Raw genomic sequence first — 113,074 nt, 5'->3', positions numbered from 1 at the left:
GCCCAGGAGTTCGACGATCTCGTCGGTCGTGGCGAGTTCCGCGATCCGCGGGAAGATCTTGCCGAAGCTGTGCTCGTGGGAGGCGGCGTCCGTGTCCGTCGTCGCGTCCTCGACCACTGTGAGGTGGTAGCTCAGCTCGAACGCGGACCGGGCGGTGGACTCGACGCCGATCGAGGTCGAGATCCCCGCGAGCACGATCTGCGTCACGCCGCGGCGGCGCAGCTGGAGGTCCAGCTCCGTCCCGGTGAAGGCGCCCCAGTGGCGCTTGGTGATCACGATGTCGTCGCCGAGCGGGCCGAGCTCGTCCGGGAACTCGGAGAACGCGGCGGGCGGCGCCTGGGTGAGCCCCGGGGTGGCCGACCGGCTCACCGGCAGGTCGCCGCCGTCGGGGGACCAGGCGACGCGGACCCGCACGACGGGCAGGCCCTTGGCGCGGAAGGCCTCCGCCAGTGAGGCCCCGTTCTTCAGGACGGCGTCGGAGGGGTGGACGGTGGGCAGGCCGAGGATCCCGTTCTGAAGGTCGATGAGGACGAGGGCGGTGCGCTCGTCGAGAGTGGTGGCGGGCATGGGGGTGCTCCTTGCGGATCCGGGGGAGATGCTTCGACAGGCTAACTTTCGAGCAGGGAAACTTGCAAGGTAGCCTGCCTATCGCGCCTGCCTGCGGGTCCCCCCGGGTCCGGCGGGCGTTGTCGTACCCGCCCGGTAGGTTGTGGGCATGCGGATTGCTACCTGGAATGTGAACTCGATCACCGCCCGGCTGCCCAGGCTCCTCGCCTGGCTGGAGAACACCGGGACGGACGTGCTGTGCGTCCAGGAGACCAAGTGCACGGCCGAGCAGTTCCCCGCGGACGAGCTGCGCGAGCTGGGCTACGAGTCCGCGGTGAACGCGACCGGGCGGTGGAACGGCGTGGCGCTGATCTCCCGCGTCGGCCTGGAGGACGTCGTCACCGGCCTGCCCGGCGACCCTGGTTACGAAGGCGTCCACGAGCCCCGCGCGATCTCCGCCACGTGCGGCCCCGCGCGCGTGTGGTCGGTGTACGTGCCGAACGGCCGCGAGGTGGACCACCCGCACTACGCGTACAAGCTCCAGTGGTTCGAGGCGCTCAAGGCGGCCGTCGCGGGCGACGCGGGGGGCTCCCGCCCGTTCGCCGTGATGGGCGACTACAACGTCGCGCCGGCGGACGACGACGTCTGGGACATCTCCCTCTTCGACGGCGCCACACACGTCACCCCCGCGGAGCGCGCCGCGCTCGCCGCGCTCCGTGAGACGGGCCTGTCCGACGTGGTCCCGCGCCCCCTGAAGTACGACCACCCCTTCACCTACTGGGACTACCGCCAGCTCGGATTCCCCAAGAACCGTGGCATGCGCATCGACCTCGTCTACGGGAACGAGCCGTTCGCCAAGGCCGTGAAGGACTCGTACGTGGACCGCGAGGAGCGCAAGGGCAAGGGCGCCTCGGACCACGCGCCGGTGGTCGTGGACCTGGACGTATAGGGCGAGGTCGCTCCGCGATCCGGGTGGCCGGAGGCGAAGGCCCGCATGCCCCGCGATCCGAGGGCGCCGGAGCCCTACGGCTTCAGTGCCCCCAGATCCACCGCCCGGGCCATCGCGTCGAGCCCCGCGTCCCCGGGGTGCAGATGGTCCCCGCTGTCGTACTCGGGCCGGATCCGCGCGGGATGCGCCGGATCCCGCACCACGGCATCGAAGTCGACCACCGCGTCGAAGTCGCCCCCGCTGTCCCGCACATACGCGTTGACGACCTCCCGCTCCCGGTCCGCCGTGGCCGTGCACAGGGTCTCGCCCTCGCACGGAGTGACCGTCGCCCCGACCACGCGCAGGCCCCGCGCGTGGGCGCGGGCGGCGATCTCCCGCAGTCCGGAGACGACTTGGGCCCCGGAGAAGCCGGCCCGTACGTCGTTGACGCCCTGGAACACGACGACCGTGCGGGCCGACGTCTGGGACAGCACGTCACGGTCGAGGCGGTGCAGCGCGCTCACACCGCCCGTGTCCGTGGAGACGCCGTCCCCCGCATAGCGGTCGCCCGTCACCCGGTTCGCCGAGATCCCCTGGTTCAGGACCCCGTAGTGCGGCACCGCGTCCTGCTCGCGCAGCCGGGTGGCGAGGACGTCGGGCCAGCGGTGGTTCGCGTCCGGCGTCGACTTCACGCCGTCCGTGATGGAGTCGCCGAGCAGGACGACCGACCCGGGCCCGCCGCTCACGTCGACACCGGTGAGCAGCGGCCAGTACGTGATCGTTGACGTGTACGAGGCCGCTGAGACCTCCGCCGTGTGATCGCCCGGCAGGCTCACGTACGAGCGCTGGATCGCCTGGCTGTGCACCGGCGCCGTGGCGACCGCCTCCGGGAGGTGGAAGCTGACCAGCAGATTCGCGCCCGCCGGCACATCGAAGCCCACCGCGTCGCTGAACGCCTGCGCCCCCGCGGGGATCTCAGTACCCGCCGCGCCCCGGAACGTCAGCGGCACCGGATCGGCCTTGGCCCCGGCGCCCGCGTCCTGCACGGCCACCGTCGCGCTCCCGACCCGCACCGGCGCCGACGCGAACGTGTTGTCGAGCCGGATCCGCACGCGCGGCCCGCCCACGCTGGTGTGCACGACCAGCCGCACCGTACGGTCCGCCCAGGGCCCGACGGCCGTGTATCCGGCGGTGGACGCCGACCAGGTGCCGGTCCACCCCGGCGCGGGCGAGCGCACCGACAGGGCGAAGACATGCAGATCGGGGGCGCCGGGGTCCCGGGGCAGATCCACGGAGGCGATCGCGCGGCCCTTGGTCACGGGCACGGTGACGACGAACAGGCGTGTCTTCTCGGCGAGTTGGCCGCCGGGTGTGTTGCGGTGCGGCAACGCCACGGACTTGGTCGCGAGCGGCCCCGTGCGCCAGTCGGGCGCGGTGAGGCGGTACGTGGAGCGCGAGCCGTCCCGGTAACGCACGGTGCCCGAACCGGCCGCGTCACCGCCGGTTCCGGCCACCAGGAAGGACAGCGCGTCGCCCCGGCCGTGCACGCGGACGCGCTGGCCGTCGGCGCGCACGTTGTCGGGCCCCGCCGCCGCTGTGCGCGGCCAGGTGAGGCGGGCGCCCTCAACACCCAAGGCGCGCCCGGGAGTCCAGCCGGCCGCCGTCAGATCCCCGGCGGACAGCGAGCTGCCCGAGCCGTCGAAGTCGGCCTCCCCGGCCCGGTCGTCGGCGCTGACCGCCCTGTTGTCGAAGAGCCGCTCCAGGGGGAGCGGCTCGGGTCTGTGCGGGGCGGCCTGCGCGACGGCGGTTGGGGCGAAGCCCGTAAAGAGCGCCAGTACAGCTGCCGTTCCCCAGACGTGTCGGCGCACGACCGACTCCCTCCACTTGCGGGTGAGACGTGACAGGTGCGCCATGAAGCTAAAGACGAGACTGGTTCGCGTCAATGAGCCGCGTGCGAACGTGGCCCGAACTCTCCGTAACGGGGCTCCGCGCGCCCTGTGGTGCGACGGCCTGCGGGGATGTCAGGGTGAGTGGTATGAACATCCCTTTCTTGGACAACTGGCGCAAGAAGCACGGCTCCGCTTTCGGCGTGGCCGTCTTCACCGAGAGTGACGGCGGGGCCGAGGGCGTCGCGGAGCTTCTCTCCGAGTGCGAACTGCTGCGCTCGCAGGCGCACGAGGCGGGGGTCGAACTGGACGACACCGTCGCGTCGTTGGAGGCACTCGACCAACTGGTGCCGCGCTGGCGCGAGGACGAGGAAGCGCTGCCGTGGCTCGGCAACGACGCGGGCCTGTACCTCGGTACGGTCCTCGTCCGTCAGGTGCCGGGCGCGATGTGGGTGATCTGGCCCAACGGGCAGCCGGTGGTGCGGCTCCGCTCCGGCCGCGAGGTCGACGTCGTCGCCGCGGGCCACGAGTGGGCGACGAGCGGGGCTCCCGAGTTGTCGCAGTTCTACGCCGAGACATCGGAGACGTAGAACCGCAAATACGGTTAATGCCCATACGTGCGTGTCGTCGGTCAAGTCCAAAATTGACGTGGATAGTTTGCGCGGACCGACACAGCTGAGAGTGGGCAGGTCTGCCATGGCCGTCGATCCGTTGATCGAGCTGCGTGACGTCAACAAGTACTACGGCGAGCTGCATGTCCTCCAGGACATCAACCTCACCGTCGGCAAGGGGGAGGTGGTGGTGGTCATCGGCCCTTCGGGGTCGGGAAAGTCGACGCTGTGCCGGACGATCAACAGGCTCGAGACGATCCAGTCGGGGAACATCAGACTCGACGGACAGCCGCTTCCGGAGGAGGGCAAGGCCCTCGCCCATCTGAGGGCCGAGGTGGGGATGGTCTTCCAGTCCTTCAACCTCTTCGCGCACAAGACGGTCCTGCAGAACGTCTCCCTCGCCCAGATGAAGGTCAGGGGCCGCAAGAGGGACGAGGCCGACAAGCGCTCCCGTGAACTCCTGGACCGGGTGGGGCTCGCCTCACAGGCGGCCAAGTTCCCTGCCCAGCTCTCCGGCGGCCAGCAGCAGCGCGTGGCCATCGCCCGCGCCCTCGCGATGGACCCCAAGGCCCTCCTCTTCGACGAGCCGACCTCGGCCCTCGACCCGGAGATGATCAACGAGGTCCTCGAGGTGATGCAGCAGCTCGCCCGTGAGGGCATGACCATGGTCGTGGTCACCCACGAGATGGGCTTCGCCCGCTCCGCCGCCAACCGCGTCGTCTTCATGGCCGACGGCCGCATCGTCGAGGACCGCACCCCCGAGGACTTCTTCACCAACCCGCGCAGCGAGCGGGCCAAGGACTTCCTCTCCAAGATCCTCAAGCACTGAGCGGGGAGCGCACCGCATGATCCGTCCGACACGTGTGTGCCGTGCCCTGGCGGCGCTCACGGCACTGCTCGCCGTCTCCACGGCCGCCGCCTGCGGCAAGGAGGGCAGCCCGCCGACCAAGGGCCCGGCCCCCGACAAGCTGCCCACCTACCAAGTGGCGAAAGACTTCCGACTGCCCTCCTCGCCCACCTGGGAGCGCGCCAAGAAACGCGGCTACTTCATCGTCGGCGCCAAGGAGGACCAGCCGTACCTGGGGGAGAGGGACCCGGCGACCGGCCTCTTCTCAGGCTTCGACATCGAGATCGCCAAGATGATGTCCGCCTCGCTCGGCTTCCCCCCGAAGACCATCCACTTCAAGACGATCGCCTCGGCCAACCGCGAAACCGCCCTGCAGAACGGTCAGATCGACTACTACGTCGGCACCTACACCATCAACGCCATGCGCAAGAAGCTCGTCGGCTTCGCGGGCCCGTACTTCCTGGCGGGTCAGGACCTGTTGGTACGCAAGGACGAGAACGACATCCACGGCCCGCAGGACCTGGCCGGCAAACGCGTCTGCTCGGCGAGCGGTTCGACCCCCTACCAGCGCATCAAGACCGACTACCCGAAGGCGACGCTCGTCGCGTACGACACGTACTCGGTCTGCGTCGACAACCTGCTCACCTACCAGGTCGACGCCGTCACCACCGACGACGCGATCCTGATCGGCTTCGCGGCGAAGGTGCCCGACCAACTCAGGGTCGTGGGCAAGCCGTTCTCCGAGGAGCCGTACGGCATCGGTGTGCGGCGCAGCGACAACGCGCTGCGGATGGCGCTCAACGACGCTTTGGAGGCCCGCGAGAAGAACGGCGACTGGAAGAGGGCCTTCGAGGCGACGCTCGGCCAATCCGGCGTGCCCGCGCCCACCCCGCCCCCCATCGACCGCTACCCGGCGAGCTGAGGAGGCCCCGTGGACGTACTGACCAGCAATTTCTCCACCTTCGCCAAGGGGTTCCTCGGGACGGTCGAACTGACCGTCTACGCCTCGATCCTCGCGCTCGTCCTCGGCTTTGTGATGGCGTCGTTCCGGGTCGCGCCCGTCGGATCCTTCCGTGTCTTCGGCACGGTCTGGGTCAACATCCTGCGCAACACCCCGCTGACCCTGCTGTTCTTCGCGGTACTCCTCGGCCTGCCGCGCTTCGGAATCGTGCTGCCCTTCAAGGTGTTCGCGATCCTCGCCCTCGGCTGCTACACCTCGGCGTTCATCTGCGAGGCCCTGCGCTCCGGCATCAACACCGTCCCGAGGGGACAGGGCGAGGCGGCCCGCAGCCTCGGCATGACGTTCGGTCAGACGCTGTCGATGGTCATTCTCCCGCAGGCCTTCCGGTCGGTCATCCCGCCCGTCGGCTCGACCCTCATCGCACTCGCCAAGAACTCGGCGATCGCCGGCGCCTTCAGCGTCAACGAGCTGCTCGGCACCTACAAGACCCTCAGCGAGCTGGGCTACAACATCATCTGGACGTTCTTCTGGATCGCCGTCGGCTACCTGATCATCACCCTCACCATCAGCGCGATCTTCAACGTGCTCGAGAAGCGCTGGGGAGTTCCCCGATGAAGGCTCTTGCCCACGACGCCACCGCCCTCTACGACGTACCAGGGCCGAAGACCGAGCGCCGGCACCGGCTGTACGGGGTGCTCTCCACCCTGATCCTGCTCGGCCTGCTCGCCTGGATCTTCTACCTCCTGTTCGACACCGACCAGTTCACGTACACGAAGTGGATGCCCTTCGAGTACAAGGGCATCCAGGAGCTGCTCCTGCGCGGGCTCGGCAACACGCTGAAGGCCTTCGCCATCGCCGCCGCGCTCTCGCTCGTGCTCGGGACCGTCCTCGCGGTGGGGCGCCTGTCCGACCACCGGCCGGTGCGCTGGCTCGCCACGCTCGTCGTGGAGTTCTTCCGCGCGATGCCCGTCCTGGTGATGATCTTCTTCATCTTCGTGGCGCTGAAGGTCCAGCCGCTGCCAGCCCTCGTCGCCGGGCTAGCCCTCTACAACGGCTCGGTGCTCGCCGAGGTCTTCCGCTCCGGTGTCAACTCCGTCGAACGCGGCCAGGGCGAGGCCGCGTTCGCGCTCGGCATGCGCAAGACCCAGGTCATGACGCACGTCCTCGTGCCGCAGGCCGTACGTGCCATGCTGCCCGCCATCATCAGCCAGCTGGTGGTCGCCCTGAAGGACACCTCGCTCGGCTATCTCATCACCTACGAGGAGTTCCTCCACGCCGGGAAACTCATCGCCTCGAACCTCGACTACGATTTGCCTTTCATCCCCGTGGTGATGGTGATCTCTCCGATCTACATCGGGATGTGCATGCTGCTTTCGTGGTTCGCCCAGTGGGTGTCCAAGCGCCAGCGGCGCAACCCCAAGGTCGAGGCGGCCGAAGTCGCCCCGGCCGAACCGGGGACGCTGCTGCCGGGGGTGCAGTAGCAGGGGCTCCTTGCAGAGACCACAGGGCCATGCCCGCCCGGCAGCAGCCGGAGATCACTGCTCGCGCAGGGGGATCGACACGTATGACGGGTCGTCCTTCGGCGAGGAGAAGGTCAGCTGTGCGCCGGTCGGGTTGTGCTCGATATAGAGCGGGTCGACCGTGTCGACGACCAGGGCGAGCCGGTGCCCTGCCGGGACGTCGTAGGCCGTGGAGAACAACTCCAGGTCCACGCCGAACGGAGCACCGGGTGTCTTGCCGTGGAAGGTGTACGGCGCGTTGCTGACCAGCTTGCCGAGGCCGAGCGGGCCCACGTCGTAGAGGTACGCGACGAGGGTTCCGCTCTCCTTGGTCGGGGTGAGTGTCGTGTGCAGCTTCGCCGTCCCGCGCACATGCTGTTCGGACGTGTACTTCTCCGACTGCCACACGCCCGCCCAGCGGCGCGGCAGCAGCGGCACCGAGGCCGTCGGGGGCAGCCGCAGGAACTGGTCGAGGATGTTCGAGAGTTCCAGGAGCCCGCCGTTGGCGCCCGAGTCGACGTTCGTGTGGATCGTGGTCGTGCCCGCGAGGGCGATCTTCTTCTTCGTCGCGCCGACCGACTTCCAGTCGGGGTAGCTCTCGTACGCGCCGGTGGAGCGGGACTTGATGCGGACGGGGAGCTCGCGGTCGACGCCGTTGTCGTCGCCCTTGAGGTAGTGGTCGAACCAGCGGTGCGTGTCCTCCCACGTGTCGTTGGGCAGCCCGAGCAGTCCGGTCGCCTCGGCCGTGGCGTGGTCGCCGGGGCGGAACTCCAGGCGCTTGGGCGTGGTGAGCTTCTCGTAGAAGTCCGCGTACTGGTTGGGCGGGAAGATGGTGTCGCCCCAGGCGTTGCCGAGCAGGATGGCGGCGCCGTTCTTGTTGATGCTGTCGATGTACGTCTCGGGGGAGCGCTTCTTGCCCCACGCGATCATGTCGTCCTCCTTGGCCAGGTTCGAGCCGAGGAAGTCCTTCATGACCTGCTGGAGTTCGGGGCTCGGGCGGCCCGTGAGATAGCCGGCGCCGGAGAGCAGGGCGGCGGCCTGGAAGTGCTGGGTGCGGCCCGAGTAGATCGAGTCGATCAGGTCGCCCCAGCCGCTGAGCGCCGCCACTGCCTTGATGCGCTTGTCGTGCCCCGCGGCGAGCAGGCTGATGCCCGCGCCGTAGGAGACGCCCGCCATGCCGACCTTGTCCGGGTCGGCCTGGGTGTTCGCGAGGGCCCAGTCGATGACCTTCGAGGCGTCCTCGATGTCCTCGGGGCCGCCGACCTCGATCTCGCCGCCGGACTGCCAGAAGCCGCGCGAGTTGTAACTCACCACGACATAGCCGGAGTCGGCGAGCTGCTTGGCCTGGGCGAGGTACTCGATCTGCGGCACGGCCCAGCTCGTGGGGAGCACGACGACCGGGTATCTGCGCGAGGTGTCGGAGGGGGCTACGACATTGGCCTTGAGGACCGTTCCGCCGGCGCCGCTGATGTCGACGAAGCGCACTCCCGGCCCCGGCGCCGCCTGTGCGGCGGGGGCCAGGCCGAGTGCCGCCCCGGCGATCAGGGTCGCGGACACGGCACCAACAGTGGTCGTACGCAGCGCTCTGCGCGGGTGTCGCGGGTGTCCCACGGGTCACTCCTCACTCGTGTCAGTGCAAAGTGACCCGACGGTAACCGTGGGGCATTACCGTAGGTAACCCGTCGGTAAGTTACGTACGGGTAACGATGTTTTGTTGTTCAACGGCGTCCGCCGGACTGCAGGTCAGGGGCGGGTCACTTCGCCCGGTGCGAGGAGGCGCGGGGCGTCGCCGCCGGGGCCGGCGCCTGGGCGGCGCGGGTGACGTCCCCGACCAGTTCGACCACATCGGGGCCGTACGCCTGGGAGTTGACGACCTTCAGGAGGAGCGCGAACGCGTTGCCGCCGTGCTTGCGGGCCAGGCGCTCGTGGTGGCGGGCGAGATAGCGGGTGGCCGCCTGGTTGGTGACCGGCAGCTGGCCGCAGAAGAGGAAGACCGGGCGCGAGCCCTGCCCCTGGCCCGCCGTCAGCCGGGCGAGCAGCACGTACTCCGTGATCCCCGGTTCCAGGCGGTAGCGCTCGCTTCCTATCTGGAACGCGCCGCGGTCGGGGCCGGGCTCCGGATCCGTGTTGACGCGGATGCCCGGCAGAAGGCTGTGCATATGGGCGGCCATCCGGCGGTTCGACGCCGGTCCGCCCACACAGAACTCGGTGCGCTCCCCGAAGCCCTGCTGGGCCGTGTCGTGCGCGACGACCTGCGCGTGGGCCCCGCAGTCCTTGATGATCGCCGAGAGTTCGAGCAGGGCGAAGACGTCGTGACGCTTCACCGTCAGCTCGGGGCCGCCCGCGTCGCGATTGACCACGAGGAGCGACTCGGAGTTGTCGGGCAGCCCGAAGAAGGCCTGCCTGCGGCGGAGTTTGCGCTTCCACAGATAGGTGCGGGCGAGCCAGCCAAGGGCGGCGCTGATCCCGGCTGCGATCACGCCGAGGAGGATGTTGCGCACGTCTTCAGTCATGGGGGCGCATGCTAGCGGGCGGACGGATCCTTGTTCGAGGGGGTCCTGACGGCTGGCGGAAGTGAAGTTACGCTGCGCGGACGGCTGTTGACTGGAGGTACGGATGAGACGTCCTGTTGCGTGGAATCTGCAGAATCTGCGGAATCAGCGAGGTCTGCGAAGTCTGCGAAGTCTGCGAAGTCTCTCGGGACTGGCCGTCGCGGCCACGTTGGTGACGGTGGGCGCTGCCGCGCCCCCGGCTTCCCCCGCGTCCGAGGCCCACGACGCGCCCGCGCAGAAGGTGCCGCTCGCCGTCGGCTACGGCGGTGCGGTCTCCAGCGTCGACGCGGACGCGTCCGCCGCCGGCATCGAGGTCCTGCGCAAGGGCGGCAACGCGGTCGACGCCGCCGTCGCCACGGCCGCGGCGCTCGGCGTCACCGAGCCGTACTCCGCGGGCGTCGGCGGGGGTGGCTACTTCGTGTACTACGACGCGAAGACCCGCAAGGTGCACACGATCGACGGCCGCGAGAGGGCCCCGCTCACCGCGGACTCGGGGCTGTTCCTGGAGAACGGCAAGCCGCTCGACTTCAACGACGCGGTGACGAGCGGCCTGAGCGTCGGGACGCCGGGCACGCCCGCCACCTGGCAGACCGCGCTGGACACCTGGGGGAGCGAGCGCCTCGGCTCGGTGCTGCGTCCGGCGCAGAAGCTGGCGCGGGACGGGTTCACGGTCGACGGCACGTTCCGCTCCCAGACCGAGGCGAACCAGGCGCGGTTCAAGGACTTCCCCGCCACGGCCAAGCTGTTCCTGCCGGGCGGCGCGCTCCCCGTCGTCGGCTCCACGTTCAAGAACCCCGATCTCGCGCGCACCTACGAGGAGTTGGCGCACGAAGGCGTCGGCGCCATCTACCGGGGCGACATCGGCGCGGACGTCATACGCACCGTGAACAAGCCGCCCGTGGACCCGGCGTCGGGCCGGGTCGCGCGGCCCGGCAAGCTGTCCGTCAAGGACCTCAAGGCGTACGGGGCGAAGCTTCAGGCCCCGACGCGGACCTCGTACCGCGGGCTCGGTGTCTACTCGATGGCACCGTCGTCCTCGGGCGGTACGACGGTCGGCGAGGCGCTCAACATCCTTGAGCGGACGGACCTCTCGAAGGCCACGCAGGAGCAGTATCTGCACCGCTACATCGAGGCGAGCCGGATCGCGTTCGCGGACCGCGGGCGCTGGGTCGGCGACCCGGGCTTCGAGGACGTGCCGGCGAAGGAGCTGCTCTCGCAGCGGTTCGCCGACTCGCGGGAGTGCCTCATCAAGGACGACGCGGTCCTGACGAGCCCGCTGGCGCCGGGCGACCCGCGGCACCCCGGCACGTGCGGTGAGCCGGGCGACAAGGCCGCCCCGACGACGTTCGAGGGCGAGAACACGACCCATCTGACGGTCGCCGACAAGTGGGGCAACGTCGTCGCGTACACGCTGACGATCGAGTCGACGGGCGGCAGCGGCATCACGGTCCCGGGGCGCGGCTTCCTGCTCAACAACGAGCTCACGGACTTCTCGTTCGCGCCGGCCAACCCGGCGGTCCATGACCCGAATCTGCCGGGGCCGGGCAAGCGCCCGCGCTCGTCGATCTCCCCGACGATCGTGCTCGACCGGCACAGCCGGCCGGTCGTGGCCCTCGGCTCGCCCGGTGGCGCGACGATCATCACGACCGTCCTGCAGACCCTGACCGGCTTCGTCGACCGCGGGCTGCCCCTGGTGGACGCGATCGCCGCGCCCCGCGCCAGCCAGCGCAACGCGGCGGCGACGGAGCTCGAACCGGGCCTGTGGGACTCGCCGGCGAGGGCGCGCCTGGAGGCGCTCGGCCACGTCTTCAAGCAGAACCCGGAGATCGGCGCGGCCACGGGCGTGCAGCGCCTGAAGAACGGCGAGTGGCTCGCGGCGGCCGAGAAGGTGCGGCGCGGCGGCGGCGCGGCGATGGTGGTGAGGCCGGCCTCCGGCGGCTGACCGAACGTGCGGTGAGGGGCCCGTGGGTCCCGCCGGTTGATGTGCGATCGATGTCAACTGGCGGGAGCCGCGGGCCTCTTGGCGTATTCAAGGGGTTGACAGGTACCTGCGGTGGCGCAAGATTTGCTCCCCGAAGGTAAGGAAACTTTCCTAACAGAAGGGTCCCCCACGTGCGTACCCGAACGCTCGCCCTCACTGCCTCCGCCGGAGCCGCGCTGCTCGCGACGGCTCTGCTCCCCACGAACGCCACCGCCCGCGAGAGCGGCCCCCAGCGCGCCCAGGAGGGCACGGTCGGCGCGGCCGACCTGCTCGCCAAGGTCACGTCCTGCTCGCAGATATCTAACGGCAAGTACCGCACCGACGAGGAGACCTCGGCGACCGTGCCGGTCTGCGGCAAGAACGGCGCGGTGTTCTGGAAGTCCGACATGGACATCGACTGCGACGGCCGGATCACCACGCAGTGCAACGCCGACACCGACCCCTGGTTCCAGGACGACACGGCCTTCCACCAGTCCGACGGCAAGCCGCTGAGCGCCGAGAACCTCCCCTACGTCGTCGTGCCCAGCTCCAGCGGCATCTGGAACTACGCCGGAGCCGGCATCAAGGGCGGCGGCGTCGTGGCCGTCATCTACAACAACAAGGTCGAGTACGCGGTGGTCGGCGACACCGGCCCGGACAAGATCATCGGTGAGGCGTCCTACGCCACCGCGAAGGCCCTCGGTATCGACCCGGACCCGGAGACCGGCGGCACGGACTCCGGCGTCACGTACATCGTGTTCAAGAACAACCAGACGTCCCCGATCGAGAGCCACGGCGCGGCGGTGACCCTCGGCGACTCCCTGGCGAAGAAGTTCCTCCAGGACAACTGAGCCGGCGCGGGTGCGTCCCGCTCACAGCGCCGTCAGGATCCGTGGCCCGGCGTCCGTGATGGCCACCGTGTGTTCGGCGTGGGCGGCGCGGGTGCCGTCGCTCGTGCGCAAGGTCCAGCCGTCCGGGGCCGCGTAGTAGTCGTCCATGCCTCCGGCGATCACCATCGGCTCGATCGCGATCACCATGCCGTGCTTGAGGCGCATGCCCCGGCCCGCCCGTCCCTCGTTCGGGACGGGCGGGTCCTCGTGCATCTTGCGGCCGATGCCGTGCCCGCCGAAGCCGTCCGGGATGCCGTATCCCTCCGCCCGGCACACCTTGCCGATGGCGTGGGCGATGTCCCCGATCCTGTTGCCGACGACCGCCGCCGCGATGCCCGCCGCGAGAGCGCGCTCCGCCGTCTCGATGAGGTGTACGTCCTCGGGGCGCGCCGTGCCGACCGTGAAGCTGATCGCCGAGTCCCCGGCCCAGCCGCCCAACTGCGCGCCGAAGTCGGCCGAGAGAAGGTCGCCGTCACGCAGCCGGTACCCGTCGGGGATGCCGTGCACGATCGCGTCGTTCACCGACGCGCACAGGACCGCCGGGAAGGGCGTGGGCGCGAACGAGGGGCGGTAGCCCAGGAAGGGGGAGCTCGCGTCGGCCGCGCGCAGGATGCCGTGTGCCACCGAGTCCAGCTCCAGGAGCGAGACCCCTACGGCCGCCTTCTCGCGAACCGCCGCGAGCGCCTGGGCCACGACCCGGCCCGCTTCCCGCATCTCGTCGATCGATGTGTCTGTCTTGAGTTCCACCATGCCAATTACAATACCGGTATTTGAATGGGGGTTCTGCCAGTAGACTGGACGCATGGTCCGAACCCCCCTGACCCCCGAAGAGCGCGAGCGCGGCGAGCGGCTCGGCCTGTTGCTGCGCGAGGCCCGGCGCGGGCGGAGCATGGTCGAGGTCGCCGCGAGCGCGGGTCTGTCCGCCGAGACGCTCCGCAAGATCGAGACCGGCCGTGCGCCCACCCCCGCCTTCTTCACGGTCGCGGCCCTCGCCCAGACCCTCGGCCTCTCCATGGACGAGATCGTGGCGAGCTGCTCACCGGTGACCGTCTAGCTGCGGCGAGTGAGGACGGTGCCACTCCGGAAAAGCGCCCGTAGCGCCCTCGAAACACGGAGGGTGTTTTCTTCCGAACCGGAAGACTCCACTCTGCGGAGGGATCGGGCGGCGTGTGATGGAAGTGGAACAACTCCCTGACCAGGTGCGGGAGTTCGCGGTGTACCTGCGGAACCTCCTGGCCCGGCTCGACCAGGATGCCGGCTGGTGCGGCATCTTCTGGCAGCGCGACCCCGACGGAATGAGGATCTGCCTCACCGGCGCCGAGGTGCCTCCCTGGGATGTCGTGGAAGCCCTGCTCCAGGATCTGGGCGTCGGCGGGGGGGCCTACGAGGCCGAGGTCGAGGCCGAAGCCGTACGAGCCCGAGCTCTGCACCGCGCCTCGCTCACCGCCTTCGACGCGCGGCCCGGCGGCCGTGACCTGCTCGGCGACCGGCTCGACGTGATGCTCCGCGAGCAGCGATACGCCGCCGAGCGCCAGGTGGAGCTGGCCCAGCTCCTGCACACGGCCGCCACGCGCGAGCAGGCGGAGGCGATGCGCCTCGACCTGGCCTGGGCGCGCGACGACCACGAACGCGCGACGGCCCGCTGCGCGGAGCTCCACCGGAGGATCGCGGGCCTGGACCGCCGGCCACCACCGTCACCCCTGCCCGTACCGCAGCAGAGCCCGCAGCCGGCGCCGCCCGAATCCCCGGAACGCTCCAAACCGCCCAAGGAACGCAAGCGTCGCCCCCGCGGCAGCGCCCGTTTCGCGGGAATGCTCGACGAGGGCGCGCCCCCGGACGACACGCTCCTGCCCACGACCCTCACCGTTGAGGGCCCGTTACGGGACTCCGCCGCGAGCCCCCGCGGTGCCCGGTTCGCCGGAGCCGCCGAAGGGGAGGCGCCGTCGCCGCCCGCCCCGCAGCACCTCGACAGCGAGGCGCGCGCCGCCGTCGCCGCCTGCGCCGAAACCCTCCTGCGGCTGCGCGCCGAGGGCCGCGGCGGGGAGGCGCACGGCGTGCTCGTCGAGGCCGCCCACTGGCCCGCCGCCCGATTCCCGGTGCTCGCCGCCGAGTTGAACCGCGCGGGCCTCGGCGCCGACTGGGCGACCCTGCTCTGGGAGACCGCCTCGCTCCCGGCCGACCTCCTCGTGGCCGCCGCCGACGCGCTCGCCGCCGCGGGACGCACCGCCGACGCCCAGCAGATCCTGCGCCAGGGGGTGGCCCGCCCCGCCACCGAGATCGGCGCGTCCGTGCTCCGGCTCACCGGCGAGGGCCGCCACCGCGAGACCCGCGCGCTCCTCGACGCCTACGTCCGCGTACGCACCCCCGAAGAGGCCGCCCGCAGCGTGCGCGACGACCCGGGCCGCCTCGTCCCGCTGCTCGTCGAGGCGGCGCGCGGTGTGTCCGACGAGCGGTACTGGGACGTGGTGCACGCACTCAGGGTCGCCGGGTTCCACACGTAGTCCGCTCACTCCTCACCCGCACGGGTGCGAAACGTGATCGATTCCGCCGGTTAACGGCGATGGTCTTGGCAAGGCCGCCGGTGAGGCTTACGTTCGTCCCTCTACGGCCTGTGTCTACGGGCGTAGAGGCTCTCTGACGTCCCCCGGCGGGGGCAACAGGCAAAGGAGCGGCACATGGCCCACGTCGTACGCGCCGCGCTGGTCCAGGCGACCTGGACGGGCGACACCGAATCCATGATCACCAAGCATGAGGAACATGCGCGTGAGGCCGCCCGGCAGGGCGCCCGGATCATCGGCTTCCAGGAGGTCTTCAACGCCCCCTACTTCTGTCAGGTGCAGGAGGCCGAGCACTACCGCTGGGCCGAGCCCGTGCCGGACGGGCCGACCGTGACCCGCATGCAGGCGCTGGCCCGCGAGACCGGGATGGTCGTCGTCGTGCCGGTCTTCGAGGTCGAGCAGTCCGGGTTCTACTTCAACACCGCGGCCGTGATCGACGCCGACGGCACGTACCTCGGCAAGTACCGCAAGCACCACATCCCGCAGGTGAAGGGCTTCTGGGAGAAGTACTACTTCAAGCCGGGAAACCTGGGCTGGCCGGTCTTCGAGACCGCTGTCGGCCGTGTCGGCGTCTACATCTGCTACGACCGGCACTTCCCGGAGGGCTGGCGCCAGCTCGGCCTCAACGGCGCCCAGCTCGTGTACAACCCGTCCGCCACGAGCCGCGGCCTTTCGGCTTACCTGTGGCAGCTGGAGCAGCCGGCCGCGGCCGTCGCGAACGAGTACTTCATCGCCGCGATCAACCGCGTCGGTGTGGAGGAGTACGGCGACAACGACTTCTACGGCACGAGCTACTTCGTCGACCCCCGTGGGCAGACCGTGGGCGACGCCGCGAGCGACAAGGGCGAGGAACTCCTCGTAAGGGACCTCGACTTCGGCCTCATCGACGAGGTACGCCAGCAGTGGGCGTTCTACCGGGACCGCCGGCCCGACGCCTATGAAGGGCTGGTGCAGCCATGACCACTGTCACTCGTGAAGGAGCCGACGAAGGGACCCGTGCGACCTTGATGACCCCTGACCTCCACGCCCGTCACCGCGCCGTCCTGCCGGACTGGCTCGCCCTGTACTACGACCGCCCCATCGAGATCACCCACGGCGAGGGCCGCCACGTCTGGGACGCCGCCGGGAACAAGTACCTCGACTTCTTCGGCGGCATCCTGACGACGATGACCGCGCACGCCCTGCCGGAGGTGACCAAGGCGGTCAGCGAACAGGCCGGACGCATCATCCACACCTCGACCCTCTACCTCAACCGGCAGATGGTCGAACTCGCCGAGCGCGTCGCCTCGTTGTCCGGCATCCCGGACGCCCGCGTCTTCTTCACCACCTCCGGCACCGAGGCCAACGACACGGCGCTGCTGCTCGCCACCGCGTACCGCCGCTCGAACCAGATCCTCGCGATGCGCAACAGCTACCACGGCCGGTCCTTCTCCGCCGTCGGCATCACCGGCAACCGAAGCTGGTCCCCGACCAGCCTCTCCCCGCTCCAGACGCTGTACGTCCATGGCGGGGTGCGCAGCCGGGGCCCGTACTCCCATCTGACCGACGCCCAGTTCATCGAGGCGTGCGTCGACGATCTGCGGGACATCCTCGGCCAGACCCGAGGAGTCGCCGCGCTGATCGCCGAACCCATCCAGGGCGTCGGCGGGTTCACCTCGCCGCCCGACGGCCTGTACGCGGCGTTCCGCGAGGTGCTGCGGGAGCACGACATCCTGTGGATCGCCGACGAGGTGCAGACCGGCTGGGGCCGCACCGGCGACCACTTCTGGGGCTGGCAGGCGCACGCGCAGAACGGTCCCCCCGACATCCTGACCTTCGCCAAGGGCATCGGGAACGGCATGTCCATCGGCGGTGTCGTCGCGCGTGCCGAGGTCATGAACTGCCTCGACTCCAACTCCATTTCGACGTTCGGCGGCTCGCCGGTGACGATGGCCGCCGGCCTCGCCAACCTCATCTACCTCCTCGAACACGACCTCCAGGGCAACGCCCGCCGTGTCGGCGGCCTCCTCATCGAGAGGCTGCGGGCCGTCGGCGCCACCGCGGAGTGCGTACGAGAAGTGCGCGGCCGGGGCCTGATGATCGGCGTCGAGCTGGTGAAGCCCGGCACGGACGAGGCCGACCCGGACGCGGCGGCGCGCGTGATCGAGGCGGCCCGCGAGGGCGGACTCCTCGTCGGCAAGGGCGGCGGACACAACACCAGCGTGCTGCGCATCGCGCCACCCCTGACGCTCACCGTCGCCGAGGCGGAGGAGGGCGCGGCCGTCCTGGAGCGGGCCCTGCACAGCGCCTGTTAGCCGAGGCAGCGGGTCTGCCAGCCGAAGGCAGTGCTAAAGAAGGGGCCCCCGATGACCGTCACCGCCGCCGAACAGGCCCTGTCCGTACGGCAGATACTCGCCCTGGAGCGGATCGCGGCGGGGGAGCCCGAGGTGGTCGCGGGGGCCGGTCACCTCGACCGGCCCGTGCGCTGGGTGCACGTCGCCGAGGCCGCCGACGTCGGTGTGATGCTCAGCGGCGGAGAGATGGTCCTCACCACCGGCGTCCTCCTGGCCGGGAACGCCCACGCCAGGACCGAGTACATCAAGTCCCTGCACCGCGCGGAGGCGGCCGCCGTCGTCCTCGGGCTCGGCCGTGCCTTCCCGTCACCGCCCGAGGACATGCGGCGCGCGGCCGAGCGGTACGGCCTGCCGATGGTCGTCCTGCACCGCCCGTTCCCCTTCGCCGAACTCACGGAGGAGGTCCAATCGAGGCTGGTGAGGCGGAAGTTCGCCGCCGTCAGTCTCTCCGAGGGAATCCGCACCGCTCTGACCGGACTCATCACGGCGGGCGCCCCGCTCCAGCAGCTCCTCGACGAGGTCGCCGCGCACAGCGCCTGCCCCGTCGTCGTCGCCAACCTCGCCCACCGTGTCCTCGCCACCGCCGGTGAGCGGTCCGCCGTGGACGACGTGCTGCGCGACTGGGAACGCATCGCGCGCCGGGCGGGCTGCGCCGACGGCGCCGACTGGTACCGCGCCGACCTCGACGGGCGCGGCGAACGCTGGGGAAGCGTCGTGCTGTGCGGCTACCGGGGCGACGGCCCCACCGGACGGCTCCTCGCCGAACGCGCCGCCGAGGCCCTCGTCCTGCACCGCATGCTCGGCGGCGCCGCCCAGACCTGGGAGGAGCAGTCGGCGCAGAGCATCCTCACCGACCTCGTCTCCGGCGTCGTACCGGCCCGCCAGCTCCTGCCCCGGGCCAGGGCCGCCGGGCTCCCCGTCAACCGCCGCACCTTCGCCCCACTCGTCGTCCGCGACAGCGACCCGGCCGAACTCGACCGCGTACTACGCCTGTTGGGGCTGTCGGGGCTCGCTGCCGAACTCGCGGACGGGGCCACCGCCGTCCTGCTCAGCCTCGCCCGCGACCAGGCCGCGGGACCGCTCACCGAGCACTTCGCGGCCCGCCTGCGCACCGGGGCGGGGGAGCGGGCCGTCGTGGCGGCCGCCGAGCCGTGCACCGGCTGGGACGACGTGCCCGCCGGGCTGCGCGAGGCGCTGCACATCGCGCAGGCCGCGGCCGGCACCCCGGACGTCCCGCCCGTCGTGCGCCTGCGCGATGTACGCCTGCGGGGCCTCGTACGGCTCCTGCGCGACGACCCGCACGTCCAGGCCTTCGCCGAACGCGAGCTGGACGGGCTCCTGTACGCCGACGACCCGGGCCTGCTGCCCGTGCTGCGGACCTATCTCGCGACCGGGCGCAACAAGTCGCGCACGGCGCAGCTCCACCACATGAGCCGCCCCGCCCTCTACCGCAGACTGGAGGCCATCGAGTCGCTCCTCGGCCTCGACCTCGACGACTTCGAGCAGGCCGCGTCCGTCCACATCGCCCTCCTCGCCCATGACGCGCAGAGAGGGTGACAGCGTGGAACGCCGTACGGCTCCAGACGTGACACGGTGCAACTCCGGTACGCGGCGCGGACTTCCTAGGCTCACGGCACACCGAGCGACCGGAGGTCCCCGATGAGCACCGTGATCCGCGCCGCGATCTTCCAGACCGCCTGGACGGGCGACAAAGAGTCCATGATCCAGGTCCATGAGCAGGCCGTCCGCGACGCCGCCGCGCAGGGGGCGAAGGTCCTCTGCTTCCAGGAGCTGTTCTACGGCCCGTACTTCTGCCAGGTGCAGGACGCGAAGTTCTACGAGTACGCCGAGGCGATCCCCGACGGCCCCACCGTCCGCCGCTTCCAGGCGCTCGCCGCCGAGCACGGCATCGTCCTCGTGCTGCCCATGTACGAGGAGGAGCAGCCCGGCGTCCTCTACAACACGGCCGCCGTGATCGACGCCGACGGCACCTACCTCGGCAAGTACCGCAAGACCCACATCCCTCAAGTGAAGGGATTCTGGGAGAAGTTCTACTTCCGGCCGGGCAACTCCGGCTGGCCCGTCTTCGACACGGCCGTCGGGAAGATCGGCGTCTACATCTGCTACGACCGGCACTTCCCCGAGGGCTGGCGCGCGCTCGGGCTCGAAGGCGCGCAGATCGTCTTCAACCCGTCGGCGACCTCGCGCGGCCTGTCCGGCTACCTGTGGCAGCTGGAACAGCCGGCGTCCGCCGTCGCGAACGAGTACTTCGTCGGCGCGATCAACCGCGTCGGCCAGGAGGAGTACGGCGACAACGACTTCTACGGGACGAGCTACTTCGTCGACCCGGAGGGCCAGTTCGTCGGGGAGGTCGCCGGGGACAAGGAGCCCGAACTCGTCGTACGGGACCTCGACATGGCCAAGCTGCGCGAGGTCCGCGACCGCTGGCAGTTCTACCGCGACCGCGCGCCGGGCGCGTACACGCCGCTGACCAACCCGTAGGCAGCGTAGACACGGAAGAGGGAGCATGAGCAGCAGCCGTACCGTCATCCGCGGCGGACTCGTCGTCACCGCCGCCGACGAGATCCACGCCGACGTACTCATCGAGGACGGGCGCATCGCCGCCCTCGCCGCAGCGGGCACCGACGCCGCGGGATCCTGGACCGCGGACCGGACGATCGACGCCCGCCAGAAGTACGTCATCCCGGGCGGTGTCGACGCGCACACCCACATGGAGATGCCGTTCGGCGGCACCTTCGCCGCCGACACCTTCGAGACGGGCACCCGGGCGGCGGCCTGGGGCGGCACGACCACCATCGTCGACTTCGCCATCCAGTCCGTCGGGCACACCCTGCGCGAGGGCCTGGACGCCTGGCACGCCAAGGCCGACGGGAACTGCGCGATCGACTACGGCTTCCACATGATCGTCTCCGATGTGCACGACGAGACGCTCAAGGAGATGGACCTGCTCGTCGCCGAGGGGGTCACGTCGTTCAAGCAGTTCATGGCGTACCCCGGCGTCTTCTACTCCGACGACGGGCAGATCCTGCGCGCCATGCAGCGGGCCGGCGAGAACGGCGGCCTCATCATGATGCACGCCGAGAACGGCATCGCGATCGACGTCCTCGTGCAGCAGGCCCTGGAGCGCGGCGAGACCGACCCGCGCTTCCACGGCGAGGTCAGGAAGGCGCTCCTCGAAGCCGAGGCGACGCACCGTGCCATCAAGCTCGCCCAGGTCGCGGGCGCGCCTCTCTACGTGGTGCACGTCTCGGCGCAGGAAGCCCTCGCCGAGATCGCCCGCGCCCGCGACGAGGGCCTGAACGTCTTCGGAGAGACCTGCCCGCAGTACCTCTTCCTCTCCACGGACAACCTCGCCGAGCCGGACTTCGAGGGCGCCAAGTACGTGTGCAGCACGCCCCTGAGGCCCAAGGACCACCAGGCGGCCCTGTGGCGGGGCCTGCGCACGAACGACCTCCAGGTCGTCTCCACCGACCACTGCCCGTTCTGCTTCACCGGGCAGAAGGAGCTGGGCCGCGGCGACTTCTCGAAGATCCCCAACGGCATGCCCGGCGTCGAGAACCGCATGGACCTCCTGCACCAGGCCGTCGTCGACGGACACATCTCGCGCCGCCGCTGGATCGAGATCGCCTGCGCGACCCCGGCCCGCATGTTCGGCCTCTACCCGAAGAAGGGCACCATCGCGCCCGGCGCCGACGCCGACGTCGTCATCTACGACCCGCACGCCGAGCAGGTCGTCTCCGCCGAGACCCACCACATGAACGTCGACTACTCGGCGTACGAGGGAAAGCGGATCACCGGACGCGTCGAGACCGTGCTCTCCCGCGGCGAACTCGTCATCTCCGAGAGGGAGTTCACGGGCCGCGCCGGTCACGGCGTGTACGTCCCTCGCGGCATCACGCAGTACGTCGGCTAGAGGGCCCGTACCGGCGGCGAACGGCAAGGTTCTCGCTCAGGTGGCGCACGGAAGCGCGGTGGAGGAGGTCCTGGTGGCGGTGACGTGGGAGGTCACCGACCCTTGCAGGTTGCCGTCGAGGTCGTAGATCCGTGAGGTACCGGAGCTGCTGAAGTCCGTCCCTTGCTGGACGGCGTCCTGGTTGATCTGGATCCAGCCGGTGGCCGTCCCGTTCTCGTCGGTCAGCGATTCCTTGATCTTGTAGTTGAACTGCTGGGATCCGCTCTGGCTCCAGGTTCCGGTGCTGGTCGCGGTGCCGGACCCGGAGGTGGTTATCAGGCACGCACGACCGGACTTGCCGAAGGAGAGCTGGATCCGGTCGCTCGCTCCGGGGCGGGTGACCGTGCCCGACCAGGTTCCGACGGGAGTGACGCTGCACAGCTGGGCGGCCCCCGCGGAGCCGGTCGTCGCCACCACACTCAGTGCGGCCGCCGTGAGGGTGAGGAAGAGTCGTGTTTTCATGGCGATGAGAATGGCTGATTGGCCTCTAGCGCTGCTGGAGGATCGTCGTAGTGGGCCGCGGCTCGCGGCAGAGCTCCATGCCGGCTCCGGAGTGCCTCAAGCGCGGAGTCGGACCGTGCCCTCATGACATGGGACGAAGCCGGGTTGCGCCACTTTCTGACGCAGCAACTGACGTGGAAGCCGAGCGAATTCGACGACAGCCTCGAACTCGCCTTCATCGAAGTGCCGCTCGACTACGCGCACCCTTCCGGTGAGCGCATCGAGCTGGCGCTCAGCCGGATCCGGGCGCTGGATCCGCACAGGAGGCGTGGTGTGCTGCTGTCCCTCAACGGCGGCCCGGGCGGCGACGGCGGTCTCGGCAGGCTGCTGCCGACGCGTCTGGCGGGCACTGCGCCCCACGAGGTCTACGACCTGATCGGGTTCGACCCTCGTGGGACAGGCGCTTCGACCCGGGTCGAGGGCGAGGCGAGCCCGACGACCGTGCCGTTCGACTCGCGTCCCCCCGACTCCGTGTTCGCCGCCATCGCCGCGGACATGTGGGAACGCGACCAGGGGTGCGTGCGCGCCGGGGGCAACCTGCGCCGCCACACCACCACGGCCAACAGCGCCCGCGACATGAACGTGATCCGCGCCCTGCTCGGCGAAGCGGAGATCAGCTTCGTGGGCTGGGCCTACGGCACGCTGCTCGGCGCGGTCTACGGGGCGATGTTCGGAGCGCACCTGGACCGCAGCGTCCTCGACTCCTCGGTCCATCCGGACTGGGACTGGCGGCAGCAGTTCGCCTCGCAGGCACTCGCGGTGCGCGAGAACGTGGACCTGTGGGCGGAGTGGGCCGGACAGCGTGACCGGTTCTTCGGTCTTGGCGACGACGCCGCGCGGGTGCTGGCAAGCGTGGAGGAGGCCGCGGCGGCCCTGGCCTCCATCGGTGAGGGCACGTCGTTGCGTACCGCGTTCGACGGCGTCGTCGGCACACTGAGCGCGGCTCGCGGCCGCTGGCAGGAACTCGGCGTACTGATAGGGGAGTTGGGCAAGGCGACCGGCGCCGCCGACGCGGAGCGGGCCCGCGAACTGCTCGCGGGCCAGTCCCGCTGGCGGCCGGGTACCCCGGCGGGCGGACTGCGCGACGCCGTACTGGAAGCCGTGACGTGCGAGACCGAGTGGCCGGCCGACCTGGAGATCTACTACCGCGACATGCGCGACTTCAGGGACCGTTTCCCGTACGGCTTCGGCGTGATGCGCGCCCAGCCCTGGGTGGCCGCCTTCGGTACGTGCACACCCGTCGAGCCGCGCCCCGCCATCACCCGCGGTGACTACCCGACGGGGCTTGTCGTGCAGGCCGACGGCGACCCCCTGGACCACTGCCCCGGGGCGGTGGCCATGGCCGAGCGCCTGGGGCACCCCCTGATCCTGGTGACCGACTCCGGAGCCCACGAGATCTACCGGCTCGGCGGCAACCCGCAGGTGGACGCTCTCGTCGACGCGTACCTGGTCGACGGTGAACTGCCGCCCGCGCGGGTGGAGTTGCCTGGTGAGGCCCGGCCGGACGTCCCCGCGGACGCGACGCTGAGCTGACAACGAAACCCCTGGCAGGCGGTGTGCGATCGAGGACCACCGCCCGCCAGGGGTTTCGTCTGCCGCGTCAGGCGTCGGCGATGCGAAGCTCACGCGGCGCGGCGCCGTCCGAGGCGAAGAGCAGCAGACGCTCGCCCTCCTCCACGAGCTCGGCACGCACACGCTTGCTCACCGCGGCGAAGAGCTGTACGTCGATGGTGGTCGACGCGCGCGCACGGTCGACCCGCCACGCACCGGCGACGAATCCGTCGACGAGGATCGTCCCCGGAATCACGGCGTTCTTCGTCGCGATGGCCTTGCGATGCTCATCGCTGATGATCCGGGTGCGGTCCGCGTGGGAGAGGATCGCGTTGTCGTACGGCGCCAGATAGCGAACCGGTGCGGGCGCATCGGTGCCCGGCCGCGGGGCGTCGGGCAGGTCCAGGAGCTCTCTGCCTTCCTCGTCGCGCAAGGAGACCAGCCGCGGACGCAGGCGTTCGGTCACCGCGCGCAGCCGGGTGAGACCCGACCACGCCTGGATGTCCTTGACGGTGGCAGGGCCGAACGCCGCCAGATAGCGCAGGACCAGGTCGTCGAGGTCCGGCTCCGTGTCCAGCGGGGTGCCGATCCAGTCCTCCGCCAAGGCGTACGTCGGCTGTCCGCCCTGTCCCCAGACTCCGCGGGGCGGGATCTGGACCACCGGCAGCAGGCAGCGCACGACGTTGCTGAGCGCGTTGGCGGGGTGGTCGGGCCACGTCGTACGCAGGGCGGCGGTCAGGTCGCCGACGGTGTGCGGAGCCTCTTCCAGGAGCTCCCGGCCCGCTGCCGCCACCTTGGCCGGATCCAGTCCGTGCAGGTCCTTGGCGAAGGTGGTGATCAGGCTTCGTTCCAGGAACGGCTGCACACACGGCCGCAGTTTGCGGCAGTCGGAGGACGTGACCAGATGGACGGTGCCGCGCATCAGTGGGACGCGCACGGCCTGCCGTCCGGTGAGGAGGCCGGCCAGTTCCGTGGGGCGGAAGTTCTCCAGCCGGGTCCACAGGCCGTAGTACGGCGGAAAGGGCGCCTGTGCCTGCAGGCCCACGAGGTGCTCGAGCGCTGCTTGTGCCGGCATCGTTCGCCGGTTCAGCAGCAACTGGCGTGCCAGAAAAGCACGGTTGAGAGCCCGCCGGTCGAGCACGTCGGCGGGCTGGGACGGAGTGGTGGCCATCGGACCTCTCAGTTCAGCAGAGCGAAGAACGCGCGCAGTTCGTCGGCGAGGACGGAGGGCCTCTCCAGGGCCGGGAAGTGTCCGCCGCTGTCGAGATCCTTCCAGTAACGCAGATCCGTGAAGCGCTGTTCGGCCCATGCGCGGGGCAGCCACGCGTCCTTGGGGAACACGGAGCATCCGACGGGCACGTTCGTGGGATTCATCGGCTCCTTGTTGAAGCTCTCCCAGAACAGCCGTGCCGACGAGGCCCCGGTGCCCGTCAGCCAGTAGACGGTGGCCATGTCGAGCAGCGCGTCCTGAGGCAGCGCCTTCTCCAGCGTGCCGTCGTGGTCGACCCACTCCCAGAACCGGTCCAGCATCCAGGCGAGTTGACCGGTCGGTGAGTCCGAGAGACCGTATCCGAGCGCTTGGGGGCGCGTGGACTGGATGGCCGCGTAGCCCGAGCGGTTCTGGCCGAAACTCTTCATCCGGGCCATGGCCTGCTGGTCGCGCGCGTCCAGTTCCACCGGGTGATCGGGCGCCTTGGCCAGCGGCATGGTCAGGTGGATGCCCAGGACGTGGTCCGGGTCGGCGGTGCCGAGTTCGGCGCTCACCCACGAACCCCAGTCACCACCGTGCGCGCCGTATCGCGGGTAGCCGAGCCGCGCCATCAACTGGGCCCAGGCCCTGCTGGTCCTGCCGACCGTCCAGCCCGCGGAGGACGGCTTTCCGCTGAATCCGTGTCCCGGGAGCGACGGGCACACCACGTGGAAGGCCTGGGACGGGTCGTCGGGGTCGGTGAGCTTGGGAATCAGGTCCAGGAACTCCAGGACCGAGCTGGGCCACCCGTGGGTCAACAGCAGGGGGGTGGCGCCGGCGTGGGGGGACCGCGCGTGCAGGAAGTGCACGTCCAGGCCGTCGATTTCGGTGCGGAACTGGGGGACGGCGTTGAGGCGCTTCTCGGTGGCGCGCCAGTCGTGGTCCCGCGCCCACGAGGCGCACAGATCCTTCATGTACGACAGCTTCGGACCCTGCTCCCAGCCGTCGACCGTCTCGGCGTCCGGCCAGCGCGCGGCGGTCAGGCGTCGACGCAACTCCTGCACCGAGTCGTCGGGGAAGTGCACCCGGAACGGTGTGATCTCTGTGCCCATGCTTGAGGCCTCCTTGTCAGCCCGAGACAGTCGGGTGACCTGAGGCTAGGGACGGCTGCTACAACCGCGGTCGAGCCGCCGCTGTGCCGGCACCCGCGTCCGGGCCGGGGTGAGACGAGGAGGCGGGGGCGCCGGCCGGCGCCCCCGCCTCCTCGATCCCGCCCTGTCCGGCGACGGTCACCAGCCACCCTTGATGGTCCGCGCGATGTGGGTCCGGTCGTCGTCCGACACCCACCAGCCGACCGGTATGGCGATGTGACGCCCGGCGACGGCGTCGAGCCCGGGCAGGACCGCTTTGCAGTCCTGGGTGGCGCCGTAGACGTCGTTGCGCTCGTGGACCTCGCTCGTGGCGATTCCGGCCTCCTTCATGCGCAGGACGAACGCGTCGCGGTCGTCCACCTTGAGGGAGTAGTACCAGAACGACGGATTCCGGTCGGAGGCCCGCTCCGTCAGCTCGAGACCGCCCACCCCGGCCAGCTCGCCGTCATAGAACGCGGCGTTCTCGCGGTGCCGGGCGACGAGACCGTCGACGGTCTCGAGGTTCGCAAGACCGATGGCCGCGTTGATGTCGTTCATATTGAACTTGAAGCCGTACTCGGGGATGTCGTTCTTGAACCGGGCCCCGCCGCCGTCGCGGTCGATGCCGTACCAGCGCAGCATCCTGGCGCGGTGCAGCAGTTCGTCGTCGGGCAGCACGATCAGGCCGCCGTCACCGGTCGTGAGGTGCTTGATCGCCTGGAAACTGTAGACGCTGATGTTGCCGTGCCCGCCGAGCGGGACGCCCTGGTACGTGGCGCCCCACGCGTCGGCGCAGTCCTCGATGACCCGGGGCCGGACCCCATGGACGCGTTCGGCCTGGTCGAGAACGCGGTTCAGGCGGTCGAGGTCGACGGGGTAGCCGCCCCAGTGCACGAGGACGATCGCCCGGGTCGCGGGCGTGATCTTCCGGGCCAGGTCGTCGAGGTCCAGGTTCAGGGTCGCCGGGTCGGTGTCCACCCAGCGGATCCGCATCCCGTTCGCCAGGATCGGCCAGTTCGTCGCCGTGCAGGTCAGCGCGGTCGCCAGGACCTCGCCGTCCCGCCCCGACTCCGTCGCGACCAGGTGCAGGGCCAGGTGCAGCCCGGACGTGGCGCTGTTGACGGTCAGGATCCGGGGGTTGTCCAGCCGCTCGGCCAGGGCGCGTTCGAACGCGTCGACCTTCGCGCCCTGACCGATGTAGCCGCTGTCCAGAACCTCACCGACCAGCGCCGACGCCTTCTCGGACATCGCCACCTTGAAGAGAGGGATCATGTGTCGTGTCCTCAGCAGCTGGGGGCGCCGGCGACGCGGTGGACAGCGACGTCGGCGACCTGGGTGAACTGGGGGTTCCCGGCCATGTCGTAGACGTGTGAGACGCCGGTGCTGGTGAAGGTGCTGCTCACCGCTTCGGTGTTCTGGTCGATGTAGATCCAGCCTTGCTGTGTGCCGGACCCGTCGGTCATCGCTTCGGCGATCTTGTAGTTGAAGTCGCCGGCACCGCCGGTGGACTTCCAGCTGCCCGTGCTGACGCCGGCGGACGTGATGAGGCACGCCTTGCCGCTCGTTGTGAATATGAGCTCGATGTCACCGGTGGCGCCCCCATGGGTGACCGTACCGGCCCACTTGCCCACGAGCCGGCGGGAGGAATCGGTGGAGTCGGTGCCCGCGTAGGGCGCCGGGTGCGCGGTGCCTGCCGCCAGGGCGGACAGGACACCGGCCGACACCACGGTGGCGAGGATCTTCTTCATGTCTGACGACCTTTCGGCTCGCGCGGTGCTCACTTGTACTCGCCGTCGGTCTCGACGAAGCGGTTCCGCACGAGCCACGACCCGTTCGAACGGACGAGCTCGTCGTCGCAGAGGGTGTGGTGGCGGAAGTGCACCTCCCCGCTCAGGAGCGTGCGGTCGGGGGTCACGTAGACCATGACGTAGCTCTGCGCGCGGACGGTGTCGTCGTCGATCTGCTCGACGGTCAGCTGCCCGACCCAGTGGCGCAGGACGAGCCCCTCGTGCTTGGCCGTCTGCATCTCGATCGCCTTCACGAGTATCTCGCGGCCGACCAGGGGGTCGGGCATGTCGGCGGCCTGGAACACACCGTCCGGCGTGAAGGTCTGCGCCCACTCCTCGCCGTCACCACGGTCGAGAATCTTGAGCTGCAGCGCGTAGAACTGCTGGATCTCCAGGTACACGTCGCTCGGGACGAGCTTGGTGCTGAAATCGTGCGAATTCATCAGTTTCTCCAGTCGACTTCAGTGGTTGATGCGGTGGCTACGTCGGTGGCTACGTCGGTGGCTACGTCGGTGGCTACTTGGGTGGTTACTTCGACGCGGTGCGGAGGTGGCCGAGGATCGTGTCGGCCGCGCGCGGTGCGCCGCCCGCCTCTTTCATGTACTTGCGCATGTCGCGCAGGTTCGCCTGCACGGTCTCGTCGACGGCGACCTCCAGGACGGCCTCCCGGAGGGTCTCGGCGGTCACCTCCTCGGGGGGCAGGACACGGCCGAGGCGCAGCTCGCCCGTCCGCGCGGCGATCATCTCCGAGTCGCCGTTGTGCGGTACGGAGACGAGGGGCACCCCCGCGTACAGGGCGTTCATGGTGTTGCCGGCGCCGCCGTGGCACACGAACGCGCCGGCGTGCTCGAGGACCGCCTGCAGCGTCAGCCACGTGTGGATCTCGGCGTTGGGGGGCAGTTCGCCCACCGCCTCCAGGTCCACGCCGGGGCCCGCCGCGATCACCACGTGCCACGGCAGCCCCTCGAAGGCCTTCGCGCACATCGCGAAGAACTCGGGCTGGGTGTTGAACGTCGTGCCCAGGGAGATCAGCACCACGGGCTTGTCGCTGGACGGCCGCCACGTGCCCTGCAGGTCGCTCTCCCGCAGCGGGATCCCGACGAACGTGTACTGGTCCTCGGGGAAGGAGTCCGCGTCGGACTGGAACTCGCGCGGCATGAAGGAGATGTTGCGGGGCGCGTCCGACATCAGCTCGTCCAGCGTGACGTCCTGCAGCCCGTGCGCATCGGCGAACGCCCGCAGTTCGCGCGTCAGTTGGCCGAACATCCCCTCGGCGGCGCCCTCCGCCTCGGAGAAGTACTGGTGGGAAGCGAGGACCGGATAGAGCTGGATCCCCGGCACGCCGAGCTTGCGCGACATCACACGGCCGAGGAACTGCATCGAGATGTCGTAGACGAGGCAGTCCGGCAGGTCGTCACCGAAGTGGGCCTCCAGCGTCGGCGCCGTGGCGGCCGCCTCCCGGACCGCGCCCAACAGGACACGGGCCAGCCAGTCCTCCGCGCCGGTCGGGGCGATCGTGCGCGGGTCGAGCGTCGTGGTGTAGGGAATGACGTCGGCACCCGTCGAGGCGATCTTCTCGGCGAAGCCGTCGGCGGCCAGGTAGCTGACCTTGTGACCGCGCCTGACCAGCTCCTCGACCACGGCAAGGGTCGGTGTGATGTGACCCGCCGCGGGGATGTTCAGGAAGGCGATGTGCTTCTTCATGAGTAGTCCTGTTCCTGGTGTCGTCGACTCGCTCGGGGACGCCGGCCGCGTCATCCCAGCGGCCGGATCGGTGTCTTGACGTGAACGTCCGCGTACTTCGGGAGCACGCCCAGGGCCTCCGTCTCCGCCAGCGTCGGCGCGGTCCTGTCCTTGTCCGACAGGACGAGGTCGCCCAGGTCGGGCCACGGCAGGGCGAGCTGCGGGTCCAGCGGGTTGATCGAGATCGCCTTTCCGGGGGTGTAGACGTTGTCGCACAGGTACGTGACCACGGCGGTGTCGCTGACCGCCGCGAACCCGTGGCCGAGCCCCTCGGGGATGTACACGGCGCGGCGCCGCTCGTCGTCGAGCGGGATCGCGATGGACGCGCCGTACGTAGGCGAGCCGAGACGGACGTCGACGACGACGTCGACGATCGAACCGCTCACGCACGTCACGTACTTCGCCTCACCCGGTGGGGCGGCCGTGAGGTGGATGCCGCGGATCGTCCCGCGTCGCGAGACCGAGCAGTTGACCTGCGCCACGTCCATCGGACGGCCGGTCGCCGCGGACAGCCGGTGGCCGACGAACAGTTCCAGGAACGCACCGCGCGAGTCGCCGAACACCTGTGGCTCGACGAGGTGGACGCCCTCGATGCCGAGTTCTTCGAAGTTCATCAGGCCTCCTCGTCACACGGTGGCGCCGGCGCCGGCCGGGACCAGCCGCTGGATGTCCTGGGTGGCGGCGTCGGGCAGCCCCATGAGGTACTCCCCGTAGCCGCTGGACAGGAGCGGCTGCGCGAGCTCCCGGAGCCGGTCGCTGTCGATGAGCCCGTTGCGCCAGGCCGCCTCCTCGACGCAGCCGATCTTCTGTCCCTGTCGCTCCTCGATCACCCGGACGAACTCCGACGCCTGTACCAGCGAGGCGAAGGTCCCGGTGTCGAGCCACGCCGTCCCGCGGTCGAGCACGGTGACGCTGAGCTCACCGCGGCGCAGATACGTCTTGTTCACCTCGGTGACCTCCAGCTCGCCGCGCGCGCTGGGACGCACGGACCTGGCGATGTCGACCACGTGGTTGTCGTAGAAGTACAGGCCGGGCACCACGTATCGCGATTTCGGGTGCGCCGGCTTCTCCTCGATGGAGACGACGCGCCCTTCGAGGTCGAAGTCCAGGACGCCGAAGTCGCTCGGGTTCGCCACCGGGTAGGCGAAGATGTGACCACCTTCCGGGTCGGCGTGCGCCTTCAGCTGATCCCCGAGGCCGGCTCCGTGGAAGATGTTGTCGCCGAGGATGAGCGCCACCGGCTCGTCCCCGATGAAGTCCGCGCCGATCAGGAACGCCTGGGCGATGCCCCCGGGCCTGGGCTGCGTCGCGTACTGGATCTGCAGGCCCAGGTGGGAGCCGTCACCCAGCAGCCGCTCGAAGGAGTCCCGATCGGGTGGCGTGGTGATGACGAGGATGTCCCGCACGCCCGCCAGCACCAGAGTGGACAGCGGGTAGTAGATCATCGGCTTGTCGAACACCGGCATGAGTTGCTTCGACATGGCTTGAGTGATCGGCCACAGGCGGGAGCCGGTTCCGCCGGCCAGAATTATTCCTCGCATGTCTCGGAAGCTAATGACGGCGGCTATAGGGACGATCGAGGCCGGGTGGGCCCAGCAGCCGGGCATCGTGAGCAGCCGTCATAGGTGCGCCGCACGGCGGCGGCCCGCGCGGCACCGCGGCCGCGGCCGCGAGGCTGAGGGCGAGCAGCACAGCGGTCGCCAGGAACGCGACCCCGTAGCCGGACGCGAACGCGTGGGCGTCGGGAGGACCGTCACCAGCGATGTCGGCCGTACGGACCTGAGCCAGCGCGACCATGACCGCGAGGCCGGCCGCGCCTCCCAGCGACTGCGAGGTGTTCAGTACCCCGGACGCCAGGCCCTGCTTGTCCTCCGGCACACCCGCGGTCGCCGCGCCCGCCACCGAGGTCACCACGATGCCGAGGCCCAGGCCGAACAGCAGGCTCGGGCCCATGAGGTCGGCGACGTAGGAGGCGTGCTCGTTCGCCGTCGACTGCCACAGCAGTCCGCCGATCATCGGCAGGAGACCGACCAGCATCATCGGCCGGGGACCGGTCCGCGGTCCGACCACCGAGGAGGCGGCGGCACCGATGAACGCGAAGACCGTCAGGGGCAGGAACACCAGCCCCGTACGCATGGCGCTGTAATGGAGCACCGACTGGTACAGCAACGTCAGGAAGTAGAACGTCGTGGGCAGCGCCGCCCCGAACGCCAGCATCGTGACGTTGGCCGCCCACACCGAGCGGTTACGGAACAGGCTCAGCTCCATCAACGGCTGCTTGGCCAGCTTGGCCTGGTCGAGCACGAACACCGCGAGCAGTACCACGCCGATCGTCAGTGACCCGACGATGCGCGTCGACCCCCACCCGTAACGCTGTCCTTCGGCGAGCCCGTAGACGAGCGCGGCGATCCCCAGAGTGACCGACACGGAGCCCAGCACATCGAGCTTCGCCCCCTTGCGGGTGTCACCACGGGGGGTGGGGGCGATCGACGAGACCGCCATTCCCACGATCAACAGGCACAGCGGCACGTTGATGAGGAAGACCCAGCGCCACGACATCCACTCGACGATGGCTCCGCCGCTGAGTACGCCGATCGCCCCGCCGCTGCCCGACGCCGCGCCCCACAGGGCGAGCGCCTTGGCCCGCTCCATCGGCTCGGTGAACGTGGAACTCAGCACGGCCAGCGAGGCGGATGCCATGATCGCGCCGCCGAAGCCCTGCCCGGCGCGACCGAGTACCAGCGTCGCCGAGTTCGCCGCGATGCCGCCGACGAGGCTGAACGCCGTGAACACGGCGAGGCCGATGAGCAGCAGACGTCGCCCGCCGAACAGGTCCACCATCCGCCCGGCCAGCAGCAGGAAGCCGGCGAACGGAATCAGGTACCCGTCGTACACCCACGTCAGGCTGCCCGGTGTGAAGTGCAGCGCGTTCTGGATGGACGGGATGGCGACGTTCACGATCGACGCGTCGAGGATCACGGTCAGCTGCGCGAGGCAGCACACCGCGAGGACGAATCCGGCCCGGCGCGGCTGGGCCGGGGCGTCCAGTGCAACCTGATCGATCATCGGAGGGGACTCCTCGTTCGGACGAATGACTGCGCCGCACTCGGGTCCCGGCGCGCGGGCCGCACCCGTCCTGCATCAGCCATCACGAGATCTTGACGAGCACGTTGCCCTTGTAGGCGCCGCCGAGCAGTGCGGTGAGCGCCTCGGGCGCGGCGTCGACGCCGCCTTCCACCACGGTGTAGGGCAGGACGATCTTTCCTTCCTGCAGCCACTGGGCGAAGTGCTGGTTCCACGCCTGGATCTGCTCCGGCGTGTGGTACGTCGAGAACGGCTTGATGACGATCTGCCGGATGATCCCGGCCATGATGTCCAGCTTGGGGAAGGCGCCCTCGGCGTTGCCGGTCTGCGCGGACACGGCCCCGCCCAGCACGAGCCGGGCTCCCTGCGCCGACGCCTGCACGGCGGCCTCGAACTGCTCCCCGCCGACCAGGTCGAAGAACACGTTGATCCCGTCGGGGGCGAGTTCCCGGAGCTGGTCGACGACGGGTCCGTCCTTGTAGTTGAACGCGGCGTCGTAGCCCAGTTCCTTGGTGAGGTACTCCACCTTCTCGGCGCTGCCGGCCGAGCCGATGACGCGCTTGGCGCCGCGGGCCTTGGCGATCTGGCCGGCGAGCGAGCCGACACCGCCGGCCGCGTTCGACACGAACACGACGTCGTCCTCGCCGACTTCGGCGACGTCGGCCATGCCGTGGTAGGCCGTGATGCCCTGGTTCAGGAAGTACTCCGGGCCGGGGTACCACGAGGGGTCGACCTTGAAGTACTGAGCGGCGGGGCCGGTGGAGTACTCGGTCCAGCCGTCCATGTGCTGGACGGTGTCGCCCACGGCGAGGTCGGGGCTTTCCGAGGCCACGACGACACCGACCGCGCCGCCCCACGGGCGCTCGCCGACCTTGTAGGCCGGCATCATGGGCAGCCCGGGGTCCTCGGTCATCAGGTCTCGCATGACGGCGGTCACCTGGAGGTACAGGTTGCGCACGAGCACGTTGCCGGAGGTGGGCTGGGCGACATCCACCTCCACGACCTCGAAGTCGTCCTTCGCGGGCTGGTTCACGACATAGCGCGCCAGCCGTACTTCCTTGCCGGTGGCCGGGAGAGTCTGGGCAGTCATTGGTTATCCCCTTTGGTTCATTTCGATATGACCGAGGTCCGAGCGATTCAGTGACTACGTCGCAGCACTCGAAAATCGCCTGAACGGCGCTCGAACGTCGGCGGGCTTTCTACTGGTTCCACCAGGAAGTGTTTTCCCTGTACCACTCGACGGTGGCCTTGAGGCCCGTGTCGAATGATTGCCGCGGGGTGAAACCCAACTCATTTCGGATCTTGGTCATGTCCAGCGAGTACCGCTGGTCGTGGCCGAGACGGTCGGCGACCCGTTCGACCATGTCCCATCCCGTTCCGCAGCTTTCCAGCAGGCGCGCGGTCAGTTCCTTGTTGGTCAACTCCGTGCCGCCGCCGACGTTGTAGACATGGCCGGGCCTGCCACCGCGCAGAACCAGTTGAATGGCCAGGCAATGGTCCGCGACATGCAGCCATTCTCGGACGTTGTCGCCCTCCCCGTACAGCGGAACCCGCCGTCCCTGCAGAAGGTTCGTCACGAACCGCGGAATGACCTTTTCCGGGTTCTGGTAGGGGCCGTAATTGTTCGAGCAGCGGGTGATCACGACGTCAAGGCCGTGGGTCCGGTGCGCGGACAGCACCAGCAGATCGGAGCTTGCCTTGGACGCCGCGTAGGGTGAATTCGGCGCCAGCGGCTGCGACTCGGTCCATGACCCGGAGGAAATGGAACCGTAGACCTCGTCCGTCGACACATGCATGAAACGCCCGACCCCGTGCCGCCGGGCCGCGTCCAGCAGGACCTGCGTACCGAGCACGTTCGTCGTCACGAACGCACGGGCGTCTTCGATGGACCGGTCGACATGCGACTCGGCGGCGAAGTGAACGATGGCGTCGTGCCCGCGCACGACCTCGTCGACCAGTTCCGCGTCGCAGATGTCGCCGCGGACGAACCGGAAACGAGGATTCTCCGCTACCGGCGCGAGGTTCCGCAGGTCGCTGCCGTGGCCGAGCGTGTCGATGACGGTCACCCGGGCGTCATTGAGGTGAGCGCCTGGAAGCTCGCCGGACAGCAGTGCCCTTACGTACTGTGACCCGATGAATCCCGCACCGCCGGTAACAAAGATCCGCATGTGAGTCACCGTAGGGTCCGGGACTCGAAGCTGACTTGAGCCGGAAGGGCCCGCAGGCGAGGTCTGCCCCTTCGAGGTGCGTTTCCGCGACACCGGTCGTCAGGGCCCTCGGCTTCTCCCTGAAACAGTGGTGGGCGCGCGTAGAGTCGCTCTTGCCAAGCCCGAGGAGAACGTCCAGGATTGGGCCCCCTCGGATCGCCTCGGAGGCGTCGCAAGGCGTCGCTCCACAAGGTTCGGCACGGTCCGGGAACGGACAGACCCACCGGAGCGGATCAGGGCTTGGGGGCACGCGATATGCGCACTTGGCGAGCACCGAGGCACTCCGCGTGCGCGCCAACGCCGCCGAGACCGTGCTCCGGGGGTGAACTCGCCATCTCCGAGCGGGAGTTCACGAGGCGCGCCGGGCACGGCGTGTACACCCCGCGCTCCACCTGCCAGTACCTGAACTAGAAAAATTGGCGGATCACATGGACTTCGGACTCGTCCTCCAGACCGACCCCCCGGCCTCCGACGTCGTCTCCCTCATGCAGCGCGCCGAGCGCGAGGGCTTCACCCACGGGTGGACCTTCGACTCGGCCGTGCTGTGGCAGGAACCCTTCGTCATCTACAGCCGGATCCTGGCCGAGACGTCGCACCTGACCGTCGGCCCCATGGTCACCAACCCGGGCACCCGCACCTGGGAGGTCACCGCCTCCACCTTCGCCACCCTCAACGACATGTACGGCAACCGCACCATCTGCGGCATCGGCCGCGGCGACTCCGCGATGCGGGTCGCCGGACGCAAGCCCAACACGCTCGCCCGGATCAGCGAGGCCATGAAGGTCATCAGGGCGCTCGGCCGCGGCGACGAGGCCGACCTCGGCGGCACGGTGATCCGCTTCCCGTGGGTGCGTGACGGTGCCCAACTGCCCGTCTGGATGGCCGCGTACGGGCCCAAGGCCCTGAAGATGGCCGGCGAGGAGGCCGACGGGTTCATCCTCCAGCTCGCCGACCCGTATCTGACCCAGTACATGATCAAGGCCGTGCGGGACGCGGCAGCCGGCGCGGGCCGCGACCCGTCCGAGGTGAAGATCTGTGTGGCGGCGCCCGCGTACGTCACCGCCGACGACTCGCCCGAGGCCCTCGCCCACGCGCGTGAGGAGTGCCGCTGGTTCGGCGGCATGGTCGGCAACCACGTCGCCGACCTCGTCACCAAGTACGGCGAGCACTCGTCGATGGTCCCCGACGAACTCACCGACTACATCAAGGCCCGCCAGGGCTACGACTACGCCCACCACGGCAGGACCGGGAACCCCGACACGGCGTTCGTGCCGGACGAGATCGTCGACCGGTTCTGCGTCATCGGCACCGCACAGGACCACGTCGAGAAGCTGCGCGCCCTGCGGGACCTCGGCGTCGACCAGTTCGCGCTCTACGCGATGCACGACGCGAAGGAGGAGGTGATCGACGCGTACGGGGAGCACATCATTGCGGCGGTGAACGCCTGAGGCGTTGCCGTGGGGAACACCTGAGCCCCATCTCGGTACACCCCGTCACCTTTGTCCCTCCCCGCCAGGGTCCCCACCGCCCGCACCCGCACGGCCCGTTCGCACCTCCCCGCTGTCCGAGCCCCCGGCTCCCGAACGAATGGCCTGCTCATGACCGACACCGCGCCACCCACGCTGCCCGCGGGCGGCGGCATCGACCTCAGCGCCGACGCCTACCCCTCCGACAGCCGCTACGCCAACGACGACCTGCGCCCCGTCCCCCTCGCCGAACGCCGCTGGACCACCTACAACTTCGTGGCCCTGTGGATCGGCATGGCCCACTGCATCCCGTCCTGGACCCTCGCCTCGGGCCTCGTCGCACTGGGCATGGACTGGAAGCAGGCCGTCCTCACCATCGCCCTCGCCAACGTCATCGTGCTCCTGCCGATGCTGCTCACCGGGCACGCGGGACCCAAGTACGGCATACCCTTCCCCGTCCTCGCCCGCGCCTCGTTCGGCCTGCGGGGCGCCAATCTGCCCGCGCTGATCCGGGCGGCGGTGGCCTGCTGCTGGTTCGGCATCCAGACCTGGATCGGCGGGCAGGGCGTGTTCGTCCTGCTGGGGAAGGTCTTCGGCGGCTGGGCCGACGTGTCGAAGGTCGGCGGCTACCCGTGGACCCTGTGGCTGTGCTTCGTGCTCTTCTGGATCCTCGAACTCGCCATCATCTACCGGGGCATGGACACCCTGCGCCGCTTCGAGAACTGGGCGGCGCCGTTCGTCCTCGTCGGCGCGGTCGTCCTGCTCGTGTGGATCGCGAACAAGGCGGGCGGCTTCGGCACGCTCCTCGACGAGCCGTCCCGGGTCGGCTGGGGCGCCGATTTCTGGAAGATCTTCTTCCCCGGCCTCATGGGCATGATCGGCTTCTGGAGCACACTCAGCCTCAACATCCCGGACTTCACGCGCTTCGGCAAAGGACAGCGCGCCCAGGTCTGGGGGCAAACCCTCGGACTGCCGACGACCATGACGCTGTTCGCCCTGATGTCCGTCCTGGTGACATCCGGGTCCGAGAAGGTCTACGGCGCCGCGATCTGGGACCCGGTCGCGCTCGCCGGCAAGACCGACAACGTCTTCGGCCTGCTGTTCGCGCTCATCACGGTCTTCGTCGCCACCATCTCCGTGAACATCGCGGCGAACGTCGTGTCACCCGCGTACGACCTGGCGAACCTCGCGCCCAAACTCATCAACTTCCGCACCGGCGCGCTGATCACCGGTGTCATCGGCGTCCTCGTCATGCCGTGGAAGCTGACGTCCACGCCCGAGCTGTACATCTTCACCTGGCTCGGCGTCGTCGGCGGACTGCTCGGCACCGTCGCCGGCATCCTCATCGCCGACTACTGGATCATCCGCCGCACGGTGCTCCATCTCGCCGACCTGTATCTGCCGAACGGCCGGTACTGGTACTCGGGCGGCTGGAACTGGAACGCGGTGATCGCCTTCGCCGTGGGCGGAGTCCTCGCGGTCGGCGGCTCGTACTCGACGGTCGACGCGAAGGGCGCCAAGCAGGGCCCGTTCCCGGTGGACGGCCTGATCCCGTTCCTCAAGCCGCTCGCGGACTACGGCTGGGCGGTCGGGCTCGGGTCCTCGCTGATCCTTTACGTGGCTCTGACCAAGGCGCGCGGGGCCCGGATCTAGCCCGTCCCCGCCGATCTCAGCTGGATTCCTTGCGGGTCAGCGCCGCCACCGCGTCCCCGGCCGCCTTCAGGGCGCCCTTGTAGATGCCGTCCGTCGCGGGCGCGCCGTGGGACTCGAAGTCGCTGCCGTTGTAGGTGACGGTCACCAGGGCGTTGTCGGCCCTGACCGTCACCACGGCCTCCCGGGTGTTCTGCTTGTCGTGCGTGGTGAGGGCGACGGCGATCCTGGCCTCGTCGCCGAGGCCGGGCGCCGCTTCGCCCTTGCCGCGCCCGGCGAAGGAGGTCTTCGCCGCGGCGGCCGACTCCTTGATCTCGAAGGAGACGTCGAGCCAGCGGTAGTCGTAGTCCTTCAGCGCGCTCCACGAGCAGCCGCGGCGCAACGAACGGTCGGCGGCGGCCAGTTCCTTGCCCGCCGGGTCGGCCTTCGGCACCAGGTCCGCGACCGTGTTCGCCGTGACGGCGGAGCACGGCTCGGGCGGCTTGTCGTAGGCGCGGCTCGTCGCGGACCCGGCCGACTGCGCGGCAGGCTTCGGCGAGGGCTGCGGGGCAGCGGCGGGCTGCTCGGACGAGTTCGCCATCGGGCCCGAGGTCCAGGCCCAGCCGGCGCAGGCGAGCACCACGACCGGCATGACCCGCAGGGTCAGCGCGAGGGGGAGAGGGAGAGAACGCACGGCGTACGCCCCTTGTGCGAGGGGGAGGGGACGCCAGTGTCACACGAGTTGCCCCGTGACAACACCGCCCCCTTGCCCCTCATGCGTCTCACGCGCAGTTCAGTGGGCCCGCACCGCCGCGCCTTCACCCCAAAGGGGTCTTCCGTGTACGCGGTCAGGGCCTCTCCATGAGGGCGGGCAGGGGCAGGGCGGACTCGATGCGGTCGATCGCGGCGAAGGCGCCGTACGCGATCAGATGGACCAGGCAGTGATCGGTGAAGGGCGGCTTCAGCCAGGCCGCCACGTCTTCGTCCGTGATCCGGTACGGGGCTACGGCGGCCAGCACCGCGAGGCGCGCCCCGGGCCGCCGGTCGCGGTCGGGCAGCTCGTCCCAGGCGAGCGGCGGATGCGAGCCGTCCCAAGCGGCGAGGGCCTCCTCGACCAGGGCCAGGTCGACGTCGTCGAGCAGTCCCGCGCCCGTGGAGGCGGCGTCGCACAGCGCGGCGTATGCCGGGCCCACGGTCGTGCCGGCCGCCCAGGCGGGGCCCGGGCCCGGATCGTCGAGCAGGGCGAGGCTCGCGCCCGGCGCGTGGTCCCGGCGCACCGTCCGCGCCAGGCTCCGGCCCCCGAGGCTGCGCACGGGCCGCAGGCGCTGGGCGTTGCCGGGCAGCAGGTTCTCGGTGAGCAGGGCGGACACGACGCGGTTGATGAAGTGGAAGGCGAACGCGGTCCCGAGCTGCGCGGGGACCTCGGTGCCGGGGAAGGGGAGCGGGGTGAGGTCCGGGGAGCCGGGGGTGCGGGTGGCGCGGCCCCAGTCGAGCACGCGCGCGTGCCGCTCCTCGGACGGGGTCTCGCCGCGCGCCAGGGACTCGGCGAGCGCGTGGTCGCCGGTGGCGTGCAGCAGCATGGTGTGCGCGTCCACGCAGAACGGGCACCGGTTCGCGAGCGACACCCCGGCCGCGACCAGCTCCCGGTCGGTACGGGTCCCCGCACCCGCGATCAGCGACTCCCGCATCAACGCCCAGGCCGGGGCGAGGAGTTCGGGCGCCGACGCCAGGACCACGAAGGTGGCGGCGCGCTCGATGCCGAAGTCCTCGCCGAGCTGCCGGTAGACCTCGGCCACGCGTCCGGTGGCCGACTGCGGGGGCGGCGGGCTGGTGTAGCGGAACGTCCGTGACATCGGGTCCTCCTGGTGGCTGCGGGCTGGTTCCGGCACGCCCCACAGTGGCTGGACAGGGCACCCTCACGCGTCGTACGCCGGAGGTGAGTCGGGGCTGCGCCCCCGAGGCCGGAGCCGCCGCGCACTACTGCACAGGGAGTAGTCCAGGGGCGGTCCCCAGGGGTGACGCCCTTGTCGGCGGCCCGGTCTATGGTGCTGGCATGGAGGGGGACCGCAGGCGCCGCGTGGCTCCGGTCGGCGCGCATCGCAAGGACCTGATCGGCGACGTCACGCTGGCCGTTGTCATCGGGGCGCTCGTCGTGGCCGCTGCGGTGGCCGACGGGGGAGTGACGGCGCTCGACGCCGTCCTGATCGCCGCGGGCTCGCTCACGCTCGTCGCCTACCGGCGGGCGCCGCGCGCGGTCCTCGCGCTCACCGCCGCGTGCACGGCGGGCTACGTGCTCCACGCGGAGCCGGGCGCCCTCGCCGCGCTGCCCGTCCTGGCGGCCGTGCACACGGCGTCCCGTGCGGGGCACCGCCTGCTCGCGGCCGTGGCGGGCGCCGCGTTCCTGGTCGTGTGCGGTGTGGCGGGACGGCCCCTGGAGAGCTGTCTGCTCCTCGCCGGCTGGTTCCTGTGCGCCGTCGTCACGGGGCTCGCCGACAAGAACTGGCAGGCGTATCTGCGCCAGACCGAGCAGCGCGCCCTGGAGGCGGAGCGCACCCGCGAGGAGGCCGCGCTGCGGCGGGCCGGTGAGGAGCGCCTGCGCATCGCCCGCGAGCTGCACGACTCGCTCACGCACAGCATCTCGATCGTCAAGCTCCAGGCGGGCGTCGCCGTGCATCTGGCGCGCAAGCGCGGCGAGGAGGTACCGCCCGCGCTGCTCGCGATCCAGGAGGCCAGTGGCGAGGCGATGCGCGAGCTGCACTCCACCCTGGACGTGCTGCGGGCCGACGAGCCCACGGGAAGCCCGGCGCTCCTTGTGGAGCGCGCCCGTTCGGCCGGCCTCGACGTGGAGCTTGTGGTCACGGGCCGCGAGCGGCTGCTTCCGACGGCCCTGGACCGTGCCGCGTACCGCATCGTCCAGGAGTCTCTGACGAACGTCGCCCGGCACGCGGGACCGACCGAGGTGACCGTGCAACTTGCCTATGGGGAGGGCGAGTTGACGATCTGTGTCGAGGACGGTGGCGCCGCCGATCCCGCGCACCCGCCGGTCTCGGGCAACGGACTGAAAGGCATGGCCGAACGCGTCGCCGCGCTCGGGGGAAGCCTCGACGCCGCGCCGCGCCCCGAGGGCGGGTTCGCGGTGCGGGCCCGGCTTCCGGTGGACGGCCCACTTCCGGAAGAGCGACGGGATATGGCGGAGGGGGTGACCGGGTGAGCGGCGGAGGCAGTTCCCGGATCCGGGTCGCGCTCGTCGACGACCAGGCCCTCATGCGGGCCGGGTTCCGCGCTCTCCTGGAGGCCGAGGACGGCGTCGAGGTGGTCGGTGAGGCGGCCGACGGGGAGCAGGGGGTCGCCCTCGTTCGTGAGCAGGTGCCCGACATAGCCCTCGTGGACGTCCAGATGCCCGTGATGAGCGGCATCGAGGCGACCCGACGGATCGCCGCCGACCCGCGCCTGAGCGGCGTACGTGTCGTGATCCTCACCAACTACGGCCTGGACGAGTACGTCTTCGACGCGCTGCGCGCCGGGGCGTCCGGCTTTCTGCTCAAGGACACCGAGCCCGAGGACCTGCTGGCCGGGATCGAGGTCGTGGCCCGCGGGGACGCCCTGCTGTCACCGGCCGTGACGCGCCGCCTCATCGGCGAGTTCGTGTCCCGGCCACCCGACCGCTCCACGCCGCCGGGCCTGGAGTGCCTCACCCGCCGCGAACGCGAGGTGACCGCGCTCGCGGCGCGCGGCCTGACGAACGAGGAGATCGCCGCGCACATGGTCGTCAGCCCGTTCACCGCCAAGACCCATGTCAGCCGCGCGATGACGAAGCTCGGCGCCCGCGACCGGGCCCAACTCGTCGTGTTCGCCTACGAGTCGGGCCTGGTCACGGCACGTACACAGTGACGCGCGTCGCTACGAGGCGTGTTACTCCCGCTCGACCGGGATCCACAGCTGGGCGTCCGCCTGTGCCGCGTCGGGTGACAGGCGTGTGCTGAGGATCTCGGGGCCCCGCCTGCTCCGGTACGGGTTGGACGGGAACCAATGCGTGAACACGTCCCGCCACAGGTACTGGAGCGTTTGCGGGAACGGCCCCGAGCTGTCGAAGACGGCCCACGCGCCCGCCGGGACGGCGAGGGTGTCCAGGTCGTCGGGGCCGGCGGCGGAGGCCACCACCGCGTGGTAGTAGTCGAGTTCCGTCCCCTCCGCGCGGCTCGGGTCGAGGTCGTCGCTCACCGAGACGATCCCCTCGGGCTCCTGGTCCGACAGTGACTCGATCCGGCGCACCGTCTCCTTGTCGATGCCCCTGATGAAGTCGGCGATCGCCGGATTCACGCCCTCATGGACGAGGGGGACCCGCGCCTTCCTGCCGACCACGTGGAACTCGGGCTTCTCCATCACCCGGTATCGCATGGTGCTGCTCCCTTCGACGATGAGACGGAAGGACATCCGGGGCTGGGACCGCAGGGCCGCACCGGTCCGCCTGGCCTCGCCGGGGCCCACGCCGTGCAGCCCCCGGAAGGCCCGCGCGAACGCCTCGCCCGAGCCGTAGCCGTAGCGCACGGCGATCTCGAGGAGCGTCGGCTCCCCGGAGAGCACCTCCGCGCCCGCGACGGTCAGCCGCCTGCGCCGGATGTACTCGGAGAGCGGCAGCCCCGCGAGCGCGGAGAACATCCGCCGGAAGTGGTACTCCGACGTCGCCGCGATCCGGGCCAGATCGGCGATGTCGATCCGCCGGTCGAGGTGGCGCTCGATGTGGTCCATGGCCTCGTTGAGCCGGTCAAGCACCCCGGGCTCCTTCCTGTTGACCTCGCTCACGCTAGGGAGGACTCATGGTCGCCGACCCGACATCCTGTGCCCGTTCCGGTCGGACGTGCCCGTTCCGGCCGCTTGGGGCCTTGTGACCTTCTTTGTCGGGGCCGGTTATTCAATCTTCATCAAATGTGTTCCGCCATGCGGACAACCCCCTTGCTTGTGGACTGTATGCGAAATACGTTCTGCGGTATTCCTTGATCACACACGGATCACCCACAGGATGTCCCGCACACTCGTCCCCTGGCGGAGGTATCTCCTCGTGCGCCGAACAGCGGTTGCCTGCACGGCAGTTGCCCTGGTGTTGTCCACAACGGCGGGCTGCGGCTCCCTCCAGTCCTCGGCCACCGAGGTCGGCGGGGAGCGCATGACCGACGACCGGCCCGTACGGGACGGCGGCACGCTCACCGTCGCCCTCAACGCGGACCCGGACAAACTCGACCCCTCGCTCGCCCAGACCCTCGTAGGCCGCACGGTCTTCGCCGGGATGTGCGAGAAGCTCTACGACGTCGACGAGGCGGGCAAGGTCGTCCCGCAGCTCGCCACCGCGCTGCCGAAGACCTCGCCCGACGGCCGCACCGTCACCTTCTCCGTCCGCAAGGGCCTGAAGTTCAGCGACGGCACCTCCCTCGACGCGGCCTCCGTCGTCACCTCACTGCTGCGCCACCGCGACCTGCCGGGATCGGCTCGCGCCACCGAACTCGCCCCGCTCAAGGCGGCCGAGGCCACCGGCCCGAACTCCGTGAAGCTCACCCTCAAGCAGGCCTACGTCCCGCTGACCGCCGTGCTCGCCGACCGCTCCGGCATGGTGATGTCCCCGGCCGCGCTCAAGAAGTACGGCAAGAACTTCACGAATCACCCCTCCTGCGTAGGCCCGTTCAAGTTCGTCGAGCGCGTCGGCGGCGACCGCATCGTGCTCGCCAAGGACCCGAACTACTACGACGCGCGCGACGTACACCTCGACAAGGTGATCTACAAGCCGATCCCCGACGGCAGCGTCCGCCTCGCCAACCTGCGCTCCGGAGACGTCCAGGTCGGCGACCAGATGGCCCCGGTCGACGTGAAGAGCGCGCTCACCGAGCCCAAGCTCCAGCTGTTCAACTCGCCCTCGCTCGGCTACCAGGGCATCGGGCTCAACGTCGGCAACGTCAAGGGCCTCGGTGAGAAGCCCGGCAAGCTGGACACCCCCCTCGCCCGCGACGTGCGCGTGCGGGAGGCCTTCGAGCTGTCCATCGACCGCGACCTGATCAACAAGGTCGTCTTCCAGGGCATGTACGAGCCCGCCTGCGGGCCCGTCTCGCCCCAATCCGCCATCGCGCCCGGCGTCGCGGCCTCCGCCTGCCCCAAGCGCGATGTCGCCAAGGCGAAGCGGCTGCTCAAGGCGGCGGGCGTGAAGACCCCGCTCAAGATCGAACTCAAGACGTCCACCACGCCCGAGAACAGCCGTCTCGGCCAGGTCGTCCAGGCCATGGCCAAGGAGGCCGGCTTCGCCGTCTCCCTGCGCCCCACCGAGTACGCGACGATGCTCGAGGAGACCGACTCCGGTCACTACGACGCCTTCACCAGCGGCTGGTCCGGGCGTCTCGACCCCGACGGCAACATCGCCAGCTTCCTGCAGACGAAGGGTGCCATGAACGCCTACGGCTTCTCGGACGACGAGACCGACGCGCTCATCGAGCGCGGCCGCACCGAGGCCGACCCCGCCGAACGCGCCAAGATATACGGCGAGCTGACCCGCCGCGCGAACGACGCCCACGCGCTCGTCTACCTCTACCGCCAGAAGAACTACGTCGTCGCAGGGAAGGACGTCGCGGGCGTCCGCGTCTACGGCGACGGCCTCGTCCGCGTGAAGGATGCGGGGTACACCAAGTGACGACCAGTGAAATAGCCCTGCCGAAGGCGCGGTCCGGCCTCTTCGCGGGGCACCCCATGGCCGCATACGTGCTGACCCGCGTACGCCAGTCCGTCATCACCCTCTTCCTCGTCTCGATCGTCGTCTTCGCAGGCATCCGCGCGCTGCCCGGCGACCCGGCCCTCGCGCTCGCGGGCGAGGAGCGCAGCCCCGCCGCGCTCGCCGCGATCCGCGCCGAGTACGGCCTCGACGACAACATCGTCATCCAGTACGGCCGGTTCATCGGGCACGCCCTCACCGGCGACCTCGGCACCTCGTCGCGCACCGGCCTGCCGGTCTCCGACGCCATCGGCCAGGCCCTGCCCGTCACCCTCGAACTCGCCGCGCTCTCCCTCCTGCTGGCGGTCGTGCTGGGCATCGGCGCCGGCATCGTCGCCGCCGTCCGCCGCGGCAGGCCCGCCGAGTGGATCGCCAACGGCCTCGCCCTGCTCGGCCTCTCGGTCCCCACCTTCTGGCTCGGCATGGTCCTGGTCCTCGCCTTCGCCATCGCCGTCCCGGTCTTTGCCGCCTCCGGTTTCGTCCCCTTCGGCACCGACCCGCTCGACAACCTGCGCCGGATGGTGCTGCCCGCGATCGTCCTCGGCTCCGGGCTCGCCGCCGTCGTCATGCGGCAGACCAGGGCAGCGATGCTCGACTCCCTCTCCGCCGACTACGTGCGCACCGCCCGAGCCAAGGGCCTGACGCGCCGCGAGGTCATCGGCGGCCACGCACTGAGGAACTCCCTGGTCACCGTGGTGACCGTGCTCGGACTCCAGCTCGGCCACCTCATCTCGGGCGCTGTCGTCACCGAGCAGATCTTCGTCCTGCCCGGCTTCGGCAAGCTCACCATCGACGCCGTCTTCACCCGCGACTACGCGACCCTCCAGGGCGTGGTGCTGTGCACCTCCGCCGCCTACATCCTCATCAACCTGCTGGTCGACGTCGCGTACTCGGTCATCGACCCGCGCATCCGGCTCGGAGGCGCCAAGTGACCACGGCCCTTTCCCTGACAGCTGTCCGTTCGCGTGCTGCGGGCAGCGCCAAGCTGCGCGCCCTGCGCAAGAACCGGCTCGCGATGACCGGCGGTGTCATCGCCGGCGTCTTCGTCCTGGCCGCGCTGTTCGCGCCCCTGATCGCCCCGTACGACCCGGCGCAGCCCGACTTCGGCAACGTGCTCGCCGCGCCGGACTGGTCGCACTGGCTCGGCACCGACGACCTCGGGCGCGACCAGCTCTCCCGCGTCGTGTTCGGCGCCCGCGCGTCCATGCAGGTCGGTGTCCTCGCGGTGATCCTCGCGTTCGTCGTCGGCGTCCCCCTCGGACTGCTCGCCGGCTACTACGGCAAGCTCGCCGACAGCGTCGTCTCGCGCGTCACCGACACGATGCTCGCGTTCCCCTTCCTGGTCCTGGCCGTCGGTCTCGCCGCCGTCCTCGGCCCGTCCCTCACCAACGCGACCATCGCGATCGGCATCTCGCAGATCCCGGCCGTCATCCGCATCACCCGCGCGGAGACCCTGCGGCTCAAGCACGTCGACTACGTCGCCGCGGCCGTCGCCAACGGGGGAGGGGACACCACCGTCCTGTTCCGCCACATCCTCCCCAACGCGACCTCGGCGCTCGTCGTCCAGGCCACCGTCGGCATCCCCGCCGCGATCATCGGCGAGGCTCTGCTGAGCTTCCTCGGTCTCGGCGTCCAGCCGCCCGAGCCGTCCCTCGGCGTGATGCTGTCCTCCGCCCAGGCCTTCCTCGCCCCCGCGCCCTGGATGGCGGTCTTCCCCGGACTCGCCGTCGTCGCCGCGACCCTGGCGTTCAACCTGCTCGGCGACGGCCTGCGCGACGTACTCGACCCCCGTGGAGCGACCCGATGAGCCCCGACCCCGTGCTGAGTGTCCGTGACCTCTCGGTGTCCTTCCGTTCGGACTCCCGCACCGTCCACGCCGTCGACCACGTCTCGTTCGACCTGGCGGCCGGTGAAGTCCTCGCCGTGGTGGGCGAGTCGGGCTGCGGCAAGTCCGTCACCTCCATGGCCGTCATGGGCCTGCTTCCGCCCACCGCGCACATCACCGGGTCGATCAGGCTCGGCGACCGCGAACTCGCGGGCGGCGACGACAAGGCGTACGGGAAGATCCGCGGCAAGGACATCGCGATGATCTTCCAGGAGCCGATGACCTCCCTGAACCCGGTCCTCACCATCGGCCGGCAGATCGGCGAGGTGCTCCGCCGCCACCAGGGCCTGAGCAAGAAGGAGGCGCGCGCGCGTGCCGTCGAACTCCTCGACCTCGTGGGCATCCCCGCCCCGGCCCAGCGCGTCGACGAGTACCCGCACCAGCTCTCCGGCGGTATGCGCCAGCGCGTGATGATCGCCATCGCGGTCGCCTGCGACCCGACCGTCCTCATCGCCGACGAGCCGACCACCGCCCTCGACGTCACCGTGCAGGCGGGCATCCTGGAGGTCCTCCAGTCGCTGCGCGAGCGCCTCGGCACGGCGATCGTCCTCATCACGCACGACCTCGGCGTCGTCGCCGACATCGCCGACCGCGTCCTCGTCATGTACGCGGGCCGGCCCGTCGAACAGGCCCCCGTGGACGAGCTGTTCGCGGCGCCCCGCCACCCGTACACCCGCGGACTCCTCTCGGCGGTCCTGCGGCCCGGCGCCTCGGCCGCCGCGGACGGTGGCGGCAAGCGGCGCCTGCCCGAGATCCCCGGCCTCGTGCCGAGCCTCGACTCCCAGCCCGACGCCTGCACCTTCGCCCCGCGCTGCACCCGCGCCGACGAGCGGTGCACGACGGCTAGGCCCGGCTTCAAGTCCGTCACCGACGACGCCGGAGACGGCGCCCCGCACCTGACCGCCTGCTGGCACCCGAACACCCTCCAGGAGGCCGCACAGTGAGCACCCCGGTCCTGCAACTAGACTCCCTGGAGCGGCACTTCACCGCACCGGGCGGCACCGTACGCGCCGCCGACGGCGTCACCCTGACCGTCGGCCGCGGCGAAGTCGTCGGCCTCGTCGGTGAGTCGGGCAGCGGAAAGTCCACCGTCGGACGCTGCGCCGTACGCCTGGACGAGCCCACCGGCGGCACCGTACGCATCAACGGCACCGACGTGACGACCATGTCCCGGCGCGCCCTGCGCCCCCTGCGCAAGGACTTCCACCTCGTCTTCCAGGACCCCTCGTCGTCCCTCGACCCGCGCATGACCGTCGGGCAGATCGTCGCCGAACCGCTGCGGCTGCACGGCATCGCGACGGGCGAGGCGGCACGCGCGCGCGTGGCGGAACTCCTCGCCCAGGTGGGCCTGCGTCCCGAGCACGCCGACCGGCACCCGCACGAGCTGTCCGGCGGCCAGCGCCAGCGCATCTCCATCGCCCGCGCCCTGTCGGTCGACCCGGCGCTCCTCGTCGCCGACGAGCCGACCTCCGCCCTCGACGTGTCCGTCCAGGCGTCCGTCCTCAACCTGCTCGCCGACCTCCAGCGCGACCGCGGCTTCGGCTGCCTGTTCATCACCCACGACCTCGCCGCCGTCGAGTACCTCGCAGACCGGATCGCGGTCATGTACCTCGGCCAGATCGTCGAACAGGCCCCCACCGCCGAGCTGTTCGCCGACCCCAAGCATCCCTACACACAGGCCCTCCTGTCCGCGGCGCCCGTGCCCGACCCGGTCACCCAGCGCACCCGCGAACGGATCGTCCTCAGCGGCGAACTCCCCAGCCCGCTGGCGCCCCCGCCCGGCTGCCGCTTCCACACGCGCTGCCCGCTCGCCGTCGACCGCTGCCGCACCGAGGTGCCGGCCCTGCGCACCCTGGACAGCGGCCGCGAGGTGTCCTGCCACCTCGTCGCCGACGACGGCACCGCCCCCGACGCCGCGGCACCCCGTCCCGCGGACGCCGACACCTCACTTCGTACGATCCCTCACAGCCGCCCCGCATCCGCCTGACGCCCGAGGAGCTCCACCCTTGTTCACCACCCGGCCGACCCTGCAAGGCACCTTCGGCATGGTCTCGTCCACCCACTGGCTCGCCTCCCAGTCGGCCATGGCCGTCCTGGAGAGCGGTGGCAACGCCTACGACGCCGCCGTCGCCGCGGGCTTCGTCCTGCACGTCGTCGAACCGCACCTGAACGGCCCCGCCGGTGAGGTTCCGATCATCCTCGCCCCCGTCGGCGAGGACGTGAGCGTCCTGTGCGGACAGGGCGTCGCGCCCGCCGGGGCCACCGTCGCCCACTACCGCTCCCTCGGCCTGGACCTCGTCCCCGGCACCGGCCCCCTGGCCGCCGCCGTGCCCGGCGCCTTCGACGCCTGGATGCTCCTCCTCAAGGACCACGGCACCAAGTCCCTGGCAGAGGTGCTGAGTTACGCGATCGGGTACGCGGAGGACGGGCATGCGCCCGTGGAGCGCGTCGGCGAGACCGTCGAGACCGTGCGCGCCCTCTTCGAGAACGAGTGGCCCTCCTCGGCCGAGGTCTACCTCAAGGACGGCGCCTCCCCGAAGCCCGGCGAGCTCTTCCGCAACCCGCAGCTCGCCGCGACGTGGCGGCGCGTCATCGAGGAGGCCGAGGAGATCGCGGGCGACGCCGGCGACAAGCGAGTCGCCGCGATCGAGGCCGCCCGCGCGATCTGGCGCGAGGGCTTCATCGCCGAGGCCCTCGTCCGGCAGGCCGGCCGGCCCACCATGGACACCAGCGGCACCCACCACACCGGCACGCTCACCGCCGCCGACCTGGCCGGCTGGTCCGCGACGTACGAGGCGCCCGCCACGTACGACTGGAACGGCTGGACCCTGTGCAAGGCCGGCGGCTGGAGCCAGGGCCCCGCCTTCCTCCAGCAGCTCGCCCTCCTCCCCGCCGAGCTGCCCGCCTACGGCTCCGCCGAGTACGTCCACCTGCTCATCGAGGGCTGCAAGCTCGCCATGGCCGACCGTGAGGCCTGGTACGGGGACGCCGGTCCCGGGGACGTGCCCGTCGCCGAGCTCCTGTCCGACGAGTACAACGCCGCGCGCCGCGCCCTCATCGGCGACAAGGCGTCCCACGAGCTGCGGCCGGGCAGCCCGCGCGGCACCGAGCCCCGGATCTCCGCGCACGCGCACGCCGTGGCCGCGGGGGACGACGGGTTCGACGCCATGGGGATAGCGGGCGCCGGTGCCGGTGAGCCCACCGTCGCCAAGAGCGGTGACCAGGAGGTCGCCGCCGACGGCGCGACCCGCGGCGACACCTGCCACCTCGACATCGTCGACCGCTGGGGCAACATGGTCGCCGCGACGCCCTCCGGCGGCTGGCTCCAGTCGAACCCCGTCGTGCCCGAGCTCGGCTTCCCGCTCGGCACCCGTCTCCAGATGGCCTGGCTGGAGGAGGACCTGCCGAACTCGCTCACGCCGGGACGCCGTCCCCGTACGACGCTGACACCCTCGCTCGCCCTGAAGGACGGGGTGCCGGTCCTCGCGTTCGGCACGCCCGGAGGCGACCAGCAGGACCAGTGGCAGGTCCACTTCTTCCTCGCCGTCGCCCTGCGCGCGGCCGTGCGTGGCGGGCTCGACCTCCAGGGCGCCGTCGACGCCCCGAACTGGCACAACGACTCCTTCCCCGGCTCCTTCTACCCCCGCGGCATGCGGCCCGGCAGCGTCACCGTCGAGTCCCGCGTCGGCGAGGACGTCATCGAGGAGCTGCGCCGCCGCGGCCACGACGTGACGGTCGGCGAGCCCTGGTCGGAGGGCCGCCTGTGCGCCGTCGCCCGCGACCCGGAGACCGGCGTCCTGTCGGCCGCGGCCAACCCGCGCGGGATGCAGGGGTACGCCGTCGGCCGCTGACGGATCAGGCGGTGTACGGACGGATCAGGGGTGGGGTTCCGCGGTTTTCACGGGGATTCCACCCCTCGTACACCGGGCGGGTACGAATTGTCAGTGGAGCGTGCTCTCATGGACGCATGATCGAAGCACAGGAAATGACGGAAAGCATCGACGACTTTCTCGTACACGGGGTCACCGAGGTGGAGCGCGCCGTGCGCGCCGCCGCCGCCGCAGAGGTGATGCCCCGCTTCCGGCAGCTCGCCGAGGGCGACGTCGCCCAGAAGAGCGGCCCGCACGACCTCGTGACCACGGCCGACCGGCTGGCCGAGGAATATCTGACCCGAGAGCTGGCCGCCCTGCTGCCCGGCTCCGTCGTGGTCGGCGAGGAGGCGGTGCACGCCGACTACGCGGTCTACGACGCGATAGGCGAGGACGCCCCGGTGTGGATCGTCGACCCGGTCGACGGCACCCGCCAGTTCGTCCACGGAGACCCCGGGTTCTGCATGCTCGTCGCGCTCGCCCAGCACGGCACGGTCCTCGCCTCCTGGACGTTCGCACCCGCGCTCGGTGAGTTCGCCGTAGCGGTCCGCGGTAAGGGGGCCTGGCTCAACGGCGAGGCGCTGCAGGCCGGTTCGCCCGGTGCGGACGAGCCCATCGACGTGGCGACGTCGCACCCCGACTACACGACGGACGCGCAGAAGCGCGACCTCCTGGCCCTGTGGACCGACGGGGTGCGCCCGCGCCCGTGCGGCTCGGCCGGCCTCGAGTATCTGGCCGTCGCCCGCGGCGAGTTGGACGCCACCGCCTTCTCGTGGGAAGCCGCCTGGGACCATGCCGCGGGGCTGCTGCTCGTCGAGGAGGCGGGCGGCACACACCTGACGAAGGCGGGCGAGCCCTTCCGGATCACCGGGGGGAACGCACTGCCGTTCACAGCGGCCCGGGACAAGGCCACCGCCCGGCGCGTGGTGGAACTGCTCGGCGGCGAGTGACCCGGCGGCCGGGTGCCCTGGCGGGCGCCCACGCCCATGACCTGCGCCGACCCTCGGCGCACCTTCGCGCAGCCCGTCCGGGAACGCCCCGCGCCCCGGCTCTGTCAGCCCTCCGGCATATCCTGGCGACCAGTGGCCTCGGCTGACAAAGGAGTCCGAAGGTGCCGTCGATGCTCGATGCCGTCGTCGTGGGTGCGGGACCGAACGGACTGACCGCTGCCGTGGAGCTGGCCCGCCGAGGCCTCTCCGTGGCCGTCTTCGAGGCCAGGGACACCGTCGGCGGAGGCGCGCGCACCGAGGAGCTCACCCTCCCCGGATTCCGCCACGACCCGTGCTCGGCCGCTCACCCTCTGGGGATCAACTCGCCCGCGTTCAGGGACATGCCGCTGGACCGGTACGGCCTGGAGTGGCTGCACGCCGAACTCCCCATGGCGCACCCCTTCCCCGACGGCAGCGCGGCCGTGCTGTCACGCTCCGTCGCCGAGACGGCCGCCTCGTTCGGGCCGCACGACGCGGGCACCTACCGCCGTCTCGTCGCACCCCTCCTGCCCAAGTGGGACGCCCTCGTGCGGGACTTCATGGCGCTGCCGCTGACCACCCTGCCGCGCGACCCGCTCACCCTGGCCCGCTTCGGGCTCCGGGGGCTTCCGCCGGCCACATGGCTGATGCGCCGCTTCCGCGACGACCGGGCGCGCGCCCTCTTCTCCGGCCTCGTCGCCCACGCCATCGCCCCGCTCGGCGGCCTCGCCACGGGAGCCGTCGGCCTCGTCTTCGCGCTCGCCGGCCACGCACGCGGCTGGCCCGTCGCCCGCGGCGGCTCACAGTCGATCTCCGACGCGCTCACCGCGTACCTCAAGGACCTCGGCGGAGCCGTCCACACGAACTACGAGATCAAGCGCCTCGACGACCTGCCACCCGCCCGCGCCTACATCTTCGACACCTCGCCCACGGCACTCGCCCGCATCGCCGGGCTCGGCAGCTACTACGAGCGCTTCCGGTACGGCGCGGGCGTCTTCAAGCTCGACTACGCGCTCGACGGACCCGTGCCGTGGACGGCGAAGGAGGCCAGGAGCGCGGGCACCGTCCAGGTCGGGCCCGGCAGCCGCGACATCGCGGCGGCCCTGCGCGCCGCGTCCCGCGAGGGCCGCGCCCCGGACAAGCCCTTCCTCATCACCGTCCAGCCCAGTGTCATGGACCCCTCCAGGGCCCCGGCGGGCAAGCACGTCTTCTGGGCGTACGGGCATGTCCCGAGCGGCTGGGACGGCGACCTCACCGACGCCGTCGAGCGGCAGCTGGAGCGCTTCGCGCCCGGGTTCCGCGACCGGATCCTGGCGCGGGCCACGGCGGGACCGCCCGAGCTGGCCGCGCGGAACGCGAACTATGTGGGCGGTGACATCGCCTGCGGCGCGGTGAGCGGTCTCCAGCTGCTGCTGCGGCCGAAGCTGTCCCTGTCGCCGTACACGACGCCGCACCCCGCCGTCTTCATCTGCTCGTCCGCGAGCCCGCCGGGGCCGGGCGTCCACGGCATGTCCGGGCACAACGCGGCCAAGGCCGTATGGAGGAGGATCCGCGCGTCATGACCCGAATCACCCTGGTCAGGGGCGACATCACCGCCGAGACCGCCGACGCGATCGTGAACGCGGCCAACTCCTCGCTGCTCGGCGGCGGCGGGGTCGACGGCGCGATCCACCGGCGCGGCGGCCCCGAGATCCTCGCCGAGTGCCGCAGACTCCGCGCCTCCCACTACGGCAAGGGCCTGGCCACCGGGCAGGCGGTCGCCACGACGGCCGGGAACCTCGACGCCGCGCATGTGATCCACACCGTCGGCCCGGTGTGGTCCGCTTCCCTGGACCGGTCCGAGCTGCTCGCCTCCTGCTACCGCGAGTCGCTGCGTGTGGCGGCCGGGCTCGGCGCCCGGACCGTGGCCTTCCCCGCGATCTCGACCGGGATCTACGGCTGGCCGCTGGACGACGGGGCGCGCATCGCGGTCCGCAGCGTGCGAGAGGTCGCCGGGCCGCCGGTCGAAGAGGTGCGGTTCGTCCTCTTCGACGACAGGGCGTACGCGGCCTTCGCCGAGGCCCTCGCCGACTGACGGCTCTCCGTCGAGGGCCGGACCGGCGCACACGTTGATGTCGGATTCTCGCCAGCCGGGGGCGGCGGCCTTCGGCCATGCTTGCTTCATGCACACCGACACCGACCGATGCGTCCGGGCCGTCCAGTCCAAGGACGCCCGCTTCGACGGCTGGTTCTTCACCGCCGTCCTGACGACGCGGATCTACTGCAGGCCCAGCTGCCCGGTAGTGCCTCCGAAGCCCGAGAACATGACCTTCCTGCCCAGCGCCGCGGCCTGTCAGCAGGCCGGATTCCGGGCCTGCAAGCGCTGCCGCCCCGACACGAGCCCCGGCTCCCCGGAGTGGAACCAGCGCGCCGACCTGGTGGCCCGCGCCATGCGCCTCATCGGCGACGGCGTCGTCGACCGCGAGGGAGTCCCCGGCCTCGCCGGACGCCTCGGCTACAGCGCCCGCCAGGTCGAGCGCCAGCTCCTCGCCGAGCTGGGCGCGGGTCCGCTCGCCCTGGCCCGCGCCCAGCGCGCCCAGACCGCGCGCATCCTCGTCGAGACGACCGGGTTGCCGATGGCCGACATCGCGTTCGCCGCCGGCTTCTCCTCGATCCGCACCTTCAACGACACGGTTCGCGAGGTCTTCGCGCTCTCCCCGAGCGAGCTGCGCACCCGCGCGCCCAGGAACGGCGCGTCGGCACCCGGCGCGATAGCGCTGCGCCTGCCGTTCCGCGCCCCGCTCAACCCCGACAACCTCTTCGGCCACCTCGCCGCGACCGCCGTACCGGGCGTCGAGGAGTGGCGCGACGGCGCGTACCGGCGCACGCTGCGCCTCCCCTACGGGCACGGCATCGTGACCCTCACACCCGCCCCCGACCACATCGGCTGCCGCCTCGTCCTCACCGACCAGCGCGATCTGACCGTCGCGATCAGCCGCTGCCGCCGCATGCTCGACCTCGACGCCGACCCCGTCGCCGTCGACGAGCAGCTGCGCGCCGACCCGCTGCTCGCGCCGCTCGTCGACAAGGCGCCGGGCCGCCGAGTGCCGCGCACCGTCGACGAGCCCGAGTTCGCGGTCCGCGCCGTGCTCGGCCAGCAGGTGTCCACGGCCGCAGCCCGCACCCACGCCGCCCGCCTCGTCACCGCGCACGGCGAGCCCGTCGACGACCCCGAGGGCGGCCTCACCCACCTCTTCCCCTCACCGGCGGCCCTGGCGGCCCTCGACCCCGAGGCGCTCGCCCTGCCGCGCAGCCGCCGCACCACCTTGACCACGCTGGTGCGCGAACTCGCGGAGGGCACCCTCGTCCTCGGCCCCGAGAGCGACTGGGACGAGGCCCGCGACCGGCTCATGGCGCTGCCCGGCTTCGGGTCGTGGACGGTCGAGGTCATCGCGATGCGCGCCCTCGGCGACCCGGACGCCTTCCTGCCGACCGACCTCGGAATGCGTCGCGCAGCACAGGAGTTGGGGCTGCCCCACACCCCGGCCGCGCTCACCGCGCGCGCCGCTTCCTGGCGCCCCTGGCGCGCGTACGCCGTCCAGTACCTGTGGGCCACCGACGACCACCCGATCAACTTCCTCCCCGCGTAAGGGACTCGGCACCATGACCGGTAAACAGCACCACGTCCTCGACAGCCCCTACGGGCCGCTCACGCTCGTCGCCACCGACGGCACCCTCAGTGGCCTCTACATGACCGACCAGCGCCACCGCCCCGCCGAGGAGACCTTCGGGGAGCGTGACGGCCGGCCCTTCGGGGCGGTCGTCGACCAGCTGGAAGCCTATTTCCAGGGCGAGTTGAAAGAGTTCGACCTGCCGCTGCGCCTCGAAGGCACCCCGTTCCAGCGCAGCGTCTGGGAGCAGCTCCAGCGCATCCCGTACGGGGAGACCCGCACCTACGGGGAGCTCGCCGAGGCCCTCGGCAACGCGAACGCGTCCCGCGCGGTGGGCCTCGCCAACGGCAAGAACCCCGTCGGCGTCATCGTCCCCTGCCACCGCGTCATCGGCGCGAGCGGCGGCCTGACCGGCTACGGCGGCGGCCTGGAGCGCAAGCAGCGCCTCCTCGACTTCGAACAGGGCGCGGCGCTGTTCTAGCGCCACCCCTTACCCGGGATCCCTTACAGCGGCCTGGCCGTAGTACGGCGTCGGGCTCGGCGTTCACGATGACGAGCCGCGCCCCGTTGTCCGCCGCGAGGCCCGCGAGGCACCGCCGGATGTGGCACCGGCTGACGCCGCTCGAGCACCGGGGCGGAACGAGAGGCACGGACAGATGCGGATAGATCGTCGTCGGCGGAGGGCCGAATCCGACCAGCAGCCATAGCCTGTCTGGCGCACCGTGGTCTCCTCCCGAGTGACTCCGGTGGCGCGATTCCCTGGATCGCTGGTGTCTGTACGGAGGAGGACCAGGCAGAAAGCGAGAGACCATGGAGCGAAAGCACGAGCGCCTCGCGACACCCTGGGCCGCCGGGGTGGCCGGGCTGGTGTTCGCGATCCTGATGGCCGCGGCGATCGTCCTGATGCGCATCGCTCTGCCCGGCGGCGCCGGCGGGAACGACGTAACCGTCGATGCCGGACAGCGCAGCGCCGTGCAGACGGCGCTGGCGCTGCTCCCGTTCGCCGGGATCGCCTTCCTGTGGTTCATGGGCGCCCTGCGCGAGCAGGCCGGCGAGGGCGAGGACCGGTTCGTCTCCACGGTGTTCCTGGGCAGCGGCCTGGTCTTCGTCGCCACCCTGTTCGGCGCTGCCGCGGCAGCCGGAACCGTGCTCGACGAGAGTCAGCAGCACCCTCCTTTCGGCCGGCACTTCGCCTACGCCCTGCTGACCACGTACGCCATGCGGATGGCGGCCGTGTTCATCATCACGACCTCGACCATCGGCCGCCGACACGGCGCCCTCCCGCGCCCGCTCGTCACCCTCGGCTACCTGGCGGGCCTTGCGCTGCTCGTGGCGGGAGCGAACGTGCCCTGGTCCGAACTGGTCTTCCCGGCCTGGGCGTTGGTCATCAGCCTGAACATCCTGCGGGGCCGGCGTCCCGCCCGGTCACAGCCGGCCACATCGACCTGAGCCGACCACACCGTTCACTCGAACGGTCGCCTTCTCGTCGCCGCACCCCGTCCGGACACCGAGGGTGGTCCCAGGGGGCTGAGCGGGCCGTTGGAGAGGACCGATCCCGTGGTGAGGATTGCCGTCGACCTGAACCACTGTCAGGGGTATGCGCAGTGCGCGTTCCTCGCGCCCGAGATCTTCGCCATGCACGGCGAGGAGGCGCTGCTGTACGCCCCGGAGGCCGACGAGGCACAGCGCGAGAAGCTGGCTCAGGCCGCCGCGGCGTGCCCCGTTCAGGCCATCCTGGTCGATGCGGTGGACACCCCGGCCGAGGCGGTGTCCGGTGAACGGTGACGGATCCCTGGAACGGCTCAAGCACGAAGGCCGCATCGTCGTCGTCGGCGCCTCGCTGGCGGGCCTGCGGGCTGCGGAAACCCTGCGTGACAAGGGCTTCGCGGGCTCCCTGACCATCATCGGTGACGAGCCCTACGAGCCGTACGACCGGCCCCCGCTGTCCAAGCAGGTGCTGCTGGGCAAGGCGACCGCCGACCGCACCGCGCTGCCCAGGCGCCGGTCCGTCGACGCGACCTGGCGGCTCGGGGTCCCGGCCACCGGCCTGGACATGCCCGCCAAGCGGGTGCGGCTGGCCGACGGCGACGAAGTGCCGTACGACCGGCTGCTGATCGCCACCGGGGTACGGGCGCGACCGTGGCCTCGTGAGGCCGAGGCGGAACTTGACGGTGTCTTCGTGCTGCGGACCCGCGACGAAGCAGCCGCGCTCGCACGGCGGCTCGACGAGGGACCCAAGCGGGTCTTCGTCATCGGCGCCGGGTTCACCGGCTCGGAGATCGCCTCCGCCTGCCGCGAACGCGGCCTCCCAGTCACCGTCGCCGAGCGCGGCGCGGCGCCCCTGGTCGGCGCACTCGGCGGGGTGGTCGGCGCGGCCGCCGCCGAACTCCATCGCAAGCACGGCGTGGACCTGCGCTGCGGAGTCATGGTGACCGCTCTGGAGGGCGACGCCTCGGGACGTGTGCGGGCCGCGCATCTGTCCGACGGCTCCACCGTGGAGACCGACGTGGTGGTTGTTTCGCTCGGGGCCACCCGCAACACCGAATGGCTCTCCGGGTCCGGACTCGGGGCCGGCCCCCGCGGCATCGCCTGCGACGCAGGCTGCCGCGCCTTCGACATCCGCGGAATCGTCACCGACGACATCTATGCGGCGGGCGACGTCGCCCGCTCCCCTCACCCCCTGTTCGGCTACCAGTTCCTGTCCCTGGAGCACTGGGGCAACGCCGTCTCACAGGCCCGGATCGCGGCGCACAACATGCTCAGCGAGAGCACTGACCGCCTCCCCCACATGGAGGTGCCGGCCTTCTGGTCCGCGCAGTTCGGAGTCAACATCAAGTCCGTCGGGGTGCCGTCGCTGGGGACGGAGATCCTCATCTCGCAGGGCTCGCTGCAGGATCAGCGGTTCATCGGTGTCTACGGGTATCAGGGGCGCGTCATCGGCGCGGTTGCCTTCGACCATGCCCGGTGGCTGCCGTTCTACCAGGAGCTGATCGAGACCACCGCGTCGTTCCCGCCGCCGTTCGACACGGTCGACCGGCGCTCGGACGGACAGCGGCCGGTCGACGCGGACTTCCCCGACCCGTCGGTCCCCACCCACGGCCCCACCGTCACCCTCAGCGGATACTCGCCGGCCGACCGCCGGATGACGTTCACCCCCGCGCACTGACCCGCACGGCCACGAGGACTCGCCATGACGCAATCCCTGCTGCACCAGGTCCTGGACTACGCCAACCGCGCCAACCCGTACCCGATTTACGAAGAGTTGCGAAAGACGCCGGTCCACCACGAAGAGGACGGGCCGTACGTCGTCAGCACCTACCACGAGATCCGCAGCCTCCTGCACGATCCTCGGATCAGTTCCGACGCCCGCAATCTGGCCTCGACCACCCACGATCCGTTGGCCGAGTCGACCGAGGGGGAAGGTGCCCTGCCGCCGAGCTTCCTACGGCTCGACCCTCCGGAACACGACCGGCTGCGACGTATGACGAACCGGCCCTTCGGCCCGCCGCACTCCCCCCACCGGGTCGACGGGATGCGCGGAGAACTCCATGGCATCGTCTCCGGCCTCATCGACGGCATCGGCGATCCGGGCCGGATCGACCTGGTGGACCAGTTCTCCTACCCCTTCCCCGTGACAGTGATCTGCCGGCTGCTCGGGATTCCGCGCGAGGACGAGGCACGCTTCCACGCCTGGGCGGACACCATCGCCGCCAGCCTGGACCCCGACCCGGACGCGGATGCGGCCGAGCGGGGCAAGGTCGCGCAGGAAGCCCGTATGCAGTTGGGCATGTACCTGTCCGGCCTGGTCGAGGAGCGCCGTAAGAATCCCGGAGAGGACATGCTCTCCGAGCTGGCGACCGCCAAGGGTGAGGACGGGGCGATGACCACAATGGAACTGCTCAGCACAGCGGCGCTGCTGCTGATCGCGGGGCACGAGACCACCGTCAATCTCGTTACCAACGGAATGCTGACCCTGCTGCGCAATCCCGATGTCCTGGAGCGGCTGCGTGCGGATCCGCGGCTGGCCGTGCCCATCGTCGAGGAGTTGCTGCGCTTCGAGCCGCCGGTGCAACTCGTGCCGCAGCGCACCACCCTCGCCGACATCGAGGTCCGTGGCGTCACCATTCCCAAGGGCGCCTCGCTGTGGCTGGTTCTGGCATCCGGCAACCGCGACCCCCGGCGCTTCGAGGACCCGGACCGCTTCGACCCGGACCGCCGGGACAACCAGCACCTCGGCCTGGGCAGCGGCATCCACAGCTGTTTCGGCGCACCGCTCGCCCGGCTGGAGGCGCAGTTCGCCCTGTCGGAACTGGCCCGGAGGCTGGAGAACCCACGGCTGCTGGAGGACCCGCCGCCGTACCGGCAGAACGCCGTGCTGCGCGGGCCGCGGCATCTGGCCATCACTTGCGACGGGATCCGCCCTTAGGACCTGTCCGGCGGATCAGCTCGGCGTCGCGGAGGTCCGCCGGACCGGCCCTAGGGGTGTGCCATGCCGAGTTGGCGCAGCAGCTTCGGCAGCGCGGTGCCGATGGGTTCGCGGATGACTTCGTCGGCCACTTCGTCGTACGGCGTCGCCTCGGCGTTGACGATGACGAGCCGCGCCCCATGATCCGCGGCAACACCGGCGAGCCCGGCGGCGGGCTGCACCTGAAGACTGCTCCCCACGGCGACGAACACCTGACACGCCTTGGTGATCGCGACGGCCTCACCCAGCACCACCGGATCGAGCTGCTCCCCGAACATCACGGTCGCCGATTTGAGGATCCCGCCGCACTCCAGACACGGCGGATCGTCTTCCCCGGCCTCGACCCGGGCGAGGGCGTCCTCCATGGGCCCACGCGCATGACAGCCGGTACACACGAAACTCCGTGCGGAGCCGTGCAGTTCGAGCACCTTGCGGGCGGGCATCCCGGCGTGCTGGTGCAGCCCGTCGACGTTCTGGGTGATGACCCGCAACGGCACCCCGGACCGCTCCAGCTCCGCCACCGCCACGTGCGCGGTATTCGGCTCGGCCTTCAGCGTCCGGTTCTTGCGCCGCATCTGCCACGACCGCCGCCGGATCTCGGGATCGCCCATGTAGTACTCGTACGTCACGAGCTTCTCGGCCTCGGGATCCTTCCGCCACAGCCCGTTCGGCCCGCGGTAGTCCGGGATCCCGGAGTCCGTGGAGATGCCTGCACCACTGAGAATCGCGACGAGAGGCTGCGTGCTCATGCCGCCGAGGGTAGGCGCCCCGCCGGTGGAACCGCGAGGCGATATCGGCGCCCGCCCCGCGAGGCCGCGTCAGCCCACGCGGTTGCCGTCCTCCAGCTCGGCCGTGCCCTGGCCCGTCGTGAGCACGTCGAGAGCCGCCAGGACGCGCCGGCCGAGCGAGCCCTGCAGATGTTCCGGCAGGTCGGACCGGTCCACGAGGCGCCAGGAGAGCAGTTCCTCCTCCTGGAGCCTGATCGCCTTGAAGCGGTCCTCGTCCAGGACCCCGCCGTCGTAGAGATACGCCACGAGCGGCGGTCGCGCGGCCGTGCCGGACACCCAGTCGACCGCGAGCAGCCGACCGAGCTCCACGTCGAGGCCGATCTCCTCGGCCGTCTCGCGCCGGGCCCCCTGGCGCGGCGTCTCACCGGTGTCGGACTCGACGGTGCCGCCGGGCAGCGCCCACCCGTCGCGGTAGTTCGGCTCGACGAGCAGCACGCGCCCCTCGGAGTCACGGAAGATCGCGGCGGCGCCGCACAGGACACGGGGGAGACCCGCGATGTACGCGGCGAACTCGGCAGAGGTGGTCATGAGGGAAGCCTAACGACCGTGCGCCGTGGTCCACGTCAGTCGATCTACGGTGACGCCAACTCGACCGTACGTGCGGCGAGTTCGCTGATGCGCGCGCCGTCGAACCCGAACACCGCGCTGCGTACCCGGTCCTCCAGCGGGTCCTTCCACTGTGCCGGGATCGCCGCCGCCCCGCACAGGACGCCGGCCACGGACCCGGCCGTCGCGCCGTTCGAGTCGGTGTCCAGGCCGCCGCGCACCGTGAGCGCGAGGGTGCGGGTGAAGTCCCCGTCGCCGTACAGGAGCCCGGCCGTGATGACGGCCGCGTTCGGGACCGTGTGGATCCAGCCGAGCCCGGCCGTCTCCTCCTCCAGCGTGGCCAGCGTCTCCTCCCAGGGCAGCCGCGACTCGTGGAGCGTGGCCGTGCGGCGCACCGTGCGAGCCAGGCGGCTGCTCGCGGGGATCACGGCGAGCGCGGTCTCGAGCGCGGCGCGCGGGCCCGGGGCCGTGAACGCCGCCGCGACGAGGGCGGCCGCCCACATCGCGCCGTACACGCCGTTGCCCGTATGGGACAGGACCGCGTCGCGCCGGGCCAGGGACGCCGCACGGCGCGGGTCGCCAGGGCAGGTCCAGCCGAAGATGTCGGCACGGATCAGTGCGCCGATCCACTCCTGGTACGGGTTGTCGTACGTCGCCGTGAGCGGCGGCTTCAGCCCGTTCGCGAGATTGCGGTACGCCACCCGCTCCGCGGTGAACGTCTGCAGATACGGCAGCCGCAGCAGCCACAGGTCACCCACCTGTTCCGTGGAGAAGGCGAAGCCGTACGTCTCCAGGAGGTGCAGGCCGAGGATCGCGTAGTCCACGTCGTCGTCCCGGCAGCTGCCATGGATCCGCCCACGCACGCACCGGCGCCACTCGGGACGCAGCGCGAGGCTGTCGGACTCGTCGGCGGGTTCGGGCAGATAGTCGGTGAGCGGCAGGGCGGCGGCCCGCCGCAGATAGCCGTCGATGCGCGCCCGGGTCCAGTACTCGCCCTGTTCCACCGGCTTGCCGAGCATGTTGCCGGCGATCCGGCCGAGCCAGCCGCCGAGCACCTGGTCCTGGAGGTCGCTGCCCACTGGGGTCATGTCCTTGGTGTACCCGATGAGGGGGCGCTGCGGGGCGAGGCGTCCCGTACCGGACGCCGGAGCGTCCGCACCGCGCCCGGCTGATCGATCATTTCCGTGCTCGGGACGCACCGCTATGAGAGGGAATATCGCGTCTTATCGCCCGGGTGTGCCGTTTCGCGGACCGGACAGCCATGGGCAGCGGCCCCCACCTCCGGTTAAGGTCGCAGCGGCGCGACTGCCTTGCGCGAGCAAGGCGCGAAAGCAAGGGGAATGCAAGGTGGCGGACGCTGGAGTGACGGCGGAGCGCGTGCTCATCGCCGCGGACAAGTTCAAGGGCTCGCTCACGGCCGTGCAGGTCGCCGAGCGGGTCACGGCCGGCCTGCGGCGGATCGCGCCCGGGGTGACGGTCGAGTCCGTGCCCGTCGCGGACGGCGGGGACGGCACGGTGGCCGCGGCCGTGGCGGCCGGTTTCGAACGCCGCGAGGTACGGGTCACAGGGCCGCTCGGTGACGAGGTCACGGCGGCGTACGCCTTGCGCGACGGCACGGCCGTCGTCGAGATGGCCGAGGCGTCCGGGCTCCAGCTGCTGCCCGAGGGCGTCTTCGCGCCGCTGACCTCGACCACGTACGGATCCGGCGAACTGCTCGCCGCGGCGCTCGACGCGGGCGCCCGCTCCATCGTGTTCGGCGTGGGCGGCAGCGCCACGACCGACGGCGGCGCCGGGATGCTGGCCGCGCTCGGCGCGCGCTTCCTGGACGCGGACGGCAAGCCCGTCGGCCCGGGCGGCGGGCCCCTCGCCGACCTGGCCACGGCCGACCTCTCGGGTCTCGACCCGCGCCTGGCCGACGTGGAGATCGTCCTCGCCAGCGACGTCGATAACCCGCTGACCGGCCCGAAGGGCGCGCCCGCGGTGTACGGCCCGCAGAAGGGCGCGACGACGGACGACGTCGCCGCCCTGGACGCGGCGCTGGCCCACTTCGCGCGGGTCCTGGCCAAGGCGATCGGCCCGAAGGCACTCGAGTACGCCGACTCGCCCGGCGCCGGAGCCGCCGGCGGCATCGGCTACGGCGCTCTCGTCGGCCTCGGGGCGGGCTTCCGGGCCGGGATCGAGGTCATGCTCGACGTCCTCGGCTTCGCGCCCGCGCTCGCCCGCGCCACCCTCGTCATCACCGGCGAGGGCTCCCTCGACGAGCAGACGCTGCACGGCAAGGCCCCGGCGGGCGTCGCCGCGGCGGCCCGCGCTGCGGGCATCGAGGTCGTGGCGGTCTGCGGCCGTCTCGCCCTTCCCCCGGAGGCCCTGGGCCGCGCGGGCATCCGCCGCGCTTACGCCCTCACGGACGTGGAGCCGGACGTGGCCCGCTGCATCGCCGAGGCGGGCCCGATCCTGGAGACGGTGGCGGAGCGGATCGCCCGCGATTTCCTCGTGTGACGGGTGCCTGACGCCTGACGCGCGCCGGGGTGAGGGGTGACCCTCATCCCGGCGAGAGCAGGTACGTGGCGAGGGCCAGGGTCATCTCCATCAGGTCGCGCGGCCGGGACAGCGATCTGGACCAGCTTCTCCTGCCCGGCAGGGCTCTCGAGGAGGGCGTCCCACACCAGATAGCCCGGGTTGCGGTACGCGTGCACGAGCAGACCGGCCGGAGCCCCTGACCGGCCCGGTGCCGGCCCCCTCCTCGGCGCACTCCAGGTCCCGCCTGGGCGACGTGTGCGGGGCGACGATCATCTCGACGCCGATGCGCATTGCCTCCTCGGGCTCGCGCCCTGCTCGCGCAGCAGCTCACGCAGCACCGGCACCGTGACCATGTGCATGGCGTATCCGCCGGAGGAGTTCGGCAGGACCCTGGAGCGCATCGCGGACGGCAGGATCGACGCGGCCGCGCTCGTCACGGGCCAGGTGGGCCTGGGCGGGGTGTCCGCGGCCCTGGACACGCTGCGGCAGCCGGACGACCACGTGAAGGTCCTGGTGCGCCCCGGCCTGCCCGGCCCCGGACTGCATCCCGCGCCCTGAGACAGACGAAGGGCCCCGAACCAAGCGGTTCGGGGCCCTTCGGACTTACACGTATGGGTTACGGCAGCTGTGCGGCGCGTGCCTCGCGGCGGTTGTCCCGGAAGTTGTTCACCCTCCGGGCCGTCGCGAACAGAGGGATCACGGCGCCCAGGACCAGCTGCAGCGCGCAGCCGGTCTGGAGCAGCAGCTGGCCGCCGGGGGCGTCGAACGCCCAGGCTGCCAGGAGCCCCATCGCCGCCACGATCCACCCCAGCATCGCGACCGCGAGCGGGCCGCGCGGCTTCGGGTACTCGACGCGGCTCACCATCAGCCAGGCCGTCCCGATGATCGCGAGGACCGTGGCCACGAACGGCAGCTCGAGGAGCACGATCGACACGACCGTGAGCGCCCCGAAGGGGCTCGGCATGCCCTGGAAGGTGCCGTCCTTCACCGTCACGCACGAGAATCTCGCGAGCCTGAGCACGACGGCCAGAAGCACCACGATGGCGCCCACCGCCGCCACCCGCTGATGCGCGTCGTCCGCGACCATGCCGTACACGAGGACGAAGTAGGCGGGTGCGAGGCCGAAGCTGATGAGGTCCGAGAGGTTGTCCAGCTCGGCGCCCATCGGCGACGAGCGGAGCTTGCGCGCCACCAGGCCGTCGAACAGGTCGAAGATCGCCGCGGCCAGCATCAGGATCACGGCCGTGGCCGCGCTGTGCCGGGCCATGCCCGACTCCTGGCTGCCCTGGAGGTGCGGGATCAGGATGCCGGTGGTGGTGAAGTACACCGCCATGAAGCCGCACGTGGCGTTACCGAGCGTGAGGGTGTCCGCTATCGACAGGCGCAGTGAAAGCGGCATTTCCTCCGCTTCGTCCGCCTCCTCGGCCTCGGGCACCCACCCGGCCTGCGTCTCTGGATCAGTCACGGTCAATGCGAGTCACCCCAGCCACGGTCTTCTGGCCGACCTCGAGCGCGACCTCGACACCCTCGGGGAGGTAGATGTCGACGCGCGACCCGAAGCGGATCAGACCGATGCGCTCGCCCTGCTCGAGCTTGGTGCCCTGCGGGACGTACGGGACGATCCGGCGGGCGACCGCACCGGCGATCTGCACCATCTCGATGTCGCCGAGCTCGGTGTCGAAGTGCCAGACAACGCGCTCGTTGTTCTCGCTCTCCTTGTTGAACGCCGGGACGAACCCGCCGGGGATGTGCTCCACGGACGTCACCGTGCCCGCGAGGGGCGCGCGGTTGACGTGGACGTTCAGCGGGCTCATGAAGATCGCGACCCGGGTCCGCCCGTCCTTCCACGGCATGATGCTCTGCACCACGCCGTCGGCCGGGGAGATGACCCGGCCGCGGGCGATCTCACGCTCGGGGTCGCGGAAGAACCACAGCATGCCGGCCGCCAGAGCGGTGGCGGGTACGGCTACTGCGGCGGCCTTCTTGGAGCGACGCGAACGGGCCAGGCTCAGGGCGGCTGTGGCGACGGTCGGCAGGAGCCACGGCGATGCTCCGCGCGCAATGCGTCCACCGAGGACGCCGTCGCGTGGTGCAGAGGTTTGGCTGTGGGGCATGGATGACCTTCGTAGCGGATGATGCCGCGCTCTGTACGGGGGGACGGCGGCTTTTCCGGGATGCTATCGGTTGCGAGCCACAACTGGGCAAGCCAGGAAGCTGAGTCGGCGGCTGAAGAGTGCTGACAGGGTGTGATCTTCTTCTCGAACAAAACACCCTGTAGCGGACATTCAGCCCTGGAATCGATACTCCTCGAGCAGGCGGCGACCAATGATCATTTTCTGGATCTCGGCGGTACCTTCACCGATCAGCAGCATCGGTGCCTCGCGGTAGAGACGCTCGATCTCGTACTCCTTGGAGAAGCCGTAGCCGCCGTGGATCCGGAAGGCGTCCTCGACCACTTCCTTGCAGTATTCGGAGGCGAGATACTTCGCCATTCCTGCTTCGAGGTCGTTTCGTTCCCCAGAGTCCTTTTTGCGTGCTGCGTTGACCATCATCGCATGGGCGGCCTCGACCTTGGTAGCCATCTCCGCGAGCTTGAACTGGATGGCCTGGTGCTGGGCGATCGGCTTGCCGAAGGTGTGACGTTGCTGGGCGTACGAAACCCCCAGCTCAAACGCACGCTGAGCGACACCGCAGCCACGTGCCGCGACATTCACGCGGCCGACTTCGACTCCGTCCATCATTTGGTAAAACCCTCGGCCGGTCTCGCCGCCGAGTACCCGATTGGCCGGAATGCGCAGTCCGTCCATGATGAGTTCGGTCGTGTCGACGCCCTTGTAACCCATCTTGTCGATCTTCCCCGGGATCGTGAGGCCGGGGCGGACCTCTCCGAAGCCGGGCTCCTTCTCGACGAGGAAGGTCGTCATCGACTTGTGGGGAGCCGTCCCCTCGGGGTGTCCTTCGTCACTCTTGACCAGAACGGCCACCAGAGACGACGAACCGCCGTTCGTCAGCCACATCTTCTGGCCGTTCAGGACGTACTCGTCCCCGTCCTTCACCGCCTTCGACGAGATCGCCGACACGTCCGAGCCGAGCGCCGGCTCCGACATCGAGAACGCGCCGCGCGTCTCGCCCAGCGCCATGCGCGGCAGGAAGTAGTCCTTCTGCTCCTGCGTGCCGTGCTGCTTGAGCATGTACGCCACGATGAAGTGGGTATTGATGATGCCGGAGACCGACATCCAGCCGCGGGCGATCTCCTCGACGCACAGCGCGTACGTGAGAAGGGACTCGCCCAGGCCCCCGTACTCCTCGGGGATCATCAGGCCGAACAGGCCCAATTCCTTGAGGCCGTCGACGATCTGCTGCGGGTACTCGTCGCGGTGCTCCAGCTCGGTCGCGACCGGGATGATCTCCTTGTCCACGAAGTCGCGGACGGTGGAGAGGATCTCCTGCTGGACGTCGGTGAGACCGGCGGTCTGGGCGAGTCGCGCCATGGCTACTTCTCCTGCTGCTTCAGTTCGGGACGGCCCGGCTGCTCGCCGCCGCGCTCCTTGATGTACGTCTCGGTGGGGACCATCACCTTGCGGCGGAACACGCAGACCAGCGTGCCGTCCTGCTTGTAGCCCTTGGTCTCCACGTAGACGATCCCGCGGTCGTTCTTCGAGCGGGAGGGCGTCTTGTCGAGGACCGTCGTCTCGCCGTAGATCGTGTCGCCGTGGAAGGTCGGCGCCACGTGCTTGAGCGACTCGACCTCCAGGTTGGCGATCGCCTTGCCGGACACGTCCGGCACCGACATGCCGAGGAGCAGCGAGTAGATGTAATTCCCCACGACGACGTTCTTGCCGAAGTCGGTCGTCTTCTCCGCGTAGTTGGTGTCCATGTGGAGGGGGTGGTGGTTCATCGTCAGGAGACAGAAGAGGTGGTCGTCGTACTCCGTGACGGTCTTTCCGGGCCAGTGCTTGTAGACCGCTCCGACCTCGAACTCTTCGTACGTGCGTCCGAACTGCATGGTGCTCAGGCCTCCGGGGCTTCGAACTTGGAGGTGCGCTGCATGCCCGCGGCGCGTCCCTTGCCGGAGATGACGAGGGCCATCTTGCGGCTGGCCTCGTCGATCATCTCGTCGCCCAGCATCGCCGAGCCCTTCTTGCCGCCGGCCTCGGACGTGCAGAAGTCGTAGGCGTCCAGGATCAGCTCGGCGTGGTCGTAGTCCTCCTGCGAGGGCGAGAAGATCTCGTTCGCCGCGGCGACCTGGTCCGGGTGCAGCACCCACTTGCCGTCGAAACCGAGGGCCGCGGCGCGCTTCGCGACCGCCTTGTAGCCCTCCTGGTTGCGGATCTGCAGGTAGGGGCCGTCGATCGCCTGGAGGTTGTTGGCGCGGGCGGCCATCAGGATCTTCATCAGGATGTAGTGGTAGGCGTCGGCGTCGTAGCCGGGCGGCTGCTCGCCGACGACCAGGGACTTCATGTTAATGGAGGCCATGAAGTCGGCCGGGCCGAAGATGATCGTCTCGACACGCTGGGAGGCCGTCGCGATCGCGTTGACGTTGTTGAGGCCCTGCGCGTTCTCGATCTGCGCCTCGATACCGATCTTGCCGACCTCGAAGCCCATCGTCTTCTCGATCTGCGTCAGCAGCAGGTCGAGCGCGACGATCTGCTGGGCGTCCTGGACCTTCGGCAGCATGATGCAGTCGAGGTTCTGGCCCGCGCCCTCGACGACCGTGACGACGTCGCGGTACGTCCACTCGGTCGTCCAGTCGTTCACGCGCACCACGCGCGTCTTGCCCGTCCAGTCACCCTCGTTCAGGAACTTGACGATGGTGTGCCGCGCCTCCGGCTTGGCGAGCGGGGCGCAGGCGTCCTCCAGGTCCAGGAACACCTGGTCCGCGGGCAGACCCTGGGCCTTTTCCAGGAAGCGGGGGTTCGATCCCGGGACCGCGAGACACGAGCGGCGGGGACGGAGACGGTTGATGGGCGCGGTCATGCGGGGACCTCCAGAGGGTCGAGCTTGTTCGCTTGCCGGATCTCGTCGACGATACGTCCGATGATCTCCGTGATGCCGAAGTCCTTGGGGGTGAAGACGGCGGCCACGCCCGCGCGCTTCAGGTCCTCGGCATCGCCGTTGGGAATGATGCCGCCGACGATCACCGGGATCTCGGCGGCGCCCGCCTCGCGCAGCCGGTCGAGGACGTCGGGCACGAGCGCGGAGTGCGACCCGGAGAGGATCGACAGGCCGACGCAGTGCACGTCCTCGGCGAGCGCGGCGGACACGATCTGTTCGGGCGTGAGCCTGATGCCCTGGTAGACCACCTCGAAGCCCGCGTCACGGGCCCGGACGGCGATCTGCTCGGCGCCGTTCGAGTGCCCGTCGAGGCCCGGCTTGCCGACCAGGAGGCGCAGCTTGCCGCCGAGCTCGTCGCCGGTGCGGCGGACCTTCTCGCGGACGAGGGCGAGCGGCGTGCCCGCCTCGGCGGTGACGGCGACCGGCGCCGACGAGACGCCGGTGGGGGCGCGGAACTCGCCGAACACCTCGCGCAGTGCCTCCGACCACTCGCCGGTCGTGACCCCGGCGCGGGCGCATTCGAGCGTGGCTTCCATCATGTTCTCGGTGCCGGCCGCGGCCTCCTTCAGGCGCTCCACGGCCTGCCGGGTGGTCGGGTAGTGGAACGGGTCGCCCATGCCCTGCCGGTCGCTCGACTCCTGGCGCGTGGTGCGCCACTCGTCGATGGCCCGCACGACCCGCGACTCGACCTGGTGATCCACCGTCATGATCGCGGCGTCCAGGTCGGCGGTGAGCGGGTTCGGCTCGGTCGACTCGTGGATGTTCACGCCGACGATCTTCTCCTCTCCGCCTTCGATCCGCGCCCGTCGCTCGGCGTGCGAGGAGACGAGCTGCGACTTGAGGTAGCCGGACTCGACGGCGGCCATCGCGCCGCCCATCTCCTGGATCCGGTCGATCTCGGCGAACGAGTCGGCGACGAGCTCGTCGACCTTCTTCTCGATGACGTGCGATCCCGCGAAGATGTCCTCGTACTCCAGCAGGTCGCTCTCGTGCGCGAGGACCTGCTGGATGCGCAGGGACCACTGCTGGTCCCAGGGGCGGGGCAGGCCGAGCGCCTCGTTCCAGGCAGGGAGCTGGACGGCGCGGGCGCGGGCGTCCTTGGACAGCGTCACGGCCAGCATCTCCAGGACGATGCGCTGGACGTTGTTCTCCGGCTGCGCCTCGGTCAGGCCCAGGGAGTTGACCTGGACGCCGTAGCGGAAGCGGCGTTGCTTCGCGTTCTCGATGCCGTACCGCTCGCGTGTGATCTGGTCCCAGATCCGCCCGAACGCCCGCATCTTGCACATCTCCTCGATGAAGCGGACACCCGCGTTCACGAAGAAGGAGATGCGGGCCACGACGTCCCCGAACTTCTCGGCGGGGACCTGCCCTGAGTCGCGTACGGCATCGAGAACGGCGATGGCGGTGGACATCGCGTACGCGATCTCCTGGACCGGTGTGGCCCCCGCCTCCTGGAGGTGGTAGCTGCAGATGTTGATCGGGTTCCACTTCGGCATGTGCCGGACCGTGTACGCGATCATGTCCGTCGTCAGCCGCAGGGAGGGACCCGGCGGGAACACATGCGTGCCCCGTGACAGGTACTCCTTGACGATGTCGTTCTGCGTCGTGCCCTGGAGCTGGGTGATGTCCGCGCCCTGCTCCTCGGCGACGACCTGGTAGAGCGCCAGGAGCCACATGGCGGTGGCGTTGATGGTCATCGAGGTGTTCATCTGCTCCAGGGGGATGTCCTGGAACAGCCGGCGCATGTCACCGAGGTGCGAGACCGGCACCCCGACCCGGCCGACCTCGCCGCGGGCGAGGATGTGGTCCGGGTCGTAGCCGGTCTGCGTCGGCAGGTCGAACGCGACCGACAGACCCGTCTGGCCCTTGGCGAGATTGCGCCGGTACAGCTCGTTGGACGCCTCAGCCGTGGAGTGACCGGCGTACGTGCGCATCAGCCACGGCCGGTCCTTCTGGCGCTCAGTCATGTTCCGCTACTCCTCAGGGATTCAGATGTTGCGGAAGCGGTTGATGGCGTCGATGTGCTGGGCGCGCAGTTCCTGGTCGCGGACGCCCAGGCCCTCCTTCGGGGCCAGCGCGAGGACGCCGACCTTGCCCTGGTGGAGGTTGCGGTGCACGTCGTAGGCGGCCTGGCCGGTGTCCTCGAGCGAGTACACCCTCGACAGCGTCGGGTGGATCTTGCCCTTGGCGACCAGGCGGTTGGCCTCCCACGCCTCGCGGTAGTTGGCGAAGTGCGAGCCCACGATCTTCTTGAGGGACATCCACAGGTAGCGGTTGTCGTACTCGTGGTTGTAGCCGGACGTCGAGGCGCAGGTGACGATCGTGCCGCCCTTGCGGGTGACGTACACGGACGCGCCGAAGGTCTCGCGGCCCGGGTGCTCGAAGACGATGTCGACGTCCTCGCCGCCGGTCAGCTCGCGGATGCGCTTGCCGAAGCGCTTCCACTCCTTGGGGTCCTGGTTGTGCTCGTCCTTCCAGAACTTGTAGCCCTCGGCGTTGCGGTCGATGACCGCTTCGGCGCCCATGGCCTCGCAGATGGCGGCCTTCTCCGGGCTGGAGACGACACAGATCGGGTTGGCGCCACCGGCCAGCGCGAACTGCGTGGCGTACGAACCGAGTCCGCCACTGGCGCCCCAGATCAGGACGTTGTCGCCCTGCTTCATGCCGGCGCCGTTGCGCGAGACGAGCTGGCGGTACGCGGTGGAGTTCACCAGGCCGGGGGCCGCGGCCTCTTCCCAGCTCAGGTGGTCCGGCTTCGGCATCAGCTGGTTGGACTTGACGAGCGCGATCTCGGCGAGGCCGCCGAAGTTCGTCTCGAAGCCCCAGATGCGCTGCTCGGGGTCGAGCATCGTGTCGTTGTGGCCGTCCGAGGACTCCAGCTCGACGGAGAGGCAGTGCGCGACGACCTCGTCGCCGGGGTTCCAGGCGTTGACGCCGGGACCGGTGCGCAGCACGACGCCCGCGAGGTCGGAACCGATGATGTGGTACGGCAGGTCGTGGCGCTTGGTGAGCTCCGACAGGCGTCCGTAGCGCTCCAGGAAGCTGAAGGTGGACACCGGCTCGAAGATCGAGGTCCAGACCGAGTTGTAGTTCACGGAGCTGGCCATGACGGCCACGAGCGCCTCGCCCGGGCCGAGTTCGGGGACCGGCACGTCGTCCAGGTGGATCGACTTGCGGGGGTCCTTGTCCCGGGTGTCGAGGCCGGCGAACATCTCCGCCTCGTCCTTGTGCACGGTGATGGCGCGGTACGACTCGGGGAGCGGCAGAGCGGCGAAGTCGGCGGAGGTCGACTCCGGCGACTGAATCGCGTCCAGGATTTCCTTCACGGTATTGCCTCCGGCGATGCGTCCCAGGGGGACGTTGAGGGGTACGTCGGGGTGGAGAGCTGCTGTGTTGGGTGAAGAGGTGCCGTCGGTTCGGCGGGGGTGTTGCTACGGCAGCGCTTGGTCGGCGCGAGAAGTTTGCCTGTGACGCAGGCGTCCGGGCGCGCTCGCCACGGTTTGGGGTGGCTTGCGGGGACAGCCGACGTACGGAAGTTCTCTGCACGCCGGCCGCCCGGACACATTCAACGTATGGCACCGCGTGCCAGTCGGCAAGACACTGGGTGCCACAACTTTTTGAGCGATGATCGATCAGTGCAGGTCAGGGGTGGTGCGGCCCGGTGGCACCGGAGGTCATAGGCGGCCCTGAACTGCGTCTCAGAGGCCCTGGAGGGGGTTCACAGGGGCCTCCGAGGGGCCTCCGGGAGTCGGGGCGGCGCAGGGGTGAGATGCGGCGAGAGGGCGGCGCGCGGGTCGCGCACCTTGTGGCCGGACAGTGCCTCGGCCTCGGCCGGCCGGTGGAGCAGTGCCGCCGCCCTCCGGAAGCCGGGCGCGCCGATCGCGCCGACGGCCTGACGGGGGCGGCGGCGCTCGCCGAGCGGGGGCCCGCACCCGGGAGCACCGGGGAGCGCCGCGCGTGCGGGTGATCCGACAGAGGCGTCAACAGCCCCTGGTTCCCGCGGAGTTCAGTAGATTTCTGGCCGAGCCTAGCCGCGGTCCCGCAGCGCCTTCTCGATCGTCCCCATGATCTCGTCCAGCGGCGCGTCCGTACGCGCCACGGTGACCAGGACGTCGCCTCCGGTGCTCACGGAGGCCGCCGGAGTGCTGGCGGTGGCGGTGTCCCGGCCCGCGCCGATGCCCGTACCGAACGTCTTGCGGACGATCGCGAAGGCGTGGTCGAGCTGATTCTCGACGTCGCCCTGGCCGCCGGCCCGCAGCCAGCGCCGCAGCACGTGGTTGTGGGCGGTGACGACGGCGGACGCGGCGACCTCGGCGAGCAGCGGGTCGTCATTGCCGTGCTGGTGGGCGTGCTCGTCGAAGTGGCCGAGGAGATAGCGGGTGAACAGCCGCTCGTAGCGGGCCACCGAGGCGATCTCGCGCTCGCGCAGGGTGGGTACCTCGCGCGTGAGGCGGTAGCGCTCCACCGACACGGCGGGCGACGCCGCGTACATCTTCATGACTTCCTTGATGCCACGGCACACCGTGTCGAGCGGATGCTCGTGCGCGGGCGCCGCGTTGAGGACCGCCTCCGCCCGGATCAGGGTGTCGTCGTGGTCCGGGAAGATCGCTTCTTCCTTGGAGCGGAAGTGGCGGAAGAAGGTCCGCCGTGCGACCCCCGCCGCGGCCGCGATCTCGTCGACCGTCGTGGCCTCGTAGCCCTTGGTCGCGAAGAGTTCCATCGCCGCGGCCGCCAGCTCCCGGCGCATCTTGAGCCGCTGAGCGGCGGCGCGGGTCCCCGCGGCGCTCTCCGGAGCGTCGGGCGTGGGCGTCGTACGGGAGGACTTGGCGGCCTTGGACATGCCATGAACGTACTGCATATGCGCGGTGGCGTGCGCCCGAGCGGGGTTCCCCCCGCCCGGGACCCGGGCGGGGGGTGTGAGGCCGGGCGGCCGGAGCAGCCCGCCCCAGTCCGTAGGGCGGGCGGTGCCGCTGCCCGTGGGCCGGTCAGCGCCGGGCATATTCGCGGAAGCCGCGCCCGGTCTTGCGGCCGAGGCAGCCCGCGGCCACCAGGTGCTCGAGCAGCGGCGCGGGGGCCAGGCCCGGGTCGCGGAACTCGCGGTGCAGGACCTTCTCGATGGCCAGCGACACATCGAGGCCCACCACGTCGAGGAGCTCGAAGGGCCCCATCGGGTAGCCGCCGCCGAGCTTCATCGCGGCGTCGATGTCGTCGAGCGTCGCGTAGTGCTCCTGCACCATCTTGATCGCGTTGTTCAGGTAGGGAAACAGCAGCGCGTTCACGATGAAGCCCGCGCGGTCGCCGCAGTCCACCGGGTGCTTGCGGATCTTCGCGCACACCTCGCGGACGGTGGCGTGCACGTCGTCGCCGGTCAGCACGGTCCGCACGACCTCGACGAGCTTCATCGCAGGGGCCGGGTTGAAGAAGTGCATGCCGATCACGTCCTGCGGGCGCGAGGTCGCGCGGGCACAGGCCACGACGGGCAGCGACGAGGTCGTGGTGGCCAGGACCGCGCCCGGCTTGCACACCTTGTCGAACGTCGCGAAGAGCTGCTGCTTGATGTCCAGGTCCTCGGCCACGGCTTCGAGGGCCAGGTCGACGTCGGAGAAGGCGTCGTACGAACCGGCCGGAGTGATCCGGTCCAGGGTCTGCGCCGCCGCCTCGGCGGTCATACGACCCTTGTCGACAGAGCGCGAAAGAGACTTGCCGATACGGGACTTGGCCTTTTCGGCCTTCTCCTCGCTGCGGGCGGCGAGCACCACGTCGTAGCCCGCCTTCGCGAAGACCTCCGCGATGCCGGACGCCATGGTCCCGGAGCCCGCGACGCCGACCGAGCGGATCGTGCGCGCGTCGGCCACGACCTCGCCCGCGAGCGGGGTGAGCGCGTCCCGCACCACCTCGGGGCTGCCCGGCTCCGTGTATGTGTAGAAGCCGCGCCCCGACTTGCGGCCGGTCAGACCCGCCTCGCTGAGCTGCTTGAGGACGGGCGTCGGCGCGTGCAGGCGGTCGTGGGACTCGGCGTACATGGCGTCGAGGACCCTGCGCGCGGTGTCGATGCCGATGAGGTCGAGCAGCGCGAGGGGACCCATGGGCAGACCGCAGCCCAGCTTCATGGCGGCGTCGATGTCCTCGCGGGAGGCGTACTTGGCCTCGTACATCGCGGCGGCCTGGTTGAGGTAGCCGAAGAGCAGGCCGTCGGCGACGAAACCGGGCCGGTCGCCCACCGCGACGGGCTCCTTGCCCAGTTCGACGGCGAGATCCGTGACCGCCGCGACGGCCGTGGGCGCGGTGAGCACCGACGAGACGACCTCGACGAGCTTCATCGCGGGCGCCGGGTTGAAGAAGTGCAGCCCGAGGACGCGCTCGGGGCGGGCCGAGTCGGCGGCGAGCCGCGTCACGGACAGGGCGTTCGTACCCGTCGCGAGGATCGTCTCGGGCCGCACGACGGCGTCGAGGTCCCGGAAGATCTGCTGCTTGATCTCGTACGACTCCGGGGCCACCTCGATGACGAGGTCGGCGTCGGCCGCGGCCTGGAGGTCCGTAAAGGTGCGGAAGCGGGCGAGGACGTCCCGCCGCTCGTCCTCGGTGAGGCGCTCGCGGCGCACCGCACGCGCCGTCGAGGCCTCGAGCGCGGCGACGGCCTGCGCGGCCGCGGCCTCGCTGACGTCGATACCGATGACCTCACGGCCGGCGCGGGTGAGCACCTCGGCGATGCCGGTGCCCATCGTGCCGAGGCCGACGACCGCGACGATCGGGAGGGTGGCCGGGGATGCGGGGGACAGGGGAGCGTCCATCTGAGGACTCCAGGAGGGAGGAGTGACGACTGAGGGGCACACGCGGATACGCCGACGGGCGCACGGAGTGCGGGAATTCGAGCCCGGACGCGACGCACACAGGCGTCCGGTGAATCGGTGAGAGGGAGATCCGGCGGGCCCTGTCCCGGGGCCGCGCCGTACTGCGGTACCTGAGGCACCGAACCGACTGACACTCTCGGCGGCTGCGTCACCAGGCCGCCAGGAGTGGGGTGCGGGGAGTGTGCCCCGCTCAATTGAGGTTAACCGGCGAGTAACGAGCGCGCCAGTCCTCGGCGTTCATCAGTCTCTGTGATCTACGTCGCCGGGGCCCGGGGCCTGTCTACGCTGGACCGCATGGACGAAGAGTTGCGATCGGTCACGGAACGCTTACGGGCCGAGTCCGGTACCTCCCCCCTTCTCGACCGCCTCGCGGCGACCGGCGACGTCGACGAGCTCGCGGCCGTGCTGACCGAGCCCGGGCAGCCGCTGTGGGCTCGGGAGCTGGCCGCGTACCGCCTCGGAGTGGCGGGGGACCGCCGGGCGTTCGAGGCGCTCGTCCTGCTCCTCAATCACCGCGACCCGGCACGCTGTGCCACCGCCGCGCACGCTCTGGCCGCGCTCGGTGACCCGCGCACCGCACGCGCGGCCGCGGCGCTCGCCACGAACGAGCTGCGGGTCGCGTACGCGCTGCACCCGGTGCGGCTCCTGGCCGCACTGCGCGCGCCCGAGTCCGCGCCGGCGCTGATCACCACCCTGGAGCGGCGCCTCGGCCCCCGCGATCCGTACCGCGCGGTCGCGCTCGCGTGCGTGGAGGGGCTCGGCGGCCTCGGGGACTCCCGCGCCCGGCCGGTCCTGACCGCGGCCCTCGCCCACCCGGCGCTCGCGGAGGCCGCGGTGCGCGCGCTCGCGCGACTGCCCGAGCAGCGTGAGAGCCCGAGCGCCGTCAGAGACTGACGGCGCGCACGTAACGCACCTCGGGTACGAGTTCCCCGTCCACCTCGTACGGCTCCTCGGCGCCGTCCGGGGTGAACCCGGCGCGCTCGTAGAACCTGCGGGCGCGCGTGTTGCCCTCGAGCACCCACAGGCGTATCCGCTCGTAGCCGGCGTCGGCGCAGCGGTCGAGACAGATGTGCAGGAGGGCGCGGCCCACGCCCGTGGACAGCTGGCCGTCGTGCACGTAGATCGCGTACAACTCGGCTTCCCCGGAGGGGAGATCGTCGTCGCGGGACGGGCCGTGACAGGCCCAGCCGACGATGTCGCCGGCGCGCTCGGCGACCACGTTCACCACGGACGAACCGGCCTGCGCGAGACGCTCGCGGCGGCGTGCCGCGTCTTCCTCGATGCTCAGCGCGGCCAGGAAGGAGGCGGGCATCAGGCCCGCGTACGCCGTCCGCCAGCCGCGGATCCGGATCCCGGCCACCGCCTCGCAGTCGGCGTCGGCCATGTCCCGGACGCGGATCTCCGCCGCCGGGACCGAAGCAGGGGCGGTGTCGTGGGCCCGAGGGGTGCTCATGCGCCCATCGTGACCCGGCGGACACCGTCCCGGCCAGGGTGTGCATCACAGGGAAGTGCTCAGCCGCGGAAGCCCATCAGCCCGTGCAGGCGCACGCCGCGTGACGGGGGTGGGCCGGCGGCGCCCTTCTTCGTGAGCGGCTTCGGCTCCGGCTGCTTCTTGCACGTCGCGTCGGCCTCGCCGCGGCCGCGCGGCACCTTCCCGGTGCGCAGGTAGTCGGCCAGGTACCGGTCCAGGCAGGCGTTCCCGCTCAGGCTGACACCGTGGTTCTCGCCGCCCTGCTCGACCACCAGGCTGGAGTCGCGCAGCTCGCGGTGGACGGCGACCCCGCCCTCGTACGGCGTGGCCCCGTCGTCGGTGGCCTGGAAGAGCAGCGTCGGCGGCAGGTCGTCGTTGGACACGTCCGGCGGGTCCAGCCGGCTCGTCGGCCAGAACGCGCACGGCGCGTTGTACCAGGCGTTGTTCCAGGTGGAGAAGGGGGCCTTCTCGGCTGCCTGCCAGTTGTCGTCGCGCCACTGGTTCCAGTCGCGCGGCCACCGGGCATCGCGGCACTGCACGGCCGTGTAGACGCTGTAGCCGTTGTCGCCCGCGGCGTCGACGGCGCCCAGCTTCTTGTACGCCGAGACCAGCGGGGCCGGGTCCTTGTCCTTCACGTACGCCGTGAACGCCTCGGCCAGATAAGGCCAGTAGCCGTTGAAGTAGCCGCCCGGCAGGAAGGTGTCCTCCAGCTCGGCGGCACCGACCGTCTTGCCCGCCGGCTTCTTCTGCAGGGCGTCGCGCATCGCGTACCACTCGGCCTCGACCTTCGCCGGGTCCTTGCCGAGCTTGTACGTCGCGTCGTGCCGCGCGACCCAGGCGAGGAACGCCTGGTGGCGGGCGTTGAACGCGTGGTCCTGCCCCAGGTTGTCGTCGTACCAGACCCCGCCCGGGTCGACGATCGAGTCGAGCACCAGACGCCGCACGCGCTGCGGGTAGAGCTTGGCGTAGACGGCGCCCAGATAGGTGCCGTACGAGTAGCCGAAGTAGTTGAGCTGCTGCGCGCCGAGCGCCGCGCGGATCGCGTCCATGTCCCTGACGGTGCTCACGGTGTCGAGGTACGGGAGTACGCCCGCGTACTTCGTGGTGCACGCCTTCGCGAACGCCTGCGCACGGTCGAGGTCGGCGCGCTCGATCGCTGGGGTGGACGGCACGCTGGGCGGGCGCACGGTGGCGAAGTGCTTGGGCCGGCAGTTCAGGGCCGGTTTGCTCTTGCCGACGCCGCGCGGGTCGAAGCCCACGACGTCGTACTGGGCGGCGACGCTCTTCGGCAGCTCGTGTGCCACGAAGCCCGCCAGTGTCAGGCCGCTGCCGCCGGGGCCGCCGGGGTTCACCAGGAGCGGGCCCTGCGACGTCTTCGCGGTGTGCCGGACCCGGGACAGGGCGAGCGTGATCTGCTCACCGCCGGGCCGGTCGTGATCGAGCGGCACCCGCACCGAGGAGCACTGGAGCTTCGGGTAGTTCTTGGTGCCGCAGTCCTTCCAGGTGAGGGCTGCGTGCTGGACGGAAAGGGTCGGGGCGGCGGCGGCCGGAGCCGTGGCGAGCATGCCGGCCACCATGGTGGCGGCGCCGCACACGGCGGCTACGCGTTTCTTCATCGGGCCTCCCAGGACGGAGGGTTCGGGGCCGCGAGCGCGCGGCCCCCGCGGCATGGTCCCCGAATCCATGCCGGGAGCGTCCTGTTTCATGCAGAGTTGACCCTATTGGCGTGTACGTGTCCGGGAGCCGCGCGATCAGAGGAGCGTGAGCTGGGTGGCCGCGGGGGCGGGCTCGGGCTCCTGGCGTGCGCGCAGCCGTCGCGGGGCCTCCGCGCGCGAGGGGCCGATGCCGAACTCCTCTGCCAGCTCGTGGACCTGACGGGTGATCCGGCGCTGGTACCACTTCGGCGCGTAGGCGCCCTCCGCGTACAGCCGCTCGTAGCGCCGCACCAGGTGCGGGTGGTGCTGCCCGAGCCAGGACATGAACCACTCGCGCGCCCCGGGCCGCAGATGCAGCACGAGCGGGGTCACGGAGGTCGCGCCGGCCGCCGCGACGGCCCGTACGGTTTCCCGCAGCTGCCCGGGGTGGTCGCCCAGGAACGGGATCACGGGGGCCATCAGGACCCCGCAGCCGATGCCGGCCTCGCCGAGGGCGCGGACGACGTCAAGGCGGCGCTCCGGCGCGGGCGTGCCCGGCTCGACGGTGCGCCACAGTTCGCGGTCGACGAAGCCGACGGACACCGAGACGCCGACGTCGGTGACCTCGGCAGCCTGCCGCAGCAGGTCGAGGTCGCGCAGGATCAGCGTGCCCTTCGTGAGGATCGAGAACGGGTTCGCATAGTCCCTGAGCGCCTCGATGATCCCCGGCATCAGCCGGTAGCGCCCCTCCGCGCGCTGGTAGCAGTCCACGTTCGTGCCCATCGCGATGTGCTCGCCGTGCCAGCGGCGCGAGGCCAGGTGACGGCGCAGCAGCTCCGGCGCGTTCACCTTCACGACGATCTGGCTGTCGAAGCCGAGCCCTGTGTCGAGGTCCAGATAGCTGTGGGTCTTGCGGGCGAAGCAGTAGACACACGCGTGCGTGCATCCCCGGTACGGGTTGACCGTCCACTCGAACGGCATGCGGGAGGCGCCGGGCACGCGGTTCACGATCGACCTGGCCCGGATCTCGTGGAAGGTCACGCCCGCGAACTCAGGCGTGTCGAAGGTGCGGATCGTCACGGTGTCCGCGCCGAACAGCGCGGCGTCCGCGACCCTCCCTGTCGGGATATCGGCCGGATTCTGCGTGAGGTTCTCCCAGCGCATGACGCCTCCTAGCTAGCACTGGGCACAGAATAGAACACATGTTCCCTTGATCGTGCGACCCCCGATTTTGGCGGCCGATGCGGAGGGTGGTTGGCTTGGGCTCCCTCTCGAACACCGAGAACACCGACTGCTGGAGGAAGTGCCATGGCGCAGGTCGAGGCCACCACGGAGCGGGTCATCGCCGCCAAGCCGGACGACGTATTCGACGCGCTCGCCGACTACAGCGGCGCGCGCGCGAAGCTGCTGCCCGAGCACTTCAGCGAGTACGAGGTCCGCGAGGGCGGCGACGGCGAGGGCACGCTCGTCCACTGGAAGCTCCAGGCCACCAGCAAGCGGATCCGCGACTGCCTCCTCGAGGTCAGCGAGCCCACCGACGGCGAGCTCGTCGAGAAGGACCGCAACTCCTCGATGGTCACCACCTGGCGCGTGACCCCCTCCGGCGAGGGCGCCTCCCGCGTCGTCGTCAGCACTGTGTGGAACGGCGCGGGCGGCATCGGCGGCTTCTTCGAGAAGACCTTCGCCCCCAAGGGCCTCGGCCGCATCTACGACGAGGTCCTCGCGAAGCTGGCAGCCGAGGTGGAGAAGTGACCTTGATGTAGTGCTCACCGTTTCGAGTGGTTTTCCGCTCGCGCGCGGTTGTACGCCGTAGGGCTCCCACCGGCGCATTCGCGCCCGGAACCCGCCGGAGCCGTCGCTCGTCGCGCTTGCCCGCAGTTGTCGCGTAATGCGAGAAATATGCGGCGCAGGCGCGACGAGGGGAGCGACAGGTGGGCACGACGACGCTGGTGACGAGTGAGCCGGGGCCGGTGCCGGCGACGGAACCGACCCCGCACCCCGAGCCCCAACCGGCCGTGGAGCAGCGACAGTTCCCCGACCACGGCATCGGCCCGAGCCGGGTCCGGATGGTCTTCTTCGGACTCATGCTGGCGCTGCTGCTGGCCGCGCTCGACCAGATGATCGTCGCCACCGCGCTCCCGAAGGTCGTCGGCGAGCTGCACGGCCTCGACAAGATGTCCTGGGCGATCACCGCCTATCTCCTGACCGCCACCATCGGCCTGCCGATCTACGGCAAGCTCGGCGACCTCTTCGGTCGCAAGGGCGTCTTCCAGTTCGCCATCGCCGTCTTCGTCGTCGGCTCCGCGCTGGCCGGCTGGTCGCGCAACATGGACGAACTCATCGCGTTCCGCGCCGTCCAGGGCATCGGCGCCGGCGGTCTCATGATCGGCGTGCAGGCGATCATCGCGGACATCGTGCCTCCCCGCGAACGCGGCCGCTACATGGGCCTCATCGGCGCCGCGTTCGGCCTCGCGTCCGTCGCGGGCCCGCTGCTCGGCGGCTACTTCACCGACCACCTCACCTGGCGCTGGTGCTTCTACATCAACGTGCCGTTCGGGCTGGTCACGCTCGCCGTCGTCACCGTCGTGCTCAAACTGCCCCGCCCGAAGGTCAAGGCCAGGCTCGACGTCCTCGGGGCCCTGCTGCTCGCGGCGGCATCTACCTGCCTTGTGCTGCTGACCAGTTGGGGCGGCACCGAGTACGCGTGGGGTTCGCGCGTCATCCTGGGGCTCGCCGCCGGAGCGGCCGTGACGGCCGTGCTCTTCGTCGTCGCCGAGCACTTCGCCGCCGAACCCATCATCCCGCTGCGGCTGTTCCGCGACCCCGTCTTCAACATCACCGGCCTGGTCGGCATGGTCATCGGCATCGCCCTCTTCGGGGCGGCCAGTTACCTGCCGACCTTCCTCCAGATGGTCGACGGCGCGAGCGCCACCGAGTCCGGGCTGCTCATGCTCCCGATGATGGGCGGCATCGTCATCGCCTCGGTCGTCTCCGGCCAACTCATCAGCCACACCGGGCACTACAAGATCTACCCGATCCTCGGCGGGGCCCTCTCGACGGTGGGCATGTGGCTCCTGTCCCGCCTCGAAGTGGACACCCCGCGGCTGCACTACAGCCTCTTCATGGCCGTACTCGGCGCGGGCATCGGCCTGATCATGCCGGTTCTGATCCTCGCCGTGCAGAACGCCGTACGCCCCGCCGACATCGGCACCGCGACCAGCGCCAACAACTACTTCCGGCAGATCGGCGGCAGCGTCGGCGCCGCGATCTTCGGCACCCTCTTCGCCGACCGGCTCGCCGACGCACTCGCGGACCGGCTGCCCAAGGGGGCGGGCCTGCCCGACCCGGAGTCCATCACCCCGCAGCTCGTCCACGCCCTGCCGCCCGCGCTGCGCGACGGCTACATCCAGGCGTACGCCGACGCGATGCCCCGGATCTTCCTCTACCTCGTCCCGGTGCTCGTCCTCGGCCTCGTGATCGCCTTCTTCCTCAAGGAGACACCCCTGTTGTCCAGTGCCGCCCCCCACAGCGCCCCGAGCGGCGAGACCTCCTCCGTCCCGTCCCAGTCCCGGACCCCGTACGGCGCCGGCGTGCCGGTCTGCGGCATCGTCCAGCACTCCGACGGGACCGCGGTCCCACGCGCCGCGCTCACCCTCATCGACGTCGGCGGCCAGCAGATCGGGCGCGGCGCGAGCGGCGACGACGGCCGGTACGCCCTGTCGACGCCCGGCTCCGGAAGTTACGTCCTGATCGCGGCCGCGGGCGGACACCAGCCCCAGGCCGTGACCGTCACCGTGGGGGAGCGGCCCGTCGACCTCGACGTCGTCCTCGGCGGCGCCGGGCGGCTCGCCGGGAGCGTACTGACCGCCGACGGCGCGCCCGTGCGCGACGCCACCGTGACCCTGACCAACGTCCACGGCGAGGTTGTCGCCACGACCCGCAGCGGGCGCGAAGGCAGCTACGTCATCACGGAGTTGGTGGCCGGTGAGTACACGCTCGCCGGGAGCGCGCCGGCGTTCCGCCCCGCCGCGCTCCCCGTCACCGTGATGGCCGCGCGCGAGACCCGCCAGGACGTCGAACTCGCGGGCGGCGCCGTGCTGCGCGGCACGGTCAGGGCCGGCGGCGGCCGCCCCGTCGAGGACGCGCGCGTGACCCTCCTCGACGCGGCGGGCAACGTCGTCGACACCCTCACGACCGGCGCCGACGGAACCTTCCGCTTCGTCGACCTGTCGTCGGGCGAGTACACCGTGATCGCCGCCGGTTACCCGCCGGTCGCCACGGTGCTGCACATGGCGGGCGGCGGCCGCACGGAGCGTGACCTGCAACTGGGCCACGAGGACTGAGCGTCGGGGGCCGGGCAGGGCGCCCGGCCCCGGCGCGCCGCGCCCGTTCAATTCGGCCGATGCAGCCCCCTGTACCCCCGTACCGCGTACGGTGGAACGGGAAAGGGCCGAACCAATGACGCTCGGTCACCGCGCGGGGAAGGGAGCGCAGGCCCATGCACAGTGGCACCGGGACGGCCCCGCAGAGCCCCGTGCCCGGCCGTGTACCCCTGGCGGTCGTCGTGGTCGACGAGTCCGGACTCGTCTCGCACTGGAGCACCGGCGCGCGCCGCCTCTTCGGCCCCGCGCGCGCGGACGCCGTCGGCCACCCCGCCACCGACCTGCTGCCCGTATCCGGCGCGCTGCCCGAAGGGCCCAACTCCCGGGCGTACGGGGACGAGAGCGCGTACGACGGGCTCGGCCCGGACCTGGAGACCTCGCTCGACGGGCGGGCCTCCTACCCCGCCGCGGGCCGCGCCCGCCTCGAGGCTTCGCGCCACGAGCGCATCGACGTCCTGTGGTGGGCCTACCCGCTCGTCGGTCCCGGGCCCGAGAAGCTCCTCGTACTCGCGGCCGACGCCAACCGACTGCACGCCGAAGACGTGCCCGACGGGCATCCGCTGGAGCGCATCGCACCCGGCTTCGCCCTGCACACCGACTTCCCCGGAGCCGACGAGCTGGCCCGCGGACTCCCCGCCATCCTGCCCAGCATGAGCGTCGGCGAGAGCGCCCGCATCGTCTCCCAGGTGCTCGAACTCGGCTATCCCGTCCTGGAGTTCAGCCTCCACGACCGCGTGCCCGTCACCGCCGACTGGGGCGTGCCCCGGCGCGCCGAGCGCAAGGCCCGCAGGGAGGAGGCCGCCCGCGCGGCCGCGGCCGGACTACCCGCGCCGCGCCGCGCACCCGACGAGGACGACGGCGCCGACGACCTCGAGTACGCGGCCGTGCGCGAACACCTGGAGTTCCTCAACGAGGTGAGCGGGCGCATCGGTTCGTCCCTCGACCTGTCCCGCACGATCATCGAGGTCAGCCGGGCCGTCGTGCCGCGCTTCACGGACGTCGCGGGCACCTATCTGCGCGAACAGGTCGTCGCGGGTGAGGGGTTCCCCGACGGCCCGCCCGACGCGACCACGATGTGGCACCGCGTCGCCCTGGAGCACACGGACGAGCCGGGCCGCTGGGACGACGTCGTACCCGTCGGCGAGTCGATGCCGTTCCCCGCGCACACGCCGTTCTTCCAGTGCATGACCTCCGGGCAGCCCGTCCTCGTCCCGCGCATCACCGAGGAGATGGGCAACGCGATCGCGTCGCAGTTCGAGAAGCGCGACATCAGGCCCCTCATCACCGACCGCTCGATGCTGGTGGTGCCCCTGAAGGCGCGCAACGTCGTCCTCGGGTTCATGATCCTGCTGCGCCACCGGGAACGCCCGGTCTTCAACGACATGGACCGCGTCACCGGCGCCGAACTCGCCGCCCGCGCGGGCCTCGTCCTCGACAACGCCCGCATGTACACGTACCAGGAGAGCGTCGCCGAGACCCTCCAGGACAGCATGCTGCCGCACATCGAGCCCCACATGCCCGGCTGTGACATCGCCACCCGCTACCTGCCCGGCACCCTGCTCGGCCGCGTCGGCGGCGACTGGTTCGACTCGATCAAACTCCCGGGCTCGCGGACCGCTCTCGTCGTCGGCGACGTCATGGGCCACGGCCTCAACTCGGCGGCGATGATGGGCCAGTTGCGCACCGCTGTCCAGACCATGGCCGCCCTCGACCTGCCACCGGCCCAGCTCCTGCGCAACCTCGACGACCTCGCCCAGCGCCTCGGTGAGCACTACCTCGCGACCTGCCTGTACGCGGTCTACGACCCCATCGCGAACGAGCTGGAGCTCGCCAACGCCGGGCACATCCCACCGGTCCTCGTCCGCGCCGAGGACGGCCGCAGCGAACTGCTCGAACTGCCCACCGGCGCGCCCATCGGCGTCGGCGGCGTCGCCTTCGAATCGGTCCGCGTCCCGATGGCGCCCGGCGACCGGCTCGTCATGTGCACCGACGGCCTCGTCGAGGTGCGCGGCGAGGACATCGGCGTCGGCCTCGCCACACTCTGCGAGTCCGCCGCCCACCCGGCGGCCTCCATGGACACCGCCTGCGACACCATCATCAGATCCCTGAACACCCGTGGCGGCCGCAAGGACGACGTCGCCCTCCTCATGGCCCGGCTCAACGGCATCGCGCCCGAGGACGTCGCCCACTGGAGCGTCGCTCCCGAGCCCGCCGAGGTGCCCCGCACACGCGCCCTCGTCCGTGACCAGCTCACGGCCTGGGGCCTCGGCGCGCTCACTGCCCCCGCCGAACTCATGGTGGGGGAGCTCGTCGCCAACGCCGTGCGGCACGCCCGCACCCGCGGCGTCGAGGTGCGCCTGGTGCGCTCGGGGACCCTCGTGTGCGAGGTCGAGGACGACGACCAGAGGCTGCCCACGCTGCTCGGCGCGGGCCCGGGCGACGAGTTCGGCCGCGGCCTGCGTGTCGTGAGCGCCCTCGCCGGGGAGTGGGGCACGAGCCGTACGGGTTCCGGGAAAACGGTGTGGTTCGAACTGGCGTTGCCACGAGCGTAGTTGGCGGCGCGGGTCGCCCCGGCGTACACGTATCGAATGCGGCGTGAAGGTATGCGCCGGGTGCTTGTGAGCGGGCCCGGGGCGCGGTAGACCGATCTTGTCGTGCCACCCACCCCGGGAGTTGCAGATGAGCGTGACGAGTCGGTACAAGGACGCCTGGGAGAGTTTCTGGCGCGAGGCTCCCGGCGAACCCGGCGGGGTCTTCTGGGACGCCGAGCCCGCCCTCGCCGCGGGCGTCCATCTCGCCCTGTTCGAGCCGCACCTGGCGAAGGGCCTGCCCGTCGTGGACCTCGGCTGCGGGAACGGCACCCAGACCCGCTTCCTCGCCGACCGCTACTCGCGCGTCCTCGGCGCCGACCTCTCCGTCGCCGCCCTCGACCACGCCCGGCACGCCGACCCTGCGGGCCGGGCCGACTTCCGGCAGTTCGACGCCACCGAGCGGACCGAGGCACACCAGCTGCACGCCGAACTCGGCGACGCGAACGTGTACATGCGGGGCGTGCTGCACCAGTGCGAGTCCGAAGACCGTCAGCCGCTGGTCGACGGCATCGCGGCGCTCGTCGGCGAGCGCGGCCGTGCCTTCGTCGTGGAGCTCGCCGAGGCCGCCCGGCCTGTCCTGATGTCTCTCGCGCAGAGCCCCACGGGCCCGCCCGCGAAGCTGGCGCCGGTCTTCGCGCACGGCATCGCGCCCGGCGAGGTGTCCGACGCGGCGGTCCCCGACTACGTACGAACCGCGGGCCTCGACGTGCTCGCGAGCGGCGAACTCCCGCTCATCACCACCGAGTACGCACCCGACGGCACCCGTATCGAGCTCCCGTCACGATGGCTCGTCGTGGGGCGGTCGCAGTAGGCGCCACAGGCCGAGGCGGCGCAGGGCGTTGCCGAAAGGGCCCAGGAGATGCGGGCAGAGCGGCCGGCCGTGCCGGAGCGGGACGCCTTCGTGTGCGGTGACCGCGAGGAAGAAGCCGCGGCCGGTCCGGGTCTGGAGCGTGGTGTTCCAGCGGTAGCCGTGGCCCTGGGCCAGCGCGACCCGCACCGCGCGCCGGCCGAGTCCCCCCTGGCGGCGTGACTCCAGGATCCAGATGCCGAGGAGCCGGCCCGTGCGGCACGGCGCGCACAGCCGGAAGCGGACCTGGCCGACGAGCGTGCCGCTCTCGTTGTGGAGCAGCACCTCACCGGCGCCGCGCGCCGTACGGGGAGGGATGCTCGTGAGGCGCACCGGCCCGGACGGTGACGCCGGCGGGCCGGGGCCCATGAGGGATCGACCCGCCCGTCAGTCGCGAGAGTTGCCGAAGAGGAGGCGGTAGCCGATGAGCAGGACGAGCGAGCCGCCGATGGCCGCGATCCAGGTGGGCCCGTCGAAGAACTGGTTCTCGATCGGACGGTCGAAGAACCGCGACGAGACCCAGCCGCCGACGAAGGCGCCGGCGACGCCGATGAGGGTCGTGCCTATCAGGCCGCCCGGGTCGCGGCCGGGGAGCAGGACCTTGGCGATGACTCCGGCGGCGAGGCCGAGGATGATCCAGCTGATGATGCCCACGTGTGCGTCGTTCCCCTCGGTGATGTGTGGTGCCTTGTGCCTGTGTTTCCGGCTGAGCTTGTGCGTTGCGAATTTGCGCAACTGTACAGACAGAGGTGAAGACGCGATACGGCCCCGGTCGGTTGCACCAGGTCAGCCGTAGGACAGGTTCGAGCACAGGTTGTCGTCGGCGGAGCGGGCGTCGTCGGAGACCTGGGACGGTACGGCGGTGGGTTCCGGCGACGCCGTGGCGGCGGCCGACGGATGGTCCGCGTAGTCCTGCCCGAGGATCGCCTTGATGCCCGCGGTCGGGGTCTCTTCCAGGCGTGCGCCCGGGAACCGCTGGGCGAGCGTGCCCGCTCGCGCCTTCTCGCCGGGGCCGTACTGGATCAGGGTGGTGGCCTGGCCCTGGGTGGACGCCGTCGCCGTGCCCGTGATGGTGAACCCGTCGTCCTCCAGGGTGCGCGCGGCCTGGGCGGCCAGTCCCATGACGGTCGTTCCGTTGTAGACGGTGACGCGGATGCCGTCCCCCGGACTCGGCGCGGCGGAGGGCGCGGGGGAGGCGCTCGACCCGGCGCCCTTCTTGCCGCTGGCGTCCTTCCCGTCGATGGTCCGGTCGTCCCTGAGTGACGCCCACAGGGCGTCGGCGTCCGGTTCGACGACCGCGACGCGGCTTCCCTCGTAGCGCCAGGGGATGGTGACGAACTTGGTGTTGTGCAGGTCGATGTTCTTGAGGGACATCGCGAAGGAGAGGAGCTTGTCGGCGGAGCCGAGGCCGGGGTCGACGGTCATCGACCGCGTGGCCGCGTTCGCGAGCGGCAGGAGCTTCGTGGGCGTCAGACCGTCGCTCTTGACCTTCTTGATGAGGCTGCCGACGAAGGCCTGCTGCCGCTTGATGCGGCCGATGTCGGAGCCGTCGCCGATGCCGTGCCGCAGGCGGACGTAGTCGAGGGCCTTCTGCCCGGAGACGCTCTGCTCGCCGCGCGGGAACAGGAGCTTGCCCGGCGTCGTGCGATGGGGGTTGAGGTCGCGCTGGTGGATGGGCTGCGGGAGGCAGACCTTCACGCCGCCGACGACGTCGGTCAGGGCGGCGAAGCCCTTGAAGTCCACGACGACGGTGTGGTCGACGCGCAGGCCGGTCAGCTTCTCCACCGTGTTCTGCGTGCAGGCGGGGTTGCCGCGGGCGGTCTCGCCGGTCGAGTACGCCGCGTTGAACATCGTGTCGGGCCGCGTCCCCGTCCAGCTGCCGTCGGGGAGTTTGCAGGGCGGGATCGTGACGAGGGTGTCGCGCGGGACGGACACCGCGACGGCGTTGCGATGGTCGGCGTAGACGTGCAGCAGGAATGCCGTGTCCGAGCGGCCGATGTCGCCCTTGTCGCCGCCGCCCAGCGCCTCGTTGCCGCCGGTGCGTGCGTCGGAGCCGATGACGAGGACGTTCTCACCCTTCGACGCGTCGGCGTCCGGGCGGTCGCCGGAGATGCCGTCCGAGCTGAACGTGTTGATGTCGCCGCCGAGTTTCAGGTACACCCAGCCCGCGCCGCCCGTCAGGAGGACGAGCAGGGACAGGGCTATCGCGAGCGTGAAGCGCACGCGGCTGCGCCCAGGTCGCCCCGCGCGTACGGCGGACTTGGCGCTGCCTCCTCGGCGCGCGGGTGCCAACTGCTCACGGGTGCCTGCCATGGGGTGCGCCCTCACTCGGATCCGGAGTTGTACAGTTGCGCAATGTAGCAAGCTTCTTGGTGGGTGCCGTCCGTGGTGCCCACCTCATCCGAAGAGACGAAGGGTGGGGCGAAAATGTTCCGCAACGGTCTGGAGCCCTGGCACCTGCTCATTGTGGCGATCGTGGTCATCGTCCTGTTCGGTTCGAAGAAACTCCCCGACACGGCGCGCTCGCTCGGTAAATCGCTCCGGGTCCTCAAGAGCGAGACGAGGGCGATGAAGACCGACGAGGTCGAGGAGCGCCGGGACACGGCCGCCTCCTGACGTCCGGTGATCCGCCCTGACCGGAGGGGTGCCCGCCGCCTTTCGGTGGACTGGACCTCTGGCTCTCAGGGTGGCTCTGGCCTGCGCGTTCCCTGGCGCGTACCGTGATGCGCCATGAAGATCCTCATCAGCGCCGACATGGAGGGCGCCACCGGCGTGACCTGGCCGGGGGACGTGCTGCCCGGCACCCCGCAGTGGGAGCGCTGCCGGTCCATGTTCACCTCGGACGTCAACGCCGCCGTGCTCGGCTTCTTCGACGGGGGCGCCGACGAGGTGCTCATCAACGAGGCCCACTGGTCGATGCGCAATCTGCTCCTGGAGCAGCTCGACGAGCGGGCGGAGATGATCACCGGCCGCCACAAGACGCTCTCCATGGTCGAGGGCGTCCAGCACGGCGACGTCGACGGCATCGCGTTCATCGGCTACCACACGGGCGCCGGCACGGAGGGCGTCCTCGCCCACACGTACCTCGCCAACTCCATCACCGGCGTCTGGATCAAGGGCGTCCGCGCGAGCGAGGGCCTGCTCAACGCGCACGTCGTCGCCGAGTACGGCGTACCCGTCGTCCTCGTCACCGGCGACGACCTCACCTGCGACGACGCGCTCGGCTATGCGCCCGAGGCCCGCAAGGTCGCGGTCAAGGACTATGTGTCCCGGTATGCGGCTGTCTGTCGTACGCCGAAGCGGACCGCCGCCGACATCCGGGCCGCGGCGAAGGAGGCGGCGGCGCTCGCCGTGCGCCACGAGCCCGTCCAGGGCGGCCCGTTCACCATCGAGCTCGAGTTCGACGCCGAGCATCTGTCGATGGCCGCGACGGTGGTGCCCGGCGTCCGGCGCACCGGCGAGCGCAGGGTCTCCTACACGAACGAAAACATGTACGACGGCATCCGCACCTTCAAGGCGGTCACCACGATCGTCTCGGCCGCGGTGGAGGAACAGTATGGCTGACCAGGCATTTCAGGTGGACGAGCAGGCACTCGACGAGGTCGTGACCTTCACGTCCGAGCTCATCCGCATCGACACCACCAACCGCGGCGGCGGCGACTGCCAGGAGCGCCCGGCCGCCGAGTACGCAGCCGCGAAGCTCGCCGAGGCGGGCCTGGAGCCGACCCTCCTCGAACGCACCAAGGGGCGCACGAACGTCGTCGCGCGCATCGCCGGCACGGACCCGACCGCCGACGCGATGCTCGTCCACGGCCACCTCGACGTCGTCCCCGCGGAGGCCGCCGACTGGAGCGTGCACCCGTTCTCCGGAGAGATCCGCGACGGGGTCGTGTGGGGCCGCGGCGCCGTCGACATGAAGAACATGGACGCGATGATCCTCGCCGTCGTCCGGCAGTGGGCCCGCGCCGGTGTGCGCCCGCGCCGGGACATCGTCGTCGCCTTCACCGCCGACGAGGAGGCGAGCGCCGAGGACGGCTCCGGCTTCCTCGCCGACCAGCACGCCGGCCTCTTCGAGGGCTGCACCGAGGGCATCAGCGAATCCGGCGCCTTCACCTTCCACGACGGCTACGGCAAGCAGATCTACCCGATCGCGGCGGGCGAACGCGGCACGGGCTGGCTCCGGCTCACCGCGCACGGCAAGGCGGGCCACGGCTCGAAGGTGAACCACGCCAACGCCGTCACCAGGCTCGCCGCCGCCGTCGCGCGGATCGGTGAGCACGAGTGGCCGGTGCGGCTCACACCGACCGTGGCCGCCGCGCTCACCGAACTCGCCGCCCTGTACGGCATCGACGCCGGCGTGGACTCCCCGGACTTCTCGGCCGACGAGCTGCTCGCCAAGCTCGGCCCGGTCGCGGCGCTCGTCGCGCCGACCGTGCGCAACAGCGCCAACCCGACGATGCTGTCGGCCGGATACAAGATCAACGTGATCCCCGGCGAGGCGACCGCGCACATCGACGGCCGGTATCTGCCGGGCGGCGAGGACGAGTTCCGCGAGACCCTCGACCGGCTCACCGGACCCGATGTGGAGTGGGAGTTCGAGCACCGTGAGGTCGCGCTCCAGGCGCCGGTCGACTCGCCGACGTTCGCGAGGATGCGCTCGGCAGTGGAGGAATTCGCGCCCGAGGGGCACGTCGTGCCGTACTGCATGTCGGGCGGCACCGACGCCAAGCAGTTCTCGCGGCTCGGCATCACGGGCTACGGCTTCGCGCCGCTGAAGCTCCCCGAGGGCTTCGACTACCAGGCGCTCTTCCACGGTGTGGACGAGCGGGTCCCGGTCGAGGCCCTGCACTTCGGCGTCCGCGTGCTCGATCGCTTCCTGCGGTCTGCATAGGCGCCGCCGGGCGGGGTTCGGGCAAGCGGTTCGGGAGACGGTCTAGGAAATGGCGTCACACGTGGAGAACATGGGGGCCTCTGAAGTCATGGGGGGCGTGGACAAGTTGGTGCTGATCCAGAGTTACGGATCGTGGCCGTCGCCGATCACGGCCGCGCTCGCCGCGGCGCACGACGGGAAGCCGGAGTACGTCGGCTTCGTCGGCGACGAGGCATGGTGGACCGAGCCCCGCCCGGCCGAGGGCGGTCGGCGGGCCCTGGTCAGGCGGCGCGCCGACGGCACGGAGCACACCGTGCTGCCCGTGCCGTGGAACGTGCGCAGCCGCGTCATCGAGTACGGCGGACAGCCGTGGGCCGGCTCCGGGCGGCCCGAAGGCCCGCTTGTCGTGTTCGCCGACTTCGCGGACCAGCGGCTCTACGCCTACGAGCCCGACGCCCCCGGCGCCGTACCCCGCCCCCTCACGCCCGTCTCCGCGGTGGGGGACGGGCTGCGCTGGGCCGATCCGCAGATCCATCTCGACCGGGGCGAAGTGTGGTGCGTCCTTGAGGAGTTCACCGGGGACGGGCCGACCGACGTGCGCCGCGTCGCCGCCGCGGTGCCGCTCGACGGGAGCGCGGCCGAGGACCGCGGTGCCGTGCGCGAACTCTCCGACGGGCGCCACCGGTTCGTCACGGGGCCTCGTCTCTCGCCCGACGGCCGCCGCGCCGCCTGGCTCGCCTGGGACCACCCGCGCATGCCCTGGGACGGCACGGAATTGGTCGTCGCCGACGTGTCCGCGGACGGTACGTTCAGCGGGGCTAGGACGGCGTTCGGCGGGCCCGACGAGTCCGTCGCGCAGGTGGAGTGGGCGCCGGACGGCGCCCTCGTCTACTCCAGCGACCGCAGCGGCTGGTGGAACCTGTACCGCGTCGGCCCGGACGGCGCACCGCGGCCCCTGTGCCCGCGCGAGGAGGAGTTCGGCGGACCGCTCTGGAAGATCGGCCACCGCTGGTTCGCCCCGTTGGAGAGCGGCCTGATCGCCGTCGTCCACGGCGTCGGCGCCACCGCGCTCGGCGTGCTCGACCCGGCGACCGGCGAGGTCGTGGACGCCGCCGGCCCCTGGACCGAGTGGAGCCCCGCGCTCGCCGCGCACGGCACCCGCGTCGTCGGCATCGCCGCCAGCCCGCGCACCGGCCACGAGGTTGTGGAGCTCGACACCTGTACGGGCCGGGCGCGCGTCGTCGGCGCCGCGCACTCCGACGCCGTCGACCCCGCGTACTACCCGGAGCCGCAGATCCGCACCTTCGCTGGCCCCGAGGGCAGGGACATCCACGCCCACATCTATCCGCCGCACAGCCCCACCCACGCCGCGCCCGACGACGAACTGCCGCCCTACGTCGTGTGGGCACACGGCGGCCCCACCGGGCACTCGTCCCTCGTACTCGACCTGGAGATCGCCTACTTCACCTCGCGCGGCATCGGCGTCGCCGAGGTCAACTACGGCGGCTCCACGGGCTACGGCCGTGAGTACCGCAACCGCCTGCGCGAACAGTGGGGCGTCGTCGACGTCGAGGACTGCGCCGCCGTGGCGCTCGCGCTGGCCGCCGAGGGCACCGCCGACCGCGACCGGCTCGCGATCCGCGGCGGCAGCGCCGGGGGCTGGACCACGGCCGCGTCCCTGACCGGCACCGACGTCTACGCCTGCGGCACGATCCTCTACCCCATCCTCGACCTCACGGCCTGGGGCTCCGGCGAGACCCACGACTTCGAGTCCCAGTACCTGGAGTCGCTCGTCGGGCCGCTCGCCGAGGTGCCCGCGCGGTACGTCGAGCGCTCGCCGGCCGAGCACGCGGAGCGGCTCACCGCGCCGTTCCTGCTTCTCCAGGGCCTCGACGACGTGATCTGCCCGCCCGCGCAGTGCGAGCGGTTCCTCGCCCGCCTGGACGGCCGGCGCGTCCCGCACGCCTACATCGCCTTCGAGGGCGAGAGCCATGGGTTCCGCCGCGCGGACACCATGATCCGCGCTCTGGAGTCCGAACTCTCCCTGTACGCCCAGGTGTTCGGCCTGCATCCCATAGGGATCCCCACACTGGAGCTGTCCAAGTGACGTCGACGACACCGCTGACCCGTCCCGCACGCCTCGCCCCCGGAGCCCGCGTCGCCGTCGTCGCGCCCAGCGGACCTGTGCCGGAGGACCGGCTCGAGGCCGGGCTCGACATCCTGCGCGGCTGGGACCTGGAGCCCGTCGTCGAGCCCCAGGTCCGCGCTGTGCACGACCGGTTCGACTACCTCGCGGGCAGTGACGCCGAGCGCGCCGCCGGCCTCCAGCGGGCCTGGTGCGACCCGTCCGTGGACGCCGTCCTGTGCGCGCGGGGCGGATACGGCGCGCAGCGCATGGCCGACCTGCTCGACTGGGACGCGATGCGGGCCGCCGGCCCCAAGGTGTTCGTCGGGTACAGCGACATCACGGCGCTGCACGAGGCGTTCGCCGCCCGGCTCGGACTCGCGACCCTTCACGGGCCGATGGTCGCGGCGGCCGACTTCCTCAAGAGCGCCCGCGCACAGGACCACTTGAGGGCCACGCTCTTCGAACCGGAGACCGTACGGACGATCACGGCTGTGGAGGGCGGGCGGCCGCTCGTGGGCGGCACCGCGCGCGGCGTCACGCTCGGCGGCTGCCTCTGCCTGCTCGCCGCCGACCTGGGCACCCCGCACGCCCGTCCGTCGGCCGCGGGCGGGCTGCTGTGCCTGGAGGACACCGGCGAGGAGACGTACCGCATCGACCGCTATCTCACCCAACTCCTGTGCGCCGGCTGGCTGGACGGGGTCACGGGGATCCTGCTCGGGTCCTGGGCCGAGTGCGACGCGTACGACGGTTTGCGCGCGCTGCTCGTCGACCGGCTCGGCGGGCTGGGGGTGCCCATCGTCGAGGAGTTCGGCTTCGGGCACTGCGAGGGGGCGCTCACGATCCCGTTCGGTGTTCCCGGTGAACTGGACGCGGATGCGGGGACGTTGACCCTGGATGTGCCCGCGCTGGCCTGAATCGTTCGGTTGCTGAATCTTCGTCAAGAAACACGCGTCGCGGTGATTGACCCGTGTATGACACGTGTCACAACATGACCACGCCCAGACTTACCGGTCGGTAGCCGGTGGGTCTTCCTCAGCGTGGAGGTAGCCGTGTCCCGTGCCGTGCCCCGATCCCGACCGCGATCTCCACTGGCGCCGGCCCTCGCCCTCGGCGCCATGGTCGCCGCGCCGCTCGCCCTCGCCGCGCCCGCGAACGCCGCGCCGCAGACGAAGCAGACGGGCGAATACACCGTCACCGCACTGAAGTTCACGATCCAGGCCGGCGGCCGCAGCTGCGTCGTCGACGCCGACCTCTACCGGCCCGCGGGCGTCGACGCCGCCCACACCGCGCCCGCCGTCCTCGCCACCAACGGCTTCGGCGGCAGCAAGTCCGACGGCTCGACCGACGCCATCGGCAAGGCCTTCGCCGCGCGCGGCTACGTCGGACTCGTCTACTCCGGGCTCGGCTTCGGCAAGTCGGGATGCCTCGTCTCGCTCGACGACCCCCGCGTCGACGGCGCCGCGGCCTCCGGACTCGTCGACTTCCTCGCCGGGACCCGCGCGGCCGACGACGGCACGAAGGCCGACTACGTCACGAAGGACGGCAAGGGCGACCCGCGCGTCGGCATGATCGGCGGCTCGTACGGCGGGGCGATCCAGCTGGCCACCGCAGCGGTCGACCACCGCGTCGACGCGCTGGTCCCGATGATCACGTGGAACGACCTGGCCTACTCCCTCGACCCGAACAACGCCGCCGACCGCTCCGTCCCCGGCGCCTTCAAATGGCAGTGGACCAACGGCTTCTACCTGATCGGCGAGGGTCAGCCCCTCCTCGAACCGTCCCTCGACCCGTCCCGGATCAACAAGCTCACCTGCCTGCACTTCGTCACCGACGCCTGCGAGACGATCAGCACCCTGAACTCCGGCCGCTACCCGTCCGACAAGGCGGGAGCGATGCTCGACTACGCGCGCAGCGTCTCCCCGGTCTCGTATCTGAAGCAGGTCAAGGCGCCGACGCTGCTCGTGCAGGGCCAGTCCGACAGCCTCTTCAACCTGAACGAGGCGCAGGCCACGTACGGGACCCTCAAGGCACAGGGCACCACCACGAAGATGATCTGGCAGTCGTGGGGACACAGCGGTGGCCTCACCGATCCGGCGAGCGGTGAACTCAACCTCGCACAGGGCAACCTCGAGACCTCTTACGTCGGCAAGCGGATCCTCGCCTGGTTCGACCGCTACCTCCAGCACAAGAAGGACGTCGACACCGGGCCCGCGTTCGCCTACTACCGCGACTGGATCACGGACCCCGGCCAGACCTACGCCACCGCGCAGAGCGTCCCGGCGCTGAGCCGGAAGCTGTACCTCTCCGGCGACGGCAAGCTCGTCGACAACCGGTCGAAGGTCGCGCGCGGCAGCCGCCAGTACCGGAACTGGCTGATCCCCACCAGCCACTCCGAGTCCTCCCTCGCCGGCCTGATCGGCCTCCCCGACCCGGCCCCGCGCGACACCGCGGGCACCTACCTCGGCTGGACCAGCGAGCCGCTGACCCGCACGACCGACGTCGTGGGCTCCCCGAAGGCGACCCTCAGGGTCGTCTCGCCGAAGACCGAGCGGGTCCAGAACTCGGACGACGCCGCAGACAAGCTCGTCCTCTTCGCGAAGCTGTACGACATCGCGCCGGACGGCAGCAAGACACTCGTGCACCGCCTGGTCGCACCGGTCCGCGTGCCGGACGTGACCCGCTCCTTCACGGTGTCGCTGCCCGGCATCGTCCACCGCTACGAGAAGGGGCACCGGCTCCAGTTCGTCATCGCGGCGAGCGACGACGCGTACGGCGGCAACAAGGGCATCAAGCCCGTCACCGTCACCAGCGCGCCAGAGGACACCGGCATCCTGGAGCTGCCCGTCGTCGGACAGTAGGCCCGCCCCAGGTCCGGTTGGTGGCGCCGTCACCCGTACGGCCCCACGCCCCACCCGGAGGGACACCTCGCCGTGCGCGAACCCCGCCCGGCTGCACATGCTGGGCGGGGAAGGCACACGTCGCCACGGCGGAAGGGTCCCACCGGTGAGTCCCAAGGACACGGCGAGCTCCGACAGCAGCGCAGGCACAGGCACCTTCACACCGGGCCGGATCGCGATCACCGTGCTGGTCGTACTCGGCGCCGTCGCCATCATCGGGGTGATCTGCGGCGGCTACGTCATCCGCAGGCGCAAGTGAGGCGGACCCGCACCGGTCCCACGGCCGCCGCGTAGGCTGGCCGGATGTCTGCCACCGGCCACCGCCACCTCGCTGAAGGCCCCCGCGTGGGCATACGGCCCTTCGCCCTCGCGGACGTCGACGAGTTCACGGCGCGAGCACGGGAGAGCGAAGACCTGCACCGCCCCTGGCTCTACCCGCCGACCGCCGCCGACACCTACGCCGCCTACGCCGGCGCCCTCATCGACGACCCGACGCGGTTCGGCTGCCTGGTGTACGAGCGGGCGGACGGCGGCATCGCCGGCTTCATCAACATCAACAACATCGTCCGCGGCGGCTTCCGCTGCGGCGCCCTCGGCTACGGCGCGTTCGCGCACGCGGCGGGCCGCGGCCTCATGAGCGAGGGCCTCGGTCTGGTCATCCGGTACGCCTTCGGCCCCCTCGGACTGCACCGCCTGGAGATCAACGTGCAGCCGGGCAACGAGGCGTCCATCGCCCTCGCGCGCCGCGCCGGGTTCCGCCTCGAGGGCTACTCGCCCGACTTCATCTTCATGGACGGCGCCTGGCGCGACCACGAGCGCTGGGCGCTCACGGCCGAGATGCCCGGTGCTTCCGGTTGACCTTCATCGTGTCCATGTCCGTCGCCGACGACTTCAGCACCCCGAAGCCGTACCCCTCACCGAGCGCCCTGAGCGACGCGTCGGCCCGCTCCTCGGCGAGAGCCTCCGCCATCTCCTCGCCGTCCTCGGCATCCGACTCCACGACGAACCGGTACGAGAAGTGCTTCAGCACCCGGTCGTACGTGAGCGATCCCTCCGGCGTGAACCTCATCGACGCGAGCCCGTGCTCGTCGACCTCGGCGAGCAGCCGCTCGCGCGCGCCGTCCGCCAGACCGTCCCATGTGCCGCGGACGATGACCCGATAGGTGTGCTGCGTTCCCATCCGCGGAGGGTAACCCGGCGGGCCCGAATGCGCCTTTGCTTAATTCTGACCCGGAGAGCCCCTGGTCAGCTCATGCGGGAGCCTGTTCCATGGTCGTCGGGGCACACCGCGTGCGGACGGCGGGCCCCGCGAACCGGGAGGCGGACTTGACGGACTCGCAGGCCGAGCGGACGACCCTTCGACGCGACGTACTGACCCTGCCCGGCGTGGCGGTGGGCGCCCCCGACCCGCTGCCGCCGCTGCGGCCCCTCGACGAACTCCACGAACTCGACGACCGCTCCAAGCAGGGCATGCCGCGCGACATGGCCCGCCAGATCGGCTACGAGAAGCTGCGCAGCGTACTGCCGGAGCGGCTCAAGAACAGCTACGGGCGCGAGCGCACCCCCCTCACCCTCGACACGCTCGTGATCGAGAACGACCGGCTGCGCGTCACGGTCCTGCCCGGCCTCGGCGGCCGCATCCACTCGATGTTCCACAAGCCCACCGGCCGTGAACTCCTCTACCGCAACCCGGTGTTCCAGCCCGCCGACTTCGCGCTCAACGGCGCCTGGTTCTCCGGCGGTATCGAGTGGAACATCGGCGCGACCGGGCACACCACCCTGTCCTGCGCACCCCTGCACGCCGCCCGCGTCACCGCGCCCGACGGCGGGGACATGCTGCGCCTGTGGGAGTGGGAGCGGCTGCGCGACCTGCCGTTCCAGGTGGACCTGTGGCTGCCCGCCGGATCCGACTTCCTCCACGTGGGCGTGCGGATACGCAACCCTCATGAGCGGCCCGCGCCCGTCTACTGGTGGTCGAACATCGCCGTTCCCGAGGAACACCGCGTCCTCGCCCCCGCCGACGAGGCCTGGCACTTCGGCTACGAGCGCACCCTGCGCCGCGTTCCCGTCCCGGAGTTCGACGGCGTCGACCGCACCTACCCCCTCAGCGGCGAATACCCGGCCGACTACTTCTACGAGGTCCCCGACGGGCAGCGCCGCTGGATCGCCGCCCTCGACGACGACGGCCACGGACTCGTACAGACCTCGACCGACCTCCTGCGCGGCCGCAAGCTGTTCCTCTGGGGCCACGGCGCGGGCGGCCGGCGCTGGCAGGAGTGGCTGACCGAGCCGGGCACGGGCGGCTACGCCGAGATACAGGCGGGCCTCGCCCGCACCCAGCTGGAGCACGTACGCCTGGACGCCGAGGGCGAGTTCGCGTGGCTGGAGTCGTACGGACCGCTGTCCGCGGCGCCCGACGCCGTGCACTCGGCCGAGGACTGGGCGGTCGCGCGCGGTGAGGTCGAGGAGTGCCTCGAAGCCGCGCTGCCGAGGGCCGACGTCGACGCCGCTTACGAGGCCTGGCGCCCGCACGCCGACACCGAACCGGGGGAGTTGCTCGCGGCCGGCTCCGGCTGGGGCGCCCTCGAAGTGCTGCGCGGCGACTTCAAGCTCCCCGGCACCCCCTTCGACGAGTCGACCCTCGGCCCGGCGCAGACACCCTGGCTCGACCTCCTGCGCACCGGCTCCATCCCCGAGCCGCGCCGCGTCGGACCGCCCGGGCCCACCCTCGTCGCGCCGCACTGGCGGGACATGCTGGAGACGGCGCCCGCACAGCCGCTCACCGAGTACCACCTCGGCGTCGCCCAATGGCACGCGGGCGACCTGGCACAGGCCGTACGCAGCTGGGAGCGGGGTCTCGAACTCGCCCCGTCCCTCTGGCCGTTGCTGCGCTGCCTGGCCGTCGCCGACCAGGAGGCCGGTCATCGTGAACGCGCCGCCGACCGCTACTCCGAAGCCTTCGACGACCTGTGCCAGGAGAGGCGCGACGACGGCGAGGCGTGGACGGCGGCCACCGCGGCACTGGGCCGTGAGGCCATCGACGCGCTGCTCGCGGCCCGCCGCCCCGGACCGGCCCGCGCCGTCTGGGAGCGGCTGCACGCCGCGACACGCGCCCGCGGCCGCTTCCGGCTCGTCGAGGCCCGCCTCCTGATCGCCGAGGGCGACAAGGAGGCGGCACGGGCCGTGTTCGACGAGGGCTTCGAGGTCGCCGACCTGCGCGAGGGCTCGGGGGCCATCGCCGAGCTGTGGGCGTGCCTCGCCGCACCGGGCGAACGGCTGCCCGCCCAGTACGACTTCAGCATGCTGCCCGGGGAGTCCTGACCCGGCGCGCACGGCGCGGGTGGTCAGGGCAGCAGCAGTTCGCCGTCCCTGGCCACGACCCGGCCCGCCCTGACCACCAGGTCACGCGCGGGCAGGTCCACCACGACCTGGGGCAGGCACTCGCCGCGCACCAGGAAGAAGTCGGCCGGTGAACCGGCGGACAGATCAAGGTGGGGGAGGCCGACGACGCGGGCGCCGTCATCGGCGGCGACACGGAAGGCGTCGGCCAACTCATCGTCCAGACGGGCCCCTTGGGCACGGGCGAGCAGGTGCGCCCGGTGCAGCATGTCCGCGTTGCCGAACGGGCTCCACGAGTCGCGCACCCCGTCCGAACCGAGTCCCACCCGCACCCCGAGTTCGCGGAGCCGGCGCGTGGGCAGGACCAGCGGCCGCGAGGGCGCCACGGTCGTCAGGGAGATCCCCGCATCCGCCAACTCGGCTCCCACACGGTCGAGTTCGACCCCTTCGAGGCCGGGCACGCAGAACGCGTGACTGATGCTGACCTTGCCCTGGAGGGACAGCGCCCTGGTCCGGTCGATGATCGCGTGCACCGCGGTCAGGCCGGGCACGGACTGGTCGTGGAGGTGGATGTCGACGCCGACCCCGTGCCGGTCCGCGATCCCGAAGACCAGGTCGAGCTGGGCGTCGAGCGCCTCGTCGAAGCCGATCGGGTCGATGCCGCCCACGATGTCGATGCCACCGGTGCGGGCCGCCTCCTCCAGGAGCTCCGCGGTGCCGGGCGCCCGCAGGACGCCGTGCTGCGGGAACGCGACGATCTGCACGTCGACCGCGTCCCGCAGCGCCTCACGCGCGGCGCCGACACCCTCGACACCGGCAAGGCCGAAAGCGGGCGCGACATCGACATGGGCCCGCATCGCCCGGGTGCCCCGGGTGACCGCGTGCGCCATCAGGCGCTGGGCGCGGTCCTTGAGGGGCGTGGTCTGCGAGCGGTACAACTCGGCGTCCGCAGCGGCGAATTCGGCGATCCCCGACGCGGGCTTGCGCGACACCCAGGGCTCGCCCCACGCGGTCTTGTCCGGGTGGATGTGCGCGTCCACGAGGGTCGGCAGCGCGATCCGGCCGCCGCAGTCGACGACCTCGGCGCCCTCGGGCGCCGGACCGTCGACGATCACCCCGTCGACGACCGTGAGGTCCACGGCCTCCGTCGCACCGAGCGGGCGTACGTTTCCGAAGACGACGGCGCTCATACGGCGACACCCGAGCGCACCACGCGCACCGGCTTCTTCAGGACCGAGATGTCGGCCAGCGGGTCGCCGGACACGAGGATCGCGTCGCCCGCGAAGCCCCGTGCGAGACGCCCGACCGTGCCGTCCAGTTCGAGCAGCCGGGCCGCGTTGACGGTCGCCGTGCGGATCGCGTCGAGTGCGGACAGGCCCGCCGAGTGCATCAGTTGGATCTCGCTGCCGATCGGCTCGACCTCGCCGCCCGACGAGTCCGTGCCGGACACGAGCGGCACGCCCAGCTCGTGCGCGGCGAGCGCGGCGGCCTTGAGCTTGGGCAGGTAGGTCCGGCCGCGCTCGTCGAGCACCGGGTCGCTCGAGCCGATCATCCCCGCGATGGCGATCATCGTAGGAGTGAAGTAGGTGCCCCTGCGCCGCATTTCGTGCAGGGTGCGCTCGCCGACGAACGCGCCGTGCTCCAGCGACGTGATGCCGGCCGTCACCGCGTCGTGGCAGCCCTTCTCGCTGTAGCTGTGGCACAGCACGCCCTTGCCGCCGCGCTTGGCGGCAGCTACGACCTCGGACAGCTGCTCGTAGCTGTAGACCTGGGCCAGCGGGTCCTGCTCGGGCAGGCCCGCGCGCTCGTTCACGCGCGTCTTGATGACGTCGGCGCCGCGGGCCAGGTTGACCTGGACGACCCGGCGCAGCGCCTCGGGCGAGCGCACGCCGTCGCTGAGCCGGGCGAGCGGGGTGAGGTCCGGGTCGCCGAGCACCGTGTCGCCGAGGTCGGGCGTGACGAAGATGCCGGCCGCCCGCAGTCGCGGGGCGAGCTCCGGGGCCTGGCGGGCCAACTCCCTTACGGCGATGTCCTGGTAGAAGTTCGTCGAGCCGCTGCGCGCGCTGGTGGCGCCGAGCCGGACGGCCGTCTTCGCCTCGGCGGCGGTGTTCAGGTGGATGTGCGAGTCGACGAGTCCGGGCAGGACCCACTGGCCGCGCGCGTCGAGGACGCTGGCGCCCTTGGGGACGTCGACGCGGGCCCGGGGGCCGGCCGCGCGGACGACGCCGTCACGGATGACGACGACCGCGTCCTCGGTGACCTCGCCCGTCGCGGGGTCGAGGAGCGTGCCGCCGTCGATGACGAGGTCACCGCCGCGGGGGGCGTTCCCGGAGCGGGCGGCGGACGTGCGGGTCATCGGGGCGGCGGCGGACGCGCCGGGCGCGGCGGCGAGGGCGGCGGTGGTGCCCGCGAGTGCGGCGGCACCCGCGAGTACGCCTCGGCGGGTCAGCCGGTTCGACGGCGGGGGGCAGTTCTCGACGCACATGCGGGGGCTCCTCGGCGGGTGGCGGGAGGGATCGGTTGGTCCGACATTTTGTATACCAAGATGGGGGAGCGGGCAAGGAGGGGACCATTCTGCTCGGCTCTGACCTGCATGTTCTGCCCGAATTTTGGTCAACCAGAGCAGGATCTAGTAGAGGCTGGTATACAAAGCGGCGTCGTCTCCGTGGCTGTCGCCGCGGCCGTCTGCGCGGCGCCTGCCGAGGCGGACGATGTTGCGAAGGCGGCGGTCGCCTGTGTTGTGGCAGACCGAAGCTGCTCAGCGCAGTACGGCCGCCAGCAGGTCGGCCCCCAGCGCCGTCAGATCGGGGAGATTGAGGGTGTAACGGACGTAACGACCCTGCCGCCGGGCCGTGAGCAGGCCCGCGCGGCGCAGGACAGCGAGGTGGCGGGAAACCTCCGGGGGTGAAAGTCCCCAGGCGTGGGCCAGCTCACCGGTGGTGTGCGGGCCGCGGGCCAGGGTGCGCAGCAGCCGCAGCCGTACCGGATGCGCGAGTGCCTCCAGCCGTAGTGTGACCGTTTCCAGCGATACCGGCTCCGATGGACTCGCCTCGGCCACGGGGTACTGCACCACAGGCTGCCACCCGGGCGCGTGGACCACCACCAGGTGCGGGCGGCCGAAGACGCTGGGGAGGAAGGTGACCCCGCTGCTGTGGGCGGCGGTCGCATTGTCCTGCAGTTTGTCCACGATGATGCAGTTGCCGTCCGGCGCCAGGGTGACGGCGCCGGAGACCGATGCGAGTGCCGCCCCGATGCCCTGGCGCTTCAGCAGGTCGTTCTTGAGGCGCAGGTCCGTGGCGAGTTGCACGGCTGCGCCCGTCCAGGCGGCGTCGAAGAAGGCCTCGGCGCACTGTTCGAGGGTGTCACGCACCCGTGCCCGCACGAGGGCCGGGTTCGCGAGCAGCCGTTCCGCGAAGGCCTCTTGGAGCGCGCCGCGGGCCTGGGCCAGGTCCAGGGCCCGCTCGCGCGCCGTCGCGTCGGCGAGCGGCGACGGCGCGGCGAAGTGGACCCGGTTGTTGCCGCACGTGGTGATGAGCGCGGCGTTCACATAGGTCTCATCGTCGATCCGGTCCACATCGTCCAACTCCTCGGCGAGGGTCGGCCGGGGACGAGCGGGGACCAGGAAGTCGGCTCGTGAGGAACGCCAGAGGAACTCCGCCTCCCTGAGCCGCTCGGCCAGCTCCGGCCGCAGCCCGGCCCAGACGTCCCCGGCCCAGCCGGCGAGCTGCGGGTGATGCCCGGGTTCGGCCAGCACGTGCAGCATCGCGGTCAGCTCGGCCAGCGGGGAGGCAGCGAACCGCAGTTGCCCGGACGGCAGGCCGCCGATGTCGATCCTCAACGTCATCCCCTCATCATCGATGGTCGGACGGCCGACGAACGCGTCGATTGACGGTGTCCGTCAACCGACATGGCCGGCCCGGCGGCCGAACGCACCGTTGAGGCCATGGCAACCACCACCAAGCTCCAGCCGCGTGCCCTCGTCCGTGCCTCCGGAGGCCCCCGCTATGCCGTCGCCCTGGCCGTGGACGCGCTCGGTACCGGCCTGCTGCGGCCCTTTCTGCTGCTCTACGGGATGACGGTGCTGAGGCTGTCCCCGTCGGTCACCGGCGTCGCCATGACGGTCGGCGTCGTCATGGGTCTGGTGTGCATGCCCGCTGTCGGCCGCTGGCTGGACCGCGGCGCACGCAGCACGGTCGTGGCAGCGTCGATGCTGGTGCGGGTGCTGGGCGTGGCGCTGCTGCTGGCCACCCCTGCGGGGCACGTCTGGCTTTTCGCGACAGCGGCACTCTTCCTCGGCATCGGCAACCAGGCATGGCCGGCCGCCCATGCAGCCCTGGTGGCCACTGTCGCCCACGGACGCGAACGCGACGCCGCTCTCGCGGGAGGCCGCGCCCTGCGCAACGCCGGCCTGGGCGCGGGCGGCCTCCTCGCCACCGCATGCATGGCGGGCGGCACCACCGCATTGCAGGCGCTGGCAGCCGTCACCGGGCTCGCCTATCTCACTGCGGCGTCCTTGGCATGGTCGGTTCACCTGCACACGCATCCGGCCGCTCTTTCGGCCAAGGACAGGGCCGACGGGCCCGCACCCCGGATGCGCGCGCTGCTGGCCGCCAACGTGGTCTACGTCTTCTGCCTCAACATCACCGAAGTCGCGCTCCCTCTGGTCCTGGTGACACAGTTGCACGCGTCCAAGGTGTGGGCGGCAGCCATCTTCGTGGCGAACACGGTGCTGGTGGTCACCCTGCAGGTTCCGGTCACCGTCCTGCTGTCCCGCTTCTCCCGGCGGACCGTGCTGACCCTCTCCGGCGTGGTAATCGCCGCGTCCTACCTCGGCTTCCTCGCGGCCACCTCACTGGGAGACCGCTGGAGTGCCCCGGCCGTCGCCGCGGTGTCCGTGGTCTGCACCATCGGCGAGATCATCTATGCCGGCAGCGCCACCGCGCTCGTCACCACCCTCGCCCCGGCCCATTTCCTGGGACGCTCCCTCGCCCGCTTCCAGCTCTCCACAGGCTTCGGCCTCGCCGTCTCCCCGGCGGTCGTCACCGCTCTTGCCTCCCACGGCTCGGCTGCCCTCTGGGGCGGCCTCGCCGCTGCGACGCTTCTGTCCGCCTCCGCCGTTGCCACCGAGAAGGATCAAGGAACGCGGCTCAGCGGTTGCCGCCGCCAGGTGCGAGCAGGCTCGTGAGCTCGGCGATCACCTCGGGGGACGGCTTGAAGCAGCGGCGGACGATCGTAGGCTTCTTGTGCCGGGGCTTCGCCATCAGCATCGACAGCGAGGCGCCCTGTTCACCGAGATGGGTCAGGGCGGATTGGCGGTACTCGTGCAGGTCCCGGCCCGTGCCCGGTCCGCGCAGGGCCGTGTGCTCGTCGAGCAGGGCGCGGGCCTGCCCGTGGGAGAGACGAGCCGGACCGGTGTCCGGGCACACGTCGCGGGGGCTGACGACCCTGCCCAACCCCGGGCGGTGGTGGGTGACGAACACCGGCCCGCGGGGATCTCGACGGCGGCGTCGTTGCCCGCCAAGTCCACCGTCCTCGCTCCCGCGTGCCCCGGGCGAGGGTACGGGGACGGGCCCGCGACCTCGCGCTAAGCCGGGGACTGGCCCTGCCGGTCGGCGTACTCGAAGACCGAGCCGTCCGGGTGCATCGCGATGAGGTTGCGGCCCGCGGGCGTCGGGACCGGCCCCGCGAGGACGCGTGCGCCGGACGCGCTGAGGACGGCGTGCGCCTCGTCGACGTCCGGGACGGCGATCGTCGCCGAGACCTTGCGCAGGACGTCGATCTCCTCCGTCGGACCGCTCATCAGGAGGAAGCAGCCGACCGCCGCGACGGAGACCCCGCCGCGCTCGAAGCGCAGGGCCCGGCTGCCCGCGAGCCGTTCGTAGAACGCGACCGAGGACTCCAGGTCCTCGACGCAGATGCGCAGCGTGGTTCCCAGGATCTCCATAGCGGTGAGCGTAGTTGGCCACGCGTGGACGCGTGATCGTTTCCGGGGAACGGTCAGCGGGCGGCGGGGCCCGTGTCACCGGGAGGCCGGCGGCACGGGCCCCGCATCGCCCGGCTCAGCTCGCAGCGCCCTCGCGATCCGTCTTGCGGCACAGGATCTCGCCGTGCAGCACCGAGAACCAGGCGTCCGGCTGCTTCCCCCAGGTCCGCCACGCCTCGGAGATCTCCTCCAGCTGACCGGCCGTGGCGTGGCCGCTCTCCGTCGCTCGGTCGGCGTACGCGGAGGCGACGGTGCGGTCCGCCCACAGGTCGCTCCACCAGCCGGTCTCGTCCGGCGTGGAGTAACACCAGGTGGAGGAGGATGCGTTGATGTCGGCCGGGGCGAAACCCGCCTCCAGCGCCCAGGACTTGAGGCGCCGGCCCGCGTCCGGCTCGCCGCCGTTGGCGCGGGCGACCCGCCGGTACAGGTCCAGCCAGTCGTCCATGGCCGGCGCGTTCGGGTACCAGGTCATGGCCGCGTAGTCCGAATCGCGGACGGCGATGAACCCGGTGGGCTTGGTGACGCGGCGCATCTCGCGCAGGGCCTGCACCGGGTCGCCGACGTGCTGGAGCACCTGGTGGGCGTGCACGACGCAGAACGTGTCGTCCGGGTAGTCCAGTGCGTGGACGTCCGCGGTCGCGAAGTCGACGTTGGTCAGGCCGCGTTCGGCCGCTGTCGCCCGGGCCTGGTCGAGGATCCCCGCGGCATGGTCCACGCCGGTGACATGCCCCTCGGGGACCAGCGCCGCCAGGTCGGCGGTGATGGTGCCGGGGCCGCACCCGATGTCCAGGATCTTCATGTGGGGCTTCAGTGAACCGAGCAGATACGCAGCCGAGTTGGCGGCGGTGCGCCAGGTGTGGGAGCGCAGCACGGACTCGTGGTGGCCGTGCGTGTAGACAGCGGTCTCCTTCGGCATGGCGGACCCCTTCGCAAGATCGGTGAGCGGTGAACCCAGTGGGATCACCGTACGCCGCCCGGCCGAATATTGAGATGCCCATCTCATGATGCGGACCGGCTCGCGAGCGTCACAGTATGGTCAGCGGCCGGTAGACCCGCAGCGCCTCGTGCTGCTTGTCGATGGTCAACTCCCGTCCGCACGAGCCGACTTCACCGTCGAAGGCCAGTGGTGTGCCGGGGCTGATGCGGTCCATGCGCAGCCGCGTGCGCCGGACCGAGGCGTGGAACGGGGAGCGGGAGAGCGGCCCCGCGAACGCCGCCGCCAGCAGTCGTACGCCCGGCAGCCGGCCGCCGGGCACCACGCGCACGTCGAGCAGGCCGTCCGCGAGATCCGCGCGCCGGCCCGCCGTGAGCCCCATCCGGCGGTACGTGCAGTTCCCCGCGAACACCATCCACAACGGCCGGCGCCTGCCGTCCAGTTCGGCCTGCAACGGGTGGTCGCGGCGCAGCACGTGCGTGGCGGCCACCACGTCCGCGAGCCGTCCGCCGATCCGCCTCGACCAGCGCTCGCGCTCCTTCACCAGCTCCGGGTACACGCCCAGGCTGAAGGTGTTGAGGAAGATCCCGGAGGTGGCCGACGACCGGAAGCGGCCGACGTCGACCGCGACGGCGTCGCCCGACTCGACGGCCCGCGACAGATCGCCCGGGTCCTCGATCCCCACGTCGTACGCGAAGTGGTTGAGCGTGCCGCCGGGAAGCACGGCGAGCGGCAGACCGTGGCGCAGGGCGACCCCTGCCGCCGTGTTCACGGTGCCGTCCCCGCCGCACACCCCGAGCGCCCGCGCCCGGGTCGCCGCCTTCTCCAGCGCGGCCGGCAGATCGGACCCGGAGGCCTCGACGATCTCGGCGTGCGGCAGCAGCCCGCGCAGCGCCCGCGCCTGGTCCGGACTGCCCGCGCCCGTGTTGACCACCATCACCAGGCCCTCACCACCGGGCAGCTTCGGCACGTCGTCCACCAGCGGGCGGCCCGGCGAGGGCATCTGGTCGCGGGTCGGCACGAGACCCCGTACCGCGAACGCCGCGCCCGTCCCGAGCGCGGCGCCCGCGAGGACATCGCCCGGGAAGTGCGCGCCCGTATAGACACGGGACGCGGCGACGGAGAACGCGAGGGGCGCCACCAGCGCGCCCAGCGGACGGGACTCCAGCGCGACGCCCGCCGCGAACGCGGCCGCCGACGCCGCGTGCCCGGACGGGAACGACGTCGTGACCGGCTGCCGCTTCAGGCGCCGCACCAGCGGCACCGGGTCGAGCACGGGCCGCGGCCTGCGCACCGAACGCTTGCCGAGTGTGTTGATCGTCACGGACGCCACGGCGAGCGAGGCGACACCGCGCACGGCCGCGCGGCGGGCCTTCGGCGAGCCGCCCACCGCCAGCGCGCCCGCCACCGCGAACCACAGCACCCCATGGTTCGCGCTGCGGCTCAGCCGGGGCAGGACGCGGTCGCCGCCCGGCCAGTGCCGACGCGCCGCGTACTCGAAAACACGCAGGTCAAGGGCGGTGAGCCGGCCGCGCAGGCCGGGCCCGGCAGGGGGCGCGGTCCGCCAGGTCGTCAGAGGGTCGGGGTCAGCGCACATTGCGCACGTGTACCCGTCCCGGGACCCCGCACCCCAAAGGCGTGCCGAAATCGTTTTGCTCCTCACCCGGCCGGGCGCCCACAATGCGGACCATGGGACATCTGGAAGCCGCGCATCTCGAGTACTACTTGCCGGACGGGCGGGCGCTGCTCGGTGATGTCTCCTTCCGGGTCGGGGAGGGCTCCGTCGTCGCCCTCGTCGGGCCGAACGGTGCGGGAAAGACGACGCTCCTCAAGCTGATCTCCGGCGAGCTGAAGCCGCACGGCGGCACCGTCACCGTCGGCGGCGGACTCGGCGTGATGTCGCAGTTCGTCGGCTCGGTACGCGACGAGACGACCGTGCGCGACCTGCTCGTATCGGTCGCGACCCCGCGGCTCCGGGAGGTGGCGAAGGCCGTCGACAAGGCCGAGCACCTGATCATGACCGTCGACGACGAGGCGGCGCAGCTCCAATACGCGCAGGCCCTGTCCGACTGGGCCGAGGCACACGGCTACGAGGCCGAGACGGTCTGGGACATGTGCACCACGGCCGCCCTCGGCATCCCGTACGACACGGCCCAGTTCCGCGAGGTCCGCACCCTCTCCGGCGGCGAGCAGAAACGACTCGTCCTCGAAGCGCTGCTGCGCGGCACCGACGAGGTCCTCCTCCTCGACGAGCCGGACAACTATCTCGACGTGCCCGGCAAGCGCTGGCTGGAGGAGAAGCTGCGCGAGACCCGTAAGACGGTCCTGTTCGTCTCCCACGACCGGGAGCTGCTCGCCCGCTCCGCCGAGAAGATCGTCAGTGTCGAGCCGGGACCCGCCGGCGCCGACGCCTGGGTGCACGGCGCCGGCTTCGCGACGTACCACGAGGCGCGGCGCGAGCGGTTCGCGCGCTTCGAGGAGCTGCGCAGGCGCTGGGACGAGAAGCACGCCCAGCTGAAGAAGCTCGTCCTCAACCTGCGGCAGGCGGCCGCGGTCAGCCATGAGATGGCGTCCCGCTACGCGGCGGCGCAGACCCGCCTGCGCAAGTTCGAGGAGGCGGGACCCCCGCCCGAGCCGCCGCGCGAGCAGGACATCACCATGCGCCTGCACGGCGGCCGCACCGGGGTGCGGGCCATCACCTGCAAAAACCTTGAGCTGACCGGCCTGATGCAACCCTTCGACCTGGAGGTCTTCTACGGCGAGCGGGTCGCGGTCCTCGGCTCGAACGGCTCGGGCAAGTCGCACTTCCTGCGCCTGCTCGCCGGGAACCCCGACGACGAGGTCGCGCACACGGGAGAGTGGAAGCTCGGCGCGCGCGTCGTGCCCGGCCACTTCGCGCAGACACACGCCCACCCCGAGCTCCAGGGCCGCACCCTGCTCGACATCCTCTGGCTCGACCACGCCAAGGACCGCGGCGCGGCGATGGGGCGGCTGCGGCGCTACGAGCTGACGGCCCAGGCCGAGCAGAAGTTCGAGCGCCTCTCGGGCGGCCAGCAGGCCCGCTTCCAGATCCTGCTGCTCGAACTGGCCGGAGTGACGGCGCTCCTCCTCGACGAGCCGACGGACAACCTCGACCTGGATTCCGCAGAGGCCCTCCAGGAGGGCCTGGAGGCGTTCGACGGCACGGTCCTCGCCGTCACGCACGACCGCTGGTTCGCCCGCTCCTTCGACCGCTACCTCGTCTTCGGCAGCGACGGCCGCCTGCGCGAGTCCGACGAGCCCGTCTGGGACGAGCGCAGGGTGGAGCGGGCGCGGGGGTAACCGCCGCGGCGCCCCTGCTGCCGCCCCGTCACCCACTCGGCCCAGGCCCGCGGCGCCCTCCTCCCGCCGCAGTCCCCCGTGCTCCCGCTTCCGGGCGACGGGCACCGACCCTCCCGCGCAGGCCGCGCGGGAGCGTGCGGCTCGGGAGAGGCTGGGGAGGGTATGAGGTGCCCATGAGGTCCCGGCAGTGCGGACTGGCAGCGCGTGGAGGTGGCACATGCGGGGCAACGACCACGGGATCCTGGAGGGGCGCGGGCCCGTCCGGTACGGGCCGCCGCTGCCGGACGACGGCCTTCCCGTCCTGCCCGAGCTGGCCGCCGCTGCTGCCGCCGCGGACCCGGCAGTCCCGGAACCGCCCGGCGGCGCCCCCGCCCTCCTCGACGCGGCCTGCGGCTACTGGCTGCGCCGCGGCCTTCCCGCCGAACCGGGCAGCACCGCGGCCGCGCCCGGCGGCGTACCCCTGCTCCTGGCGCTGACCGCCGCGATCGGCGGCGACGTGCTGCTGCCCCGGCCCTGCCCGGCCTGGTGGGAGCCCCAGGCGCGACTCCTTGGCCGGTCGGTCTTCCACGTGGCGACGCCCGCCGAGTGCGGCGGCGTCCCCGATCCGTACGCCCTCCTCGAAACCGTGCGCCGGGTCCGCGCCGAGGGCGGTGACCCGCGGCTCCTCGTCCTGTCCGTCGCCGACGACCCGACCGGGACGGTGCCGCCGCCCGAGATCCTGCACGAGGCCGTCGAGGCCGCCGCGGCCGAGGGCCTGCACATCGTCAGCGACGAGACCTGGCGCGACACCCTGCACCACGACCCGGCCCGCGCCACCGTCCTGATCGGCCCCGCCGAGATGCTGCCCGAGCACGTCACCGTCGTCACCGACCTCACCGGCGCCTACCTGCCGCCCGGACTGCCCGCGGCCGTCGCCCGCCTCCCCGCCACGGCGCGCGGGACCGCACTGCGCGCCCGCGTCCTGGACGTCCTCACGGCGCTCGGCGCGGTCCTCTCGGCCCCCGCCGCGGCGGCCGCCACGTACGCGCTCGGCGAACCCGCCGGGATCACCGCACGCCTGCGCGCCACGACCGCCCTCGACGCGCGCGTGGCCGCCGCCGTGCACCGCGCGTTGCTCGTCTCCGGCGGACTCGCCCGGCCGCCCGAGGCCGGCCGCCACTTGTACGCGGACCTGGACCGGCTGCGCCCCGCACTCGCCGCGCGCGGTGTCGGCGACGCCCAGGACCTGGAGGACCGCCTCTCCGGGAGGCTGGGCATGCCCACCCCCGGCGGCCACCGCTTCGGCGACGACCTCGCCGCACTGCGCGTACGCCTGTCCACCGGCCCCTTCCTCGGCTCAACCCCGCAGGAGCGCATGACGTCTCTCACCGCACCGGAACCCCTGGAATTGCCGCACGTGCAGCGGGCGTTGAGCATGTTGGAGTCGGCACTCGACGATCTCAGGGCCGACGTCAAGGGATGGGAGAGTCCTCGATGACGCAGCAGTCCGAGTCGACGGCACAGCGAGCTGATGCCCCCGCTTCCTTCGTACCCCTCGCCGAGCCGAAGCCGCTCGGCGGGGGACGCATCTGGCCCAAGTCGTTCGCCGACCGCCTGACGGCGCCGCTGCCCGGACTGCGCGCCTTCGCCCGGTTCGCCAGGGAGGGCGCGCTGCGGCCGCCGCCCGAGGCCCTGACCGAGATCGCCGCCCTGCCGTTCGAGCCGGGCCCGCTGCCGGCCGTGGACGCCCGTACCGTCGCCGTCAGCTGGGCGGGGCACGCCAGTTGGGTGCTGCGCATAGGCGGACTCACCGTGCTCACCGACCCCGTCTGGTCCCGCAAGATAATCGGCACCCCCGCCCGCGTCACGCCCGCGGGCGTCGCCTGGAGCGCCCTGCCGCGCGTCGACGCCGTCGTGATCAGCCACAACCACTACGACCACCTGGACGCCCCCACCCTCAAAAGGCTCCCGAGGGACACCCCCGTGTTCGTGCCCGCCGGACTCGGCCGCTGGTTCACGCGCCGCCGCTTCACCCGCGTCACGGAGCTCGACTGGTGGGAGGCGGCCGAACTGGGCGGCGTGCGCTTCGACTTCGTCCCGGCCCACCACTGGTCCAAGCGCAGCCTCGTCGACACCTGCCGCACCCTGTGGGGCGGTTGGGTCCTCACCGACCTGGAGGGACAGCGGGTCTACTTCGCGGGGGACACCGGATACGGCCACTGGTTCTCGGAGATCGGCAGCCGCTACCCCGGCATCGACCTGGCGCTCCTGCCCATCGGCGCCTACGATCCGCGCTGGTGGCTGCGGGACGTCCACTGCGACCCGGAAGAAGCGGTGCAGGCGGCGCAGGACGTGGGCGCGCGCCGGATGGCACCCATGCACTGGGCCACGTTCCTGCTCTCGGCCGAGCCGGTCCTCGAACCCCTCACGCGCGTACGGGCCGCCTGGCAGAAGGCAGGCCGTGCGCGCAAGGACCTGTGGGACCTGCCGGTCGGTGCCTCACGCGTGCTGACCGTCTGAGCGTCCCCCGCGCAGCCGCCGCCACACGGCGGGCGCCGCGCTGAACAGCAGCGTCAGGCCGACCGCCGCCACGACGCCCTCCCACGGCTCGCTGAACAGGGAGCCGCCGAGGATGCCGATGAGCTGATACGTCAAGGCCCAGGCCAGGCACGCCGGGACATCCCCGCGGGCGAACTGCCGCAGCGGCATCCTCGCCATCAGGCACGCCAGCATCACGGGGATGCGCCCGGCGGGCACGAGCCGGGACAGGACGAGCACCATCACCCCGTGGTCGGCGAGCTTTTCCTGCGCCTGGGCGAGCCGCTCCTCGGGCGCCCGGTCGCGGATCGCGGCCAGCCACTTCGAGCCGTTCTTCGAACCCATGCCGCGCTGCCCCAGCCAGTACAGCGCCACATCGCCGAGGAACGCCGCGGACGCGGAGACACCGAACACCAGGAGCAGCGAGAACGGCGCCGTCTGATGGAAGGCGACCACGGCCGCCGAGCTGACGAGCGCCCCCGTGGGGACGACCGGCACGAGCGCCCCGATCACGATCAGCAGGAACAGCGACGGGTATCCGACCGCCTGTTGGGTGGACTCCGGAGGAGTGTGCGTCACCGCGGCGGCGAGCAGCTCGTGCCCTGCGCGACCGGCCGGGTTCACCTGGCGACCTCCGGCCGCACGCTCTCGCCGTGACCGAGCAGATGCACCGTCACCTCGGGCGCCAGCTCGGCGGAGCGCCGCACGAACTCGTCGCCCGGCGTGTGGAATTCGTGCGGCCGCACCGCGTCCATGCCGATCGGCCAGTATGTCCCGTAGTGCACCGGCACGGCGCTGCGCGGCGCGATCCGCGCGAGCGCCTCGGCGGCCCGGCCCGCGTCCAGATGGTGCGGCCCGAGACAGGGCCCCCACCCCCCGACCGGGAGCAACGCCACATCCACCTCGCCCACCGCCTCCGCCATGGAGTCGAAAAGCCCGGTGTCACCGGCGAAATACGTGCGGGCCTCGCCGCTCACCACGAAC

General features: G+C 71.1%; 102 protein-coding genes and 1 pseudogene (2 of these 103 cut by a window edge). 55 read left to right on the top strand and 48 right to left on the bottom strand.

Features of this window, described 5'->3' with window-relative positions; genetic code table 11:
- Window positions 1-567: the 5' portion of an isochorismatase family protein gene (locus ACWFR4_RS06285; RefSeq protein ID WP_453651101.1), read on the bottom strand. Its footprint begins 6 nt before the window's first position; 567 of the gene's 573 nt are visible here — the first part of the coding sequence; the start codon lies at window positions 565-567; its stop codon lies off the left edge, out of view.
- A gap of 148 nt (window positions 568-715) precedes the next feature.
- Here ACWFR4_RS06285 and ACWFR4_RS06280 point away from each other — a divergent pair, with 148 nt between their 5' ends.
- Entirely contained in the window at window positions 716-1,495 is a 780-nt protein-coding gene (locus ACWFR4_RS06280; RefSeq protein WP_453651099.1) for an exodeoxyribonuclease III, read from the top strand.
- A 74-nt stretch (window positions 1,496-1,569) separates the two neighbouring features.
- On the opposite strand, the gene ACWFR4_RS06275 is transcribed toward ACWFR4_RS06280, so the two are convergent.
- Window positions 1,570-3,387, bottom strand: a complete 1,818-nt coding sequence (locus ACWFR4_RS06275) for an SGNH/GDSL hydrolase family protein (RefSeq protein WP_453458283.1) — start codon at window positions 3,385-3,387, stop codon at window positions 1,570-1,572.
- 122 nt (window positions 3,388-3,509) lie between these two features.
- Between ACWFR4_RS06275 and ACWFR4_RS06270 the strand changes: the two genes are divergently transcribed.
- The 5 genes from ACWFR4_RS06270 (at window position 3,510) to ACWFR4_RS06250 (ending at window position 7,260) form a co-directional block, all read left to right on the top strand.
- The gene (locus ACWFR4_RS06270) at window positions 3,510-3,950 is read left to right on the top strand and encodes a DUF6278 family protein (RefSeq protein WP_453458280.1); all 441 of its coding nucleotides are present in this window, start codon (window positions 3,510-3,512) and stop codon (window positions 3,948-3,950) included.
- Window positions 3,951-4,056: 106 nt separating this feature from the next.
- Window positions 4,057-4,800: an amino acid ABC transporter ATP-binding protein gene (locus ACWFR4_RS06265; RefSeq protein ID WP_227298142.1), complete on the top strand. Its 744-nt coding sequence runs from the start codon at window positions 4,057-4,059 to the stop codon at window positions 4,798-4,800.
- A 16-nt stretch (window positions 4,801-4,816) separates the two neighbouring features.
- Entirely contained in the window at window positions 4,817-5,740 is a 924-nt protein-coding gene (locus ACWFR4_RS06260; RefSeq protein WP_266558309.1) for a glutamate ABC transporter substrate-binding protein, read from the top strand.
- Window positions 5,741-5,749: 9 nt separating this feature from the next.
- Complete coding sequence (locus ACWFR4_RS06255; protein WP_453458277.1) at window positions 5,750-6,394, top strand: amino acid ABC transporter permease; 645 nt, start codon at window positions 5,750-5,752, stop codon at window positions 6,392-6,394.
- Window positions 6,391-7,260, top strand: coding sequence for an amino acid ABC transporter permease (locus tag ACWFR4_RS06250; protein ID WP_453458275.1), 870 nt, complete (start codon window positions 6,391-6,393; stop codon window positions 7,258-7,260). The genes ACWFR4_RS06255 and ACWFR4_RS06250 overlap by 4 nt, the downstream gene beginning before the upstream one ends.
- 54 nt (window positions 7,261-7,314) lie before the next feature.
- Here the strand turns inward: ACWFR4_RS06250 and ACWFR4_RS06245 are convergent, their stop codons facing one another.
- Together ACWFR4_RS06245 and ACWFR4_RS06240 are read right to left on the bottom strand one after the other, a co-directional pair.
- Window positions 7,315-8,889, bottom strand: coding sequence for an alpha/beta fold hydrolase (locus tag ACWFR4_RS06245; RefSeq protein WP_453458273.1), 1,575 nt, complete (start codon window positions 8,887-8,889; stop codon window positions 7,315-7,317).
- A gap of 143 nt (window positions 8,890-9,032) precedes the next feature.
- On the bottom strand, window positions 9,033-9,791 hold the full coding sequence (locus tag ACWFR4_RS06240; protein WP_453651097.1) for a hypothetical protein: 759 nt from the start codon (window positions 9,789-9,791) through the stop codon (window positions 9,033-9,035).
- A gap of 103 nt (window positions 9,792-9,894) precedes the next feature.
- Here ACWFR4_RS06240 and ggt point away from each other — a divergent pair, with 103 nt between their 5' ends.
- Window positions 9,895-11,772 (top strand): gamma-glutamyltransferase, encoded by a 1,878-nt coding sequence (ggt, locus tag ACWFR4_RS06235; protein WP_453651095.1) that lies wholly within the window; start codon window positions 9,895-9,897, stop codon window positions 11,770-11,772.
- Between the two features lie 170 nt (window positions 11,773-11,942).
- On the top strand, window positions 11,943-12,641 hold the full coding sequence (locus ACWFR4_RS06230; protein ID WP_453651093.1) for a glycoside hydrolase family 75 protein: 699 nt from the start codon (window positions 11,943-11,945) through the stop codon (window positions 12,639-12,641).
- A gap of 21 nt (window positions 12,642-12,662) precedes the next feature.
- Here ACWFR4_RS06230 and map read toward each other — a convergent pair whose 3' ends face one another.
- Window positions 12,663-13,430 (bottom strand): type I methionyl aminopeptidase, encoded by a 768-nt coding sequence (gene map, locus ACWFR4_RS06225; protein ID WP_453458263.1) that lies wholly within the window; start codon window positions 13,428-13,430, stop codon window positions 12,663-12,665.
- A gap of 52 nt (window positions 13,431-13,482) precedes the next feature.
- Between map and ACWFR4_RS06220 the strand changes: the two genes are divergently transcribed.
- The 7 genes from ACWFR4_RS06220 to hydA all read left to right on the top strand — a co-directional run bounded on the left by ACWFR4_RS06220 (window position 13,483) and on the right by hydA (window position 21,505).
- Window positions 13,483-13,734: a helix-turn-helix domain-containing protein gene (locus tag ACWFR4_RS06220; protein WP_355688694.1), complete on the top strand. Its 252-nt coding sequence runs from the start codon at window positions 13,483-13,485 to the stop codon at window positions 13,732-13,734.
- 118 nt (window positions 13,735-13,852) lie between these two features.
- Entirely contained in the window at window positions 13,853-15,181 is a 1,329-nt protein-coding gene (locus ACWFR4_RS06215) for a hypothetical protein (protein ID WP_453651419.1), read from the top strand.
- Between the two features lie 174 nt (window positions 15,182-15,355).
- Complete coding sequence (locus ACWFR4_RS06210) at window positions 15,356-16,198, top strand: nitrilase-related carbon-nitrogen hydrolase (RefSeq protein ID WP_453458260.1); 843 nt, start codon at window positions 15,356-15,358, stop codon at window positions 16,196-16,198.
- Window positions 16,199-16,245: 47 nt separating this feature from the next.
- Window positions 16,246-17,532: an aspartate aminotransferase family protein gene (locus tag ACWFR4_RS06205; protein WP_453458355.1), complete on the top strand. Its 1,287-nt coding sequence runs from the start codon at window positions 16,246-16,248 to the stop codon at window positions 17,530-17,532.
- Window positions 17,533-17,583: 51 nt separating this feature from the next.
- Complete coding sequence (locus ACWFR4_RS06200) at window positions 17,584-19,128, top strand: PucR family transcriptional regulator (protein ID WP_453651091.1); 1,545 nt, start codon at window positions 17,584-17,586, stop codon at window positions 19,126-19,128.
- A 102-nt stretch (window positions 19,129-19,230) separates the two neighbouring features.
- Window positions 19,231-20,073, top strand: a complete 843-nt coding sequence (locus ACWFR4_RS06195) for a nitrilase-related carbon-nitrogen hydrolase (RefSeq protein ID WP_100591491.1) — start codon at window positions 19,231-19,233, stop codon at window positions 20,071-20,073.
- Between the two features lie 25 nt (window positions 20,074-20,098).
- Window positions 20,099-21,505: a dihydropyrimidinase gene (gene hydA, locus ACWFR4_RS06190; protein ID WP_453651089.1), complete on the top strand. Its 1,407-nt coding sequence runs from the start codon at window positions 20,099-20,101 to the stop codon at window positions 21,503-21,505.
- Between the two features lie 36 nt (window positions 21,506-21,541).
- Here hydA and ACWFR4_RS06185 read toward each other — a convergent pair whose 3' ends face one another.
- A complete protein-coding gene (locus ACWFR4_RS06185; protein ID WP_453458252.1) occupies window positions 21,542-22,006 on the bottom strand; it encodes a hypothetical protein in 465 nt (154 codons plus the stop codon).
- A 123-nt stretch (window positions 22,007-22,129) separates the two neighbouring features.
- Between ACWFR4_RS06185 and ACWFR4_RS06180 the strand changes: the two genes are divergently transcribed.
- Window positions 22,130-23,578: an alpha/beta fold hydrolase gene (locus ACWFR4_RS06180; protein ID WP_453458250.1), complete on the top strand. Its 1,449-nt coding sequence runs from the start codon at window positions 22,130-22,132 to the stop codon at window positions 23,576-23,578.
- Window positions 23,579-23,645: 67 nt separating this feature from the next.
- Here ACWFR4_RS06180 and ACWFR4_RS06175 read toward each other — a convergent pair whose 3' ends face one another.
- The 11 genes from ACWFR4_RS06175 to rfbB all read right to left on the bottom strand — a co-directional run bounded on the left by ACWFR4_RS06175 (window position 23,646) and on the right by rfbB (window position 34,697).
- On the bottom strand, window positions 23,646-24,767 hold the full coding sequence (locus ACWFR4_RS06175; RefSeq protein WP_453458247.1) for a winged helix DNA-binding domain-containing protein: 1,122 nt from the start codon (window positions 24,765-24,767) through the stop codon (window positions 23,646-23,648).
- 8 nt (window positions 24,768-24,775) lie between these two features.
- On the bottom strand, window positions 24,776-25,897 hold the full coding sequence (locus tag ACWFR4_RS06170; RefSeq protein ID WP_453458244.1) for an epoxide hydrolase family protein: 1,122 nt from the start codon (window positions 25,895-25,897) through the stop codon (window positions 24,776-24,778).
- 177 nt (window positions 25,898-26,074) lie between these two features.
- Window positions 26,075-27,187 (bottom strand): DegT/DnrJ/EryC1/StrS family aminotransferase, encoded by a 1,113-nt coding sequence (locus ACWFR4_RS06165; RefSeq protein ID WP_453468963.1) that lies wholly within the window; start codon window positions 27,185-27,187, stop codon window positions 26,075-26,077.
- An 11-nt stretch (window positions 27,188-27,198) separates the two neighbouring features.
- Window positions 27,199-27,663 carry a hypothetical protein gene (locus ACWFR4_RS06160; protein WP_453468964.1) on the bottom strand — a complete coding sequence of 155 codons (465 nt, stop codon included), beginning with the start codon at window positions 27,661-27,663 and terminating at the stop codon, window positions 27,199-27,201.
- Between the two features lie 29 nt (window positions 27,664-27,692).
- A complete protein-coding gene (locus tag ACWFR4_RS06155; protein WP_453468966.1) occupies window positions 27,693-28,145 on the bottom strand; it encodes a nuclear transport factor 2 family protein in 453 nt (150 codons plus the stop codon).
- An 85-nt stretch (window positions 28,146-28,230) separates the two neighbouring features.
- Window positions 28,231-29,406 (bottom strand): macrolide family glycosyltransferase, encoded by a 1,176-nt coding sequence (locus ACWFR4_RS06150; RefSeq protein WP_453468967.1) that lies wholly within the window; start codon window positions 29,404-29,406, stop codon window positions 28,231-28,233.
- Window positions 29,407-29,456: 50 nt separating this feature from the next.
- Window positions 29,457-30,059 carry a dTDP-4-dehydrorhamnose 3,5-epimerase family protein gene (locus ACWFR4_RS06145; protein ID WP_453651088.1) on the bottom strand — a complete coding sequence of 201 codons (603 nt, stop codon included), beginning with the start codon at window positions 30,057-30,059 and terminating at the stop codon, window positions 29,457-29,459.
- Window positions 30,060-30,071: 12 nt separating this feature from the next.
- Window positions 30,072-30,986, bottom strand: a complete 915-nt coding sequence (rfbA, locus tag ACWFR4_RS06140; RefSeq protein ID WP_453468969.1) for a glucose-1-phosphate thymidylyltransferase RfbA — start codon at window positions 30,984-30,986, stop codon at window positions 30,072-30,074.
- A 10-nt stretch (window positions 30,987-30,996) separates the two neighbouring features.
- Window positions 30,997-32,511 carry an MFS transporter gene (locus ACWFR4_RS06135; RefSeq protein ID WP_453651086.1) on the bottom strand — a complete coding sequence of 505 codons (1,515 nt, stop codon included), beginning with the start codon at window positions 32,509-32,511 and terminating at the stop codon, window positions 30,997-30,999.
- Window positions 32,512-32,593: 82 nt separating this feature from the next.
- Entirely contained in the window at window positions 32,594-33,619 is a 1,026-nt protein-coding gene (locus ACWFR4_RS06130) for a zinc-binding dehydrogenase (RefSeq protein ID WP_453456436.1), read from the bottom strand.
- Between the two features lie 109 nt (window positions 33,620-33,728).
- The gene (gene rfbB / locus ACWFR4_RS06125; RefSeq protein WP_453456433.1) at window positions 33,729-34,697 is read right to left on the bottom strand and encodes a dTDP-glucose 4,6-dehydratase; all 969 of its coding nucleotides are present in this window, start codon (window positions 34,695-34,697) and stop codon (window positions 33,729-33,731) included.
- A 467-nt stretch (window positions 34,698-35,164) separates the two neighbouring features.
- Here rfbB and ACWFR4_RS06120 point away from each other — a divergent pair, with 467 nt between their 5' ends.
- Window positions 35,165-36,184, top strand: a complete 1,020-nt coding sequence (locus ACWFR4_RS06120) for a TIGR03842 family LLM class F420-dependent oxidoreductase (protein WP_453456430.1) — start codon at window positions 35,165-35,167, stop codon at window positions 36,182-36,184.
- A gap of 150 nt (window positions 36,185-36,334) precedes the next feature.
- Window positions 36,335-37,855: an NCS1 family nucleobase:cation symporter-1 gene (locus tag ACWFR4_RS06115; protein WP_453456427.1), complete on the top strand. Its 1,521-nt coding sequence runs from the start codon at window positions 36,335-36,337 to the stop codon at window positions 37,853-37,855.
- Between the two features lie 16 nt (window positions 37,856-37,871).
- Here the strand turns inward: ACWFR4_RS06115 and ACWFR4_RS06110 are convergent, their stop codons facing one another.
- Together ACWFR4_RS06110 and ACWFR4_RS06105 are read right to left on the bottom strand one after the other, a co-directional pair.
- Complete coding sequence (locus ACWFR4_RS06110) at window positions 37,872-38,525, bottom strand: hypothetical protein (protein ID WP_453456424.1); 654 nt, start codon at window positions 38,523-38,525, stop codon at window positions 37,872-37,874.
- A gap of 154 nt (window positions 38,526-38,679) precedes the next feature.
- The gene (locus tag ACWFR4_RS06105; RefSeq protein ID WP_453651084.1) at window positions 38,680-39,684 is read right to left on the bottom strand and encodes a carboxymuconolactone decarboxylase family protein; all 1,005 of its coding nucleotides are present in this window, start codon (window positions 39,682-39,684) and stop codon (window positions 38,680-38,682) included.
- Between the two features lie 200 nt (window positions 39,685-39,884).
- Here ACWFR4_RS06105 and ACWFR4_RS06100 point away from each other — a divergent pair, with 200 nt between their 5' ends.
- Both ACWFR4_RS06100 and ACWFR4_RS06095 read left to right on the top strand, forming a co-directional pair.
- Complete coding sequence (locus ACWFR4_RS06100; RefSeq protein ID WP_453456418.1) at window positions 39,885-41,042, top strand: sensor histidine kinase; 1,158 nt, start codon at window positions 39,885-39,887, stop codon at window positions 41,040-41,042.
- Window positions 41,043-41,095: 53 nt separating this feature from the next.
- Window positions 41,096-41,722 (top strand): response regulator, encoded by a 627-nt coding sequence (locus ACWFR4_RS06095; protein ID WP_453651417.1) that lies wholly within the window; start codon window positions 41,096-41,098, stop codon window positions 41,720-41,722.
- Between the two features lie 21 nt (window positions 41,723-41,743).
- Here the strand turns inward: ACWFR4_RS06095 and ACWFR4_RS06090 are convergent, their stop codons facing one another.
- On the bottom strand, window positions 41,744-42,604 hold the full coding sequence (locus ACWFR4_RS06090; protein WP_453651082.1) for an AraC family transcriptional regulator: 861 nt from the start codon (window positions 42,602-42,604) through the stop codon (window positions 41,744-41,746).
- Between the two features lie 247 nt (window positions 42,605-42,851).
- Between ACWFR4_RS06090 and ACWFR4_RS06085 the strand changes: the two genes are divergently transcribed.
- The 15 genes from ACWFR4_RS06085 to ACWFR4_RS06015 all read left to right on the top strand — a co-directional run bounded on the left by ACWFR4_RS06085 (window position 42,852) and on the right by ACWFR4_RS06015 (window position 59,377).
- On the top strand, window positions 42,852-44,501 hold the full coding sequence (locus tag ACWFR4_RS06085) for an ABC transporter substrate-binding protein (RefSeq protein ID WP_453651080.1): 1,650 nt from the start codon (window positions 42,852-42,854) through the stop codon (window positions 44,499-44,501).
- Window positions 44,502-44,557: 56 nt separating this feature from the next.
- Window positions 44,558-45,511, top strand: coding sequence for an ABC transporter permease (locus ACWFR4_RS06080; RefSeq protein ID WP_453456456.1), 954 nt, complete (start codon window positions 44,558-44,560; stop codon window positions 45,509-45,511).
- A 14-nt stretch (window positions 45,512-45,525) separates the two neighbouring features.
- The gene (locus ACWFR4_RS06075; RefSeq protein WP_453651415.1) at window positions 45,526-46,386 is read left to right on the top strand and encodes an ABC transporter permease; all 861 of its coding nucleotides are present in this window, start codon (window positions 45,526-45,528) and stop codon (window positions 46,384-46,386) included.
- Window positions 46,383-47,408, top strand: a complete 1,026-nt coding sequence (locus ACWFR4_RS06070; protein WP_453651078.1) for an ABC transporter ATP-binding protein — start codon at window positions 46,383-46,385, stop codon at window positions 47,406-47,408. The genes ACWFR4_RS06075 and ACWFR4_RS06070 overlap by 4 nt, the downstream gene beginning before the upstream one ends.
- Window positions 47,405-48,451 carry an ABC transporter ATP-binding protein gene (locus ACWFR4_RS06065; RefSeq protein WP_453456406.1) on the top strand — a complete coding sequence of 349 codons (1,047 nt, stop codon included), beginning with the start codon at window positions 47,405-47,407 and terminating at the stop codon, window positions 48,449-48,451. The genes ACWFR4_RS06070 and ACWFR4_RS06065 overlap by 4 nt, the downstream gene beginning before the upstream one ends.
- A 19-nt stretch (window positions 48,452-48,470) precedes the next feature.
- Window positions 48,471-50,315: a gamma-glutamyltransferase family protein gene (locus ACWFR4_RS06060; RefSeq protein WP_453456403.1), complete on the top strand. Its 1,845-nt coding sequence runs from the start codon at window positions 48,471-48,473 to the stop codon at window positions 50,313-50,315.
- Window positions 50,316-50,431: 116 nt separating this feature from the next.
- Window positions 50,432-51,283 carry an inositol monophosphatase family protein gene (locus tag ACWFR4_RS06055; protein WP_453456401.1) on the top strand — a complete coding sequence of 284 codons (852 nt, stop codon included), beginning with the start codon at window positions 50,432-50,434 and terminating at the stop codon, window positions 51,281-51,283.
- A gap of 170 nt (window positions 51,284-51,453) precedes the next feature.
- Complete coding sequence (locus tag ACWFR4_RS06050; RefSeq protein WP_453456450.1) at window positions 51,454-52,863, top strand: phytoene desaturase family protein; 1,410 nt, start codon at window positions 51,454-51,456, stop codon at window positions 52,861-52,863.
- Window positions 52,860-53,375, top strand: a complete 516-nt coding sequence (locus ACWFR4_RS06045) for an O-acetyl-ADP-ribose deacetylase (protein ID WP_453651076.1) — start codon at window positions 52,860-52,862, stop codon at window positions 53,373-53,375. Before ACWFR4_RS06050 ends, ACWFR4_RS06045 begins: the two co-directional genes overlap by 4 nt.
- Before the next feature lie 88 nt (window positions 53,376-53,463).
- A complete protein-coding gene (locus ACWFR4_RS06040; RefSeq protein ID WP_453651074.1) occupies window positions 53,464-54,930 on the top strand; it encodes an AlkA N-terminal domain-containing protein in 1,467 nt (488 codons plus the stop codon).
- Window positions 54,931-54,943: 13 nt separating this feature from the next.
- Window positions 54,944-55,432 (top strand): methylated-DNA--[protein]-cysteine S-methyltransferase, encoded by a 489-nt coding sequence (locus tag ACWFR4_RS06035; protein ID WP_453456392.1) that lies wholly within the window; start codon window positions 54,944-54,946, stop codon window positions 55,430-55,432.
- 329 nt (window positions 55,433-55,761) lie between these two features.
- Entirely contained in the window at window positions 55,762-56,400 is a 639-nt protein-coding gene (locus tag ACWFR4_RS06030) for a hypothetical protein (RefSeq protein ID WP_453456389.1), read from the top strand.
- A gap of 111 nt (window positions 56,401-56,511) precedes the next feature.
- Window positions 56,512-56,736: a ferredoxin gene (locus ACWFR4_RS06025; protein ID WP_453456448.1), complete on the top strand. Its 225-nt coding sequence runs from the start codon at window positions 56,512-56,514 to the stop codon at window positions 56,734-56,736.
- Entirely contained in the window at window positions 56,693-58,117 is a 1,425-nt protein-coding gene (locus ACWFR4_RS06020; protein WP_453651072.1) for an NAD(P)/FAD-dependent oxidoreductase, read from the top strand. The genes ACWFR4_RS06025 and ACWFR4_RS06020 overlap by 44 nt, the downstream gene beginning before the upstream one ends.
- A gap of 24 nt (window positions 58,118-58,141) precedes the next feature.
- Window positions 58,142-59,377, top strand: a complete 1,236-nt coding sequence (locus tag ACWFR4_RS06015) for a cytochrome P450 (RefSeq protein ID WP_453456383.1) — start codon at window positions 58,142-58,144, stop codon at window positions 59,375-59,377.
- A 50-nt stretch (window positions 59,378-59,427) separates the two neighbouring features.
- Here ACWFR4_RS06015 and ACWFR4_RS06010 read toward each other — a convergent pair whose 3' ends face one another.
- The 3 genes from ACWFR4_RS06010 to ACWFR4_RS06000 all read right to left on the bottom strand — a co-directional run bounded on the left by ACWFR4_RS06010 (window position 59,428) and on the right by ACWFR4_RS06000 (window position 61,838).
- Window positions 59,428-60,165 (bottom strand): SIR2 family NAD-dependent protein deacylase, encoded by a 738-nt coding sequence (locus ACWFR4_RS06010; protein ID WP_453651070.1) that lies wholly within the window; start codon window positions 60,163-60,165, stop codon window positions 59,428-59,430.
- A 69-nt stretch (window positions 60,166-60,234) separates the two neighbouring features.
- Window positions 60,235-60,732 (bottom strand): NUDIX domain-containing protein, encoded by a 498-nt coding sequence (locus tag ACWFR4_RS06005; RefSeq protein ID WP_453456378.1) that lies wholly within the window; start codon window positions 60,730-60,732, stop codon window positions 60,235-60,237.
- A gap of 44 nt (window positions 60,733-60,776) precedes the next feature.
- Complete coding sequence (locus tag ACWFR4_RS06000; protein ID WP_453651068.1) at window positions 60,777-61,838, bottom strand: ADP-ribosylglycohydrolase family protein; 1,062 nt, start codon at window positions 61,836-61,838, stop codon at window positions 60,777-60,779.
- A 259-nt stretch (window positions 61,839-62,097) separates the two neighbouring features.
- On the opposite strand from ACWFR4_RS06000, the gene ACWFR4_RS05995 reads away from it, so the two are divergent.
- Window positions 62,098-63,249, top strand: a complete 1,152-nt coding sequence (locus ACWFR4_RS05995) for a glycerate kinase (protein WP_453456372.1) — start codon at window positions 62,098-62,100, stop codon at window positions 63,247-63,249.
- 378 nt (window positions 63,250-63,627) lie between these two features.
- Complete coding sequence (locus ACWFR4_RS05990; protein ID WP_453651067.1) at window positions 63,628-63,828, top strand: hypothetical protein; 201 nt, start codon at window positions 63,628-63,630, stop codon at window positions 63,826-63,828.
- Between the two features lie 58 nt (window positions 63,829-63,886).
- On the opposite strand, the gene pssA is transcribed toward ACWFR4_RS05990, so the two are convergent.
- The 9 genes from pssA to ACWFR4_RS05945 form a co-directional block, all read right to left on the bottom strand.
- Window positions 63,887-64,741, bottom strand: coding sequence for a CDP-diacylglycerol--serine O-phosphatidyltransferase (pssA, locus tag ACWFR4_RS05985; protein ID WP_100591520.1), 855 nt, complete (start codon window positions 64,739-64,741; stop codon window positions 63,887-63,889).
- Window positions 64,728-65,384, bottom strand: coding sequence for a phosphatidylserine decarboxylase (locus ACWFR4_RS05980; RefSeq protein ID WP_453456368.1), 657 nt, complete (start codon window positions 65,382-65,384; stop codon window positions 64,728-64,730). The genes pssA and ACWFR4_RS05980 overlap by 14 nt, the downstream gene beginning before the upstream one ends.
- A gap of 171 nt (window positions 65,385-65,555) precedes the next feature.
- Window positions 65,556-66,761, bottom strand: a complete 1,206-nt coding sequence (locus ACWFR4_RS05975; protein ID WP_453456366.1) for an acyl-CoA dehydrogenase family protein — start codon at window positions 66,759-66,761, stop codon at window positions 65,556-65,558.
- A gap of 2 nt (window positions 66,762-66,763) precedes the next feature.
- Window positions 66,764-67,276 carry a MaoC family dehydratase gene (locus ACWFR4_RS05970; RefSeq protein WP_266558229.1) on the bottom strand — a complete coding sequence of 171 codons (513 nt, stop codon included), beginning with the start codon at window positions 67,274-67,276 and terminating at the stop codon, window positions 66,764-66,766.
- 5 nt (window positions 67,277-67,281) lie between these two features.
- Entirely contained in the window at window positions 67,282-68,247 is a 966-nt protein-coding gene (locus tag ACWFR4_RS05965; RefSeq protein WP_227298185.1) for an HpcH/HpaI aldolase/citrate lyase family protein, read from the bottom strand.
- Entirely contained in the window at window positions 68,244-70,292 is a 2,049-nt protein-coding gene (locus ACWFR4_RS05960; RefSeq protein WP_453651065.1) for a protein meaA, read from the bottom strand. The genes ACWFR4_RS05965 and ACWFR4_RS05960 overlap by 4 nt, the downstream gene beginning before the upstream one ends.
- 21 nt (window positions 70,293-70,313) lie before the next feature.
- Window positions 70,314-71,651, bottom strand: a complete 1,338-nt coding sequence (ccrA, locus tag ACWFR4_RS05955) for a crotonyl-CoA carboxylase/reductase (protein ID WP_453456360.1) — start codon at window positions 71,649-71,651, stop codon at window positions 70,314-70,316.
- 701 nt (window positions 71,652-72,352) lie between these two features.
- Entirely contained in the window at window positions 72,353-73,183 is an 831-nt protein-coding gene (locus ACWFR4_RS05950) for a TetR family transcriptional regulator (protein WP_453456355.1), read from the bottom strand.
- Window positions 73,184-73,310: 127 nt separating this feature from the next.
- On the bottom strand, window positions 73,311-75,116 hold the full coding sequence (locus ACWFR4_RS05945; RefSeq protein ID WP_453651063.1) for a 3-hydroxyacyl-CoA dehydrogenase family protein: 1,806 nt from the start codon (window positions 75,114-75,116) through the stop codon (window positions 73,311-73,313).
- Window positions 75,117-75,470: 354 nt separating this feature from the next.
- On the opposite strand from ACWFR4_RS05945, the gene ACWFR4_RS05940 reads away from it, so the two are divergent.
- Complete coding sequence (locus ACWFR4_RS05940; protein ID WP_453651061.1) at window positions 75,471-76,070, top strand: adenylosuccinate lyase; 600 nt, start codon at window positions 75,471-75,473, stop codon at window positions 76,068-76,070.
- Here ACWFR4_RS05940 and ACWFR4_RS05935 read toward each other — a convergent pair.
- The 3 genes from ACWFR4_RS05935 to ACWFR4_RS05925 form a co-directional block, all read right to left on the bottom strand.
- Window positions 76,060-76,629, bottom strand: coding sequence for an N-acetyltransferase family protein (locus ACWFR4_RS05935; RefSeq protein WP_453651059.1), 570 nt, complete (start codon window positions 76,627-76,629; stop codon window positions 76,060-76,062). The two genes, ACWFR4_RS05940 and ACWFR4_RS05935, sit on opposite strands and share 11 nt — an antisense overlap.
- A gap of 59 nt (window positions 76,630-76,688) precedes the next feature.
- A complete protein-coding gene (locus tag ACWFR4_RS05930) occupies window positions 76,689-78,263 on the bottom strand; it encodes an alpha/beta hydrolase (RefSeq protein ID WP_453456344.1) in 1,575 nt (524 codons plus the stop codon).
- 135 nt (window positions 78,264-78,398) lie between these two features.
- Window positions 78,399-79,445 (bottom strand): Rv2578c family radical SAM protein, encoded by a 1,047-nt coding sequence (locus ACWFR4_RS05925; protein WP_453651057.1) that lies wholly within the window; start codon window positions 79,443-79,445, stop codon window positions 78,399-78,401.
- A gap of 144 nt (window positions 79,446-79,589) precedes the next feature.
- Between ACWFR4_RS05925 and ACWFR4_RS05920 the strand changes: the two genes are divergently transcribed.
- The 4 genes from ACWFR4_RS05920 to ACWFR4_RS05905 all read left to right on the top strand — a co-directional run bounded on the left by ACWFR4_RS05920 (window position 79,590) and on the right by ACWFR4_RS05905 (window position 86,065).
- On the top strand, window positions 79,590-80,033 hold the full coding sequence (locus tag ACWFR4_RS05920; protein ID WP_453456339.1) for an SRPBCC family protein: 444 nt from the start codon (window positions 79,590-79,592) through the stop codon (window positions 80,031-80,033).
- 179 nt (window positions 80,034-80,212) lie between these two features.
- Entirely contained in the window at window positions 80,213-82,624 is a 2,412-nt protein-coding gene (locus tag ACWFR4_RS05915; protein WP_453456336.1) for an MFS transporter, read from the top strand.
- 155 nt (window positions 82,625-82,779) lie between these two features.
- The gene (locus tag ACWFR4_RS05910) at window positions 82,780-85,215 is read left to right on the top strand and encodes a SpoIIE family protein phosphatase (RefSeq protein ID WP_453651055.1); all 2,436 of its coding nucleotides are present in this window, start codon (window positions 82,780-82,782) and stop codon (window positions 85,213-85,215) included.
- Between the two features lie 127 nt (window positions 85,216-85,342).
- Window positions 85,343-86,065 (top strand): class I SAM-dependent methyltransferase, encoded by a 723-nt coding sequence (locus ACWFR4_RS05905; protein ID WP_453456330.1) that lies wholly within the window; start codon window positions 85,343-85,345, stop codon window positions 86,063-86,065.
- On the opposite strand, the gene ACWFR4_RS05900 is transcribed toward ACWFR4_RS05905, so the two are convergent.
- The 3 genes from ACWFR4_RS05900 to ACWFR4_RS05890 form a co-directional block, all read right to left on the bottom strand.
- Window positions 86,033-86,434, bottom strand: a complete 402-nt coding sequence (locus tag ACWFR4_RS05900; protein ID WP_453456328.1) for a hypothetical protein — start codon at window positions 86,432-86,434, stop codon at window positions 86,033-86,035. The two genes, ACWFR4_RS05905 and ACWFR4_RS05900, sit on opposite strands and share 33 nt — an antisense overlap.
- 54 nt (window positions 86,435-86,488) lie before the next feature.
- Entirely contained in the window at window positions 86,489-86,755 is a 267-nt protein-coding gene (locus ACWFR4_RS05895; protein ID WP_453456325.1) for a GlsB/YeaQ/YmgE family stress response membrane protein, read from the bottom strand.
- 132 nt (window positions 86,756-86,887) lie between these two features.
- A complete protein-coding gene (locus ACWFR4_RS05890; protein WP_453651053.1) occupies window positions 86,888-88,414 on the bottom strand; it encodes an LCP family protein in 1,527 nt (508 codons plus the stop codon).
- 114 nt (window positions 88,415-88,528) lie between these two features.
- Between ACWFR4_RS05890 and tatA the strand changes: the two genes are divergently transcribed.
- The 8 genes from tatA to ACWFR4_RS05850 all read left to right on the top strand — a co-directional run bounded on the left by tatA (window position 88,529) and on the right by ACWFR4_RS05850 (window position 96,854).
- Window positions 88,529-88,717, top strand: coding sequence for a Sec-independent protein translocase subunit TatA (gene tatA, locus ACWFR4_RS05885; protein WP_453651052.1), 189 nt, complete (start codon window positions 88,529-88,531; stop codon window positions 88,715-88,717).
- A gap of 114 nt (window positions 88,718-88,831) precedes the next feature.
- Complete coding sequence (locus tag ACWFR4_RS05880; RefSeq protein ID WP_453456319.1) at window positions 88,832-89,665, top strand: M55 family metallopeptidase; 834 nt, start codon at window positions 88,832-88,834, stop codon at window positions 89,663-89,665.
- Window positions 89,658-90,992, top strand: a complete 1,335-nt coding sequence (locus tag ACWFR4_RS05875; RefSeq protein WP_453456316.1) for a M20/M25/M40 family metallo-hydrolase — start codon at window positions 89,658-89,660, stop codon at window positions 90,990-90,992. Before ACWFR4_RS05880 ends, ACWFR4_RS05875 begins: the two co-directional genes overlap by 8 nt.
- Before the next feature lie 88 nt (window positions 90,993-91,080).
- On the top strand, window positions 91,081-93,078 hold the full coding sequence (locus ACWFR4_RS05870) for a dipeptidyl-peptidase 5 (protein ID WP_453456445.1): 1,998 nt from the start codon (window positions 91,081-91,083) through the stop codon (window positions 93,076-93,078).
- Entirely contained in the window at window positions 93,075-94,013 is a 939-nt protein-coding gene (locus ACWFR4_RS05865) for a S66 peptidase family protein (protein WP_453651050.1), read from the top strand. Before ACWFR4_RS05870 ends, ACWFR4_RS05865 begins: the two co-directional genes overlap by 4 nt.
- A gap of 201 nt (window positions 94,014-94,214) precedes the next feature.
- On the top strand, window positions 94,215-95,957 hold the full coding sequence (locus tag ACWFR4_RS05860; protein ID WP_453651413.1) for a CocE/NonD family hydrolase: 1,743 nt from the start codon (window positions 94,215-94,217) through the stop codon (window positions 95,955-95,957).
- A gap of 145 nt (window positions 95,958-96,102) precedes the next feature.
- Window positions 96,103-96,255, top strand: coding sequence for a hypothetical protein (locus ACWFR4_RS05855; RefSeq protein WP_453456310.1), 153 nt, complete (start codon window positions 96,103-96,105; stop codon window positions 96,253-96,255).
- Window positions 96,256-96,299: 44 nt separating this feature from the next.
- Window positions 96,300-96,854, top strand: coding sequence for a GNAT family N-acetyltransferase (locus tag ACWFR4_RS05850; protein ID WP_453456307.1), 555 nt, complete (start codon window positions 96,300-96,302; stop codon window positions 96,852-96,854).
- Here the strand turns inward: ACWFR4_RS05850 and ACWFR4_RS05845 are convergent.
- Entirely contained in the window at window positions 96,823-97,176 is a 354-nt protein-coding gene (locus ACWFR4_RS05845) for a DUF6204 family protein (RefSeq protein ID WP_453456304.1), read from the bottom strand. The two genes, ACWFR4_RS05850 and ACWFR4_RS05845, sit on opposite strands and share 32 nt — an antisense overlap.
- A gap of 146 nt (window positions 97,177-97,322) precedes the next feature.
- Between ACWFR4_RS05845 and ACWFR4_RS05840 the strand changes: the two genes are divergently transcribed.
- On the top strand, window positions 97,323-99,317 hold the full coding sequence (locus tag ACWFR4_RS05840) for a DUF5107 domain-containing protein (RefSeq protein WP_453651048.1): 1,995 nt from the start codon (window positions 97,323-97,325) through the stop codon (window positions 99,315-99,317).
- A 23-nt stretch (window positions 99,318-99,340) separates the two neighbouring features.
- On the opposite strand, the gene ACWFR4_RS05835 is transcribed toward ACWFR4_RS05840, so the two are convergent.
- The 3 genes from ACWFR4_RS05835 to ACWFR4_RS05825 all read right to left on the bottom strand — a co-directional run bounded on the left by ACWFR4_RS05835 (window position 99,341) and on the right by ACWFR4_RS05825 (window position 103,179).
- On the bottom strand, window positions 99,341-100,525 hold the full coding sequence (locus tag ACWFR4_RS05835) for an amidohydrolase (RefSeq protein ID WP_453651046.1): 1,185 nt from the start codon (window positions 100,523-100,525) through the stop codon (window positions 99,341-99,343).
- Complete coding sequence (locus ACWFR4_RS05830; RefSeq protein WP_453651044.1) at window positions 100,522-101,820, bottom strand: amidohydrolase family protein; 1,299 nt, start codon at window positions 101,818-101,820, stop codon at window positions 100,522-100,524. The genes ACWFR4_RS05835 and ACWFR4_RS05830 overlap by 4 nt, the downstream gene beginning before the upstream one ends.
- 273 nt (window positions 101,821-102,093) lie before the next feature.
- Window positions 102,094-103,179 carry a DUF5937 family protein gene (locus tag ACWFR4_RS05825; RefSeq protein WP_453456292.1) on the bottom strand — a complete coding sequence of 362 codons (1,086 nt, stop codon included), beginning with the start codon at window positions 103,177-103,179 and terminating at the stop codon, window positions 102,094-102,096.
- Window positions 103,180-103,278: 99 nt separating this feature from the next.
- Between ACWFR4_RS05825 and ACWFR4_RS05820 the strand changes: the two genes are divergently transcribed.
- Window positions 103,279-104,520, top strand: a complete 1,242-nt coding sequence (locus tag ACWFR4_RS05820) for an MFS transporter (protein WP_453651042.1) — start codon at window positions 103,279-103,281, stop codon at window positions 104,518-104,520.
- Here the strand turns inward: ACWFR4_RS05820 and ACWFR4_RS05815 are convergent.
- From ACWFR4_RS05815 to ACWFR4_RS05800, 4 genes and pseudogenes are all read right to left on the bottom strand, one after another.
- Window positions 104,483-104,824, bottom strand: a pseudogene (locus ACWFR4_RS05815) (site-specific integrase); the annotation flags it as partial. The gene ACWFR4_RS05820 and the pseudogene ACWFR4_RS05815 sit on opposite strands and share 38 nt — an antisense overlap.
- Before the next feature lie 95 nt (window positions 104,825-104,919).
- Window positions 104,920-105,279 carry a VOC family protein gene (locus tag ACWFR4_RS05810; RefSeq protein ID WP_453456287.1) on the bottom strand — a complete coding sequence of 120 codons (360 nt, stop codon included), beginning with the start codon at window positions 105,277-105,279 and terminating at the stop codon, window positions 104,920-104,922.
- Between the two features lie 115 nt (window positions 105,280-105,394).
- Entirely contained in the window at window positions 105,395-106,234 is an 840-nt protein-coding gene (locus tag ACWFR4_RS05805; protein WP_453651040.1) for a class I SAM-dependent methyltransferase, read from the bottom strand.
- A 109-nt stretch (window positions 106,235-106,343) separates the two neighbouring features.
- Complete coding sequence (locus ACWFR4_RS05800) at window positions 106,344-107,849, bottom strand: phosphatase PAP2 family protein (RefSeq protein WP_453651038.1); 1,506 nt, start codon at window positions 107,847-107,849, stop codon at window positions 106,344-106,346.
- A gap of 92 nt (window positions 107,850-107,941) precedes the next feature.
- Between ACWFR4_RS05800 and ACWFR4_RS05795 the strand changes: the two genes are divergently transcribed.
- From ACWFR4_RS05795 to ACWFR4_RS05785, 3 genes are all read left to right on the top strand, one after another.
- Window positions 107,942-109,573: an ATP-binding cassette domain-containing protein gene (locus tag ACWFR4_RS05795; protein ID WP_453466361.1), complete on the top strand. Its 1,632-nt coding sequence runs from the start codon at window positions 107,942-107,944 to the stop codon at window positions 109,571-109,573.
- 217 nt (window positions 109,574-109,790) lie between these two features.
- Window positions 109,791-111,050: an aminotransferase class I/II-fold pyridoxal phosphate-dependent enzyme gene (locus ACWFR4_RS05790; protein ID WP_453466363.1), complete on the top strand. Its 1,260-nt coding sequence runs from the start codon at window positions 109,791-109,793 to the stop codon at window positions 111,048-111,050.
- A complete protein-coding gene (locus tag ACWFR4_RS05785; RefSeq protein WP_453651036.1) occupies window positions 111,047-112,072 on the top strand; it encodes an MBL fold metallo-hydrolase in 1,026 nt (341 codons plus the stop codon). The genes ACWFR4_RS05790 and ACWFR4_RS05785 overlap by 4 nt, the downstream gene beginning before the upstream one ends.
- Here ACWFR4_RS05785 and ACWFR4_RS05780 read toward each other — a convergent pair.
- Both ACWFR4_RS05780 and ACWFR4_RS05775 read right to left on the bottom strand, forming a co-directional pair.
- On the bottom strand, window positions 112,052-112,714 hold the full coding sequence (locus ACWFR4_RS05780; protein ID WP_453466367.1) for a DedA family protein: 663 nt from the start codon (window positions 112,712-112,714) through the stop codon (window positions 112,052-112,054). The genes ACWFR4_RS05785 and ACWFR4_RS05780 overlap by 21 nt on opposite strands.
- Window positions 112,711-113,074, bottom strand: the 3' portion of a protein-coding gene (locus ACWFR4_RS05775; RefSeq protein WP_453466369.1) for an MBL fold metallo-hydrolase. Its footprint extends 410 nt past the window's final position; only the last 364 of its 774 coding nucleotides appear in the window; its start codon lies off the right edge, out of view — the gene reads right to left on this strand; the stop codon is at window positions 112,711-112,713. The genes ACWFR4_RS05780 and ACWFR4_RS05775 overlap by 4 nt, the downstream gene beginning before the upstream one ends.

The sequence above is a fragment of the Streptomyces sp. NPDC055140 genome, assembly GCF_053607285.1.
This window is presented reverse-complemented; position numbering and strand designations above follow the sequence as displayed.

Excerpts from the sequence above, each read along its gene's own strand:
- ACWFR4_RS05935 (WP_453651059.1), bottom strand. The coding sequence starts at position 76,629 with ATGAGCACCCCTCGGGCCCACGACACCGCCCCTGCTTCGGTCCCGGCG.
- ACWFR4_RS06050 (WP_453456450.1), top strand. The coding sequence starts at position 51,454 with ATGCTCGATGCCGTCGTCGTGGGTGCGGGACCGAACGGACTGACCGCT.
- ACWFR4_RS05945 (WP_453651063.1), bottom strand. The coding sequence starts at position 75,116 with ATGGACGCTCCCCTGTCCCCCGCATCCCCGGCCACCCTCCCGATCGTC.
- ACWFR4_RS06135 (WP_453651086.1), bottom strand. The coding sequence starts at position 32,511 with ATGATCGATCAGGTTGCACTGGACGCCCCGGCCCAGCCGCGCCGGGCC.
- ACWFR4_RS06215 (WP_453651419.1), top strand. The coding sequence starts at position 13,853 with ATGGAAGTGGAACAACTCCCTGACCAGGTGCGGGAGTTCGCGGTGTAC.
- ACWFR4_RS05805 (WP_453651040.1), bottom strand. The coding sequence starts at position 106,234 with ATGCCGAAGGAGACCGCTGTCTACACGCACGGCCACCACGAGTCCGTG.
- ACWFR4_RS05920 (WP_453456339.1), top strand. The coding sequence starts at position 79,590 with ATGGCGCAGGTCGAGGCCACCACGGAGCGGGTCATCGCCGCCAAGCCG.
- ACWFR4_RS05980 (WP_453456368.1), bottom strand. The coding sequence starts at position 65,384 with ATGCCCCACAGCCAAACCTCTGCACCACGCGACGGCGTCCTCGGTGGA.
- hydA (WP_453651089.1), top strand. The coding sequence starts at position 20,099 with ATGAGCAGCAGCCGTACCGTCATCCGCGGCGGACTCGTCGTCACCGCC.
- ACWFR4_RS06095 (WP_453651417.1), top strand. The coding sequence starts at position 41,096 with ATGCGGGCCGGGTTCCGCGCTCTCCTGGAGGCCGAGGACGGCGTCGAG.
- ACWFR4_RS06205 (WP_453458355.1), top strand. The coding sequence starts at position 16,246 with ATGACCCCTGACCTCCACGCCCGTCACCGCGCCGTCCTGCCGGACTGG.
- ACWFR4_RS05930 (WP_453456344.1), bottom strand. The coding sequence starts at position 78,263 with ATGAAGAAACGCGTAGCCGCCGTGTGCGGCGCCGCCACCATGGTGGCC.
- ACWFR4_RS05835 (WP_453651046.1), bottom strand. The coding sequence starts at position 100,525 with ATGAGCGCCGTCGTCTTCGGAAACGTACGCCCGCTCGGTGCGACGGAG.
- ACWFR4_RS05795 (WP_453466361.1), top strand. The coding sequence starts at position 107,942 with ATGGGACATCTGGAAGCCGCGCATCTCGAGTACTACTTGCCGGACGGG.
- ACWFR4_RS06035 (WP_453456392.1), top strand. The coding sequence starts at position 54,944 with ATGACCGGTAAACAGCACCACGTCCTCGACAGCCCCTACGGGCCGCTC.
- ACWFR4_RS06180 (WP_453458250.1), top strand. The coding sequence starts at position 22,130 with ATGACATGGGACGAAGCCGGGTTGCGCCACTTTCTGACGCAGCAACTG.
- ACWFR4_RS06280 (WP_453651099.1), top strand. The coding sequence starts at position 716 with ATGCGGATTGCTACCTGGAATGTGAACTCGATCACCGCCCGGCTGCCC.
- ACWFR4_RS06270 (WP_453458280.1), top strand. The coding sequence starts at position 3,510 with ATGAACATCCCTTTCTTGGACAACTGGCGCAAGAAGCACGGCTCCGCT.
- ACWFR4_RS06115 (WP_453456427.1), top strand. The coding sequence starts at position 36,335 with ATGACCGACACCGCGCCACCCACGCTGCCCGCGGGCGGCGGCATCGAC.
- ACWFR4_RS06040 (WP_453651074.1), top strand. The coding sequence starts at position 53,464 with ATGCACACCGACACCGACCGATGCGTCCGGGCCGTCCAGTCCAAGGAC.
- ACWFR4_RS06020 (WP_453651072.1), top strand. The coding sequence starts at position 56,693 with ATGCGGTGGACACCCCGGCCGAGGCGGTGTCCGGTGAACGGTGACGGA.
- ACWFR4_RS06150 (WP_453468967.1), bottom strand. The coding sequence starts at position 29,406 with ATGAAGAAGCACATCGCCTTCCTGAACATCCCCGCGGCGGGTCACATC.
- ACWFR4_RS05940 (WP_453651061.1), top strand. The coding sequence starts at position 75,471 with ATGGACGAAGAGTTGCGATCGGTCACGGAACGCTTACGGGCCGAGTCC.
- ACWFR4_RS06220 (WP_355688694.1), top strand. The coding sequence starts at position 13,483 with ATGGTCCGAACCCCCCTGACCCCCGAAGAGCGCGAGCGCGGCGAGCGG.
- ACWFR4_RS06070 (WP_453651078.1), top strand. The coding sequence starts at position 46,383 with ATGAGCCCCGACCCCGTGCTGAGTGTCCGTGACCTCTCGGTGTCCTTC.
- ACWFR4_RS05785 (WP_453651036.1), top strand. The coding sequence starts at position 111,047 with ATGACGCAGCAGTCCGAGTCGACGGCACAGCGAGCTGATGCCCCCGCT.
- ACWFR4_RS05905 (WP_453456330.1), top strand. The coding sequence starts at position 85,343 with ATGAGCGTGACGAGTCGGTACAAGGACGCCTGGGAGAGTTTCTGGCGC.
- ACWFR4_RS05830 (WP_453651044.1), bottom strand. The coding sequence starts at position 101,820 with ATGTGCGTCGAGAACTGCCCCCCGCCGTCGAACCGGCTGACCCGCCGA.
- ACWFR4_RS05965 (WP_227298185.1), bottom strand. The coding sequence starts at position 68,247 with ATGACCGCGCCCATCAACCGTCTCCGTCCCCGCCGCTCGTGTCTCGCG.
- ACWFR4_RS05850 (WP_453456307.1), top strand. The coding sequence starts at position 96,300 with ATGTCTGCCACCGGCCACCGCCACCTCGCTGAAGGCCCCCGCGTGGGC.
- ACWFR4_RS06250 (WP_453458275.1), top strand. The coding sequence starts at position 6,391 with ATGAAGGCTCTTGCCCACGACGCCACCGCCCTCTACGACGTACCAGGG.
- ACWFR4_RS06275 (WP_453458283.1), bottom strand. The coding sequence starts at position 3,387 with ATGGCGCACCTGTCACGTCTCACCCGCAAGTGGAGGGAGTCGGTCGTG.
- ACWFR4_RS05820 (WP_453651042.1), top strand. The coding sequence starts at position 103,279 with ATGGCAACCACCACCAAGCTCCAGCCGCGTGCCCTCGTCCGTGCCTCC.
- ACWFR4_RS06120 (WP_453456430.1), top strand. The coding sequence starts at position 35,165 with ATGGACTTCGGACTCGTCCTCCAGACCGACCCCCCGGCCTCCGACGTC.
- ACWFR4_RS06045 (WP_453651076.1), top strand. The coding sequence starts at position 52,860 with ATGACCCGAATCACCCTGGTCAGGGGCGACATCACCGCCGAGACCGCC.
- rfbA (WP_453468969.1), bottom strand. The coding sequence starts at position 30,986 with ATGCGAGGAATAATTCTGGCCGGCGGAACCGGCTCCCGCCTGTGGCCG.
- ACWFR4_RS06210 (WP_453458260.1), top strand. The coding sequence starts at position 15,356 with ATGGCCCACGTCGTACGCGCCGCGCTGGTCCAGGCGACCTGGACGGGC.
- ACWFR4_RS06080 (WP_453456456.1), top strand. The coding sequence starts at position 44,558 with ATGGCCGCATACGTGCTGACCCGCGTACGCCAGTCCGTCATCACCCTC.
- ACWFR4_RS06260 (WP_266558309.1), top strand. The coding sequence starts at position 4,817 with ATGATCCGTCCGACACGTGTGTGCCGTGCCCTGGCGGCGCTCACGGCA.
- ACWFR4_RS05810 (WP_453456287.1), bottom strand. The coding sequence starts at position 105,279 with ATGGAGATCCTGGGAACCACGCTGCGCATCTGCGTCGAGGACCTGGAG.
- ACWFR4_RS06010 (WP_453651070.1), bottom strand. The coding sequence starts at position 60,165 with ATGAGCACGCAGCCTCTCGTCGCGATTCTCAGTGGTGCAGGCATCTCC.
- ACWFR4_RS05950 (WP_453456355.1), bottom strand. The coding sequence starts at position 73,183 with ATGCAGTACGTTCATGGCATGTCCAAGGCCGCCAAGTCCTCCCGTACG.
- ACWFR4_RS06030 (WP_453456389.1), top strand. The coding sequence starts at position 55,762 with ATGGAGCGAAAGCACGAGCGCCTCGCGACACCCTGGGCCGCCGGGGTG.
- ACWFR4_RS05875 (WP_453456316.1), top strand. The coding sequence starts at position 89,658 with ATGGCTGACCAGGCATTTCAGGTGGACGAGCAGGCACTCGACGAGGTC.
- ACWFR4_RS05790 (WP_453466363.1), top strand. The coding sequence starts at position 109,791 with ATGCGGGGCAACGACCACGGGATCCTGGAGGGGCGCGGGCCCGTCCGG.
- ACWFR4_RS06145 (WP_453651088.1), bottom strand. The coding sequence starts at position 30,059 with ATGAACTTCGAAGAACTCGGCATCGAGGGCGTCCACCTCGTCGAGCCA.
- ACWFR4_RS05990 (WP_453651067.1), top strand. The coding sequence starts at position 63,628 with ATGGCGTATCCGCCGGAGGAGTTCGGCAGGACCCTGGAGCGCATCGCG.
- ACWFR4_RS05890 (WP_453651053.1), bottom strand. The coding sequence starts at position 88,414 with ATGGCAGGCACCCGTGAGCAGTTGGCACCCGCGCGCCGAGGAGGCAGC.
- ACWFR4_RS06175 (WP_453458247.1), bottom strand. The coding sequence starts at position 24,767 with ATGGCCACCACTCCGTCCCAGCCCGCCGACGTGCTCGACCGGCGGGCT.
- ACWFR4_RS05970 (WP_266558229.1), bottom strand. The coding sequence starts at position 67,276 with ATGCAGTTCGGACGCACGTACGAAGAGTTCGAGGTCGGAGCGGTCTAC.
- ACWFR4_RS06160 (WP_453468964.1), bottom strand. The coding sequence starts at position 27,663 with ATGAAGAAGATCCTCGCCACCGTGGTGTCGGCCGGTGTCCTGTCCGCC.
- ACWFR4_RS06100 (WP_453456418.1), top strand. The coding sequence starts at position 39,885 with ATGGAGGGGGACCGCAGGCGCCGCGTGGCTCCGGTCGGCGCGCATCGC.
- ACWFR4_RS05870 (WP_453456445.1), top strand. The coding sequence starts at position 91,081 with ATGGGGGGCGTGGACAAGTTGGTGCTGATCCAGAGTTACGGATCGTGG.
- ACWFR4_RS06185 (WP_453458252.1), bottom strand. The coding sequence starts at position 22,006 with ATGAAAACACGACTCTTCCTCACCCTCACGGCGGCCGCACTGAGTGTG.
- ACWFR4_RS06195 (WP_100591491.1), top strand. The coding sequence starts at position 19,231 with ATGAGCACCGTGATCCGCGCCGCGATCTTCCAGACCGCCTGGACGGGC.
- ACWFR4_RS06155 (WP_453468966.1), bottom strand. The coding sequence starts at position 28,145 with ATGAATTCGCACGATTTCAGCACCAAGCTCGTCCCGAGCGACGTGTAC.
- ACWFR4_RS06265 (WP_227298142.1), top strand. The coding sequence starts at position 4,057 with ATGGCCGTCGATCCGTTGATCGAGCTGCGTGACGTCAACAAGTACTAC.
- ACWFR4_RS06200 (WP_453651091.1), top strand. The coding sequence starts at position 17,584 with ATGACCGTCACCGCCGCCGAACAGGCCCTGTCCGTACGGCAGATACTC.
- ACWFR4_RS06000 (WP_453651068.1), bottom strand. The coding sequence starts at position 61,838 with ATGACCCCAGTGGGCAGCGACCTCCAGGACCAGGTGCTCGGCGGCTGG.
- ACWFR4_RS05910 (WP_453651055.1), top strand. The coding sequence starts at position 82,780 with ATGCACAGTGGCACCGGGACGGCCCCGCAGAGCCCCGTGCCCGGCCGT.
- ACWFR4_RS06055 (WP_453456401.1), top strand. The coding sequence starts at position 50,432 with ATGATCGAAGCACAGGAAATGACGGAAAGCATCGACGACTTTCTCGTA.
- ACWFR4_RS05845 (WP_453456304.1), bottom strand. The coding sequence starts at position 97,176 with ATGGGAACGCAGCACACCTATCGGGTCATCGTCCGCGGCACATGGGAC.
- rfbB (WP_453456433.1), bottom strand. The coding sequence starts at position 34,697 with ATGCGGATCTTTGTTACCGGCGGTGCGGGATTCATCGGGTCACAGTAC.
- ggt (WP_453651095.1), top strand. The coding sequence starts at position 9,895 with ATGAGACGTCCTGTTGCGTGGAATCTGCAGAATCTGCGGAATCAGCGA.
- ACWFR4_RS05925 (WP_453651057.1), bottom strand. The coding sequence starts at position 79,445 with ATGCGCTGGGAGAACCTCACGCAGAATCCGGCCGATATCCCGACAGGG.
- ACWFR4_RS06105 (WP_453651084.1), bottom strand. The coding sequence starts at position 39,684 with ATGTCACGGACGTTCCGCTACACCAGCCCGCCGCCCCCGCAGTCGGCC.
- ACWFR4_RS05975 (WP_453456366.1), bottom strand. The coding sequence starts at position 66,761 with ATGGCGCGACTCGCCCAGACCGCCGGTCTCACCGACGTCCAGCAGGAG.
- ACWFR4_RS05860 (WP_453651413.1), top strand. The coding sequence starts at position 94,215 with ATGGTCGCCGCGCCGCTCGCCCTCGCCGCGCCCGCGAACGCCGCGCCG.
- ACWFR4_RS06165 (WP_453468963.1), bottom strand. The coding sequence starts at position 27,187 with ATGATCCCTCTCTTCAAGGTGGCGATGTCCGAGAAGGCGTCGGCGCTG.
- ACWFR4_RS06005 (WP_453456378.1), bottom strand. The coding sequence starts at position 60,732 with ATGACCACCTCTGCCGAGTTCGCCGCGTACATCGCGGGTCTCCCCCGT.
- ACWFR4_RS06015 (WP_453456383.1), top strand. The coding sequence starts at position 58,142 with ATGACGCAATCCCTGCTGCACCAGGTCCTGGACTACGCCAACCGCGCC.
- ACWFR4_RS05960 (WP_453651065.1), bottom strand. The coding sequence starts at position 70,292 with ATGACTGAGCGCCAGAAGGACCGGCCGTGGCTGATGCGCACGTACGCC.
- ACWFR4_RS06170 (WP_453458244.1), bottom strand. The coding sequence starts at position 25,897 with ATGGGCACAGAGATCACACCGTTCCGGGTGCACTTCCCCGACGACTCG.
- ACWFR4_RS05825 (WP_453456292.1), bottom strand. The coding sequence starts at position 103,179 with ATGACGTTGAGGATCGACATCGGCGGCCTGCCGTCCGGGCAACTGCGG.
- ACWFR4_RS06130 (WP_453456436.1), bottom strand. The coding sequence starts at position 33,619 with ATGACTGCCCAGACTCTCCCGGCCACCGGCAAGGAAGTACGGCTGGCG.
- ACWFR4_RS05800 (WP_453651038.1), bottom strand. The coding sequence starts at position 107,849 with ATGTGCGCTGACCCCGACCCTCTGACGACCTGGCGGACCGCGCCCCCT.
- ACWFR4_RS06240 (WP_453651097.1), bottom strand. The coding sequence starts at position 9,791 with ATGACTGAAGACGTGCGCAACATCCTCCTCGGCGTGATCGCAGCCGGG.
- tatA (WP_453651052.1), top strand. The coding sequence starts at position 88,529 with ATGTTCCGCAACGGTCTGGAGCCCTGGCACCTGCTCATTGTGGCGATC.
- map (WP_453458263.1), bottom strand. The coding sequence starts at position 13,430 with ATGGTGGAACTCAAGACAGACACATCGATCGACGAGATGCGGGAAGCG.
- ACWFR4_RS06085 (WP_453651080.1), top strand. The coding sequence starts at position 42,852 with ATGTCCCGCACACTCGTCCCCTGGCGGAGGTATCTCCTCGTGCGCCGA.
- ACWFR4_RS05880 (WP_453456319.1), top strand. The coding sequence starts at position 88,832 with ATGAAGATCCTCATCAGCGCCGACATGGAGGGCGCCACCGGCGTGACC.